Below are 111704 nucleotides of genomic sequence, written 5' to 3' on the forward strand. Positions count from 1 at the left end.
GGCGTTCAGGGTTCCACGCGTAGGTGTATATCCAGCAGCTCTCGTCGTCGATCGGCGCGAAGGTGTAGCCGAAATACGTCTCGCCCGGCAGCGTCGAGGGCGTCGTGGCGTGCGCCGGCAGCATGTACTGCGAGATGCGCCAGTAGAGGTCGCCGCCGTCGCCTTTGCGCGAGGCGCCGATGACGAAGCCGCAATCGTGGCCGACCAGCTCGAACTTCGGACGCGGGTCGTCCCGGATCCAGCGCAGGCGGCGCTCGTCGGCCGGCGCGTCGGGATTGGCGTTCGACGCCACCGACGGCGCGGGCATGTGCAGGAACGAGAAATGCGCGGTGTCGATGGCGCCCTCGATCGTCTGCGCCCAGTTGCACTGCTGCAGCTTTTTGGTGACGTAGCGGTGGGAAGGCGGCACGCGGCCGACCTCGAGCCCGGGCGGGCCGGCCGGCGGCGCGCCCGGCCCCATCCACGCCCACACCATCTCCGCGTACTCGACCGTCGGATAGGCGCGGATCGAGACGTTGCGGTAGTACGCCGAGTCCGGCTCGACGTTGGGCAGGTCCACCGCCCGGCCGTCGACGTCGAACTTCCAGCCGTGGTAGGGGCATCGCAACCCGCATTCCTCGTTGCGGCCCCAGTAGAGGTCGGCCCCGCGGTGCGGACAGCGCGGTTCGACGACGCCAACCCGGCCGTTGGAATCGCGGAACGCCAGCAGGCTCTCGCCCATCACCGTGATCCGCACCGGCGGCGCGTCGCGCTCGGCGACCTCGCGCGACAACGCGACGGGCTGCCAGAAGCGCCGGAAATAGTCGCCCATCGCCGTGCCCGGCCCGGTGCGTGTCAGAAGCTCGTTGTCGGCGGCGCTGAGCATGGGTTGTCCTCCGTCCCGGCGGTGGAGACTGCGCGTGGCGGCGGCGGGAGGCAAGACGCGCGGTTGCCACGCGGGCGCGGATCGGTCGAAATGCGCCGTGCCGCCGCATGGCGGACGGCGGCGGGACCGGAGGAGCGGAGGCGATGGAGTTCACGGGCGTCCCCGTCGACATCGCGCAGTGGCGCGCGGCGCCGTTCGCGCTCGACGGCGAAACGGTCTTCGCGGTCGGGGACGTGCACGGCTGCGCCGACGAGCTGGCGGCGGTGCTCGCGGCCGTCGCGCTCGCCGCCACCGCCGCGCCCGGCCCGACGCGGCTGGTCTATCTCGGCGACCTGATCGACCGCGGGCCGCGCAACCTCGAGGTCCTGCGGCTGTGGTCCGAGGACGAGTCCCGGCGCGGCGTCGGGCGGATCGACCGTGTCATGGGCAACCACGAGCAGATGATGCTGCTGGCCGTCGGCGACGGCCCGCACGCCGCCAAGGCCAGGGCGATGTGGCTGGGCGAGCGCATGGGCGGCACGAAGGTTCTCGACGAGATGCGCGCGCGGGTCGGCGATCCCGCCGCCGCCCTCGACGCGGCGTTGCTCGACGCGGCGCTGGGCGCCGGTGAGGTCGCGCGTCTGCGCGCCATGCGTTCGCACGTCAGGATCGGCAACGCCGTGTTCGTCCATGGCGGCCTGGATCCCGGCGCCGACCAGGCGGAGTTCCTGGCGCGGCCGTGGAGCGCCTTCATCGGCGCGACCTGGGCGTGGATCATGGAAGGCTTCCTCGACTGGCGTGGTGGCTTCGGCGGAACCCTCGTCGTGCACGGCCACACGCCGCCGCCCCGGCACCACGAGCTGACCGGACAGGACGATCCGCACCTGTTCCTGCACGACCGTCTCGGTCTCGACGGCGGCAGCGCCCGTACCGGGTTCGTCACGGCGGCGCAGGTCGAGGACGGCCGCTATCGAATATTCCGTGCCGGACGCGCGCGGACGTTGCCGGCGGCCTTCGGCGGCGATACGTCTGTGCCGGGCTGACGCGGGCAGCGTGTCCGCGGGCGCGTCAGGCGTGGTACCTGGAGGGGCCGGAATGAGAAGTTTGATGCTCGGCGTGGCGCTGGCCGCGGCAACCGTCGGCGGCGCCGCGGCGCAGGCGCCGGACCCGTCGTCCCTCGTCGGACTGTGGTGCGGCGGCGCGATCCACCACCGCGACGCGGGCTCGATAGAGCTCGCGATCGCCACGGTGAACGACGGCGTCGCCTTCGGGACCTACACATGGCGCGGATCGGCGCCGATGCAGATGTCGCTCAACGGCACGTTGACGGGAAGCGGCCTGAAGGTGACCCTTGAGGACGGTACGGTGCTGGAACTCGCGCTCAAGCACGACAAGCTCGACGGTCTGCTCGTCAACCGCGACGCTGGCCGGCGCTGGGACGTCAGCCTGGCGAAGAGGATGGCCTGCTAGCTGGGCGGCGTCCGCTCGGCCTCCAGCCGCCGCGTCACTCCTTCGGCGCGGCCGGCGGCGCCTCGGGCCTGGCGTCGGCCATCATCTTGCCGGTCATCGGGATGAAATAGACGCCGACGTCCTTGCGCGAGTGGATCTTGCCGGCCGCATCCTTGGTGAAGACGTAGAGGATCTGCTCGCGCTTGAAGGGCTGGCCGATCGGGATGATCAGCCGCCCGCCGGGCTTGAGCTGCTTCATGAGCGGCGGAGGCACGTACTGCGCCGCGCAGGTGACGATCACGATGTCGAAGCCGTCCTTCTCGCCGGGCCAGCCGAAATAGCCGTCGCCGACGCGCGTCTCGACGTTCTCGTAGCCCAGCGGTTTGAACAGCTTGGCGACAAGCGCGCCGAGCGGCTCGACGATCTCGATCGAGCGGGCGCGCTCGACGATGCGCGAGAGGATCGAGATCTGGAAGCCGGACCCGGTGCCGATCGCCAGCGCCGACTCGCCGGGCCGCGGCCGGCAGAGCTGGGTCATGTAGGCCTGGCCGAGATAGTCCGACAGCGCCGAGCCGTACCCGATCGGATAGGGCTTGGCCGTCTCCTCGTAGGCGATGGTCGCGAACGAGGCGCGGTTGCCGTAATGGTAGTGGTAGTACTCGCGCGGCACCTCGGTGAAGGCGCGCAGCACCGCCGGATCCGCCGAGCCCAGCCGCTGCTCGAGATACTTGCCGATCCATTTGAGGACGCGGCCCTTGCGCTCCTGCACCGCGTCGAACTCGGCGCGCGCCAGGCCGGGCTCGCGGCCGCTGGCCTTCATCGCGGCGGCGTAGGACTCGTGGGTCCATGGCGGCGCGGCCCGGCGCGGGATCGCCAGCGCGGCCGGCGCGGCCAGCGGCGCCACGGCGGCGGTGGCGAGCAGCGAACGTCGGGACGGACTCATCACGGTAGACCCTCCATCGCGGCGTCGTATGCCACGGCGGCGGCCGCGCGTGAAGTGCGGCGGATCGCGGCGGGCGCGAACGCTCCTCAGTAGCGTTTCGCGGCCCGGGCGTCGGGGGCGGCGAACTCCAGCATCTTCCCTGCCTTGAGCTCCAGCGCGTCGCGCGGGCGCAGGCCGCGGGCCTGCGCGGCGGTGATGATCGGATAGTGGCGCGAGGCGTCGAGCGCCTCCGCCGCCTCCCAGCAATCCTCGGCGTTCGTCACCCACAGCCTGGGATCGACGCGGCGCAGGTCGAACGGCCGCGAGTAGCGGCGGAACGTCTTGCGGGCGCCGCCGACATACTCGTGGAAATACGTCAACGCCAGCTCGCGCAGCGTGCGGTGGATCGGGTCGCGCCAGCGCAGCCAGATGTGGTTGCTCTTGGAGATCGCGCCCCAGTGGCCGCCGCGACGGAAAAGGGCGACGACATGGTCGTCGTCGCCGTCGGCCTGCATGTCCATCAGCAGCGGCGGGTGGCCGGCCAGCCATAGCGCGCAGGCCGCGACGAAGGCGCCCTCGATGCAGTGGGCGTGGCCGCGCCGCAGCGTCTCGCGCACCGACAGGCTGGTGTCGCCGTCCTCCTCGAAATTCGTCGGCAGCGCGGCGACGAAATCCTGGATGCGCTCCGGCGTGCGCAGGCGCGCCAACGTGGCGCGCTCGCCGCGCGTCAGGCCGATCGAGGTCGGTCGGTGGAGCCGCGGCATCGCGCCGGCCGCGCCGTCAGCGGCCTTTGGAGATGCGGCCGGTCATCGGGATGAAGTACACGCCGACGTCGCGGCGGGAGTTGATGCGGCCGTCGGCGTCCTTGGTGAACACGTACAGCACCTGCTCGCGGCGGAACGGCTGGCCGACCGGGATGATCAGCCGGCCGGTGCCGGGCTTGAGCTGGCGCAGCAGCTCGGGCGGCACGTGCTGGGCCACGCACGTCACCATGATGATGTCGAAGCCTTCCTTGACCTCGGGCCAGCCGTAGTAGCCGTCGCCGACCCGGCTCTCGACGTTGTCGAGGCCCGCCGGCTTGAAGATCTTGGAGACGGCGGTCCCCAGCGGCTCGATGATCTCGATCGAGTAGGCCTTGCTCACGACGCGCGACAGGATCGAGATCTGGTAGCCCGAACCCGTGCCGATCTCGAGCGCGTTCTCGCCCGGCCGCGGCTTCGCCAGCTGGGTCATGTAGGCCTGGCCGAGGAAATCCGACAGCGCCGAGCCGTAGCCGATCGCCCACGGGCGCGGGTACCAGTCGTAGGCGTCGCGCGCGAACGACCACGGGCCCGCGTAGTTGAAGTGGAAGTACTCGCGCGGCACCTCGGCGAACGCCTTCATCACGTAGGGATCGGCCTCGCCGAACTTGCCTTTGAGATAGGTCTCGAGGTTGCGCAGCGCGTTGCCGCGGCGCTGCTGCATCTGGTCGAAGCTCGCCTTGGTCAGGTCGCTGCGCCGGCCGCTGTCCTGCATCGCCTTGAGGTAGGAGTCGTAGGTCCAGCCGCCCTGGGCCGACGCGCCGCCCGCGGCCAGCGCCGGAATCAGCAGCGCGAGAACGCCGCACAGGAGTTTGCGAACCATGTCCCCCCTCACGCCGGCCGCCGTTGGATCGGCAGGCAGAACAGCACGACTACATACAGGAAAACCGCCCCCAGAAGCAGCGTTTTGAGGCCGATCGACACCGCCAGCAGGTTGGCGAGCGGCGTCGAGATGATCGAGCAGGCGCCGTTGACCGCCCACGCCCACGGCAGGAACGACAGGCGCCGGCCCTGGAACTGCGCCAGACCCAGCGACATCGGCATGCCCAGCGCGATCGACGCCGGCACGGCGAGCGCGGCGACGATGAGCGCCTTCACCGGTAGCGGCGCGGTGCCGGTCGCCGTCAGCAGCGGGTCGAGGCCCCAGAACATCGCCATGCACCACGCCAGGATCGCTGCGACCGCGAGCGCGAGGCCGCGGGCCGGCCGCGTCTGGAACCGGTCGGCCAGCAGGCTGCCGAGGCCGGAGAACACCAGCATCGCCGCCAGCACCAGCCCGAACGCGGTGACCTTGTCATGCAGGTAGTGCGCCGATTTCTCGATCAGGTAGATCTCGACGAACAGGAAGCCCAGCCCGAGTCCCGCGAAGTAGGCGGCCGACTTCAGGAACTGCCGCGCCGGCAGGGCGTCCTCGCCGCGACGCAGCAGCGGCAGCAGCAGCACGATGGCGGCCAGCACCAGCGCCTGCGCCAGCACCGCGAGGTTGATGAGGTAGACGAGCTCCTCGCGCGGCACCAGCTCGACGCGGTCGAGGATCGTGCCGATCCGCGTCAGCGGCAGCACCGCGTTCCAGAACGGCCGGTCGAGCGACGGCGGCGTCAGCTTGAAGAAGCCGTGGTAGGGCGACGGCGCGCCGTCGAGCATGGCGCGCGCCTCCTCGCCCATCGGATCGGCGGCGCCGGCCCCGCCGCCGCCGGGGCGGCCGCCGGCCGAGGCCGCGTCGAACGACACCACCGGCAGCTCGTTGAAGATCCGGATCGAGGCGGGGTCGACGCCGGGCAGATGCGTCAGGTCGAACGAGCGCTCCTCGCAGAAAGCGCGGATCGCGGCGATCCGCTGGGCCGTCCACGGCTTGCGCGAGAGCAGCACGCGCACGTTCCACGCCGAGCGGTACACCACCATGTGCTTCTCGGGCTCGGCGACGCCCGACAGCTCCAGCGCGCGGCGCGCCGTCGCCAGCATCTTCACGGCGTAGACGGTGAACTCGCGGATCGACACCGGCAGCGACAGCACGCCGTCGTCGGCCAGCAGCGCCATGTAGCCGGCCAGCACCTCGGTCGCCAGCACCGCCTTGTTGGTGTCGGATTGCGACAGGAACTCGCGGCCGATGTCGATGACGTCGAAGCCGCGCGGCCGCGCGAAGGCGCGCGGCGCCAGCGGGCTGGTGCCGACGATGGCGACGCCGGGCACCGGCGTGAAGGCCGGCGACGGCCCCAGCCCGTCGAGCAACGCCGAGCGCAGGATGGCGTCCGGTTCGACGACGAGGACGTTCCTCGCGCCGAGGTACAGCGCCTCGTGGATGCGGAAGCCGCCGGCCGCGCCGATCAGCAGGACGTCGCCGCCCTTGCCCGCGAGGTTGTACGGCAGCGCGTCGAGCGCGCCGGCGGCGTAGGCCGCGTCGATCGGGCCGGGCTTGGGCAGCGCCGCCAGCCGGTTGCCGTCTGCGTAGAGGCCGTAGGCGCGCGGTAGCGCCGCGCCGCCCGCGGCCGCGACGTTGTTCGAGATGTCGGTGTCGTGGCGCTCCGTGAAGTTGTCGAGCAGCTGGTACAGGCCCTTCGGCGAGATGCGCGTCGCCTCGATCCGGCTGTCCTGCGTGTTGAGCGGCGGGAAGATCTCTCCTTGTACTCGTTGACCCGCGCCTGGTTGAGGAACACCACGAGCCCGGCGGTCGCCGCCAGCGTCGCCAGCGTGGCAGCGCGCCACGGCGCCGGCGACGGCCGCCGCCAGCTCTCCAGCCAGCCCGCCAGCGCCAGCGCCGGCAGCAGACAGGCGGTGAGGTAGAACGGGTGCACGACGAACATCAGCCCGAGCGTGAGCATCGCGCCGCAGCCGGCGCCGGCCAGGTCGAAGGCGTAGACCCGCCCGATGCGCCGGCTGTGCAGCGTGAAGTAGACCGAGATGTAGAGACCGACGAGGAAGAAGAACGGGAAGATCGCGGCGTAGTACTGCGCGATGTTGACGAGCTGCGCCGTCCAGAGCTGCTTGTTCTGCAGCTCCAGCGGATTGAACGGCACGACCGTGATCCACGTCCAGCCCAGCGCCGCCGCCAGCATCATGGCCGCCGGCATGGCGGGCAGCAGGCGGCCGGCGTGGCGGACGATGGCGCGCTGGAACAGCGACACGACGATGCCGCTGGCCGCCAGCCCGACCATCGTCATCGAGATGATCCAGTAGCCGTACTCCGACCAGCTCGCGATCGAGAAGAAGCGCGTCAGCGCGATCTCGAACCCGATCGACGCGAAGCAGACGAGGAACAGCGGCAGCAGGCGCGTCGAGGGCACGTTCGCCGTGGCTGAATCCGACACCGTGTTTCGCCCTCTCCTGCGCGCCGGCCGAGTCTAGCCGTTTGCCGCCGAGGCGCAACCGGCGGCGCTGGGCCCGTTGCCGGCCCCGCCGGTCCGTGCTTTGCATGTCGACCGTGGCGCCGGACCGATCCGGGACCGGCCGGGGATGGAGGTTGGCATGCGACGGGCCTTGCGGACGTTCCTCATCGCGGCGGCGGCCGCGTTTCCGGCGGCGGCCGGACCGGCCGCCGCGCAGTCGACCCTCAAGGTCGTGATGCATTCCGACGTGAAGATCCTCGACCCGATCTGGAGCGGCGCCTACATCGTGCGCAACCACGGCTACATGGTCTGGGACACCTTGTTCGCGATGGACGAGAAGTTCCAGATCCGGCCGCAGATGGTCGAGAAGTACGAGACCAGCGCCGACGGACTGACCTGGACCTTCACGTTGCGCGACGGGCTGGAATGGCACGACGGCAAGCCGGTCACGGCCGAGGACTGCGTCGCCTCGCTCAAGCGCTGGTCGGTCCGCGACTCGATGGGCCAGAAGCTGGCGCAGTCGCTGTCGGAGTACCAGATCGTCGACGCGAAGACCTTCCGCATCGTGTTGAAGGACAAGTTCGGGCTGGTGCTGGAGGCGCTGGGCAAGCCCAGCGTCGTCGTGCCGTTCATGATGCCCAAGCGCCTGGCCGAGACCGATCCGTTCAAGGCGGTCGAGGAGGCCGTCGGCTCGGGCCCGTTCATCTTCCGCAAGGAGGAGTGGAAGCCCGGCGAGAAGCTCGTCTACGTCAAGAACCCCAGATACAAGCCGCGCGCCGAGCCCATGTCGGGCCTCGCCGGCGGCAAGACCGTGCTGGTCGACCGCGTCGAGTGGGTGTGGATCCCCGACGCCCAGACCCAGGTCAACGCCCTGCTCAACGGCGAGATCGACATGATCGAGTCGGTGCCCAACGACCTGCTGCCGCTGCTCGAGAAGGACAAGTCGATCACCCTGATCAAGGGCTCGGTCGGCAACCAGTACGTCTTCCGTCCCAACTGGCTGGTGCCGCCGTTCAACAATCCGAAGATCCGCCAGGCCGCCGCGATGGCGCTGAACCAGGAGGATTTCCTCAAGGGCATCATCGGCGATCCCCGCTTCTACCGGACCTGCAAGTCGCTGTTCCCGTGCGGCTCGCCGCTGGCCACCGACGCCGGCATGGCGGGCTGGGTCGAGGGCAACGCCGCCCGCGCGCGCGAAATGCTGAAGGAGGCCGGCTACGACGGCACGCTCGTGCTGATCCCGCATCCGACCGACCTGTCGGTGATCGGCAACATGGGCCCGATCGCCAAGTCGCTGCTGGAGAAGGCCGGCTTCAAGGTCGAGCTGGCGCCGAGCGATTGGACGACGATGGTCAACCGGCTGACGACGAAGAAGGGTCCGCCCTCGGAAGGCGGCTGGAGCGCGTTCTCCACCAGCTGGAGCCACGTCGACATCCTCGATCCGGTGATGACGCCGTACCTGGTGGCGACCTGCGACAAGGCGCGGCCGGGCTGGCCGTGCGACGAGAAGATGGAGAAGCTTCGCGACGCCTACGCCAAGGAGCCCGATCCGGCGCGCAAGAAGGCGCTGGCCGAGGAGGCGCAGAAGTACAATCTCGAGATCGTCACCCACGTCCCGCTCGGCGAGTGGTTCGGTGTCGCGGCCGTCGGCAAGAACGTCGTCGCGCCGAAGGAGGCGCCGCCGGTGACGGTGTTCTGGGGCATGGGGAAGAGGTAGGAGCCGGGCGCGGCCGATAGGGCCGCGCCTTGGCGGGCTGATGATTTACGTTTACGTCAACGTCAAGTTGGACTAGGGTTTGCGCAATTCGGGCCGCCACAAGGTGGCCGCGGTCGCGGCGCGTTGATGGCGCGCCGGCCGACGTGATGGAGGACGCCATGACCGACCGTTCCGCGCAGGACGAGCACATCACCCGCGATCCCGCCTACCGCGCGGTGGCGCCCGACGATTTCCCGGCGATGATCGAGCCCGACCGCTACGAGATGCGCTCCGACGCGTTCGACGGCATCATCGGCGCCACGCACGACCATTTCTGGGATCCGTTCAACCCGGCCTATCTCGACTACGGCACGCCCTTCGACATCACGAAGGAGCACATCATGCCGCCGGAGCGGGTGCCGGAGCTGAACTGCGCCGTCGCCGACCGCCTCGACGAGGGCCAGCGCATCCGGCTGGGCAACAACATCACGCGCTTCCGACTGTCCGGCATCCTGCACGGCGAGCAGGGCGCGCTGTCGCTGTCGGCGTCGCTGTGCGACATCCTGCTCGACCCCGGCGCACAGGAATACGCGGCCAACCAGGCGCGCGAGGAGGCCCGCCACGTCGCCGGCTTCAACCGCTACATCCGGGCGCGCTGGGGCAAGGCGTATCCGTGCAGCCCCGAGCTCGGGAAGTTCCTCAACGAGATCGTGCTCAGCCCGATCGTCTACAAGAAGCTCGTGGGCATGCAGATCATGCTCGAGGGCCTCGCGATGGGGGCCTTCGCCGACACCCACGCCTACACGCGCGATCCGCTGCTCAAGCGGCTGGTGCAGCTCGTCATGACCGACGAGGCGTTCCACCACAAGTTCGGCAAGATCTGGGCCGACCGCACGCTGCCCAACCTGACGCCGGAGGAGCACGACAAGGTCGAGGACTGGGCCTGCCACGTCTTCGAGTCGCTGCTGTTCAACCTCACCAGCATCAGCCAGCGCGGCTACATCTACGAGGAGTTCGGGCTCGACCCGGCGTGGGTGCGCGACGCGGTGCGCGAGCGCTTCGGCGGCAACAGCCGGCGCGAAGGCATGAAGGAGAGCACCAACATCTTCCGCGTGCTGGTGAAGACGCTGCTGAAGGCCGGCATCATCACCGAGCGCACCCGCCACGTGTACGGCGCCTGGGTCGACATGGCCGAGCTGGCGGGCGAGGGCGACTACATGGTCGGCGACGCGATCGCGGCCGACGGCATCGAGTACCTGCGGGAGATCAACCGCAAGCGCCGCGTGATCGGCCAGAAGCCGATCGCGGCGTGACGGCGCGGCCATGACGGCCGCGGCACCGGAGCGGTTGCGCGCGATCATCGCGCGCGAGGGATTGGCGCACGCCATGGCGGCGCACAACCCGCTGTCGGCGCGGCTCGCCGTCGAGGCGGGCTTCCACGCCGTCTGGGCCAGTGGCTTCGAGCTGTCGGCGGCCTACGGCGTGCCCGACGCCAGCCTGCTGTCGATGACGCAGCATCTCGACATGACGCGCGCGATCTGCGAGCGGGTCGACGCGCCGGTGGTCGCCGATCTCGACACCGGCTACGGCAACGCCGTCAACGTCGGCCACGTGGTCGCGGCCTACGACCGCGCCGGCGTCGGCGCCGTGGTGATCGAGGATAAGACGTTCCCCAAGGACACCAGCCTGCTGGCCGGCGGCCGTCAGGAGCTGGTGCGGATCGAGGAGTTCCAAGGAAAGATCGAGGCGGCGTGCGCCGCGCGTCGCGCCGGCGGACCGCTGGTGATCGCGCGGACGGAGGCGCTGATCGCCGGCGCCGGCATGGACGAGGCGCTGCGCCGCGCCCACGCCTACGTCGCGGCCGGCGCCGACCTGATCCTCGTGCACTCCAAGCAGAGGACGCCGCACGAGGTGCTGGCCTTCACCGCGCGCTGGGACTCGCAGGTGCCGATCGCGCTGGTGCCGACCGCCTATCCCGATCTCACCGAGGCCAAGATGAAGGCCACGGGAAAGATCGGTCTGGCGATCTACGGCAACCACGCCATCCGAGCCGCCGTCACCGGCATGCGCCAGGTGTTCGCGCGCATCCGCGCCGAGGGCGGGATCAAATCGGTCGATAGCGGATCGTCTCTGTCGAGGACATCTTCGACCTCCAGGACGTCGCCGGCATGAAGGCGCTGGAGAAGCGCTTCCTGCGGTAGCGCCGGCGCGGCGTCGGTCCGCTCGCCGGGCGCCACGCTGGGGTGCTATGGCTGCGGGCGGGCGCCGGCGAACGGCGCGCCGACCACCACGAGGACTCCATGACCGCGACGCGAGCCAGCCGCCTGACGCCCGACATCGATCTCGAGGCCGACGGCAAGGCGACGGGTTTCGTGCGCATCCCGCATTCGGTCCACCGCTCCGCCTATGGCTGGCTGCCGCTGCCGATCGCGCGCATCGCCAACGGCGCCGGCCCCAGGGTGCTACTGACGGCAGGCAACCACGGCGACGAATGGGAGGGCCAGGTCGCGCTCGGCAAGCTGATCCGCGCGCTCGAGCCGGCCAATGTGCGCGGCCGGCTGCTGATCCTGCCGTCGCTGAACTTTCCCGCCGCGATGGCCGGCACGCGAACCTCGCCGATCGACGACGGCAACCTCAACCGCTCTTTCCCCGGCGATCCCGACGGCACGACCACGCGGCAGATCGCGCATTTCGTCGAGCACGCGCTGATGCCGCGCGTCGACTTCCATTTCGACCTGCATTCCGGCGGCAGCTCGCTGGTCTACGTGCCCAGCACCTTGTGCCGGCTGGAGGCCGATCCGGCGCGGCGCGCCGCGCAGATCGAGCGCATGCGCGTGTTCGGCGCGCCGATCGCCTACGTGTCGGCCTCGCCCGGCGGCGACGACCGCACCGCCACGGCGGCGGCGCTGCGGCAGGGCGTGGCGCATATGAGCACCGAACTCGGTGGCGCCGGCGCGGTCACGCCGTCGGCGCTGCGCATCGCGGAGGAGGGGCTGCTGCGCCTGCTGGCGCATATCGGCGCCATCCACGGCCTCGACATTCCGCCACCGCCGGCGACGCCGACGCGGCTGATGGAGGTGGTCGGTCCCGACTACTACGTCTACGCGCCCGATGGCGGGGTGTTCGAGCCGCTTGTCGAGCTGGGCGACGAGGTCGTCGCGGGCCAGCCCGCCGCCCGGGTGCATTTCCACGACACGCCGTGGCGGGCGCCGACGGAGGCGGTGTTCGCGCGCGCCGGGACGGTCATCTGCAAGCGCCAGCCCGGCCGCACCGAGCGCGGCGACTGCCTGTTCCACCTCGCCACGCCGTTCGCGGGATAGCGCGCCGGCGTCGCGAATCGAGCTTCGCCGTCCTCCCGAGCGCAGAGAGGGATCCAAGGGCGGCGCTCGGGTCCCTCTCTGCGCTCGGGAGGACCGTGGGGGCGCAGGGAGCGACCGAACGCCTTCTCCTGGTCCGCTGGCTACTCCGCCGCCTGCTGGACCGGCGCCGGGACCGGCAGGGGCGCCTTGGCGGCGTCCTCGGTCAACCAGCGGGTGCCGATCACGGCGAGATTGTCGAGCACGGCGCCCAGTTCGCGGCCGCGCGGCGCCAGCGCGTAGGTCACCTTGGGCGGGATCGTCGCCTCGTAGTGGCGGCTGACCAGCCCGGCCTGCTCAAGCCCGCGCAGACGCTCGGTCAACATCTTGGCGGAGACGCCGACCACCCGCCGCTTCAGCTCGCCGAAGCGCTGCGGGCCGTGTTCGCCCAGCGTGTAGAGGATGTAGGTGGTCCACGGACCCATCAGCATCCGCAGGATGAAATCCATCGGACACGATGCGTCGTCCCGCCGCCGTTCCGGCATGCTCGCCCCCCAACTACGCCACGAAATCCCGCCGCCGCCGGGCGGAACCTCGCTGTCGACACAAGTCAAAACACGCGCGCGCCGGGATTATTCCCGGCGCGCGTCGATTTTTCCGGCGGCGGCGCCTGAAGGGCGTTCCCGCCTGCCGTCACTGCTTCTTGGAGATGTTCCAGAACACCGCCGCCGAACCGGGCAACCAGCCCTCGATGCGGTCCTTGCGGTAGGCGCCGGCCGATTTGTACTGGCCGAGGATCAGGTAGTTGCCGTTCTCCATCACCTTGTCCTGGATCTTGCCAGCCAGCGCCTTCTTGGCGTCGTCGTCCGGCGCCCGCGCGTACTCGGCGCGAAGCTTCTCCAGCTCGGCGTCGCACGGCCACCCGAACCACGCTTTGTCGCAGCCGCCCGAGGTGAAGATGTTGGCGACCGGGTTGGCGGCGTCGACCGCCACCGTGGTGGTGTAGAAGATGTGCCAGCCGCCGGATGCCGGTGGATCCTTCTTGGCGCGGCGCGACACCACGGACTGCCAGTCCATCGGGAGGATGTCGACCTTGAAGCCGGCCTTCTCAAGCTGCGCCTTGCCCACGGGCGGCAGACGGTTCGACGACTGCAGGTCGGTCTGGTGCAGCATCACGATCGGCGTGCCGTCGTAGCCGGACTCCTTGAGGAGCTGGCGCGCCTTCGCGAGGTCGGGCTTGATCAGCAGGTCGCCGTAGGTCTTGGCCTGCGGCGTGCCGCAGATCAACGGCGCGTTGCAGGTGCCGTACATCGTCTCGTCGCCGACCTGCGCCTCGAGGTACTCCGACTGCGCCGTGGCGTAGAGGACGGCCAGCCGCGCCTTGACGTTGTTGAACGGCGGGTGGAGGTGGTTGAGGCGCGCCAGGATCTGGCTGCCGAGCGGGTTCCACGCGAACATCGCGACGTTGCGGTCGCCCTTCAGCACGGGGAACAGGTCCGGCGGCGGCGACTCGATCATGTCGATCTCGCCCGCCAACAGCGCGTTCACGGCGGTCAGCGCGTCGGGGATCGCCACCCATTCGACGCGGTCGACCTTGGCGACCTTGCCGCCGGCCAGGCCCGAGGGCGGCTCGGCGCGCGGTTTGTACTTCGTGTTCTTGACGTAGACGACCTTGTCGCCGGGCTTCCACTCGTCCTGCTTGAAGATGAACGGACCGGAGCCGACGAACTCCTTGATCTGCGTGTTCGACGGCGTCTCGGCGATCCGCTTCGGCATGATGAACGGCACCAGCGAGCTGGGCTTGCCCAGCGACTCCAGCACCAGCCCGTAGGGCTCCTTGAGCGCGATGCGCACCGTCCTGGGATCGGGCGCGGTGATCTCGGCGACCGCCGCCCAGAGCTGCTGGCCCATGCCGTCGCGCTCGGCCCAGCGCTTGAGCGAGGGCACCACGTCGGCGCTGGTGACCGGCGTGCCGTCGTGCCACTCCAGCCCGTCGCGCAACGTGAACGTCCACACCAGCCGGTCGGCGCTGACGGTCCATTTCTCGGCCATCTGCGGCTGGATCTTCAGGTCGGCGTCCTGCGACAGCAGCGTGTCGTAGATCAGGTAGCCGTGGTTGCGCGTGATGTAGGCGGTCGTCCAGATCGGATCGAGCACCTTCAAATCGGAGTGCGCCACCACGCGCAGCGTCGTCTGGGCCTGCGACGGCGCCGCCGCGAGGGAGACCGCCAAGGCGACGGCCGCGAAAACGCCCTTGCTTCGCGATATGGACATCGTACACCCCTGTGCTCGAAGCCGCTTCGACCGGCGGCGCATGCGGAACGATACCACCCGTCCGAACGGCGGGTCACGCGTCGAAGCGGGGTGCGTCGACTTGCCGGCGCCACGACGGGAGAACGACGATGGACGCGGCCCTGCCGACGCTCTTCATCTCGCACGGGGGGCCGACGATCCTCGTCGACCGGACGTCGGCGCACGCGTTCCTCGCCGGCCTCGGCGGGTCGCTGCCGCGACCGCGCGCCATCCTGTCGATCTCGGCCCACTGGCTGGAGCCGGGCGCCACGGTGTCCGGCGCGGCGTGGCCGGAGACGATCCACGATTTCTACGGGTTCCCGAGGGAATTCTACGATATCCACTACGCCGCGCCGGGCGCGCCCGACGTGGCGCGACGGGTCGCGGAACTGCTGACAGCTGCGGGCGTCGGTGCGGCCATCGATCCGGCGCACGGCCTCGACCACGGAACCTGGGTGCCGGCGCTGTTGTCTTGGCCGGCCGCCGACATCCCGATCCTGCAGTTGTCGCTGCTCGAAAGCGGCGACGCCGCGGCGCATCTGGCGGTCGGCCGCGCCCTGCGGCCGTTGCGCGACGAGGGCGTGCTGATCATCGGCAGCGGCAGCGCCACCCACAATCTCGGCGCGTTGCTGTACGGCCGGCACGACGTCGTGCTCGACTGGGCCCGCGCCTTCGACGACTGGCTGGCGGCGCGGCTGTCGGACGGCGACGTCGCGGCGCTGCTGGACTGGAAGCGCGCGGCGCCGTCGGCGCTGAAATGCCATCCCACCGACGAGCATTTCCTGCCGCTGTTCGTGGCGCTCGGCGCCGCCAGCGACGGCGCGAAGGGCCGCGCGCTCCACCGCAGCGTCATGCACGCCTCGCTGTCGATGGCGTCCTACGCGTTCGATTGAACCAGCGGCGATGTGGAGATCGGTGGAATGAGGGCGATACGCGCGACCAGCCTCGACTCGCTGGACGACTACGCCGAGGTCGAGCTGCCGGTGCCGGAACCGTCGACGTCGCAGGTGCGCGTCCGGGTGGCGGCGTGCGGCGTCGGCTACGTCGACGCGCTGGTCTCGCTCGGCCGCTACCAGGTCAAACCGCCGCTGCCGCACATCCCCGGCGGCGAGCTGTCGGGGTGGATCGACGCCGTCGGTGCGGGCGTGTCGGGCTTCGCGGCCGGCGACCGCGTGCTGGCGCGCGCGTCGGGCGGGTTCGCGCAGTACGCCATCGCGGACGCGGCGGCGGCGCGGCGCATTCCCGACGCGATGCGTTTCGACCAGGCCGCCGGATTCCGCGTCAACTACATGACGGCGCTGCATGGCCTGCGCGACCGCGCCCGCCTCGCGCCCGGCGAGCGGCTGCTCGTCATCGGCGCGGCCGGCGGCGTCGGGCTGGCGGCGGTGCAGGTCGGCCGCCTGCTGGGCGCCGAGGTGATCGCCGTCGCGTCGACCGAGGAGAAGCGCGCCATGGCGGCGCGGCACGGCGCCGGCGTCACCCTCGACCGCGAGGTCGAGGGGTGGCGGGACCGGCTCAAAGCCGTCGCGGGCGACGGGATCGACGTGGTGTTCGACCCGGTGTGCGGACCGCTGTTCCAGCCGGCGTTCCGTTCGCTGCGCTGGGGCGGGCGCCATCTCGTCGTCGGCTTCGTCGGCGGCCCGATCCCGGCGCTGCCCGCGAACCTCACGTTGATGAAGGGCGCCGCCCTGATCGGAGTCGACTACCGCCAGTTCGCCGACGTGTTCGAACGCGACAAGGCCGGCCGCGATCTCGACGAGCTGCTGGGCTGGGTGGCCGACGGCCGGCTCGATCCGCCGACCGGCCGGATCTTCCCGTTCGAGGCGTTCCGCGAGGCGCTGACCTTCGCGCTTGGCGGCGAGGGCACCGGCAAGACCATCCTCGCGGTCGACGGCGAGGCGGCGCGCTGATCGCCCGCGCGCGTCCGGACTTGCGCCGCGCGGCCGCGGCGCGCCACTGTCGCCGCCTGACCGGGAGGACGGACCATGAAGACCAGCGGCGTGCACAAATTCGCGGCCATCGAGCAGGTGGTGTTCGGCAAGCCGGCGGCCGAGGCGGTCGCGGCCGAGGCGGCGCGGCTCGACGCGAAGCGCGTGTTCATCGTCGCCAGCGGCACGTTGAGCCGCCAGACCCGCGCCGTCGCGGCGATAGCCGACGCTCTGGGCGCGCGCCACGCCGGCACCTGGGACCGCATCGCCGCGCACACGCCGCGCGTCGACGTCGTGGCCGCGGCCAACGCCGCGCGCGAGGCCGGCGCCGACCTGCTGGCGACGATCGGCGGCGGCTCGGTCACCGACGGCGGCAAGATGGTGCAGCTCTGCCTCGCCAACGACATCTCGACACCGGAGGGACTCGACGACTACCGCGCCATCACCGGCAAGGGCCAGGCGCGCGAGTCGCGGCCGCCGGCGGTGCGCCAGATCTCGGTGCCGACCACGCTGTCGGCCGGCGAGTTCGGCATGACGGCGGGCTGCACCGATACCGCGCGCAAGGTGAAGGAGGCCTATCGGCACCGCGAGTTCGTGGCCCGGGTTGTCGTGCTTGACCCGGCGATCACCACCCACACGCCGCAATGGCTGTTCCTGTCCACCGGCATCCGCGCCGTCGACCACGCGGTGGAGGACATCTGCTCGCCGGAGTGCGACGCCTACTCCGAAGGCGCCTCGATCCAGGCGCTGAAGCTGCTGTCGCGCGGTCTGCGCGGCGTGAAGGCCGATCCGACGGATCTGGCGGCGCGGTCCGACTGCCAGATGGGCATGTGGCTGTCGATGGTCGGGTCGCAATCCGGCGTGCCCAAGGGCGCCAGCCACGCCATCGGCCACATCCTCGGCGGCACCGCGGGTGTGCCGCACGGCTACACCTCGTGCGTGATGTTGCCCTACGTCATGCGCTGGAACAAATCCGTCAACGCCGACCGCCAAGCCGTGGTCAGCGAGGCGTTGGGCGCGCCGGGCCGCGACGCGGCCGATCTGCTGCACGAACTGATCGCCGGACTGGGCCTGCCGCGCACCCTGCGCGACGTGAACGTCGCCGCCGACCAGTTCGACCTGCTGGCGCGCAACACCATGCACGACCGCTGGACCCACACCAATCCGCGCAGGATATCGGGGCCGGAGCAGGTGCTGGAGATACTGACGATGGCGGCGTGAGCCGCCGCCGCCGTGCGCAATACGCCTACAGATCGGTGGCGCGCAGATTGGCGTCGCCGAGGATGTCGGCGTTGCCGGTTGCCCGGATATCCATGGGCGACAGCGAGAGCGCGGCGCCGGCCTTGGTCGTGCCGCCCGAGGTCGACTGCATCAGTTCGTAGCGCCGCTGCATCAGCGCCTTGGCCTCGGTCGCGGCCTCGGACAGCGTGCGATACGCGCCGCCCGGGCCGGGGTTGACCCAAAGCGGCAGGAAGTAGCGGAAATAGCGGTCCTGCGAGATGCCGATCACGATCGTGTGGAAGCCGATATAGGCCTGCTTCGACGTCCCCTGGGTGAAGCCGAGCGCCTCGGGCACGTTGTCGGCGTCCATCTTGTCGCCGGTCGTCTTGCAGCCCGTCACGATCAGCAGGCGCGGTCCGCGGCCGGCGGCCTTACGGGCGGCGGCCAGCGCGGCCGCCGTGACGCGGTCGCCGTTGCCGACGACCAGCAGGCGCTCATTGGCGTGCAGGCTGAGATAGGCGAAGTCAGCGGCCATCAGGCGCTGCAGGAACTGGTCTCGGCCGCTGTCGGTGTCGACCGTCACCTGGCCGCCGGCGAACACGCCGGTCATCGCCGCCTGCTCGGCGGCATGTTCGGGATTGCCGATGATCGAGACCGCGCCCTTGCCCTTGTGGAAGTAGGCCTTGAGCGGCCGCGGCGCGGCGCTGGCGCGGCCGCCCAGCGCCAGCGCGGCCGGCGCGCCCGCGATGACGGCACGGCGGGTCGGGCGCGTGCGCGACGCGGATCGAGGCGTGTTTACCGTCATGGCGATTCTCCCCGCTGACCTCGTTCCACACGCGCATTACCGCGCGCGGCGCTGGCCATGGGCAAGGGGCGCGCGCAAAAAAAACGACCGCCCCGTCGCCAGGGCGGCCGTCCTCGTTGGAAATCGGCGCGACGGACTCAGGCGGCCTGGCTCAGCGCGACGCCCTTCTCGGTCAGGACCTGCTGCAGTTCGCCGGTCGAGAACATCTCGCGGACGATGTCGCAGCCGCCGATGAACTCGCCCTTGACGTAGAGCTGGGGGATCGTCGGCCAGTCGCTGAACGCCTTGATGCCGTCGCGGATCTCGGGGTCGACCAGGACGTTGACGCCCTTGAAGCGCACGCCGATGTGGTCGAGCACCTCGACCACGGCGGCCGAGAAGCCGCATTGCGGGAAGACGGGGGTGCCCTTCATGAACAGCACGACATCGTTGTTGTCGACTTCGGCCTGGATGCGGGCGGAGACGTCGCTCATGTCTGTCACTCCGGTGGGGGCGGCCCTCGCCGCCGCGTTTGGACGCAGTCTATGCCTTCAGCGGGGCGGCGCCAAGGTGGTGAGCTTCAGCGCGTGCAGTTCGCCGCCCATGCGTCCGCGCAGGGCGGCGTAGACCATCTGGTGCTGGGCGATTCGGGATTTACCGGTGAAAGCTGGTGAAACGACCGTCGCCGCGTAGTGGTCGCCGTCGCCGGCCAGATCCTCGATGCTCACCTCGGCATCCGGGACGCCCTCGCGGATCAGGCGGGCGATATCGTCGGCGGCCATGGGCATCGCGGTCCGCTCCTCGCGGTTCAGGCCTTCCCGGCCATGTACTCGGGCAGCCACGCCTCGTGCGTCCGGCGCAGCTCCGCGACCGATATGGAGAGCGTGCCCTCGACTGTCAACGCGGTGCCGCCGGAGACTCCCAGCCGCGCGGCCGGGACGCCGGCGGTGGCGGCGGCGGTCACCAGCGCGGCTGCCTCGGCGTCGGGGACCGCCAGCAGGTAGCGGCCTTGGTCCTCGCCGAACAAATAGGCGTGCGCCGGGCAGCCGGCGTCCTTCGGTATCGCGATGGTGGCGCCGATGCCGCCGGCCATCGCCATCTCGGCCAGCGCGATCAGCAGGCCGCCATCCGACAGGTCGTGGCAGGCCGCGACCTTGCCGGCGCGGATCCGGCCGCGGACGAAATCGCCGTTGCGCCGCTCGACGCCGAGGTCGACCGGCGGCGGCGCGCCCTCCTCGCAGCCGGCGGTCTCGCGCAGGTAGATCGACTGGCCGAGATGGCCGGCGGTGGCGCCGACCAGGACCAGCGCCAGATCCGGGGCGCGCAGCGCGATGTCGACGGCGCCGGCCACGTCCGGCATCACGCCGACGCCGCCGATCACCGGCGTCGGCAGGATCGCCTTGCCGTCGGTCTCGTTGTAGAGCGAGACGTTGCCCGACACGATCGGGTAGTCGAGCGCCGCGCAGGCCGCCGCCATGCCGGTCACGGCGCCGGCGAACTGGCCCATGATCGCCGGCTTCTGGGGGTTGCCGAAATTCATGTTGTCGGTGCAGGCCAGCGGTAGCGCGCCGACCGCCGTCAGATTGCGCCACGATTCGGCGACCGCCTGCCGGCCGCCGGTCTCGGGATGCGCCTGCACGTAGCGCGGCGTGCAGTCCGAGGCCATCGCCAGCGCCTTGCCGTTGCCGTCGGGCACGCGCACCACGGCGGCGTCGCCGCCGGGGCGGATGGCGGTGTTGCCCATCACGAGATGGTCGTACTGCCGCCAGATCCAGGACTTGCCGCAGAGGTCGGGCGAGCCCAGCATCTTGAGCAGCGTCGCGTTCCAGTCCGCCGGCGCCGGCACCGACGCGGCGTCGATCGCGGCCGGCAGCGCGGTCTCGGTCCAGGGGCGCTCGTACATCGGCGCCTCGGTCACCACCGGCGGGATCGGGATGCTGGCGACGACGTCGCCGTGCCAGCGCAGCACCATGCGCCGCGTGTCCGTCAGCCGGCCGATGACCGCGAAATCCAGCTCCCACTTCTCGAAGATCGCGCGCGCCATGTCCTCGCGGCCGGGCTTCAGCACCATGAGCATGCGCTCCTGGCTCTCCGACAGCATGACCTCGTAGGGGTTCATGCCGGTCTCGCGCATCGGCACCTTGTCGAGCTCGATCTCCAGCCCCAGCTCGCCCTTGTCGGCCATCTCGAACGACGACGACGTCAGGCCGGCGGCGCCCATGTCCTGGATCGCCACGATGGCGTCGGTCGCCATCAGCTCGAGGCACGCCTCCAGCAGCAGCTTCTCGACGAACGGATCGCCGACCTGCACGGTCGGCCGTTTGCTCTCGGTGTCGTCGTTGAACTCGGTCGACGACATGGTGGCGCCGTGGATGCCGTCGCGGCCGGTCTTGGAGCCGACGTAGACGACGGGGTTCCCCAGCCCGGCGGCGGCGGCGTAGAAGATGCGGTCGGCGCGCGCCACGCCGACGGTCATGGCGTTGACCAGGCAGTTGCCGTTGTAGGCGCGGTGGAAGTTGGTCTCGCCAGCGACGGTGGGGATGCCCATGCAGTTGCCGTAGCCGCCGATGCCGGCGACCACGCCCTCGACGATGTGGCGCGTCTTGGGATGGTCCGGCTCGCCGAAGCGCAGCGCGTTGACGTTGGCGATCGGCCGCGCGCCCATGGTGAAGACATCGCGCAGGATGCCGCCGACGCCCGTCGCGGCGCCCTGGTAGGGTTCGATGTAGGACGGGTGGTTGTGGCTCTCCATCTTGAAGATGGCGGCCTGGCCGTCGCCGATGTCGATGACGCCGGCGTTCTCGCCCGGCCCCTGGATCACCCACGGCGCCGTGGTCGGCAGCTTCTTCAGCCAGACCTTCGAGGATTTGTAGGAGCAGTGCTCGCTCCACATCGCCGAGAAGATGCCCAGCTCGACCATCGTCGGGTCGCGGCCCATGATCTTGAGCAGCCGCTGGTACTCGTCGGGCGACAGCCCGTGCTCGGCGACCACGGCCGGCGTGATCGCCGGCTCGTTCGGCAGCTTGACGGGCGGATTCTGTTCCCGGGCGGTCATGGGCTTGGCCGTTCGTCCTTCATCAGGTCCGTCATCCCGAGCGCGGCGAGGGATCTTTCATGCGCGACGCACGGTGTGTTCGACCGGAAAGATCCCTCGCCGCGCTCGGGATGACGGAATTCTTCGAGCGTCATGCCAGCGACGCCGCGAGCGCGTCGAACATCGGCTTGCCGTCGGTGCCGCCGAACAACGCCTCGGTCGCGTTCTCGGGATGCGGCATCATGCCGAGCACGGTCTTGGTGTCGTTGAACACGCCGGCGATGTTGCGGATCGAGCCGTTGGGATTGCCGGCCGCCGTGTCACCCGCCGCGTCGCAGTAGCGGAACGCGATCTGGCCGCGGTCCTCGAGCCGCTTCAGCGTGTCCTCGTCGGCGAAGTAGTTGCCCTCGGCGTGGGCCACCGGCACCCGGATCACCTGGCCGGTCTGGTAACGGTTGGTGAACAGGCTCTGGCTGGTCGCGACCTTCAGGTGGACGTCCGAGCACACGAACTGGAGATGGGCGTTGCGCATCAGCGTGCCCGGCACCAGGCCGACCTCGGCCGCGATCTGGAAGCCGTTGCACACCGCCAGCACCGGCACGCCCTTCTCGGCGCGCGCCTTGACCTCGCGCATGACCGGCGAGTGCGCCGCCATGGCGCCGCAGCGCAGGTAGTCGCCGTAGGCGAAGCCGCCCGGCACCACGATCAGGTCGACCTTGGGCAGGTCGCTGTCGCCGTGCCACACGAGGCGCGGCTTGACGCCCGAGCTGCGCTCGATGGCGCCGGCGATGTCGTGCTCGCGGTTGGTGCCGGGGAAGACGAGGACCGCGGCTTTCATCGCGCTGCCTCCGGATCGGTGGGGTGGCGGGTCGGAGCGGCGGTCGCGCGGCGCGGCGTCAACCCAGCAACTCGATGCTGTAGTTCTCGATCACCGTGTTCGCCAGCAGCTTGCGGCACATCTCGCCGACGCGGGCGCGGGCGGTCTCGGCGTCGGTCTCGGCCAGCTCCAACTCGATGTACTTGCCCTGGCGGACCTCGCCGACCTCGGGGAAGCCGAGCCGGTGCAGCGAGTTGCCGATCGCCTTGCCCTGCGGATCGAGGACGCCGTTCTTGAGCGTGACGTGGACGCGGGCTTTCATCGTGGGCTCCGGGCGGGGCTACTGGACGGTGGCCGGACCGCGCGGATCGCCGGCGCCGGGGTCGAGCAGGATGCCGAGCCGGCGCGCGACCTCCTGGTAGGCCTCCTCGACCTTACCGAGGTCGCGGCGGAAGCGGTCCTTATCCATCTTCTCGTTGGTCTTCAGGTCCCAGAGCCGGCACGAATCCGGGCTGATCTCGTCGGCCAGCACGATGCGGACCATCTCGTCCTCGTACAGCCTGCCGAACTCGATCTTGAAGTCGATCAGCTTGATGCCGATGCCGAGGAACAGGCCGGTGAGGAAGTCGTTGATGCGCAGCGCCAGCGCCACGATGTCGTCGATGTCCTGCGGCTGTGCCCAGCCGAACGCCGTGATGTGCTCCTCGGTGACCATCGGATCGCCGAGCGCGTCGTTCTTGTAGTAGAATTCGAGGATCGAGCGGGGCAGCTGCTGGCCCTCGGGGATGCCGAAGCGGGTCGACAGCGAGCCGGCGGCGACGTTGCGCAGCACCACCTCGAGCGGGATGATCTCGACCTGCCGCACCAGCTGCTCGCGCATGTTCAGGCGGCGGATGAAATGGGTCGGCACGCCGATCTCGGCCAGCCGCGTCATCAGGTACTCGCTGATGCGGTTGTTGATCACGCCCTTGCCGGTGATCGTGCCTTTTTTCTGGTTGTTGAAGGCCGTGGCGTCGTCCTTGAAGTACTGGACGATCGTTCCCGGTTCGGGGCCCTCGTACAGGACCTTTGCCTTGCCCTCGTAGATGCGGCGACGGCGGCTCATGGCGTTCTCCCGGCGCGCCGGCCGGGGGCGCGCGGTTGTTGGAAGGCGGGTTCTAGCCGGGGGGGGCGCGGCGCGCAACAATTGGACCCGGAGGAGGGGTGTGGACCCTTTGCCGTGGCGAAATAATGCCGATTTTCAACGTGTTCGTAAAAAATGACGCCATCGTCACCTTGTTGCCGTGTCGAGCTTCGTATAGCTTCCCGCGCCACACCGGAGCCGTCGCGACAACCCGTCGGAGCAACCATGACCATCCAGCAGATCACCTACGACGCCGCCTACGACACCGTCGCGCCCGAGGATTTCCCCGCCATGATGGCGGTGCCGCGCTACGGCAGGCGCTCGGCGGCGTTCGACGGGATCATCTCGCAGACCCACGACCATTTCTGGGATCCGCTGGACAACACCTACATCGATTTCGCCACCCCCTTCGACATGGTCAACCAGCCGATCCTGCCGCTGGATCAGATCGTCGAGCTGAAGAGCGCCGTGGCCGACCGGCTCGACGACCGCCAGAAGATCCAGCTCGCCAACGACGTCACGCACTGGTCGATCTCGAACCTGCTGCACGGCGAGCAGGGCGCGCTGTCGCTGTCGGCCAGCCTGTGCCACATCCTCGTCGATCCCGGCGCCCAGGAATACGCCGCCAACCAGGCGCGCGAGGAGGCCCGCCACGTCACCGGCTTCAGCCGGTACATCCAGACCCGATGGGGCGAGCCGCTGCCGGTCGGCCCGACGGTCGGCAACCTGCTGACCGAGCTGGTCACGGCGCACGAGGTCTACAAGAAGATCGTCGGCATGCAGATGCTGGTCGAGGGTCTGGCGATGGGCGCCTTCGCCACGATCAACGCCAAGACCAACGATCCGCTGCTGCGCCGGCTGGTGCAGCTCGTCATGAGCGACGAGGCGTTCCACCACCGCTTCGGCCGCATCTGGGCGCAGAGGACGATCGGCAGCCTCACCACCGCCGAGCACCAGAAGGTCGAGGACTGGACGGCGCAGGTCTTCCAGGTGCTGCTGTTCAACCTGATCAACGCCGAGCAGAAGCAGGTCATCTACGCCAAGTACGGGCTCGACTGGGAATGGGTGCGCGACGCCGTGCGCGAGGCCTTCACCGACGACGACCGCCGCAAGCAGATGTCGGAGAACACCAACATCTTCCGCGTGCTGATCAAGACGCTGCTCCACGCCGGCATCATCACCGACCGCACCCGGCCGCTCTACGCGGTGTGGGTCGACATGAAGGAGCTGCGCGCCGAGGGCGACGACATCCCCGGCGACGCGGTCGCCGAGGAGACGATGGTCCTGCTGCGCGAGATCAACGCCAGGCGCCGCCGCATCGTCAGCAAGGACATCGCCGCCCCGCGGGCGGCCGAATAGGCGACACGCGCGCCGCGCGCTTTCACGGCGCCGGCGATCCGACTAGGCTGCGCCCGGGAACTCCGACAGGACCGCGCGGCGTCCGAAGCGCGGCGGCGGGGAAACGGGAAGCCGGGAACATGAAGCTGCGCGGTCTGCGCGTCGTCGATCTGTGCCAGTTCCTGCCGGGACCGCACCTCAGCATGATGATGGCCGACCATGGCGCCGAGGTCATCAAGGTCGAGCCGCCCGGCGCCGGCGACCCCACACGCTCGCTGGGCCCGGGGCGCGACGGCCACGCGCAGTACTTCCGCAACGTCAACCGCGGCAAGAAGTCGATCGCGCTCGATCTCAAGAACCCCGACGGCCGCGAGGCGCTGTTGCGCGTGCTGGAGACGGCCGACGTGGCGCTGGAGGCGTTCCGCCCCGGCGTCGCGGCGCGGCTGGGCGTCGGCTACGACGCGGTCCGCGCGCGCAACCCGCGCATCGTCTACGCGTCGATCTCGGCCTTCGGGCAGACGGGATCGATGCGCGACAGCGGCGTCCACGACATGTCGATCCAGGCGATGGCGGGGCCGCTCAGCCAGAACGTCGATTCCGCGGGCCGGCCGGTCGTTCCCGGCATGGCCTCGGCCGACATGTCGGCCTCGTTGATGGCGCTGTCCGGCATCCTGATGGCGCTGCTGCGCGCCCGCGACACCGGCGAGGGCGACTACCTCGACATCGCCATGCACGACACCCTGCTGGCCTGGACGCCGCACATGAGCGGACCGGTGCTGGTCGAGGGCCGCGCGCCGCTGCCGGGCGAGGAGCGCACGCAGGGCGGCGCCGCGCTCTACCAGATCTACGAGACGGCCGACGCGAAGTGGATCACGTTGGGCGGCTCGGAGGTCAAGTTCGCGGTCAATCTGCTGACGGCGCTCGGGCGTCCGGATCTGATCGAGACCGCGAAACTGCCGGCCGGCCCGGCGCAGCGGCCTTTGCGCGATTTCCTCACCGCGACGTTCCTCGCGCGCACCCAGGCCGAATGGATCGCGTGGTTCGAGGGCCGCGACATCGCGTTCGCGCCGATGCTCGACCTCAAGCAGGCGTTCGAGAAGCCGCTGGTGGCGGAGCGCGACATGCTGCTGACGGACGAGGCCGGCAACAAGCACATCGGCGTGCCGATCAAGTTCCGCGAGGAGCCGGCGCGGCCGGGTTTCGCGCTGTCACAGCTCGGCGCCGACGGCCCCGCGATCCTCGCCGGAATCGGTTACGACGCCGAGGCGATCGACCGCATGATCGCGTCCGGCGCGTTGCACGTCGCCGCGACCGCGGATGGAGGCGCGCGATGATCACCGGCCTCGACCATCTGACGCTGGTCGTCGACGACATCGACGCCGCCGTCGCGGTCCACGAGACGCTGCTCGGGCGGCGCTGCGTCTGGCGCGCCGCCGCCGACGGCATGGCGACGGCGCGGCTTCAGCTCGGCGGCGCCGCGCTGGTGATCGTGGCGCCGTCGGGCACGGGCGGCGGCGGCGACCGTTTGCGCGCGCGGCTGGCGTCGTCGGGCGCCGGCCTCGCCGGTCTGGCCTTCGCGGTGCCAGACCTCGACGCGGCGACCACGTTGCTCGCGCGCCGCGCGCTGCCGGCCTCGCCCGCCGTCGACGTGCGTCCGACCGCGGACACCACGGCCGGACCCCCGGCGCTGTCCTTCGCCGGCGTCGAGCCCGCCGCGACCCACGGCGTGCCGATGATCCTTGTCCAGCGCGGCGACGAACCGATCCTGTCGCCGCTCGCCGCCGGCGTCGACGAGGCCGCGGCGATGTCGGGCCTCGACCACGTCGTGATCCGCACGCCCAATCCCGACCGCGCGGTGGCGTTGCTGGGTGGCCGGCTCGGGCTCGATCTGCGGTTGGACCGCGCCAACCCGCAATGGGGCGCGCGGCAGTTGTTCTTCCGCTGCGGGCAGTCCGTCGTCGAGGTCGTGCATCGTCTCGACCGCGGTGTCGGCGACAGCCCCGATTCGCTGTGGGGTCTGGCGTGGCGCGTGCCCGACGCCGACGCCGCCCACGCCCGCCTCGTCGCCGCGGGAATCGACGTCGACGAACCGCGCGCCGGCCGCCGCCCCGGCACCCGCGTCTTCACCATCCGCGACCGCCGCGCCGGCGCGCCGGCGCTGGTGCTGGCGCGGGTGTGACGCCGCAACCTCGCGGTGCTTCCGCGGGGTGACCGCGCGGCGGCCGCGGTCGTCCGCAAAGCGGAAACGGCGGGCGCGGCGCGCGCGATCCGGGCATCGCGCCGGACCTCGGTGTGCTTCGGTCGCGACACGCATAGACAACGAGGAGCCCGTGGACATATCCGACGAACTCACGACCCTGCTGGCGGCGCTGCGCCGCGAGGGACGCGCCCGGAGCGGCCTCGATCCGCGCCTCGTTCCAGCCGATCCGGCCGCCGCCTACCTTGTCGCCGCGCGCGTCGCGGACGCGCTGGGCTGGAAAGTCGGCGGCTGGAAGATCGCCGCCTTCAAGGACGAGATGCAGCGGGCGCTGCGGACGACGGCGCCGATCTACGGCCGCGTGTTCGCGCAGTTCGTGCGCCCGTCGCCGGCGGCGTTCGAGACCGCCAAGCTGCTGCGGCCGCTGCCGGAGGTGGAGTACGCCGTGCGGCTGGGCGCCGATCTGCCGCCGCGGGCGCGGTCGTATTCGCAGGACGAGGTCGCCGAGGCGGTGGCCTCGATCCATCCCGGCCTCGAGGTGGCGGAGTGCCGCTTCACGCAGGATGCGGCGTTCCCGCCGCTCGAGGCGATCCTCGCCGACGGCAGCGGCTCGGGCACGATCGTGCACGGCCCGGCGATCGACGACTGGCGCCGTCGCGACATCGCCGGCCAGGTCGTGACGTTGACGGTGAACGGCGTCGAGCGCCGCCGCGGCAGCGCCGGCGCCGCCATCGACCATCCCCTCGTGCCGCTCACCTGGCTCGCCAACGAGCTGTCGCGCACCGGCATCGGCATGAAGGCGGGCGAGATCGTCAGCACCGGCACGCTCACCGGCATGATCGTGGCGCGCGCCGGCGAGACGCATGTCGCCGATTTCGGCGCGTTCGGCCGGATCCAGGCGACGTTCGCGCCCTGACGCGCCGCGGCCCGATATCGACGTTGCCAACGCGACGCGCATGGGGAACCGTGTCGGCCGGCGCCGCCTCGAGGCGGCGTCTCCGGCAGGGAGCGCCGCCGTGAAGCCGCCCGAACCGATCATCCGCCCGCCCGCCGCCGGCACCATCAGCGCGCGTCTGCGCCTGCATGTCATGGGCCGGCAGGTCGAGGCGACGCTGGAGGTGCCGACGCGGCCGGTCAAACCGCAGGCCGTGCTGCCGGCGCTGCAGGCGCTGGTCGACGCCGTCGTCGCCTCGTCGGAGCGAGCGTTGGAGGGAAAGGGCCGCGCCGTGAGCTGCAAGGCCGGCTGCGGCGCCTGCTGCCGCCAGTTCGTGCCGCTGACGGCGGTCGAGGCCCATCATCTCCAGCGTGTCGTCGAGCGCATGCCGGGGCCGCGCCGCGCCCGGATCGAGGCGCGGTTCGCCGACGCGATGCGGCGGCTGCGCGCGGCCGGGCTGGAGGCGCTGGCGCTCGATTCCGGCGGGTTGTCCGGCGCCGCGCGGCACGCCGCGTCGCTGGCCTATTTCAAGCTCGGCATCGCCTGTCCGTTCCTCGAGGACGAGAGCTGCTCGATCCATCCCGTCCGGCCGCTGGCGTGCCGCGAGTATCTCGTGACCTCGCCGGCGGAACGCTGCGCGTCGCCGACCGGCGACGCGATCGAGCCGGTCGAGGTGCCGAAGCTGTCGCCGTTGATGGCGGGGTTCGGCGGCGCCGACGGAGCGGTCGGTGCGGTGTTCGCGCTGACGGCGGCGCTGGAATGGGCGGCGGCGCATCCCGACACCGCGCCGGAGCGCGCCGGCCCGCAATGGGTCGAGCGTTTCCTCGCCGCCATCGGCGCCAGCGGACCGGCAGGCCCGCGCGGCTGAGCGCGCCGTGGCCGGCCGTCGCCGTGGCCGTCCGCGCTCAGACGTCGTAGGCGGCGATGATGTCGATGACGACGTCCTGCGTCGCCGCGATGGCGTCGACCATCAGGTAGGCCAGCGATCCGAACACGACGCCGATGGCCTCGCCGAACAGGATCACGGGGCCGGTGATCTTGAACGCCGCCGCCGCGGCGCCGGAGCCCTTCACGCTCACGCTGCCGTTCATGACGTTGCACCGCAAGGCGAAGGCGCGGACCTGCGCGAGGTCGCCGAGCTGCAGGTCGATCTGCGCCGTCGCGCCCATCGCGACCGTGAAATTCGCCACGCTCGTGACGGCCGAGGTCGCGAACGCCGCGCTGTCGGAGATGCTGCCGCCGGTGTCCAGACTCATCGACACCGAGCTCGTGACCGTCGCCATCCCGTCTCCTGTGTTTTGTCGCGCGTGCCACCCCGCACCCTTGGACCTTGCCGACGCCTACGGCCGGCCGCAAGCGGCGAAGGAAGAGTTCGGAGCTCGGCGCGTGGTCGAGAAGCGCTCCACACTACGCGGCGTTCACGCATGTAGGCAGAACGCTCCTACATCCGAATTCTATTCGTAGCGACGCGAAACTCTATAGTCTCATGATCTGCGTTGCCGCTCGATTCAGACACTTTACGGCGAAGGAGCCGACATTGCCTACATCTCATCCGAGCGGCCTCTGGGCATTTTCGGCACGAGGAGCCCACGTTGGCGAGCTCCTCGTGCCGCACCTTCACTCCCGCGGCGCGCATGCCCGCTGCTACATCGTAAGCCTCTCACGCTTTCAAAAAGATTATATTGCCGTTGGAGACGCGCGCGATCTTCGCGCATATGTCGCCAAGGGCTATGGCGTCAGAATGTCGCCTGTCGTCCGTCGATGTGGTGCGAGTCTCATGTCTCCGGCCTCAATCCACGGGTGGAATTAGCGGGACGCAGCCGCCTCCACGCCCCCGAGCTTCGTTGCTCCCACTTTAGACTTCGCGCGCCGTCACTTCATCTTGAAAGCCTGCAGCTGCCGGCCGGTGCGCTCGCCCAGCATGTAGGTCACGCCCGGCAGGTGGCGGGCGGTGTCGACGACGCTGTCGGCCCAGGTGATCGTCACGCCCTCGAGATCGTCGGCGTACTCCATGTCGCCCGTGACACCGCCGGCCGGTGGCGGCAGCTTCACGCTTTTCGGCGCCTCCTTGTAGCGCAGCGCCGTGCCGCGCTCCGGCAGGAAAACGAACTCCTTCTTGCCGTCGACCTCGAACTGCCACCAGCCGATCATCCACGCCGGCGACTTGCGCGCGATCCGCATCAGGATCTCGATGTCGACCCAGCCGAACAGCGTCGAGGGATCCCACAGCGTCTTCAAGCGTTTGGCGATGTCGAAGCCGGCGGTGGGTCCGCCCTGGCCCGATTCGGCCGTGTTCCACATGTCGCCCTCGAAATCGAGCGACACGCCCATGTGGAACTTCAACGGCCGGAACACGTCGCCGTAGCCCGGCCGCTTGCCGCTCTTGGCCGGTATCCAAGCCTCGGCGAAACCGGCGGCCTTGAGCTTCTTGTCGATGTCGAACTGCCCCAGCGCCAGCGGCGCCTTGATGTGCTGGCCGAGCTGGACGGCGAGCCCGTTGCAGGTCGTGGTGGTCGGCAGACCCTCGGTGCTTTTGCCCGCCGCGCGCCGCTCCGCCTTGGGCACCTCCTCCTTCGCCCACGTCTTCGTCAGCGAATCATGGGTCGAGCCCGTGAGCTTGGTGAACAGCGCCGCCGTCTGTCCGTTGGACGTGACGTTCACGTTCGGAGGAAGCTGGTCCAGGAACTCCTTGGCTTTCGCGCGCACGTCGACCATCGCGTGGTCCTCCCGAAGCGTGTTCCCCGACCGCCGCCATCATAGACCCGATCGTGGCGCCCGGAACACCGCGCGCTCACGCCCCGCGCGTCAGCGTCCGCGCCAGCTCCCGGCGCTCGGCCGGTCCGACGCCGAGCGCGTCCGACAGGAACGTATCGAGCGAGCCCCAGCGCGAATCGATCGCGTCGAACGCGGCGGCGAGGTACTCCGGCCGCACCTTGAGCACGGTCTGCCGCACCTCCGGCGGCCACTCCGTCGTGGTCGCGGGCTTGGGCCGCCAGTGGTCGTTGCTCAGCAGGTAGTCGGCGACGATGGTCTCGCGCGGCACGTCCAGCGCCGCCAGCACCAGCGCCGCCGCCGTGCCGGTGCGGTCCTTGCCGGCGGTGCAGTGGATCAGGGTGGCGTGGTCCGGCGCCGCTAGGAGGCTGTGGAACACGGCCGCGAAGGCGTCCGGCCGCTGCGTCACGTACTCGCGGTAGGTCTCACGCATCACCTCGGCGGCGATCGCGGCGTCGATCCCGCCGGCCTCGCGGCGGCGGCGCAGATGGGTGCCGATGGTCGGCTCGATCGCCACGTGCAGGCGGCGCGCGGGCGTGAAATCGGGCGCGCCGGCGCCTTCCTCGCGGCCGCGGAAATCGACCACCGTCGCCACCGGCAGGGCGGCGAAGCGGGCGCGTCCGGCGCCGGTGAGCGCGTCGAGATGCGCCGACCGCAGCAGGCGCCCATGGCGCACGATCCGCCCGTCGCGCGTGGCGTAGCCGCCGACGTCGCGGGTGTTGGTCGTGCCGTCGAGCTCGATCAGGCGGCCGTCATCGGTGTGGTCGTCGGGCGGGGGCATGGATGCTCTTTCGGTTTCCGGTGTCGCCGGCGGTCTAGCGCGGTGTCGTTTCAGAATTGATACCGCCGCAACCCGCCGTCGACGGGAATCACCGTGCCGGTGATGTACGAGGCCAGCGGCGAGGCGAGGAAGCAGACCAGGGCCGCGATATCCTCGGGTTCGCCGTAGCGGCCGGCCGGAATCTCGTGCTCGGCCTGCCAGGCGCGGTACTCCGGCGTGTAGTTGCGCAGGATCTGTTCGCTGTGGATGCGGCCCGGCGGGATGCAGTTCACCGTCACGCCGCGCTTGCCGACCTCGCGCGACAGGCCCTTCGACCACGAATGCATCGCCGCCTTGGCGCAGAACGCGCCGTTGATGCCGTCGGGTTCCGACTTGCCGGTGATGTTGACGATCCGGCCGTAGCCGCGCGCCATCATGCCGTCGATCAGCCGGTCGGCGATCTGCCGCTGGCGCGTGAAGTTCAAGGTCAATGCCTCGGCCCACTGCGCCTCGGCGGTGTGCAGCTTGAAGGCGCGGCTGCCGCCGGCGTTGTTCACCAGGATGTCGACCTGGCCGAGGCCGGACGTGGCGGCGTCGGCCAGCCGGTCGGCGGCGTCCTCGGCCATCAGGTCCTGTTCGATCACGACCGGCGCGGCGTTGCCGGCGCCGGCCGCGACGATCTCGGCCGCGAGCGTGTCGAGCAGATCGCGCCGCCGCGCGGTGATCGCCAGCCGAACGCCCTCTGCCGCCAGCGCCCTGGCGATGCCGCGCCCGATCCCCGTGCTCGCGCCGGTGACCAGCGCCGTGCGGCCCTTGAGGTTCAGATCCATGTCGCGTGTCTCCGTGGGCACCGTCTCGTCATTGCGCAGATTTCATCGTCCGATGCGTCCCTGTCATCCCGAGCGCAGCGAGGGATCCAGACACCGACCCTGGATCCCTCGCTGCGTTCGGGATGACAGAGGAGCGCGGGCCGGCGGCACGGGAGGAGGCGACGGGACCGTCGCATCGCGCCTCACGCCGCGAACGCCACTTTGCCCTGCTGCGCCAGCCCGCCCGCGCCGTTCGCGATCCACGTCGTCACCGTGCCGTCGGCCTCGGCGCGCGCGGCGACGGAGAACGGGGCGGTGTGGAACACCGGGCTCAGAGCGCGGAAATCGTAACGCGCCACGCGCTTCGACGGATTCGACCGCCGCGCCAGCTCGAGCTGCAGCAGCCCCATCAGGGGGCCGTGCACCAGCAATCCGGGATAGCCCTCGACGCCGGTGACGTAGGGCAGGTCGTAGTGGATCCGGTGGCCGACGAACAGCAGCGCCGAGAGCCGGAACAGCATCACCGGATCGGGAGTCACCACGCGCCGCCACGTCGCGTCCACCGGCGCCGGCTTCGGCGCCGCCGGCTTGGCGCCGGCCGCCGGCGCCTCGCGATAGACCACGTCCTGCTCCTCGATCAGCGCCGGGCCGTCCTCGCCTGACACGACGTGACGGATGGTGACGAACACCATGTCGCCACTGGCGCCGGTCTTGCCTTCGACCGACTTGATCGTCGACTCGCGCCGGATGCGTTCGCCGATCCGAAGCGGCCGGCCGAACTCCAGACGCGTGCCGGCGTACATCCGCCGCGGTAGCGCCACAGGCGGCAGGAAACCGCCGCGCTGGGGATGGCCGTCGGCGCCGATCCTCGACGCCGGCGCGGCCTCGAGGAAGTACAGCATGTGCCAGTACGGCGGCACCTCGTCGCCGGCGGCCGGCGGCGACTCGTCGAGATCGAGCGTCGCCGCCAACGCGCGGGCGGGATAGGCCGTGGCGAGATCGTCCTGGCTCTGCGTCCGCCCGATCCAGGTCCGGTAGTGGGCCAGCGCGTCGTCGGTCATGCGGGTCACCGCGCTCAGAAATAGGTCGCGACGCCGGTCTGCGCCTGCCCGCCATCGGGATCGCGGATCCACGTGCTGAGGCTGCCGTCGGCCTCGTGGCGGCCCTGCACGTCGAACGGCCGGCCGGCGAAGACGGGGCTGCGGGCGCGCAGCGCGAAGCTCCTCATCCGCCGGTCCGGCCGCGCGCGGCGCGCCAGTTCGACCTGCAGCAGCCCCATCAGCGGGCCGTGCACGACCAGCGCGGGATAGCCCTCGGCGGTCGTCGCGTAGGGCTGGTCGTAGTGGATGCGGTGCGGATTGAACGTCAGCGCCGAGAAGCGGAACAACAGCACGGGATCGGGATCGACCGTGCGCGAGATGTCTGCCTTGGCCGGCGCCCGGTCCGGCACGCGCTGCGTCTCGTCGGGCCGCGCCGCCTCGCGCAGCACCATGTCGTACTCCTCCTCGATCGCCAGACCGGCCGGACCGTGGATGCGCGCGCGGGTGGTGATGAACACCATCGTGCCGCTCGATCCGCTCTTGGGCTCGACGGCGGCGATCTCGGTCTCGCGCCGCATGGGATCGCCGATGCGCAGCGGCGCCTCGTGGAAGGTCAGCCGGTTGCCGGCCCACATGCGCCGCGGCAGCGGCACCGGCGGCAGGAAGTCGCCGCGTCCCGGCAGCCCGTCGGTCGACAGCTTCGAGGCCCGCGTGGTGTCGAGGAAGAACAGCCAGTGCCATGCCGGCGGCAGCGGATCGCCCGCGCCCGGCGCGTCGTCCGGCGTGTCGAACGTGGCGGCCAGCGCCCGCGGCGGAAACGGCGTGACGACGTCCTCGTCGACGCGCTTGCGTCCGATCCACTCGCGGTAGCGCGCGAGATCCTCCGTCATCGCTTCCTCCGGTGCGCGGCGCCGCCGCGGCGCTCGTCGCCCGCACCATGCCACCCGCCGCGGTGGTGGCGCAATCGCGGGCCGGCAGGGGTGGCGAAGCGCCGGACCCGTCGCTATATAAGGCGCGCGCGGCCGCCCCCGGCCGCATCGGAACCATCGAGGAGACGGGTCGATATGAGCGGGTTCGACGAACGGGAGAAGGCCTTCGAGAACAAGTTCAAGAGGGACCAGGACCTGCAGTTCAAGGTCACCAACCGCCGCAACAAGCTGCTCGGCCAGTGGGCCGCGGGGCTGCTCGGCAAGACCGGCGCCGACGCCGACGCCTACGCCAAGGAGGTCGTGATGAGCGACTTCGAGAAGGCCGGCGACGACGACGTCGCCGCCAAGGTCGCGGGCGACCTCGCCGGCAAGGCCGACGCCGAGGCCGTGCGCAAGCAGATGAACCGCCTGCTCGACGAGGCCAAGAAGCAGATCATGAGCGACGGCTGACCGCCGGACGCCTTCGCGGACACATGACGGCCGCCCCTCGGGGCGGCCGTTTTCGTTGGGGCGGACGTTTGACCACGATGGCCACCGCTCCCTAGTCTGCCCCCAGGACACACCGGGGACCAAGGAGAGCGCGATGGCGGCGGAGCCGCGGGCGGAGGAGGCGGCGCCGTTGACGGCGCCGTGGCGGATCGGCGTCGATGTCGGGGGCACGTTCACCGACCTGGTGCTGCAGGATTCCGGCGGCGCGCTGGTGATCGCCAAGGTGCCGTCGGTGCCGGCCGATCCCAGCCGCGGCGTGATGGACGCGGTCGAGGCGGTGGCCGCCAGGGTCGGCCTGCCGTTGCGCGACACGCTGGCGGGCTGCGCGTTGTTCGTGCACGGCTCGACCATCGCCACCAACACCATCCTCGAGGGCAAGGGCGCGCGCGTCGGGCTTCTGACGACGGCGGGGTTCCGCGACAGCCTCGAGATCCGCCGCGGCCTGCGCGAGAACATGTGGGACCACCGCACGCCGTTCCCGCCGGTGCTGGTGCCGCGCTACCTGCGCCTGCCGGTGCGCGGCCGCACGCTGGCCGACGGCGCCGAGGAGGCGCCGCTAGTGGCCGACGACGTGCGCGCGGCCGTCAAGACGTTCCGCGAGGAGGGCGTCGACTCGGTGGCGATCTGCTTTTTGAACGCCTACGCCAGCGGCGCCCACGAGACCGAGGCCGCCCGCATCGTCGGCGAGGCCAACGAGAACTGGCCGGTGTCGGTGTCGAGCGACGTCATGCCGGTGGTCGGCGAGTACGAGCGCGGCTCGACCACGGTGGTCAACGCCTACGTGGCGCCGCGCGTCGCGCCCTATCTCCGGGCGCTCGACGCCGCGCTACGGGAGAACGGCCTGCGCAACCACGTGCTGCTGGTGCAGAGCAACGGCGGCGTCGCCTCGGTCGAGCAGGTGGTGTCGCGGCCGGTCAACCTCGCGCTGTCCGGACCGGCCGCCGGCGTCGGCGCGCTGCGCCTGATCGGCCGCGCGGCGGGCACGCGCGACCTGCTGTCGATGGAGATCGGCGGCACGTCCTGCGACGTCATGCTGATGGCCGAGGGCGAGGTCGCGGCCACCGACCAGCTCATGGTCGGCGGCTACCATCTCTCCACGCCGGCGGTCGAGATCCACACCATCGGCGCTGGCGGCGGCACTATCGCCGGCGTCGATTCCGCCGGCCTGCTGTTCGTCGGCCCCAAGGGCGCCGGCGCGCGGCCGGGTCCCGCGTGCTATGGCCTCGGCGGCACCGACCCGACCGTCACCGACGCGCTGCTGGCGCTGGGCCGGCTGCGGCCGGGCCCCTACGCCGGTGGCGCCGTGTCGCTCGACGCGGCCCTCGCCACCGCCGCGCTGAAACGCGCGGTCGGCGATCCGCTGGGCCTCTCGGTCGAGGCGGCGGCGTCGGGCATCATCCGCCTGATCGAGCAGAACCTGCTTCACGCCGTCGAGCGGTTGTCGATCGAGCGCGGAGTCGATCCGCGGCGCTTCACCCTGGTCGCGGCCGGCGGGGCGGGGCCGATGCACGGCGCCTCGGTCGGCCGCGGCATCGGCGCGCGCCGGGTGTACGTGCCGCGCGTCGCCGGCGCCTTCTGCGCGCTGGGCATGCTGCATTCCGACATCCGCCAGGACTGGGTGCGGGTGTTCGCCGGCGAGGTCGACACCGTCTCGGCCGGCGCGCTCGACGCCGCCTTCGCGCCGATGGAGGCGCAGGCGCGCGCGACGCTGGTGCGCGAGAACGTGGCGCCGTCCGACCAGCGCGTCACCCGCACGCTCGACCTGCGCTATCCCGGCCAGCAATCCTCGCTGCGCGTCGATCTCGGCGACGGCCGCTTCGACGCGGCAGCGGTTCGCGCGGCGTTCGAGGCGCAGCACACCACGTTGTTCGGCCACATCCAGCCCGGTGGCCGAATCGCCATCGTGGCGCTGCGCGTCGCCGGCATCGGCCATGTCGAGTCGCTCGATCCGCGTGGACCGGCGGCCGCGACGGGCGAGGCGCGGCCGATCGGATCGCGCTCCGTCTGGGTCGACGATGTCCACGGCTGGAAGGAGGCCCGCATCTACGCCGGCGCCGACCTGCGGCCGGGCCACGTCGTCGCCGGACCGTTGGTGGTCGAGGAGGCGACGACCACGGTGTTCGCCGGACCGGGCGACACGCTGCGCGTCGACGCCGCCGGCAATTTCGACATCACGCTCGGGAGCCCGACATGACCCTCGATCCGATCGCGCTGGCGCTGGTGCAGAACCGGCTCGACCACATCTCGCGGCAGATGGGCTGGGTGATGACGCGCACCGCGCGTAGCCCGATCTTCAATCAGAGTCACGACTTCTCGTGCTTCCTCGCCGATGCGCACGGCACCCTGATCAGCCAGGCCGACGGCATCCCGATCCACACCGGCGGCGGCGGCTTCGCGGTGCGCGGCGTGCTGAAAGCGTGGCGCGGCCGCATCGACGAGGGCGACGTGTTCCTGTCGAGCGATCCCTACGAGGCCGGCGGCAACCACCTGCCGGACTGGGTGATCGCGCGGCCGGTGTTCGTCGAGGGCAGGCTCGCGGCGTTCGCCTGCAACCGCGCGCACCAGTCCGACATCGGCGGCGGCGCGGCCGGCACCTATAATTCCGACGCCACCGAGATCTACCACGAGGGCATCCGCCTGCCGGCGATGAAGCTGGTCGAGAAGGGCGTGATGCGCGACGACCTCTGGGCGCTGCTCAAGCTCAACAGCCGCACGCCGGAGCTGCTCGACGGCGACGTGCGCGCGATGATGGGCTCGACCCAGATCGGCGCCGAGCGGCTGCGCGCGCTGCTGGAGGAGCACGGGCTCGACCGCGGCCTGGCGCTGATCGAGGGCATCCTCGACCACGCCGACCGCCGCTTCCGCGAGGCGCTGGCGACGCTGCCCAGCGGCGTATGGCGCGGGGCGGACCGCACCGACAACGACTGCTTCGAGACCCGCGACGTGTGGATCCGCGTCGCGCTGGACCTGCGCGACGACGGCCTGACGGTCGATTTCACCGGCACCGATCCGCAGATCAAGGGCTTCAAGAACAGCTCGGTCGCCAACACGTATTCGGCGGTCTACATGGCGCTGGCGTCGTTCTTCGATCCGGCGCTGCCGCGCAACGAGGGCACGTTCCGCTGCGTGCGGATCGTCGCGCCGGAGGGCACGATCGTGAACGCTCTGCCGCCGGCGCCGATGACGATGAACACCGTGTTCGTCGCGCACGAGATCGTGCACGCGGTGTGGAACGCGCTGGGCGCGGCGGCGCCGGAGCGGGCCTGCGCCGGTTGGGGCAAGTCGCAGCACAACGGCTCGGCCGGCCGCATCGGCACCCCCAACCCCTACGTCGCCTACCACTGGCACGCCATGGCGGCGTCGGGCGCTGTCGACGGCCGCGACGGCTTCAACCAGATCGGCCTTCTGATCGCGCTGGGCGGGCTGACCATCCCCAACGTCGAGGGCTACGAGCGCATCTATCCGCTGCGCATCCGCCGGCACGAGTTCCGCGTCGATGGCGGCGGACCGGGCAAGTACCGCGGCGGCACCGGCGTCGACTACGAGGTCGACGTGCTGGAGGAGGCGGAATACTCGTTCCGCAGCGAGGGCGTCGGCTACCGCACCGGCTTCGGCGTCGCCGGCGGCGGCGAGGGTGTCTCCGGCGCGCTGGCGCTGGTGGCGCGCGACGGCGCCGCGATCTCCCCGCCGCGCTACGGCGTGCGCCGCTATCCCGCGCTGAACGAGCGCGCCTCGTCGTCGGGCGGCGGCGGTTGGGGTCCGCCGATGGAGCGCGACCCGGATCGGGTGCTGCGCGACGTTCGCGACGGCGTGGTGAGCGCCGGCGCGGCGCGCGCCGTCTACGGCGTCGCCCTGACCGCCGACGGCCGCGCCATCGACGCCGCGGCGACCGCCGCGCTCCGCGCCGCCCCGCCGCGCGCGCGGCGGAGTAGCGGTGGAGCGGCCGGCCTTGTCGGTCGAACGCATCAGCGCGCTGATCGTCGTGGTGGTCCTCGCGGGCGTTCTCGGCGCGGGCTACTACGCCATCCACGGCGCCGATCCGGGCGACGTGCGGAAGGTGTTCGGCAGCGCCGTTGGATCGTTCCTCGGCGCGGCGGCGGCGCTGGTACTATTCTGGCTGAACCGCGCGGCCGAGCGGCAGCGGAAGCGCGACGAGACGGCGCGCCTGAAGCAGGCGCTGTGGCATGACGTGGCGTTGACTCTGCCGGCGCTGATGAATGAATTCGACTACTGGGTCGGGTTGCGGGGGCAGGAGGCGCCGAGGGTCGCGAAGATCCGCCCGGTCGAGCATCTGCGCCCCACGATCTTCGACGCCAATCTCTCCAAGATCGGCGATCTCGACGCGGCCGAACGGCACGATCTGCACCTCTTCCACGACAATCTCCGGCCCCTGCGCGAGTACATCTCGGCCTTCGACAAGGACGAGGCCGCCGCCACCGAGACGGTCGAGGCCATCGTCGATCTGCTGGCCGATTGCTGTCACCGGGGCGAGCGCGCGATGGTGGCGCTGGATCGCGACGGCGGTCTGCGCCGCGCGCTCGAAGCGTCGATGGGACGCGCGACCTACATCCTCACCGACGAGGCCCGGGATCGCCTGGCGCGCATCCAGTCGGCGGCGCGGGAATCTCCACCGGGCACGGCCCGGGAACCCCCTCCCGCTGCGACACGCTGAGCGGACAAGGATGACATGAGGGTGGTTGTCGCGTCGGCGCGCGTCGCGCAGCATCGCCGCCCGAATCAAAGGAGGCCCACCCCATGCCCCGCGTATCCGAGATCACCGAGGACGGTGGCGATCCGATCCTCGCCAAGGCGTTCGCGCGCGACCGCGAGTTCTTCGGCGACCTGTTGAATCCGACGAAGGTGATGGCGCACTGCCCGCCGATCCTCGAGGCGGCGCGCGCGATGACGGCGGCGCTGGAGCGCTCCAACCGCCTGCCGGCGGCGTTGCGGCCGCTGGTCTACCTGCGCGTCGCCACGATCAACGGCTGTCCATTCTGAGTGGACATCAACGCGTCACGTGTGGCGCACACCGAGCTGGGCGACGAGAAGATGGCGAACGTGGCGCGCTGGCGCGAGGCCGGCGCGCTGTTCAGCGACGCCGAGCGCGCCGCGCTGGAGTTCGCCGAGAAGGCGACGATCACCGGCGAACGGGTCGATGACGCGCTGATGGCCCGGTTGCGGACGCATTTCGACGACGCGCAGATCGTCGAGCTGTCGGCCGCCGTGGCGCTGGAGAATTTCCGCAGCAAGTTCAACGTGCCGCTGGGCGTCGAGGCCCAGGGGTTCTGCGTCGTGCCGGCGCGATAGACGAACTCCCCCTCGCCCGCTTGCGGGAGCTGGAGGGGCCGAGGGCGAGGCCCCGATTGGCGCGCGTGCGCGGTGTGCTTGGCCCCTCACCCCAGCCCTCTCCCGCGAGCGGGAGAGGGAGCTAGAAACGCTGCCGACGTCGGCATCCCTACGTCCCGAACACGCGGGCGAAGATCATGTCGACGTGCCTGGTGTGGTAGCCCATGTCGAACATCGCCACGATCTCGTCATCGGCGAGCAGCTTGCGGATCTCGGGGTCGGCGCGGCACAACGCCATGAAGGCGGCGTTCCCCTTCCACCCCTCCATCGCGTTGCGCTGGACGGCGGCGTAGGCCTCCTCGCGGCTCATGCCCTTCTGGGTCAGCGCCAGCATGACGCGCTGCGAGAACACCAGCCCGCCCAGCGAGTCGAGGTTCGCCTTCATGCGGTCGGCGTAGACCACCAGGTTCTCGACCACGCCGGCCAGCCGGTTGAGCGCGAAATCCAGCGTGATGGTGGCGTCCGGGCCGATCATGCGCTCGACCGAGGAGTGCGAGATGTCGCGCTCGTGCCATAGCGCCACGTTCTCCAGCGCCGGCGTCACGTAGCCGCGCACCAGGCGCGCGAGGCCGGTGAGGTTCTCCGTCAGCACGGGATTGCCGGCCAGCTTGACGCCGAAGGTCGTCGGCTCGGCGTGGATGGCGTGGCTGCGGCCGATGGTCGGCGTGTTGCGGTGCTCCATGGCGCGCTTGCGCAGGGCCGCCAGCACCTTGTCGAGATCCTCCAGCAGCAGATCGGCGGCCTGCGTCATCTGGACGGCCAGCGTGGTGTCGAGCACGTCCGACGACGTCAGGCCCTGGTGCACGAATCGCGAGTCCGGTCCGACGAACTCCGCCAGCCAGGTCGTGAACGCGATGACGTCGTGCTTGGTGACGCGTTCGATCTCGTCGATCCGCCCGACATGCGCCGCCGGATCGGCGGCCATCGCCGCCATCGCCTCGCGTCCTCCCTTCCAGATCGCCGCCGCCGCCGATTTCGGCATCACGCCCAGCTCGGCCATCGCGTCGCAGGCGTGCGCCTCGACCTCGAACCAGATGCGGAAGCGGTTCGGCGGCTCCCAGATCGCGACCATCGGGGGGCGGGAGTAGCGGGGGATCATCGGGGCCTCACGACCGGGCTTCGGGGGCATTTTTCGGGCGCCTTGTAGCGCCGATCCGCCGGCGCCGCCATGATGATAAGAATCGCGGCGCCCGCGCCCGGAGAACCCGCTTGGACCGACGCCTTCGCCCGCTCGACCAGTTCCCCGCCGCCGAGCGGCGCGCCGTCGTCGGTGTGTTCACGGATATCGACGAGACCGTATCCAGCGACGGCCGCCTCACGGCGGAGGCCTACGCCGCCCTGGAGGCGCTGAAGGCCGCCGGCCTTCTGGTCGTGCCGGTCACCGGCCGTCCGGCGGGGTGGTGCGACCACATCGCGCGCTTCTGGCCGGTCGACGCGGTGGTGGGCGAGAACGGCGCGTTCTGGATGTGGCCGGACAAGTCCGCCGGCCGCCTGCGGACGCGCTTCGTCCAGGACGAGGCGACCCGCGCCGAGGGGCGCCGCCGGCTGGAGGCGGTGCGCGCCGACGTGGCGCGCGAGGTGCCCGGCGCCGGTGTCGCGTCCGACCAGCCCTACCGGCTGGCCGATCTCGCCATCGACTTCCGCGAGGACGTGCCGCCGCTTTCGCGCGCCGACATCGATCGGATCGTCGCTATCTTCGAGCGGCACGGCGCCATCGCCAAGGTCAGCTCGATCCACGTCAACGGCTGGTTCGGGGACTACGACAAGCTGACGACGACTCGGTTGATGATGCGCGAGACCTTCGGCGTCGATCTCGACGCGGAGCGTGCCCGCTACGTCTTCGCCGGCGACTCGCCCAACGACGCCCCGATGTTCGGCTATTTCCCGAACGCCGTCGGCGTCGCCAATCTGCGCGATCTCGCCGACCGCACGCCGGCGCTGCCGCGCTGGATCACCGCCGCCCGGTCCGGTGCCGGCTTCGCCGAGCTGGTCGGCGCCCTGCTGGCGGCGCGCGGGACGGGCTGACGGCCGCCACGGAATCCGTGTACGCTACGCGCGAGCCACGACGGAGTCAGGGATGCCGCGCCGATACGCAGCGGCGATCGCGGTGGCCCTCGCGTTGGGAGCCGCGCCCGCCATGTCGACCCAGACCGATCCGGCCCTCGATGGGCTGTTCGCGCGCCTGCGCACCGCGACCGATCCGTCGCAGGTGGCCGCGCTCACGACCACGATCTGGGAGACTTGGACGCTGGCCGGCGACAAGGGGCTGGACGCCCTGATGGCCAGGGGGATGCGCGAGATGTCGGTGCGCGATCTCGACGCCGCGGTCGCGACCTTCGGCGAGTTGATCGAGCGGGCGCCGGAATTCGCCGAGGCGTGGAACAAGCGCGCCACCGTGCACTGGATGCGCGGCGACCATGACGCCTCGGTGGCCGACATCCGGCGCACCGTGGCGCTCGAGCCCCGGCATTTCGGCGCGTGGTCGGGGCTGGGCATGATCTTCGAGGAGCGCGACCAGTTCGACCAGGCGATCCGCGCCTACGAGGAGGCGCTGCGCCACAACCCCCACAGCGCCGGCCTGAAAGCCCATATCGAGGAGCTCAAGCTCGAGCTCGCCAAGCGCAAGACATAGTGCGGATGGGGTGACTCGGTGCGCCGGCCGCGCTACGCCGTCCGCTCCGGCCCCAGCCATCTGTCGAGGATCTTCCACACGCCCTTGAGGTCGACCAACGTACGGTCGCCGACGTGGACGCGGCCGGTGAGGAACACCAGATCGCGCGTCGCGCGGCTGACGGCGCCGGTGCACTCGATCCAGTCGCCCGGCCGCCCCGGCGAGACGAAGCTGGCCGCCAGGTCGATGGTCGCGCTCGGCCTCTTGCCGGCGGCGAAATAGGCGAGCCCGCCGAGGCACTGGTCGGCGAAGGTCACGAGCATGCCGCCATGCACGACGCCGCCGACGTTCACGTGGCGCGAATCGGCGCGGAAGCCCCAGGCGAAGGCGCGGCCGTCGCCCGGCTTGCGGACGTGGAACGGCCCGACCAGCGCGCCGAGCCCGACATCGCCGCGCAACGGCTCGAAATGCTCGGGGACGGCCTGCGCCGCCGTCGTCGCGGCGTCGCTCACGCTGGCGCTCCGTCGGCTCCGGTCGGCCGCTTCCAGTCGCGAAGCGCCACCACCGCGCTATAGCTCAGCAGCGCCTTGCCGTTCTGCGTCACCACGCCGGTCGGGAACGTCATGCGCTCGGTCGCGCGCGCGAGATCGACCGTCGTCTCCAGCGGACCGTCGATGGCGCTGCCGGCGAGGAACTCGGCGGTGAAGCCCACGGTCGACGGCGCCTTGCCCAGCCGCGAGGCGACGGCGGTGCAGAACGCGTTGTCGGCGAAGGTCATCAGCATGCCGCCGTGGATCGAGGCGCCGGAGTTGAGCATGTGCGGATAGGTCGGCTGCACGACGTGCGTGCCCGCGTCGGCTTCGCGGAAGAAGGTCGGCCCGATGGCGTTGAGGAATGCGCTGGGCCGCAGCACGGAGCGGAAGCCGTCCGGTGGCGCCACGCCATCCGGCGGACCGGGCGGCCGCGTGCCGCCGGGCGCGCGCGTCAGCCCCTCGTCGTCGCGCCGGCCCATCGCCTTGTCGCGCGAGATATGGCGCGTGACGCCGCTGTAGGTCGCCAGCCGGACGCCCTCCTGCCACACCGAGCCGCGCGCGAACGCCATGCGGCCGGTGACCTGCGTTGCGGTGCCGGTCGATTCGATCGCCGGACCGAGCCTGCCGGGCGCTAGGAACTGCACGTTGAGCGACACCGTCATCGCGAAGCTGCCCGGCACCTGGCCGCCCGAGGCGGCGTGGCCGCAGGTCACGCACAGAGCGTAGTCGGCGAAGGTGAGGATCGCGCCGCCATGCAGGATTCCCCCCGCGTTGGCGTGGCGGGCGTCGGTCGGCATGACGGAATGCACCGCCGGCCCGTCGTTGCGGTAGTGGATCGGCCCGACATAGTCCTCGAACGGATCGCTGGGATCGAAGATGCGGTAGGTCGACAGATCGATGGCGCTGGCGGCGTGCGAATCGGGCACGGCGGAATCCCCTTGTGAACGCGCGTTCAGGCGGCTGTATTACGGGAAACGGCGGCGGCGTGGAAGCGGCGCCGCGATTTCGCGGCGCGGATCGGAGGGCGGGGTGGCGGAGCACAGGGTCGACGTGGTGCGCGAGACGCGTGAGGGCGGCGTGGTGGCGCATGTAGTCTACGACAACTCCCGGCGCCTGAACGTCGTCAATCCGCCGGCGCTCGACGATCTGATCGCGGCGTTCAAGTCGATCTCGGCCGACGATTCGGCGCGCGTCGTCGTGTTCCGCGGCGTCGGCGGCAAGGCCTTCATCGGCGGCGCCGACATCCGGCACATGGCCGCGATGCGCACGGCCGAGGACGGCCGCAAATTCATCACCCATCTCCACCTGCTGTGCGAGGCGATCCGCGACTGCCCCGTGCCGGTGATCGCCAAGCTGGAGGGCTACACTCTGGGCGGCGGCCTCGAGGTGGCGGCGGCGTGCGATTTCCGCATCTCCTCGGAGAGCGCGACGTTCGGCATGCCGGAGGTCCGGGTCGGCATCCCCTCCGTGATCGAGGCGGCGCTGCTGCCGCGTCTGATCGGCTGGGGCCGCACGTCGTGGCTGCTGATGACCGCCGAGAACATCGGCGCGCGCAAGGCCTACGAGTGGGGCTTCCTCGAAGAGGTGGTGAAGACGTCGGAGCTCGACGCCGCCATCGACCGTTGCGCGGCGTCCGTGCTGGCCGGCGCGCCCGCGGCGGTGCGGGCGCAGAAGGCGCTGATGCGGCGTTGGGAGACGCTGCCGCTGGCCGGCGCGATCGAGGCCGGCATCGACTCCTTCGCCGCGTCCGTCGCCGCCGGCGACCATATCGAGGCGATGGCGCAATTCGTCAACCGCAAGCGCGGCTGAGAATCCGGAGAGAGGCGTGGAGAGAATGCTCACCCGTAGACGCGCGATCGCCGGCGTCGGCGCCGCTACCATGGCATCGGCCGGCGCCGCCTCCGCCCAGACCTGGCCGTCGCGCCAGATCTCGCTGGTCCTGCCGTTCGTCGCCGGCAGCGGCACCGACACGATGGCGCGGCTGATCGGCGAGCGTCTGTCGGCCAAGTTCGGCCAGCCCGTTCTGGTCGACAACAAGGCCGGCGCCAACGGCTCGATCGCGGCCACGACGGTGGCGCGGGCGGCGCCCGACGGCCACACGCTGATGGTCACGACCAACACCACGCACGCCGCCAACCCCAGCCTGCTGAAGAACCTGCCTTACGACCCCGTCAAGGATTTCGAGCCGGTGGCGCTGGTCGGGCTGGCGCCGTTCGTGCTGGTGACGCATCCCTCCGTGCCGGTCGCGACCTTCGCCGAGCTGGTGGCGCGCGCCAAGGCCAACCCCGGCAAGATGAGCTTCGCCGCCGGCACCAGCACCGCCCATATCTGCGGCGAGTCGATGAAGCGCCTGGCGGGGATCGACATCCTGCGCGTGCCCTACAAAAGCGCGCCGCCGGCGCTGAACGATGTGATCTCCGGGCAGGTCGAGATGACGTTCATCGACATCGGCACCGGCCTGCCGCACATCCGCGCCGGCAAGGTCAAGACCCTTGTCGCCACCGACGCCGCGCGCTCGCCGCACCTGCCGGACGTGCCGACGTTGCGCGCGCTGGGCATGGAGTTCGACATCGTCGCCTGGTACGCCGTCTACGCGCCGCTCAAGACGCCCGCCGAGATCGTCGGCCGGCTCAACGCCGCGATCAACGAGATGATGGCGTCGGCCGACATGAAGGAGCGCATGGACAGGTTCAGCGTCGTCATCAAGACCGGCACGCCGGACGATCTGGGCAAGTGGACGCGCTCGGAGATCGAGAAATGGGGCCGCCTCGCCAGGGCCGCCGGCATCGAGCCCGAGGGCTGAGCGGGCGGGCGCGGGACGCGACGGGAGGGATGGACATGGCGGCGAAGACGGTACGGATCGGCGGCAGCTCCGGCTTCTGGGGCGACACGGAGACGGCGCCGGCGCAGCTCGTGCGGCACGGCCGCATCGACTACCTCGTGAACGACTATCTCGCCGAGGTGACGATGTCGATCATGGCGGCGCAGAAGATGAAGGATCCCGCCGCCGGCTACGCGCGCGACTTCGTCACCGCCGTGATGGCGCCGCTGGCGCGGGAGATCGCCGACCGCAGGATCAAGGTCGTGACCAACGCCGGCGGCGTCAATCCGCAGGCCTGCGCCGCGGCCGTGCGCAAGGCGTGCGAGGCGGCCGGCGTGACGCTCAAGGTCGCCGTCGTGCTGGGCGACGACCTGATGCCGAAGCTCGACGCGTTGCGCGCGGCGGGCGTCAAGGAGATGGACGGCGGCGCCCCGCTGCCGGCGAAGGTCGTCAGCATGAACGCCTATCTTGGAGGCTTCCCGATCGCCCGCGCTTTGGCCGAGGGCGCCGATGTCGTCATCACGGGACGCTGCGTCGATTCCGCCGTCACGCTCGGGCCGTTGATCCACGAGTTCGGTTGGACGATGGAGGATTACGACCGGCTCTCCGCCGGCACGCTCTGCGGCCACATCCTCGAGTGCGGCGCGCAGTGCAACGGCGGCAATTTCACCGACTGGCGCCTCGTGCCGGACTACGACGACATGGGTTTCCCCGTGGCCGAGGTCTCGGCCGACGGCAGCTTCGTCCTCACGAAGCCCGAGGGCACCGGCGGGCTGATCACGACCGCGACGGTGGCCGAGCAGATGCTCTACGAGATCGGCGATCCGCGCGCCTATCTCGTGCCGGATGTCGCCTGCGATTTTACCACGGCGACGTTCGAGCAGCTCGGCAAGGACAAGGTGCGCGTGTCGGGCGCGACCGGCCGGCCGCCGACTGACCACTACAAGGTGTCCACCACCTGGCCCGACGGGTTCAAGTTCTCGTCGATCTTCATGCTCGGCGGCCGCGAGGCCGTGGCCAAGGGCCGCCACAGCGCCGAGATGATCCTCAAGCGCACGCGGCGCATGTTCCGCGAGAAGAACCTCGGCGACTACCGCGACGTCAGCGTCGAGATCATCGGCGGCGAGGAGACGTACGGCCCGCACGGCCGCGCCGCCGACGCGCGCGAGGTCGTCGTCAAGATCGCCGCGCGTCACGATCAGCGCGAGGCGCTGTCGCTGCTGGGCCGCGAGATCGCGCCGATGTCGACGGGCGGCGTGGTCGGCATGTCGGGCTCGTTCGGCGCCGGCCGCGTCGCGCCGCAGCCGGTGATCCGCATGTTCTCGTGTCTGGTGCCGAAGGAGATGGTGCCCGTTTCGGTCGAGATCGACGGCCGCGCGGTGGCGATGGAGCGCGGCGCAAAGAGCGGCGGTTTCACGCCGGCGATGCTGCCGGTCGAGGCGCCGCCCGCGCCGGCGCTGCCGTCGACGGGACCGGACGCCGCGGTGCGGACGGTGCCGCTGATCGCGCTGGCCTACGGTCGCTCCGGCGACAAGGGCGACACCGCCAACATCGGCATCTTCCCGCGGCGGCCGGAGTGGCAGCCGATCCTCGACGCCGAGGTGACCGAGGAGGCGGTGGCGAAGTGGTTCGCGCACCGGATCAAAGGCGGGGTGACGCGTTGGCGTCTGCCCGGCATCCACGGTTTCAACTTCCTGCTGCGCGAGGCGCTGGGCGGCGGCGGCATGGCGTCGATCAAGGCCGATCCGCTGGCCAAGGCCTTCGCCCAGATGCTGCTCGACATGCCGGTGCGCGTGCCGGAGTCCGTGGCGAAGGAGGTCGGCGCCGCGAAAGCCGCGTAGCGCCGCCTTCAGAACGGCAGGGCGCCGGCCGGCGTGACGCGTTCGAGGTCGGCCTCGGCGTCGCATCGGCAGGCGTAGGGGCCGCCGGTCTTGCGGCAGCGGTAGGCGCCGGCGCGTCGCGCGAAATCGTCGATGTCGACGGGCGGGCACGGGCCGTCGATCCCCGACGGACGGCCGTCGGCCATGCGGAACGCGCGTTCCCTCGGGTCGTAGGCCCAGAGGTTGCCGTCGATCAGGTCGAAGTACCAGGCGTGCAGAGCGAGCGCGCCGGCGGCCACGCGCTCGGCGATCCACGGGAATCCCAGCAGGTTGCGCAGCGAGGCCAGCGTCGTGGCCTGCTCCAGCGCGCGCAGGCGCTCCGGCTCGGGCTTGTCCGCGAGCGCGGCCGCGACCGCGCGCCGCGCGTCGCCGGCGATCTCCATCCAGTCGGCGATGAACTCGAAGCGGCCGTCGGTCTCCTCGCGCCCGGCCGCCAGCGCGCGCACGCCGCCGCACAGCGCGTGCCCGAGCACGACGACGTGGCGCACCTCCAGCGCGCGCACAGCGAACTCGACCGCCGAGCTGGTGCCCTTCAGCCTCGCCTCGTTGCCGTAGGGCGGCACGAGGGCCGCGATGTTCCGGACCACGAACAGGTCGCCGGCGCCGCTGCCGGTGAGAACCGCCGGATCGACCCGCGAATCGGAGCAGCCGATCAGCAGGATCTCCGGCCGCTGGCCCTCGACCGCGAGCAGACGGTATCCCAGCGCGCCGCTGTCGAACTGGGACTCGCGGAACGCGCTGAAGCCGCTCCGGAGACGCTGGAGCGGATCAGGCACGGCGGACGGCGGGCGTACGGCGCGCCGGCGGGCGGGCATTGGGCACGGTCATGGAGTCCCGTCCGTGATGGTGGCGCCCTGATGCTGCCGCCGTCGCGTCGCGCGGTCGTTGATCGTCGTCAATCCCGCGCCGTGCCGCGCCTCAGATCCTCAGCTCGCTGAAGAAGTCGTTGCCCTTGTCGTCGGTGACGATGAATGCGGGGAAGTCCTCGACCTGGATGCGCCAGATCGCCTCCATGCCGAGCTCGGGGTACTCCAGCACCTCGACCTTGCGGATGTTGTTCTTGGCCAGGATCGCGGCCGGTCCGCCGATCGAGCCGAGGTAGAAGCCGCGGTGCTTCCTGCAGGCGTCGACGACCTGCTTCGAGCGGTTGCCCTTGGCCAGCATCACCATCGACCCGCCGGCGGCCTGGAACAGGTCGACGTAGGAATCCATGCGGCCGGCCGTGGTCGGGCCGAACGAGCCGGACGGCATGCCGGCCGGTGTCTTGGCGGGGCCGGCGTAGTAGACGGGGAAGTCCTTGAAGTACTGCGGCAGGCCCTCGCCGCGGTCCAGCCGCTCCTTGAGCTTGGCGTGCGCCGAGTCGCGGGCCACGATCAACGTGCCGGTCAGGCTGACGCGCGTCTTGACGGGATGCCTGGTCAGCGTCGCCAGCGTGTGCGCCATGCCCTTGTCGAGATCGACCGGCACGACCTCGCCCGAGAGCTGCGCCGGCTCGGTGTCGGGCAGGTACTGCGCCGGGTTGGTCTCGAGCTGCTCGAGATACACGCCGTCCTTCGTGATCTTGCCCAGCGCCTGGCGGTCGGCCGAGCAGGACACCCCGATGCCGATCGGCACCGAGGCGCCGTGGCGCGCCAGCCGGATCACGCGCACGTCGTGACAGAAGTACTTGCCGCCGAACTGCGCGCCGATGCCCATCTTCCTGGTCAGCTCGAGGACTTTCGCCTCCATGCCACGGTCGCGGATGGCGACGCCGCCCTTGCCGCCGGTCTCCGGCAACCCGTCGAGGTAGCGCGTCGAGGCCAGCTTCACCGTCTTGAGATTCAGCTCGGCCGAGGTGCCGCCGACGACGATCGCGAGGTGGTAGGGCGGACACGCCGCCGTGCCCAGCGTGCGGATTTGCGCGTCGAGGAATTTCAGCAGGGCGGCCTCGTTGAGGACCGCCGGGGTCTGCTGGTGCAGGTAGGTCTTGTTGGCCGAGCCGCCGCCCTTGGCGATGAACAGGAATTTGTAGGCGTCGCCCTCGGTGGCGTAGATCTCGATCTGCGCCGGCAGATTGGTGCCGGTCTGCGCCTCCTGGAACATCGACAGCGGCGCGACCTGCGAATAGCGCAGGTTCGTCTCGGTGTAGGTCTTGAACACGCCCTTGGCGATCGCCTCCTCGTCGCCGCCGCCGGTCCACACGCGCTGGCCCTTCTTGCCCATCACGATGGCGGTGCCGGTGTCCTGGCACATCGGCAGCACGCCGCCGGCGCTGATGTTGGCGTTCTTCAGCAGTTCCAGCGCGACGTATTTGTCGTTGGTCGTGGCCTCGGGATCGTCGAGGATCGCCGCGAGCTGCTTGAGGTGCCCCGGGCGCAGCAGGTGGGAGATGTCGTGGAACGCCCGCGCCGTCAGCGTCGTCAGGGCCTCCGGATCGACCGTCAGCACGTTTTGGCCGTTGAAGCTGGCGGTGCCGACGAAATCTGACGTCAGCTTGCGGTAGGGCGTCGTGTCCTCGCCCGGCGGGAACATCTCCTGGAAAACGAATTCGGCCATGGCGGACATCTCCCGGCGCGGCGCGCGCCGGAAGCGGCGGCCCCGTCACCCGATCTGGAAACCCTATTTCTTGCGGAAGGCGTCGAGGGTGACGACCTTGGCGCCGCCGCCGTCCTTCGGAGCCTCGGCGGGCGCCGCCTCGGCCGGCGTCGCGGAGTCGTCCGCCACCGGGCCCGTGTCGGCGGCGGGCGCCGCGCCGGTCGATCCGGGTCCGGCCAGCGCCGGGCGGCGCTCCGGCGCCGGCAGCGCGGCCGACGCGGCGGCGCCCTTCTTCTCGAACTGCAGCCCGAAGCGCACCGACGGATCGACGAACGCCGACAGCGCCGCGAACGGCACGCGCAGCCGCTCGTTGCGCTTGTTGAAGCTGACCGTGACCACGAAGGCGTCGTCGAACACCTCCAGCCCCCAGTACTGGTGCTGGAGCACGATCGTCATGTCGTCGGGGTACTTCTCGCGCAGGTAGGCGGGCGCCTCGACGCCGGGCTCGTCGGTGCGGAAGCTGATGTAGAAATGGTGGGCGCCGGGCAGGCCTTTCTCGGCGGCATGCGCGAGCACGCGCCGCACCACGCCGCGCAGCGCGTCGTCGACCAGCGATTCGTAGTGGAAACGGTCCGTCATCTTTCCGGCGATCCGAGGGAGGCGCCAGATTTGGCGGCCCGGTGCCAACCTGTCAACGGCCGCGTCCGCCGGCCGTTCCCGGCTACTGGCGGAACATCCGCACGCCGTAGACGCAGCCCTCCGTCGTCTCCATCGAGAAACTGTCGAACTTGCCGCGGGCGGTGCGCACCTGCAGGGGGGCGCCGAACGACACGTCGTGGACGTTGTTGTTCGGCTTGCCGACACGCATCTGCGCCGGCGCCCCGACGCTGGTCGATCCGCGGAAGATCCACTGCGTGACGGTGCCGTTGAGCGTGAACTGCTTCGGGCAGGAACCGGCGCGGCCGTCGCGCGTCAGCGTCGCCGATCCGAACCAGCGTCCGTCGAACACCGCCAGCGGGTCGGTCGATGGCGGCGGCGGCGGTGGCGGCTTCGGCTGGACCACGGGTGGCGGTTTCGGCTGCGCGATCGGCGGCGGCGGCACGACCGGCGGCGGTGGCGTCACCGGCGGTGGTGGCGCCGGGATCGACGGCTGCGCCTCGGCCTGCGGCGTGACCGGCGACGGGTCGATAGCTGGCGTAACGGGCGCGGGGTCGGTCGTCGTGCGGCCCTCGCCACCGGGCTTGGCCGCCTCCGCGCGCCGGCGTTCGGCCTCGCGCTCGCGCTCCTCGGCCTCCAGCCGCTCTTTCTCCTTCGCCTCGGCCTCCTGCCGCTCCTTTGCCTTGGCTTCGGCCTCGAGCCGAGCCTTCTCCTTGGCCTCGGCGTCGAGTCGGGCGCGCTCCTTGTCCTTGGCCTCGGCCTCCGCCTTGGCCTTCTCCTTGGCTTCCGCCTCCTGCTTCGCCAGTTCGGCGGCGCGCCGACGCGCCTCCTCCTCGGCGGGGTCGACGGCGATCTCGATCTCGACCTTGCGCGGTTCGCGCGGCCAGAACCACCACGCGGCCGCGCCACCGGCCGTCAGCAGCACCACGCCGAGCGCCACCAGCAACCAGCCGGCGCCGCCCTTCTTCTTCGCCGCCGGGGCTCGACCGACGCCTGGCCGGGATAACCGGGAGCGCCCTTCGACGACGGCCCGGGATAGCCTGGCGCGGCGCCGTAGCCGGGCGGGGCGCCGGGGCCGCTGGCGCCGAACAGCGCGCCGGGATCGGCGCCGCCGGGACCGCCGCGCGTGGCGTCGCCCCAACCGGGACCGGCGCCCGGCGGAAACGCGCCGCCGGGCGGGGGCGCGCCGAAGGTCTGGCCGGGGCCGCTGAAACTCTGGCCTGGCGCGGCGTAGCCCTGCCCCGGCCCGCTGAATGTCTGGCCCGGCGCGGCGTAACTCTGGCCCGGTGCGCCGAAACTCTGGCCGGGGCCTCCGAACGTCTGGCCCGGCCCGCCGCGCGATCCGCCGGGCGCCGCCGCCGCCGCGCCGGCGGCGCCGAGCGCGCCCGCGCCCGCCGCCACGGCGAAGGCCGGCGCGCCGGTGGTGTTGGGGCCGTCGCCGAACAGCATCTGGCTCCACGCCGCGATCGATTGCGGCCGCCGTTCGATCGACAACGACAATCCCGCATCGACCGCCGCCAGGAAGCCGGGCGGATAGCGGCCGGCCGCCGCCTGCGTCGCCGGCGTCAGCGTGTCCGACAGCAGACGGCTCGCGGCCTCGACCGGCGCGGTGCCGGTGATCGCCTGGTACAGCGTCGCGGCCAGCCCGTAGATGTCGCTCCACGGGCCCTGCTTGCCCTCGAAGCCACCGCCGTACTGCTCCGGCGGCGCGTAGCCGGGCGAGTAGATGCTGGTCATCACCTGCGTGCGCTTGCCGACGTCGGTGCGCGCGGCGCCGAAATCGAGCAGCACGGGTTCGCCGTTGGTGCGGATGACGATGTTGGCGGGCTTGATGTCGCGGTGCAGGTAGCCGGCGCGGTGGACCGCCTCCATCCCGCGCAGCAGCAACGGCAGCACCGGCGACAGCCGGTCCCACGGAATCGGCCCGACGCGCTTGATGAGCGACGACAGCGGCTCGCCCTCGACCAGCTCCATCACCATGTAGCCGGTGCCGTTGGCCTCGAGGAAATCGTGCACGTGCACGATGTTGGGCGCGTCGGCCAGCACGGCGAGCGTGCGCGCCTCGTCGAGGAAGCGGCGCAGACCCCAGTCGAAGGTCTCCTGGTCGGCCGGCGAGCGCGGCCGCACCTCGACGCCGCCCGTGCGCACGGCCACGTCGTTGGGCAGGAACTCCTTGATCGCCACCGGCCGTCGCAGCCGGTCGTCGACGGCGCGGTATGTGGTCCCGAACCCGCCCGAGCCGATCACGCTCTGGATGATGTAGGGGCCGAGGCGATAGCCGGTCGGCAGGGCGCCGAAATGGAGCCCCCGACTGCCGCTGCCGCCACTAGGTCGATCGTTCATGACACCCCCACCAACGCCCACATTAGCGCGATGAGCGCCCAATCACAACGGGCGTGGCGCTTTTCGCGCCATCAAGGAGGCGTCGTCCGGGAGTTGAGTGAGGGGGCTTCTGTTGCCCGGTGCCCCCCCGAACCGCGCTTACGTCCGCTGTTTAGGCGGCAGCAGCGAGTGCTACGTTGTCGTTGGCACTTGTGTTTGGCCCGTCACGGCGGAACCATACCGAGCAAAAACCGCGCCTTTACTACGTCCGTCGATCCTGTGTCGCCCCCATGGAGCGGTCCCTGGAAGGGGACCGCTGGAATTGGTGGAGGCGCCGGGTACTGCCCCCGGGTCCGATCCGTCTATGCCACGCGGCGTTTATCGCCATAGCCGGTTGCCCGGCACCCCCAATATAGGCGCTCCAGCCCGGCGCGGGAAGGGGCGCGGCGGGAGGTGGCGGGGGATCTCGGCGATGTCCGGTGCCGCCGGCGCTTTCGTCGCCTGACGCGACGGGGTAGCGTGGCGCGCGCGGTCCGTGGGGCGACGAGGCCAGACGCGCGATCCCGTGGCCCGGAGGTTACGACGACATGGCGACCTTCCTGATCTGCCACGGCGCATGGTCGGCCGGCTGGGCCTGGCGCAAGATGCGCCCGCTGCTGCGCGCCGCCGGCCACGACGTGTTCACGCCGACCTACACGGGGCTGGGCGAGCGCGCTCACCTGGCGCATCCGCTGGTCGACCTTGAGACGCACATCCAGGACGTGCTGGCCGTCGTCGAATGCGAGGATCTCTCGGATTTCGCGCTGGTCGGCCACAGCTATGGCGGGATGGTCGCGACCGGCGTCGCCGACCGCGTGCCGGAGCGCGTGCGCCAGTTGATCTACCTCGACGCCTTCGTGCCCGGCGACGGGCAGTCGCTGAACGACCTGCGCGGCGGCGGCCATGCGCCGCCGCTCGCCGACTGGCTCGTCCCGCCCAATCCGACGCCACCCGACACGTCGGCCGACGACCTCGCCTGGATCGGGCCGCGCCGGCGGCCGCAGCCGGCCCGGACCTTCGACCAGCGGCTGCGTCTGCGCCACGCCGGCCCGCCGCCGTTTCCGCGCGCGTACGTCTTCTGTGCGCGCAAAGGGCCGGACGACCCCTTCCTCCAATTTTCGCGCCGCTTCCGCGACGATCCGGCGTGGCGCCACGTCGAGATGGACGCCAGCCACAGCCCCAACGTCACCGCGCCGGAGGCGCTGGCGAAGACCCTGTTGGGGCTGCTGGTGTGAGGGAAGGGCGGGCGGACTGACGCCGCGTCGTCGTGCCGGCCGCGCTTTCGCGAGGAGGTATCGTATGCGTCGTCCTCGTCTGAACCTCGCGTTCTGCGCCGCCTTCATCGTGCCCGCGCTGTCGGCCTCGCCGGCGCGCGCCGCGTGCGACGACCCGCCGCGACCGGGCGTCAACTGGGCGGGATGCGACAAGTCCAACGCCAACCTGCGTGGCGCCGATCTCCAGGGCGCCGACCTCGGCGGTGCCATTTTTCGGCACGCCATCCTGCAGGACGCCAGGCTGATCGGCGCCAACCTGCAGCGCGCCGATCTGCGCGGCGCCGACGTGACCAACATCATCCTGGTGAACGCCAATCTCGGTCGCGCCATCCTGCGCGACGTCAACCTGCGCGGCGTCGATCTGACCGGCGTGACGCTGGGCGGCGCGACCTGGACCGACGGCAGGATCTGCGGCGTCGGTTCGACCGGCCGCTGCCGGTAGGCTCGCGGGACACGGCGGCCGGGGGGGCGTGGGCGGATGATCGCGATCGTGCTCGGTGGCGCCGTCGGCGCGCTGGTCGGCTACGGCGCCGGCATGGCCGGCTCGATGCTGGTCATGGGCCGGCTGGGCGTCTCCGATTTCGAGGGCAAGCGCGCCACGGCCTCCGCGTTCCTCTTTGGACCGGTCGGGGCATTGGCCGGCATCGTGCTGGGCTGCTGGCTGGCGCAGACTTTCGCGGGCGATGGAGCCAGCCTAGGCGCCACGCTGCGCGGCGTCGGTCTCACGGTCGTCGCCCTTCTCGTCCTTGGCGGCGCGTGGGTCGCCATGACCTGGTTCCGGACGGACCAGCCGGTGGTGCGCAACGCCGCGCCGCCGCGACTGGCGTTCGAGTTCCGGGTCCCGGCGGCGCGCGGCTTCCCCGCGGCCGCGGGCGCCACGCTCGACACCGACAGCAACCGCATGCCGGCCACGATGAAGCCGGGATCGCCGTCGACCGACGGCGACTGGTCGGTTCTGGCCGGCGAGGTCGAGATCTACTATCGCGCCACGTGGCGCCGCCTCGTGCTCGATCTCGGCGGCGGCCGGCAACTCCTGTTCGATCCCGGTCTGCCGCGGGTGCCGGCGAAATCCACGGATTGGAGCGCGTGGCGGCGCGCCGAAGGCGTGTTCTCGGCGCCGGGGCAGACGACGGCCGGCGCGCCGGGACCGGACGACGTCGTCGAGATGCGCGGCCGTGTCGTCGCCACCTGACGCGCCCGCGCCGCCTGCGGCGATGACGGCCGAGGATGCGCGCGAGCTACAGCGCTTCCCGCCGGCGCTGCGCGCGCTGATCGACGACGAGCTGGCCGCCGGCAACGCGGTCGTCGAGGTCGGTGGCGGATTCCCGGCGCCGCCGGCCGGCGCCCTCGTCAAGCTGGCGCGGCAGGTGACAACGCGGCCGCGCGAGTCGGGAGGCGGGCTGGCGTTCCGCGCGCGCGACAGCTCGACATGCTCCGGCGAATGGACCGACTCCGACGGCTTCTTCTTCGCGCTGGAGCCGCCGTCGACTGCCGGCCCCGCGCCGGACATGGACGCGATCCGGGCCCGGGCGTCGCCGCCCGCGCCGCCGTCGGGCGCGCCAGCGCCGCCGCCCTTCACGGTCGAGGTCGATCCGCGCGGCGAGATGCTGATCTACCGCGAGGCCGACCGGCGGGCGACGGTGGTCTGCACCTTCACCGGCGATCCCCGCATCGCGCCGCGCACGCTCGACGGCTGGTGGCATCCGGCGGAACGGCGCACGTCGCCGATGACGCCGGAGGAGGCCCGCGTGTTGATCGACCGCATCGCGGACCATTGCCGACGCCACCTCGGTATGCCGCGCCTGACCGTCGAGAAGGACTGACGCGTCCGCGCGCCGCGTCTCGGGGAGGGGGTCGTTGGGCGGCCGCGACCCTGCGGCCACTGGAGGCTGGACGCGGCGTCCGATGTGGCTCAACGTTGCGCTCGGACGCGCCGTGGCGGGCGTCGATCGTCGTTCATTCCGGCGACACGAGGAGATTTGCATGCGGAAATTCATCGCCGCCGTCGCGCTGGCGGGTGCCTGCGTCGCTGGCGCCGCGCAGGCCCAACAGGGCCATTCCGATCTGACCCAGGCCTGCGCGGCCGAGGCGGCCCGGCAGCGTCTCGACGGCCAGCCGATGGCCGACTTCCTCTCGGCGTGCTGGGCCGGCCGCGTCTCGCTGCCGGGCCTCGACCAACGCTGCGACGCCGAGGGCCGCCGGCGGACCTTGGCGGGCGAGGCACTGACCGCGTTTAAGAAGCTGTGCACGGGCGGCCAGGTCGCGCTGCCGCCGCCGGCGGGCGCCGCGCCGCCGACCTGCGATAGCCAGGGCCGCCGCATGGGCCTGGCCGGCGAGGAGCTCGCGACTTTCATCAAGCGGTGCATGGCCGGCTAGGCGGCGCCTTCCCAAGCGCCACGCGCGACGGTGCTGAATAGAGGGCTGGTTCTGGAAGGCGCGCGCCGAGTCGGAGGCGCCGAGTCGGAGGCGCGGGCGACCACGCCGGTGACCCGCGCGAGCTCGCGCATCGAGGCCTCGCCGGCGCGCGCTCGAGCGCGCCGGGCCGGCGACGGAATCCGGATCGGCCGCCTGGCAGGCGAAGAGGTCGATCCGGCCGGCCTTGCCGCATCGCGGCGAAGACCCCGAGAGTGGCGAAGGCGGGATACCCCTTGCCGGGCATCGCGGACTTGCCGGCGACGTTGCCCATCTTCAGCGTCGCGTCGCGGTGCGTGTAGTTGCCGTGCTTGCGGATATCGAGTCCCGTCGGCGCGCCGGCGTGGAGCATCGCGACCATGGCGCCGCGGCCCGGGACGGAGTTTTCGGTTGGGCCGGCGCCGGGCAAGGGCGTTGTGTCGTCGCGACCGCGACCGCTTTAGCCTTGCTCCGCGTCCCGGACTTATAGACCATCCGGCCGACAGGGAGACGGCATGGCCGGCGGGGATTCTACTTGGACGGCGTCCGGTCCGCGGCGATCGGAGGACGGCGGTTCCTTCATCGCCCTGCGGCCGGGCACGCGCGTCGGCAAATACGAGACGCTCGAGGTTCTCGGCCAGGGCGCGTTCGGGCTCACCTACCGCGCGCGCGACACGCTGCTCGGCCGCGATGTCGCGATCAAGGAGTATCTGCCGACGGGGTTCGCGTTCCGCCACGGCGACGGCACGGTGCGGCCGCATTCGACCGCCACGGCCGAGGAGTTCCGCTGGGGCCGCGACCGCTTCCTCGACGAGGCCCGGACCTTGGCGCGGCTCGAGGACGCGCCGGGCATCGTCAACGTCCACGATTTCATGGAGGCCAACAGCACCGCGTACATGGTGATGTCGCTCGTGCGCGGCGAGACGCTGGAGACCCGGCTCAAGCGCGACGGCCCGCTGCCCCGGCCGATGATCGAACAGCTGGTCCGCCCGCTGCTGGACGGGCTGGAGCGGGTGCACGCCGCCGGGTTTCTCCACCGCGACATCAAGCCCGCGAATATCCTGATCGACGCCGAAGGTCACCCGACCCTGATCGACTTCGGCGCGTCGCGCGCGGCGCTACATGGCCGCACGCAGGCGCTGACGGCGATCTACACACCGGGCTACGCCGCGTTCGAGCAGTTCACATCGGCCCCGCAGGGACCGTGGACGGACCTCTACGCGCTGGGCGCGACGCTCTACCACTGCGTCACCGGGTCGATGCCGCCGAGCGCCATCGACCGCGTGCGGGACGACGCCATGGTGCCGGCGACCGAGGCTGGCAGAGGACGCTACGACGCCGGGCTCCTGGCGATGATCGACGCCGCGATGAGGGTGCGCGAGGCCGAGCGGCCGCAGAACATCGGCGAGGCGCGCCGTATCCTGTCGGGAGGTGGTCCGTCCGGGGTGCTGGCGATGCCCGGTTCCGCGACCGTCGCCATGGCGCCTGCCCCGGCTCCGACCGCGCCGCGCCGCCGCGCGCCGGTCGGGTGGATCGCGGCGGGCGTCGTCCTCGCCCTCGCGCTCGCGGGTGGCGGCGCGTGGCTGGCGCTGCGCCCGCCGGCGGAAAGTCCCGAGGCCGCCTTGCGCCGCGCGAAGGACGAGGTGCGCCGGCAGACCGCGGCGTTGACGCGTGAACGCGAGGAGGCTGCGGCCCGGCAGGCCGCCGAGGATGAGAAGCGCCGCGTCGCGGACGAGGCGGCGCGCAAGGCGGCCGAGGCGAGGGCGGCGGCCGACGACGGCGGGCGCCGCCAGGCGGAGGACGAGGCGCGGGCGCGGGCGGCCGCCGAGGCCACGCGTCGCCGCGAGGAGGAGGTGCGCGCCACCGCGGAGGAGGCGGAGCGGCGCGAGCGGCTGGCGCGGGAGAGGGCGCTGGCCGAGGCCGAGGCCACGCGTCGCCGCGACGAGGAGGCCCGCACCGCCGGCGAGGTGGCGGAGCGGCGCGAGCGGCTGGCGCGGGAGAAGGCGCTGGCCGAGGCCGAGGCCGCGCGCGCCGCCGAGGCGAAGGCCGGATCGGCGGCCGACGCGAAACGTCAGGCGGAGGCGGGCGAGGCCACGTTGCGGCTGTCGGAGGCTGATCGCAAACGGATCCAGGTGGCGCTGACGTCTGTCGGCCATGACACGCAGGGTAGCGACGGGGCGTTCGGCCCGCGGTCGCGGGCCATGATCGCGGCGTGGCAGCGCGGCCGCGGCGAGGCGGAGACGGGCTTTCTGACGGCGCCGCAGGTGGCGGCGCTGCGACAGCAGGCGGCATCGGCGTTGGCGCGCTACGACGAGGAACAGAGGCGGGCCGAGGACGAGGCGCGACGCGCCGCCGAGCGCGCGCCGTCCGGCGCCGCCGTCCCCAAGGCGGGTGCCGCGCCTCAGGGGAAGGCGGCGGCAGTGGCGCCACCGGCGGCGTCCGCCGGGCAGGCGACGTACGCCGGAGAGTTCACGAACAACTCCGGCGTCTTCCGGATCACTATCCGGCAGGATGGCGGCCGGCTGACATTCGAGCTCTACACCAAGATCGGCGCCGAGGAAACGAGGTCGACCTGCCAGCCGACCGAGTTGGGATCCGACGGCCGGTTCTTCACGGTGTGCCGGGGCATGGGCGTGTCGCCGCGCACGCTCGACGGGACGCTGCAATCGGCCCGGTTGAAATCGGAACGCCTCGCCAGCGGCGGGACCTTCACGCTCGTCCGCCAGTAGTGCTCGGGAATTCCGGTCGCCGCGATCCGCCGCCTTGGGGACGGCGCGGCCGCGGGGTGCCCGGCGCACCGGCGACGACGCGAATGGTGCGCGCCTCGCTTTGAATTTTGTATGCAAAAGGCAATGTAAACCCGAAAAGGGATGCGCGCAGCCGGTCGCAAGCGACGGCTTCCGCGACCTTCCGGAATCCATCCCGCGCGGCCGCGCCAAGGTGTCTTTTACAGATTGGCGCCGCCCGCGCGCGTCCCTAGATTGGCCGCCAACGAACCACCAAGGACGGCCCCTCGATGCCCCTCTCGACCGACCAGAAGACCGAGATCGACGCGCTGCGCGGCGTCACGGCGCCGACCCGCCGCGCCGTGGCGCCGGCGCTGGAGGAGATCCTCTACCAGGCGCTACCGGTGCTCGACCACGGCTTCGTGCGCGTCGTCGACTACATGGGCGACGACGCCGCGGTGGTGCAGGCGGCGCGCGTGTCGTACGGGCGCGGCACCAGGAAAGTCAGCGAGGACAAGGGCCTCATCAACTACCTGCTGCGGCACCGCCACACCACGCCGTTCGAGATGTGCGAGATCAAGTACCACGTGAAGCTGCCGATCTTCGTGGCGCGGCAGTGGATCCGGCACCGCACCGCCAACGTCAACGAGTACTCGGCGCGCTACTCCATCCTCGACAACGAGTTCTACATCCCCCGGCCCGAGCACCTCGCGGCGCAGAGCCGTGTCAACCGCCAGGGCCGCGCCGAGACGCTCGCCGGCAAGGAGGCCGAGCGCGTGTTCGACCTGCTGCGCAAGGATTCCGCGCTGGTCTACGAGCACTACATGGAGATGCTCAACGAGGGCGAAGGCGGCGCGCCGCTCGATCCCGGGCGCAGCGGTCTGGCGCGCGAGCTGGCGCGCATGAACCTGTCCCTGAACTTCTACACCCAGTGGTACTGGAAGACCGATCTGCACAACCTCATGCACTTCCTGTCGCTGCGCGCCGACGCCCACGCGCAGTACGAGATCCGCGCCTACGCCGATGTGATGGTCGACACGCTCAAGCGCTGGACGCCGCTGGTGCACGACGCTTTCGTCGAATACCGCATGGGCGGCACGTCGCTGTCGCGCACCGGGCTGGAGATCGTGAGGCGGATGCTCGCCGGCGAGACGGTCGAGCAGAAGGATAGCGGCCTGTCGGCCCGCGAATGGCGCGAGCTGATGGCGCAGCTCGGCCGCGGCTGAGCCGCTGCGGCGTCATCGCGGCGCGAAGGCCGGTTCCCACTCCAGCGCGACCCCGCCCGGCGCCTCGCGCGCGAAGGCGGCCAAGGTCGCGGCGATGGCCGCGCCGTCCGCCGCGCGCACGGCGTAGATCGCGACCGCCATCTCGGCCGCGGCCAGCGGCCGCGCGGTGGCGATCTTGGTGAAGGGCGGCGCGCCGCCGGTCCATTGGCGGAAATAGCCGTCGAACAGTATCGCGACGCGGGCGTCGCGCCGCGTCGCGAGACCGCGCACCGCGTCGGCCGTCAGTCGGCGCGACGCCAGCAGACGCGCCGTCTCCAGGTCGCCCAGCGCCAGCACGTCGGTCAGCCGCGGTTCGGACAGCCAGGTCAGCGCGCCGATGTTCATCGCCACGATTCCGGCGCCGGCATGGTGGCGAGCGACGTAGCGCGCCGGCCAGAAATCGCGCTGCCACACCACGGCGGTCGATATCCGGAGGTCGGCGTGCATGACGTATGCGCGGTGCGTCAGCGCCGCCGCCGTCGTCGACGCCAGGATCGCGATGGCGGCCGACGCGACCGAGACACGCGCCGCGGGCCACCGCGCGCGCGCCAGCGCCGGCGGCAGGAACGCGCCCGCAAGCGCGAAGAGGTAGACCTCGTAGCGGCCGCCCCAACCGAAGCTGCCGAAGGTCGCATGCGCCCAGATTCCGAGGGCGGCGATCGCTAGCGCCAGTGTCCCGGCGTCGACCGGCGTGCCGTCGCGCCAGCGCCGCCACGCCGCACCCGGCGATCCACCCGCGCGCCGCCAGGCCGCCGCGAGCGCGACGACGGCAGCGACCAGAAGGAGGAGAAGCGCCGGAGCGTTCACCGCGAGCCGCTTCAGTGGATACCACGCCAGCATCTTGACGACGTCGACCGCCGAGGGCGCGCCCGGATCGGCAAGGAATATCGTCTTGGCGAGGATCGGGAAGGGCACCGCCCACCAGCCGTGCGACATCGACCACGCAGCGAAGGCCGCGACCGGCGCCAGCGCCGCGACGGCGAGCGCCAGCGCCAGCGCGTGGCGGCGGCGCGCCAGCGCCAATGCGACTCCGAGCGCGACCAGCCACAGGCTCTCGAACCGCAGCAGCGGCAGCGCCGCGAAGGCGGCGGCGAGTCCGACCGGCGCGCGCTCGGCCGGTGGGCCGGCCAGCGCGCGCGACAGCGCGTCGACGGCCGCGAGCATGAGCGCGGCGTGCGCGAGATGCTCCATGGCCGAGAACGCCATCACCACCGGCGCGGCGGCGGCGAGGACGACGGCGATGCCGGCGGCGCCCCACGCGGGGCGCGAGCCGGGGTCCGAGCCGGCGTCACCCATGTCGCGCGTCAGTATCCGCGCCGCCACCCACAGCGTCGCCGCGCCACCCAGCGCCGCGAGCGCGAACGCGATCCAGTCGGCGGCGCCGAACACGCGGTAGAGCGCCGCCAGCGCCCACACCCACAGCGGCGACGATGTCGACGAGGAGTGCGCGTGCGGCGTCACGCCGAACACGCCGTGCTCGGCGACGTCGCGCGCCATCGCCATGTGGATGTAGGCGTCGTCGAGCCATGACACGAGCCGCCCGTCCGCTTCGCCGCGCGCCCACCACCACGCCGCCGCCAGCGACGCGGCGAACAGCGCCGTCGCGGTGGCGGCGAGCGCGTGGCGGGGTGGAGGATGGAGGCGGGCGGGCACGGACTCGGCGGGACGCCGTCTGCGGCGGCGGAGCGCGAGAGATATCGCGCGCCGCCCCTGGCCGCCACATCCACGTCACGATCCGGGGTCATTAGGCGCGCGCTTTCGCGGGGCCGCGCGCGGCTTGGAGGAGGGATGCAATGAACGAGATCGCGCCCAGACCGATCCGCATCGTGCGCGAGCGCCGGCGCGACGCCGCCGCCGTCGAGGCGATGGTGGCCGCGTCGTTCGGGCCCGATCGTCTGCAGAAGACCGTCTACAAGCTGCGCGACGGCGTGAAGCCGCTGCGCGACCTGCGCTTCGTCGCGCTCGACGAGGCCGGCGAACTGATCGGGTCGCTCCGGTTCTGGCCGATCCTGATCAACGGCCGCTGGCCGGCGGTGCTGCTGGGTCCGCTGGCGGTGGCGCCGGCGACGCGCGGACTGGGCTACGGCAAGGCGCTGATGTGGCACGCGCTGGCGCGCTGCCGCGAGCTCGGCATCGGCCGCGTCATCCTCGTCGGCGATCCGGAGTACTACGTGCCGTTCGGCTTCCGCCGCGACCTCGCGCTGAACCTCGCGCTGCCCGGCTGGGTCGAGGAGCGCCGCTTCCTCGCGCTCGAGACCGTCGCCGGCTCGATGATCGGCGTGCACGGCATGATCGGCAAGGCCGAGCCGACGCCGCGGCGCAGGCCCGAGCCCAGGAAGAAGCCGGCGCCGCTGCGGCGCAAGGCGCGCGACCAGGCGCGCAAGGCTCAGGTCAAAGCCAAGGCGAGGAAGCGCGCGCGGCCCAAGGCGAAGCGCGCACGCCGCAAGCGTTAGCGGCGGGCGGCCGGCGTCACTGCGGCGTCAGCGTGATCACGACGCTCGCCGACGTGACGCCGGCGCCGGCGTTGCCGCCGCCCGACAGCTCGCCGGGGCGCAGCCGCGCGCCCAGGAGGGAGCGCGAGAACATCGCCGGGCTGGCCGCATTCTGGCTGACGCCCACCAGTTCGATGTTGAACGTGCCCTGGCCAGCGCTGCCGGTGGCGTCGAGGTTGATCGACACCTGGATCGATAGCTTCACGCCCTTGAAATTCCAATCGCCGCTGCCGCGGCCGCCAGACATCGTCAACCTCGCCGGACCGCAGCCGGTCGACGTCGAGCTGCCGGTCACGCACACTTGGCCGGCCCAGTTCGCGGGCACCTGCCCCGGAGTCGCCGCCGCCGTCGTGGTGGTCGTCGCCGGTGTGCGACCGGCGGGCTCCGGCGGGCGCGTCGGCATCTCGGCGGCGCGCCGCTTCGCCTCCTCCTCCAGCCGTCTCTGCTCCGCATCGTAGCGCGCCAGCGGTCCGGCGGCGGCGCGCTGCAGCGCGTCGTACTGCGGCCGCGTCAGATAGCCGGTCGCCGGCCGGCCGTTGGCGCGCTGCCAGTCGCCGATCATCTGGCGGCTGCGCGGGCCGAAGCTGCCGTCGATGCCGCCGGTGTCGTGGCCGATCCCGGTGAGGGCCGCCTGCGCGCGCTTGCGCTCGGCCTCGCCGAAGCGCGCGGCGGCCTCCTCGGCGGCCGCGCGTTCGCGCGCCTCCTGCTCGGTCTGGCGCCGCGCCGCCTCCTCGGTGGTGGAGCGCGCGCGCTCGGCGGTGCGCAGATCGGCCTCGACGCGCGCCGCTTCAGCCCTGGCGGCCTCCGCCTTGGCTGCCTCGGCTTTCGCCAGTTCCGCCTTCGCCGCCTCGGCCTTGGCGGCTTCGGCCTTGGCGGTCTCGGCTTTCGCCGCTTCCGCCCGCGCCGCCTCCGCTTTGGCGGCTTCGGCCTTGGCGGCTTCCGCCTTCGCCGTCTCCGCCCTTGCTGCCTCGGCTCGTGCCGCCTCGGCCCGCGCCGCTTCCGCTCCGGCGCTCTCGGCCTTGCTCTGGTCCGCCTTGGCTGCCTCGGCGGCGCGGGCACGTCCGGCCGCCGCCCGCGCCGCGTCGGCGGCGATACGCTCGCGCTCGATGCGCGCGCGGGCCTGCTCGTCGGCGCGGCGTGCGTCGGCGAGGCGCTTCTCCTCGGCGGCCCGTGCCCGCGCGGCCGCCTCGGGATCCTCTTTGTTGACCGTCGTGGCCACCGTGGCCGGCGGGCGGGTGAGCCAGTAGGCGCCGCCGCCGCCCGCGAGCAGCAGCAGCGCCACCGCGGCGGCGATCGCAGCCGGTCGGCCGACGCCGCGTCCACCGGCGGCGGGCGGCGATGGCGCGACGGAGGGCGCCGGCGGGCCGGATGGCGGATACGATCCCGACGGCGCGTACGATCCCGATGGCGGCGCCGATCCGGCCGCCACGCGCGCGCCGGACCGGATCAGCGACTCCGAATTCGACACGCGCGTCGGCACCGTCACGAACACGTCGCGCATGTTCTGGACACGGCGCGCCGGATCGGGCTGCAGCAGCGGCATCAGATCCGCGCGCAGCTCGTCGGGCACCGAGGCCAGATCCGGCTCGTGTTCGCGCGCCTTGACCGCGTAGGCCAGCGAGGAGCCCATCGGCACGGCGCGTCCCGCCGCCGCCGCCGCCAGCGTCAATCCCAGGCTGTAGATGTCGGTGCGGGCGTCGACCTGGCCGCCGAACAGGCCGCATTGCTCGGGCGAGCAGTAGTCGAGCTTGCCGGCGAAGGCGCTGCCGATCACCGAACTGGCGCCCGAATCCGTGCGCTTGGCGAGGCCGAAATCGATCAGCACGGGCTGGTCGAGGCGGCCGCCGCGCAGCACGACGTTGTCGGGCGCGAGGTCGCGGTGCACCACGCCCTGGTCGTGGGCCGCCGCCAGCCCCTCGGCCAGCGCGCGGCCGAGCCGGCGGACCTCGGACGGCGACAGCGGCGCCTTGGAGGTCAGCGATCCGAGCGACGGGCCGTCGACGTACTCCATCACGAGATACAAGCGGCCGTCGGCGTCCCCCAGCACGCCTTCGTAGGCGACCACGGCGGGATGGCGGACCTTGCGCAACGCCATCGCCTCGCGCCGGAACAGCTCGCGGATCATGTCGTCGCCGGCCAGGTCGGCGCGCACGACCTTTACCGCCACCGTGTCTCCGGTGTGCACGTTGGTCGCCTTGTAGACGGCGCCCATGCCGCCGCGGGCGATCAGCTTGTCGAGCCGGTAGGTTTCGTGGATCAGCTCGCCGGGTTGCAGGTCGCCGGCGCGGGTCGGCGCCTGCGACGGCCGCGCGCCGGTCCGCGTCGCATCGCGCGCCTGGTCCCGCTCGTCGCCCACAGCCACCTCCACCGCGCCGCGCCGTCCGCAGCATACTTCGGGGACGCCCCGGCGGTACAGCGCCACCGGCCGCGGCGGGGCCTACCTGATGACGATGCGCGGGGCGGCGCGCTGGGCGCCGCCGTCGAGCGCGGCGGCGACGCGGGCGGCGATCTCGCGGTAGATCCTCGCGTGCTCACCGTCGGGCTTGGCGGCGACGATGGGATGGCCCTCGTCCGAATGCACGCGGATGTCGAGGTGCAGCGGCACCGCGCCGAGGAACGGCACGCCCAGCTTGTCGGCCTCCTCGCGGGCGCCGCCGTGGCCGAAGATCTCGGTGCGCTCGCCGCACTTGGGGCACAGGAAGTAGCTCATGTTCTCGACGATGCCGAGCACCGGCACGTCGACCTTGCGGAACATGTTGAGGCCCTTGCGGGCGTCGATCAGCGCGATGTCCTGCGGCGTCGAGACGATGACCGCGCCGGCCAGCTTGACCTTCTGCGCCATGGTCAGCTGCGCGTCGCCGGTGCCCGGCGGCATGTCGACGACGAGGATGTCGAGCTCGCCCCATTCGACGTCGCGCAACATCTGCTCCAGCGCGCTCTGAACCATCGGGCCGCGCCAGATCATCGGTGCCTCCTCGGCGACGAGGTAGCCGATCGACATGGTCTTCAGGCCGAAGCGCTCGATCGGCATCAGCTTGTTGCCATCCTTCGACTCCGGCTTCTCGCGCACCGCCAGCATGCGCGGCATCGACGGGCCGTAGATGTCGGCGTCGAGAAGGCCGACCCGCTTGCCGAGCGCCGCGAGGCCGAGCGCCAGGTTGACGGCGGTGGTCGACTTGCCGACGCCGCCCTTGCCCGAGGCCACGGCCACGATCTTGCCGATGCCCGGCGCGAGGATGTGCTGGCCAGCGCCGCCGCCACGCGGCGCGGCGCGTCCGCCGGGAGCCGGCGCCGGTCCGTGGGCGTGCGCGTGCCCGGCGCGCGCGCCATGGTCGTGTCCGGCGTGGTCGTGGCCGCCGCGCCCGGCCGGCCGTTCCGCCGTCATGACGGCCGTCACCGGACGCCCTTGATCGGCCGCTCACCGCCGCCTCGCAGGCCTGGCGGAGCGTCTCGAGCTTGGCACCCTGCGCCGGATCGACCTTCAGCGCGAACTGCACGTGGCCGCCGCGCGTGGCGATGCCGTCGATCAGCCCGGCGGCGACGACGTCGCGGCCGGAGGCGGGATCGGCGACGCCGGCGAGAGCCTTCTCGATCGTCGCCCGGTCGATTTCCGTCATCTCCAGCCTCCACGCGCTTGATTCGGCGACGGCCAGTCCAAATATCCCGCGCACCCGCCGGCGCGTCCGGCCGGGCCGCGCTTCCTTGCGTCGGTCCGGTGCGTGTCATATAGGCGTCGGGGGCGAAAGCAAGAACCAAGCGCGGCCGGCGGCCGCGCGACAGGGCGAGGGACTTCATGCCGTGGAATAACAACAGCGGCGGTGGCGGCGGCGGCCCGTGGGGCGGCGGCGGCAACAGCGGTGGTGGCGGTGGCGGCGGCGGTCCGTGGGGCGGTGGCGGCGGCAATCGCGGCGGCGGTAACCGGGGCGGCGGTGGCGGTCCACGTCCGCCCGACCTCGAGGACATGCTGCGCAAGAGCCAGGACCGGCTGCGCAACCTCATGCCCGGCGGCATGGGCTCCACCAAAGGGATCATCCTGGCGGGGCTGGCCGCCGTCGTGGTGTGGCTGCTGTTCGGGTTCTACCGCGTCGAGACCAACCAGCAGGCGATCGAGCTGGTGTTCGGCAAGCCCAGCCCGCAGCCGCGCGGCGAGGGCCTCCAGTACAATCTGCCGGCGCCGATCGGGCGCGTGATCAAGGTCGGGGTCACCGACCAGCGGTCCGTGACCATCGGCACGGGCGGCGGGGTGCCGATCCGTACGAGCAGCCGGAGCGCCGGACCCCAGGCGACAACCGAGAACATGATGCTGACCGGCGACGAGAACATCCTCGACGTCGGATTCGTGGTCTTCTGGCAGATCCAGGACATCTTCAAGTTCGTGTTCAACATGCCCAACCCGGACGAGACCGTGAAATCGGCCGCCGAGTCGGCCATGAGGCAGGTCGTCGGCCGCTCGCAGCTGCAGTTCGCGCAGACCGAGGGCCGCAGCCGGATCGAGAGCGAGGCGCGCGAGGAGTTGCAGAAGATGCTCGACAGCTACGGCTCGGGCATCCGGATCACGCAGCTCCAGCTGCGCCAGTCCGACCCGCCGCAGCAGGTCATCGCCGCGTTCCGCGAGGTCCAGGCGGCGCGCGCCGAGAAGGAGAGCAAGATCAACGAGGCCAACGGCTACCGCAACGAGATCGTGCCGCGCGCCAAGGGCGACTCCGAGGCCAAGCTGCAGCAGGCCGAGGGCTACCGCACCGAGGTGCTCAACCGGGCGCAGGGTCAGGCGCAGCGCTTCGTGGCGGTCTACACCCAGTACGCCCTGGCCAAGGACATCACCGTGCAGCGCATCTACCTTGAGACCATGGAGCAAGCGCTGCGCGACGTGAACAAGGTGTTCCTCGACAAGAACAGCGGCGTGGTCCCGTACATGCCGCTGCCCGAGCTCGCGCGGCCCAGGCCCATGGCGCCCAACCAGCCGGGAGTCGTCCGATGACCGGCAGCCGCTCCATCATCCTGCTCGTGCTCGCGGGCGTCGTCGCGCTGCTGGTGCAGCAGTCGTTCTTCATCGTCGATCCGACCAAGCAGGCGCTGGTCACCCAGTTCGGCGCCATCAAGGGCACGCCGCGCACCGAGCCGGGCCTCTACTTCAAGGTGCCGTTCGTGCAGGACGTCGTGCGCATCGACAAGCGCCTGCTGCACATCGAGGCCGAGGAGTTCGAGCTGATCGCCGGCGACCAGAAGCGCCTCGTGGTCGACGCCTTCGCGCGCTACCGCATCAAGGACCCGCTGAAGTACTACCAGTCGACCGGCAACGTCGACCTGACCTTCCGCGGCCAGCTCAGCAACCTGATCAATGGCAACATCCGGCGCGAGCTCGGCACGGTGCCGCTGCAGGCCGTGCTGTCGGAGCGCCGCGGCCAGCTCATGAAGGAGATCACCGAGCTGGTGCAGGGGACCGCGCTGCGCGACTACGGGGTCGAGATCGTCGACGTCCGGATCAAGCGGGCCGACCTGCCGCGCGAGAACTCCGAGGCGGTGTTCAACCGCATGCGCACCCAGCGCCAGCAGGAGGCCCGCCAGCTGCGTGCCGAGGGCGACGAGGAGGCGCAGCGCATCCGCGCCGGCGCCGACCGCGAGAGGATCGTGCTGGTCTCCGAGGCCGAGAAGAAGGCCGAGGTGATGCGCGGCGAGGGCGACGACCTGGCGATCAAGGTTTACGCCGACGCGTTCGGCCGCGACCCGGCCTTCTTCGCCTTCTACCGCTCGATGCTGGCCTGCGTGCAGGTCTTCAACGCCGCCAACACCACCCTGGTGATGTCGCCGGACACCGATTTCTCGCAGTACTGCGACGCCAAGGTCGGCGGCGCCCCGAAATAGGGGCGTCGCCGCCGGATTCCGCGCGCCGGCCGGCTCCCGCGCCGCCGGCGGCGGCCGCGGACCGTTGCCGAAATGTCACCTTCACGAACGATTTATCGTTATCCACGATTTGTCGCGCCCGCCGTATTTGCGCCACACGGGCGCACCATGTAAATCTCACGAGAGCGGGATTTTGTCGCGTTTCCGGACGTTCGTACCCGTCTCCGGGGACCAGCGGAGGCAAGTCGTGCACAGCGTGATGGAAATTGGCGTGGCGGCGCGGTCGACCGGCGGCGGACCACGGCCCGGGCTGCTCAGGCGGACCGCGGTCGTCGCGGTGGCCTTGGTGGCGGGCCTGTGGCTGGCGGGAGCGCCGGGACCGGTCCCGCGCGCCGAGGCGCGCGAGGCGCCGGCCAGCTTCTCCGACCTGGCCGCGAGGCTTCTGCCGGCGGTCGTCAACATCTCGACCACCCAGCAGATCCCGCAGCAGGACCGCCGTCGCGGCGAGCTGCCGCAGGCGCCGCCGGGATCGCCGCTCGAGGATCTGTTCCGCGACTTCTTCGGCGACCGGCCGGGCGAGGGCGGCCGCGGCGAGCGGCAGCGCCGCGGCACGTCGCTGGGTTCTGGCTTCATCATCGACGGGTCGGGCTACATCGTCACCAACAACCACGTGATCGAGGGCGCCGACGAGATCACCGTCCATCTCCACGACGACACACAGCTCAAGGCCAAGCTGGTCGGGCGCGACAAGGAGATCGACATCGCGGTGCTCAAAGTCGAGCCGCCGGGCCGCAAGCCGCTGCCGTCGGTGAAGTTCGGCGATTCCGACAAGATGCGCATCGGCGACTGGGTCGTCGCGATCGGCAACCCGTTCGGGCTGGGCGGCACCGTGACCGCCGGCATCGTCTCGGCGCGCTCGCGCGAGATCGGCGGCAAGTACGACGACTACCTCCAGACCGACGCCGCCATCAACAAGGGCAACAGCGGCGGCCCGCTGTTCAACATGGACGGCGAGGTCATCGGCATCAACACCGCGATCTTCTCGCCCACCGGCACCAGCCTCGGCATCGGCTTCTCGATCCCCTCGAACATCGCGACCGGCCTCGTCGAGCAGCTGCGCGAGTTCGGCCGCGTGCGGCGCGGCTGGATCGGCGTGCAGATCCAGAGCATCTCCGAGGACATGGCCGAGGCGCTCGGCCTCGACAAGGCGCGCGGCGCGCTGGTCGCCGGCGTGACGCCGACGGGTCCGTCCGACAAGGCCGGACTGCGCCAGCGCGACGTGATCCTCTCGTTCAACGGCCGCGACGTGCTCGACTCCAAGAAGCTGCCGCGGATCGTGGCCGACTCCAAGGTCGGCGAGACGGTCGACATGGTGGTGATGCGCGGCGGCAAGCGCACGACCTTGAAGATCAAGGTCGGCGAGCTCGACGACGGCGAGAAGCAGACCGCGTCGGCCGGCCCCGGCGGCAGCGGCAAGCCCGCGCCCAAGCCCGAGGCGGAGCCGCCCGGCACGGTCGAGCCGTTCGGCGTGACCGTGGCCAGGATCACCGAGCAGCTGCGCGAGAAGCACCAGCTCGGCGACGCCCAGAAGGGCGTCGTGGTGATCCGCGTCGCCCCCGGGAGCCCGGCGGCGGAGAAGGGCATCAAGGTCGGCGACCTGATCCTCGAGGTGGCGCAGTCGGCGGTGAACACGCCCAGCGAGGTGCTGGCCAAGGTCAAGGAACTGCGCGAGCAGAAGAAGAAGGCGGCCGTCCTGCTGGTCGAGACCAGGGGCGATCCGCGCTTCGTCGCGCTGCGGTTCCAGAATTGACGTCGAGTCGTCGCCCGTGAGTTCCACCGGCCGGCGCCTCGACGCCGGCCGGTTTCGTTCGGGGGCCGCGCTCAGGCGACCTTGACGACCAGCTTGCCGAAATTGTCGCCCTTCAGCAGGCCGATGAACGCCGCCGGCGCGGCCTCCAGCCCGTCGACGACGGTCTCGCGGCTCTTCAGCTTGCCGGCGCGTAGCAGAGCGCCGACCTCGGCCGCGAATTCGCCCATCGTGGCGATGTGGTCGGAGACGATGAAGCCCTCGATGCGCAGGCGCTTCTGGACGATGGCGAACATCTTCTCGGGGCCGGGGCGGGGCTTGGAATCCTGGTATTCCGAGATCGCGCCGCACATGACCATGCGGCCGAAATCGCGCATGCGCGCGAACACGGCGTGGAATATGTCGCCGCCGGCGTTCTCGAAATCGACGTCGATGCCGTCGGGGCACAGCCGGTCCAGCGCCGCGCCGTAGTCCTTCTCCGTGCGGTGGTTGAAGCACGCGTCGTATCCGAGCTCCGCGACCGCGTAGGCGCATTTGGCGTCGTCGCCGGCGCAGCCCACGACGCGCGCGCCCGCGATCTTCGCGAGCTGGCCGGCGACCTGGCCGACCGCGCCGGTCGCCGCCGACACGAACACCGTCTCTCCGGGCTTGGGCCGGCCCATGCGCGTCATGCCGTGCCAGGCGGTGAACCCGGGCATGCCGAGGATGCCGAGATTCGCCTGCAGCGGCGCCGCGGCGGGGTCGATCTTGCGCAGGCCGCGGCCGTCGTGGAGCGTGTGCGTCGCCCAGTCGAGCATGCCGATGACGGTGTCGCCGGCGGCGAAGCGCGCGTTCTTCGATTCCACGATCTCGGCCACCGCGCCGGCGGTCAGCGGCCGGTCGAGCTCGAACGGCGGCGTGTAGGACCGCAGCTCGGTCATCCGTGGGCGCATGTAGGGGTCGAGCGACAGGTAGCGCGTGCGCGCCAGGATCTGGCCGTCGGCGAGGGCGGGGATATCGGCGCGCTCGACGCGGAAGCAGTCGCCGGTGACGTCGCCGGCCGGGCGTTTCGCGAGCACGATTCGAGTGGATTTGACCATGGGTTCCTCCTGATGCCGGCCTGCTTAGACGCGGGTGCCCCGCGCGTCCATCGCGGCGGTTGCCGAACCTGCCCAGCCGTGCGATATTTTGAGTGTTCACTCAATAAGGTGGCTCCATGCGCTCGATCCTCGTCCGGTCCGTGGTCTCGTTGGCGCTGCTGGCGCCATTCCTCGCGGCCGCGCCCGGCGCGGTCGCCCAGCCCGTCGTGCCGATCAACCGCGACATCGCCGGCGCGCGCGACCATGCGCTGGTGCCGCGCTACGAGGGCTCGTTCCTCATCGGCCACAAGGTCGACCGCTTCGCCGAGGTCGACCTGCCGACCGGGCCGTCGATCCTGGTCGACGGCCAGCGCCGCTTCCAGACGCAGATGACGGTGGAGGGGCCGCGCACGCGCCTCCTCTACGTCGTGCCGCCGGAGCGCAGCTCGCTCGAGGTCATGCGCAACTACCAGGGCGCGCTCGCGGCGGCCGGGTTCAAGCCGGTGTGGTCGTGCGACCGCGACGCCTGCGGCGATGGGCCGGAGGTGCTGCTCTACTTCAACAACCCCGGCCGCCAGCTCACCGCCGACCAGCAGATGCAGTACGCCTTCGCCTACGGCGTGGTCGATCCGCGCATCGTCATCGCGCGCCTCGACCGCCCGCAGGGGCCGGTCCATGTCATGGTGTTCGCCGCCTTCCAGGAGAACTCCGCCAACGCCGCCGCCGGCAGGCGCGTCGCGGTGTTCGTCGACGTGGTCGAGACCAGGCCGATGGAGACGCGGATGGTCACCGTCCAGGCGCCGGAGATGGCGCGCAACCTCGGCAAGGACGGAAGGCAGGCGATCTACGGGATCTTCTTCGATTTCGACAAGGCCGACATCAAGCCGGAGTCGAAGCCGCAGCTCGACGAGATGGCGAAGCTGCTGCGCGAGAACCCCGGCCTGCGCGTGTACATCGTCGGCCACACCGACAACCAGGGCGCCCTCGAATACAACACCGGCCTGTCGCAGCGGCGCGCCGAGGCCGTGGTGCGCGCGCTGGCGGGCTACGGCATCGCGGCCAACCGCATGACGCCGCGCGGCGTGGGGCCGCTGGCGCCGGTCACCAGCAACGCCACCGAGGAAGGCCGCGGCAAGAACCGCCGCGTCGAGCTGGTGCAGCAGTGAGACCGCCGGCCGTCAGGCGCCCTTGAATTCGGAGCGGCGGTAGCCCTGGAGGTAGAGCAGGGCGGTGAGGTCGCCATGCGCGACGTTGGCCGCGACGGCGGCGGCGACGGTGGGCTTGGCGCGGTAGGCGACGCCCAGCCCGGCCGCCAGCAGCATCGGCAGGTCGTTGGCGCCGTCGCCCACGGCGATCGACCGCGCGATGTCGACGCCCTTGGCGGCGGCCAGCTCGCGCAGCGCCGCCAGCTTGGCCTCCTTGCCGAGGATCGGTTCCTCGACGGCGCCCAGCAGCGTGTCGCCGTCGGTCCGCAACCGGTTGGCGCGGTGCTCGTCGAAGCCCAGCTTCGCGGCCACGATCGACGTGAAGTGCGTGAAGCCTCCGGACACCAGCGCGCACCACGCGCCGTCGGCGCGCATCGTCGCCACCAGCGCCTGGGCGCCGGGCATGTAGGCGATGCGCTCGGCGGCGCGGTCGAGCAGCGCCACCTTCAGTCCCTTGAGCAGGCCGATGCGGTCGCGCAGCGCGGCGGCGAAATCGATCTCGCCGTTCATGGCGCGCGCGGTGATGCCGGCGATCTCCGCCCGCAGGCCGAAGAAATCCGCCAGTTCGTCCAGCATCTCGTTCTCGATGATGGTCGATTCCATGTCGGCCACCAGCAGGCGCTTGCGCCGCGTGGCGGCGTCCTGGGCCACGGCGTCGACGCGGCGGCCGCCCAGCGCCGCGCGCGCGGCGCGCGTCGCCGCCGCGGCGTCGATTCCGTCGAACGGCAGATCGACGGCGACCGCGTCGGCCAGCCACGCCGGCGTGGCCACGGTGGCGCCGGCGCCGCGCAACGCGTCGCGCGCCAGCTCGATGGCGTCGGGATCGACGGCGGGTCGCGCCGGGTCGGAGATCAAGGTAAGTACGCGGGACATCGAGGACACCGGAACGGGGCGGGCGAGGGGCGCGCATGATGGTGAGCGGGTCGCGATCTGACAAGGCGGCGCGGCGGCGCGGAAACGTCGCTTGGCGCGCGGCATGACGGCGCCCGCCGGCCCCGTCGTCGCGATCATCGGACCGACCGCCAGCGGCAAGTCGGCGCTGGCGCTGGTGCTCGCGGCGCGGCCGGAGATCCGCGTCGGGCGCCGGGGGTTCGCCGGCGGCGTCGTGATCAACATGGATTCGATGCAGGTCTACCGCGAGTTGCCGCTGATCACGGCGCAGCCCGACGAGTCCGACAAGGCGCGCGTGCCGCACACGCTCTACGGGCACATGCCGGCGTGGGAGGTCGGCAGCGCCGCGCGCTGGACGTCGGAGGCGCGGATCGAGATCGCGCGCGCCCATGAAGCCGGCCGGCTGCCGATCCTCTGCGGTGGCACCGGCCTCTATCTGCGGGCGCTGATGGACGGCCTGTCGCCGATGCCGGCGGTGCCGCCGGAGATCCGCGCGGCGGCGCGGGCGCTGTGGGCCGAGCTCGGCCCGGAGGAGTTCGGCCGCCGCCTGGCGGCGCGCGACCCCGAGGCGGCGGCGCGGTTGGCGCCGAACGATCGGCAGCGCCGGGTGCGGGCCTGGGAGGTGGTCGAGGCCACGGGTCGCACGCTCGCGGATTGGCACGCGGCCGCGCCCGGCGGCACGGCGGCGGGCGGCGTGGTGGTCGTGGTCGCCCTGACATCCGACCGCGACTGGCTGCGCCGGCGCCACCGCGAGCGGTTCGAGGGCATGCTGGCGGCGGGCGCCTTGGACGAGGTGGCGGCTCTGGAGAGCGCCCTGGCTGCGCGCGGCCGGGTGGAGGGCCTGACGTTGGACGGGGTCGCCCTGCCGGCCCTGAAGGCGCACGGCGTCCCCGAGCTTCGCGCCCATCTCGCCGGGGAGATGGGGCTGGCGGCCGCGATGGACCGCGCCGTACTCAACACCGGCCGGTACGCAAAACGTCAAATGACATGGATTCGTCATCAGATAATTCCACAAATCTCCATAGAATCGCAAGAAACTGGCGCCATGAGCGCGATCACGCAATATTTGGACAAAATGAAGACCTAAAACTTCGCGTTTGTTTGCCGAATCGGGTTGACCCGCAATCGCTCCGCGATTATCTTCCGCCCCGCCGCGAAACCGACGTTTCGCGGCGCATTGTTTCAGAGGAGCGAGCGATGTCCGCGGAGAGCAAGACGAACGGCGCCGACCTGTTGATCAAGACCTTGATCGACCAGGACGTCGACGTCGTTTTCGGCTACCCCGGCGGCGCCGTCCTGCCGATCTACGATTCGCTGTTCAAGCAGAACCGCATCCGCCACATCCTCGTGCGCCACGAGCAGGCCGCCGTGCACGCCGCCGAGGGCTACGCCCGCTCCACGGGCCGGGTCGGCGTCGTGCTGGTGACCTCCGGTCCGGGCGCCACCAACGCGGTGACCGGCCTGACCGACGCGCTGATGGATTCGATCCCGATCGTCTGCCTCACCGGGCAGGTGCCGACCCATCTGATCGGCAACGACGCCTTCCAGGAGTGCGACACGGTCGGCATCACCCGGCCCTGCACCAAGCACAACTACCTCGTGAAGAACGTCGCCGACCTGCAGCGGGTCACCAGCGAGGCGTTCTACGTGGCGAAGTCCGGCCGTCCGGGCCCGGTCGTGATCGACCTGCCCAAGGACGTGCTGATGACGGCGCACGAGTACGAGCCGCCGCGCAAGACCGTGCAGCACAAGAGCTACCGGCCGCAGATCAAGGGCGACATCAAGCGCATCGAGCAGGCCGTCGACCTGATGGTCAAGGCCAAGCGGCCGCTGTTCTACACCGGTGGCGGCGTGATCAACTCCGGCCCCAACGCGTCCAAGCTGCTGCAGCAGCTCGTGCGGCTGACCGGCTTCCCGATCACCAACACGCTGATGGGGCTGGGCGCCTTCCCGGCGTCGGATCCGCAGTTCCTCGGCATGCTGGGCATGCACGGCACCTACGAGGCCAACCTCGCGATGCACGGCTGCGACGTGATGATCAACATCGGCGCGCGCTTCGACGATCGCATGACCGGCCGCATCAACGCGTTCTCGCCGGGCTCGAAGAAGATCCACGTCGACATCGACCCGTCGGAGATCAACAAGAACGTGCGCATCGACGTCCCCGTGGTCGGCGACTGCGCCCATGTCATCGAGGACATGATCAAGGTGTGGAAGGCGCGCCAGCCCAAGCTCGACGCCAAGGCGCACAAGGCGTGGTGGGCGCAGATCGACGAGTGGCGCGGCCGCCAGTGCCTGCGCTACGAGAATTCCAGCGAGATCATCAAGCCCCAGTACGCGCTGGAGCGGCTGTACGCGCTGACCAAGGACCGCTCGCCGATCATCACGACCGAGGTCGGCCAGCACCAGATGTGGGCCGCCCAGTACATGAAGTTCGAGAAGCCCAACATGTGGCTGACCTCGGGCGGGCTGGGGACGATGGGCTACGGCCTGCCGGCGGCGATCGGCGCGCAGATCGCGCACCCCGACAAGCTGGTGATCGACGTCGCCGGCGATGCCTCGATCCTGATGAACATCCAGGAGATGTCGACGGCCGTGCAGTACCGCGCGCCCGTCAAGATCTTCATCCTCAACAACGAGTACATGGGCATGGTGCGGCAGTGGCAGGAGCTGCTGCATGGCGGCCGCTACTCGGAGAGCTACTCGGCGGCGCTGCCGGACTTCGTGAAGCTGGCCGAGGCGTTCGGCGCCGTCGGCCTGCGCTGCACGAAACCGCAGGAGGTGGACGCCACCATCCAGGAGATGCTGGCGGTCGACCGGCCGGTGATCGTCGACGTCTGCGTCGACAAGGCCGAGAACTGCTTCCCGATGATCCCCTCGGGCGCCGCCCATAACGAGATGCTGCTGGGCCCGGCCGACAAGGCCGCCCGGCCGATCTCCGAGGAAGGCATGGTCCTCGTCTAGCACCGCGAGGCCTCTCATCCGGCGCTCCGCGCCACCTTCTCCCCCGAAGACGGGGGGAGAACGGAATGACGCCTTTCCCCTTCTCCCCCGTCTCCGGGGGAGAAGGTGCCCGCAGGGCGGATGGGGGGCTTTTCCGCCGCCGCGCGCCCGACCAGAAACCGCCGCCACGACCGACAGCGCAGGGACTTTGGATATGACCGCCCCCACCACCTCGCAGCGCCACACCATCGCCGTGCTCGTCGACAACGAGCCGGGCGTGCTGGCGCGCGTCATCGGCCTGTTCTCCGGCCGCGGCTACAACATCGAGAGCCTCACCGTCTCCGAGACCGACGCCAAGAAGCACCTCTCGCGCATCACGATCGCCACGTCCGGCACGCCGATGGTGATCGAGCAGATCAAGGCCCAGCTCGACCGCCTCGTGCCCATCCACAAGGTCGCCGACCTGACCATGGAGGGCCCATCGGTCGAGCGCGAGCTGGCGCTGGTCAAGGTCAAGTCGAGCGGCGACAAGCGGGTCGAGGCGCTGCGCATCGCCGACGTGTTCCGCGCCCGCGTCGTCGACATGACCAACGACTCCGCCGTGTTCGAGCTGACCGGCGCGCCGTCCAAGCTCGACTCCTTCACCGGGCTGATGGAGCCGCTGGGCCTGGTCGAGGTCTGCCGCACCGGCGTCGCCGCGCTCCACCGCGGCGCCGACGGCCTCTAGGCGCGGATCGCGGCGGCGGTGGAGTCCTCCCTCGTCTGGGCGCTGGCGGGTTTCGCCGTCGTCCATCTGCTGGCGGTCGCCAGCCCCGGGCCGACCTTCCTGTTCATGGCCCGCGCCGCCGCCGCGCGCGGCCGCGGGCCGGCGCTGCTGGCCGCCACCGCGACCGGCTTCGGCGCCGTGTTCTGGGCGGCCGCGGCGCTGTTCGGTCTCCAGTTGCTGATCGCCGGGGCCGGCTGGCTGTACGGCGCGCTGCGGCTGGCGGGCGCCGCCTATCTGCTGTGGATCGCCTTCCACATGATCCGCCACGCGACGGACCCGCTGGCGGCGGCCGGCGACATCGGCGGCGGCGGCCTGCCGGCGCTGTGGCTGCGCGCGTTCCTCGTGCAGCTCTCGAACCCCAAGGTGATGGTGTTCTTCGGCAGCGTGTTCGCCACGCTGCTGCCGGCGCAGCCGCCGCTCGTGGCGTCGCTGCTCGCGCTGGCGATCGTCTACCTCAACGAGTTCGGCTGGTACGCCCTCGTCGCGCTGCTGTTCTCGACGCCGCGAATCGGCCGCGCCTACCGCGCCGGCAAGGCCTGGATCGAGCGCGCGGCCGGCGGCGTGATCGGCGCGATGGGCCTGAAACTGGCGTTTGACCGCTGAACGACGGGCGGGCATACGGGGCCGCCGAATTTCGCAAGGGAGAAGAAAGATGCGTGTCTATTACGATCGCGACGCGGACGTGAACCTGATCAAGGGCAAGAAGGTCCTGATCGTCGGCTACGGCAGCCAGGGCCACGCCCACGCCATGAACCTGCGGGACAGCGGCGTGAAGGACGTCCGCATCGCGCTCAAGAAGGGCTCGGCGACGGTCAAGAAGGCCGAGGGCGCCGGCTTCACCGTGATGACCCCGGCCGACGGCGCCAAGTGGGCCGACGTCGTCATGATGCTGACGCCGGACGAGCTGCAGAGCGACATCTACTCGGCCGATCTGGCGCCGAACATGAAGGACGGCGCCGCGCTGGTGTTCGCGCACGGGCTGAACGTGCACTTCAACCTGATCGCGCCGCGCGCCGATCTCGACGTGTTCATGATCGCGCCCAAGGGTCCCGGCCACACCGTGCGCTCCGAGTACGCGCGCGGCGGCGGCGTCCCCTGCCTGGTGGCGGTGGCGCAGAACGCCTCGGGCAACGCGCTCGAGATCGGTCTCAGCTATTCCGCGGCGATCGGCGGCGGCCGCGCCGGCACCATCGAGACCAGCTTCAAGGAGGAGTGCGAGACCGACCTGTTCGGCGAGCAGGTCGTGCTGTGCGGCGGCCTCGTCGAGCTGATCAAGGCCGGCTACGAGACGCTGGTCGACGCCGGCTACGCGCCGGAGATGGCCTATTTCGAGTGCCTGCACGAGGTGAAGCTGATCGTCGACCTCATCTACGAGGGCGGCATCGCCAACATGAACTACTCGATCTCGAACACGGCGGAGTACGGCGAATACCGCACCGGACCGCGCATCGTGACCGACGAGACCAAGGCGGAGATGAAGCGCGTGCTGGAGGACATCCAGTCCGGCCGGTTCGCGCGCGACTGGATGCTGGAGAACAAGGTCGGGCAGGCCTCGTTCAAGGCGATGCGCCGGCGCATGTCGGAGCACCCGATCGAGGAGATCGGCGTCAAGCTGCGCGGCATGATGCCGTGGATCAAGGAGAAGGCGCTGGTGGACAAGGCCCGCAACTAGGCTGGACGGCCATGCGGGAACGCGCTATCAGGCATTCGGAAATAGCGCGGACGCGATAAAACCAATAACGGGAGGCTGACGCGCCGGACGCCCGGATCGAAAGATCCGGGCGTTTCGATTCAGGGCTGGAACCACGCGGTTATTTCGGCGTTCATCTTGACTCATGAGGGCTCAATCACCAAAAATGATCGTGTCGTCATTTTTGATGGAGGCCCGCCATGTTCCGACGGATTTCGCGTCCGATGGCCGCCGCGCTCGCGGTCGCGGTCAGCGTCGCGCCGCAGACCGTCATGGCCCGGAGCGAGGCCGCCGGATCGATCGGCGCCTTTTCGATGGTGCCCGCCGTGGCTATCGCGGTCACCGCCACCGACCCCGCCAGCGCCGGTCTGCGCGCCTCGCCGGGCGCCGCCGTGCGGGCGCTGTCCGGCGCCGCTGAATGGTCGGTGGTGAACACCGCCACCGCGGTGTCGGTCGCCGCCAACGCCAGCGGCGAGACGTTGCTGGTCATCCACATGGTCGCGGCGACCGGCGTGCATCTCAGCGTGTCGCTGCCGTTCGAGATCGCGCGCACGCTGGCGCTCAAGCCCGGCGACCGCGTGCGCGCGACGACGACGGAGGCCGGCGTGGCGCTGCATCGCGACGGGCGCGTGTTCGCCATCGTCGCGCGCGAGGGCGCCGAGCATCTCGTACGCCACGAGATCCTGGGCGCGCGCTAGGTCCGGCGCCGCGCGCATGGCCGTGCTGACGACCCTGCTGGCGTCGTTCGGACTCGCCGCGTGGGCGGGCGAGCCGGCCTGTCAGGTCGGCCTGCCGACGGTCGACGCCGTGGCCAAGGCGGCGGCGGCGGCGCGTCGGCTGGAGCGTGCGCTCGACGAGACGGGCGCCGATGTCGCCGTCGTCGGCCGGGTCGGCGCCGACCTCAGCCGGCACGGCATCTCCTACACCCACGCGGGCATCGTCTGGCGCGACGATCCCGCCGGGCGCTGGCAGGTCACGCACGTGCTCAACGATTGCGGCGGCCCGCGCTCGCGGCTCTACCGCCAAGGGCTGGTGAATTTCTTCCTCGACGACCCGTTGAACTACGACACGCTGCTGCTGGTGCCGTCGGAGCCGGTGCGGCGGGCGCTCGCGGCGCGGCTGCGCGGCGGCGCGTCCGGGGCGCTGCACGAACCGTCGTACAGCGCGCTGGCCTATCCGTTCCGCGCCACCTACCAGAACTCCAACCAGTTCGTGCTCGAGAACCTCGCGCTGGCGCGCGCCGGCGCGCTGGAGGGCGGTCGTGACGCCGCCATCGGGACGCTGCGTGAGAGCGGATTCCAGCCGGATACCGTCAGATTGTCGGCGACCGAGCGGCTGGGCGGCGGCTTCCGCGCCAATTTGCGGTTCGACGACCATCCGCGCGCGGAGGAGGCGGCGCGGGCCTACTCCGTCGTCACCGTCGCCGCCGTCGAGCGGTGGATGGCCGCGACCGGAACTTTGGCGGCGCGACGCGAGCTGCACTGAGTGCCGGCCGGCCTCCGGTATCCTTGACCTGGTTCCAGCGAGCGTGCGAACGTTCGTTCAGGTGATCGGGAGGCTGGGATGGCGCGCTACGACCGGGTGATCCGCAACGGCATGATCGTCGACGGCACGCGCTGCCCGCGCTACCGCGGCGACATCGCCATCCGCGACGGCGTCATCGTCGAGATCGGCCGCGTCGATCCCGCAGACGCGCGCGAAGTGATCGACGCCGAGGGCCTGATCGTGGCGCCGGGCTTCATCGACCTGCACACGCACTACGACGCGCAGCTCTTCTGGGATCCGTACTGCAGCCTGTCGAGCTGGCACGGCATCACCTCGGTGGTGATCGGCAATTGCGGCTTCGGCTTCGCGCCGGTGCGGCCGGCCGAGCGCGAGCGCGCCATGATGACGATGACCCGCGTCGAGGCGATCCCGATGCCGTCGATGCAGGCCGGCATGCCGTGGGACTGGACGACGTTCCCCGAGTTCCTCGACAGCGTCGAGCGCGCGCCCAAGGCGGTGAACATCCTTCCGTACGTGCCGATCGCGCCGCTGCTGATCTGGGTGATGGGCTTCGAGGCCGCCAAGTCGGGCCGCCGGCCGACCGACGCGGAGCACGCCGAGATCGTCCGGCTGCTCGACGAGTCGATGGACGCCGGCGGCTGCGGCTGGTCGGCCCAGCGCATGCTGCCGACGGGACCGGCCTGCGTGCAGCGCGATTTCGACGGCTCGCCGATGCCGACCGACGTGATGCACGACGACACCTGCCGCGAGCTGGCGAAGGTGCTGCGCCGGCGCAACGACGGCTTCATGCAGATGCTGCTGGTCTCGGGCGACAACGTCGCGGACCGCGCCTTCTACGAGGAGATGGCCGAGCTCAGCGGCCGGCCGATGATCATGAACGTGGTGCAGGCGTTCGACCACCGGCCGGAGATCCACCGCGAGACGCTGGCGTGGCTGCGCAGCTGCCGCGAGCGCGGCATCCGCGTGGTCGGCCAGGGGCTGACGACCGACGCCGGCTTCACCTTCACCTTCGAGAACTGGAACCTGTTCGACGATTCGCAGGCTTGGTGCGACGCCACCACGGGCACGCTCGAGGAGCGCAAGGCCAAGCTGGCCGATCCGGCGCGCCGCCAGGCGCTGAAGGACAAGATGCCGCGCACCGCGACCGGGCCTCTGCCGGACATCGTCATCGTCGGCCCGCGGCTCGAGCGCAACAAGCCGTGGCTCGACCACACGCTGGGCCACGCCGCGTCGAAGATGGGCAAGCATCCCGTCGACGTGATGCTCGACATGGCGGTGGACGAGGATCTGAAGACCGAGTTCTTCGCCGCGCCGCCCAACGGCAAGATCGAGCATCTGCGCGAGATCGTCGCCGATCCCTACGTGCTGTTCGGCGTCTCCGACGGCGGCGCCCACACCAAGTTCCTCACCGCCGGCCGCTATCCCACGGAGACGCTGTGCAAGGTCGTGCGCGAGCACGGCATGATCTCGCTGGAGGAGGCGCATTGGCGGCTCGCGGCGCTGCCGGCCGAGGTCGCGGGCTTCAAGGACCGCGGCGTGCTGCGCAAGGGCGCGCCGGCCGACATCGTGGTCTACGATTACGAGAAGCTGGAGGTCCTGCCGGAGGAGATCGTGCACGACCTGCCCGGTGGCGAATGGCGCCGCGTGCAGCGCGCGCGCGGGTACCGCCACGTGCTGGTCAACGGCGAGGTCACGATCCGCGACGACCGCCAGACCGGGACGCATTCCGGCGCGCTGCTGCGGCACGGTTCGGCGCGGCGCGTGCCGACGGCGCTCGCGGCCGAATGACCGCCGCCCTCGCGCCACGGGCGCCGCGCCCGGCCGCCGAGGCGGCGGTGCCGGGCGAAGGCCGCGACGCGCTGCTGCGGGTGGCGCTGCGGGCGTTCGTCGAGCAGGGCTTCCACCGCGCCTCGATGCGCGACATCGCGCTGCGCGCCGGCACCAGCGTGTCGGCGACCTACCACTATTTCCCGTCCAGGACGACATCCTGCGGCGGATCATGACCGGCGTGACCGGGGACCTGATCACCGCGCTGGAGGCGACGCGCGACGCCGCCGGCCCCGATCCCGTCGCGCGCATGGAGGCGCTGGTGCGCACGCACGTGCTGCTGCACACCGACCGGCGCGACGAGGCCTTCGTCGCCAACAGCGAGCTGCGCAGCCTCCGCCCGGCCGACCGCGCCGCCGTCGTCGCCCAGCGCGACAAGGTGCTGGCGATCTTCCGCGCCGTCGCCGCCGAGGGACTGGCCGCCGGCCGTTTCGCCTGCGCCCATCCGGCCGACACGACGATCGCCATCCTGACGATGTGCACCTCCGTGGCCGGCTGGTTCCGCGGCGACGGCCGCGAGACTCCCGCCACCATCGCGGACCGCTACGCCGCGCTGGCGCTGCGGATGCTGGACCGCCGGGACCCGGCGGACTGATCGTCGCGCCGGACGCGCGGCCGCTCCGCTCCGGGCGGCCAAAACCGTTGCCGATCAAGGCGTTGGCGGCCGCTCGCCGCCGCGTCGGCGGGAGCGGTCGAATTTCTCGCGGGTGGCCGGTCGCTGCTTGCCGCTGTCCGTCGACCGGTTTAAGAGGGGCGCGTTCGTCGCCGGCCCCGCGCCCGGCCGGCATTCTCTTTTTCGTCCTCTTCCACAGGAACGCGCCGCACATGCTATCGCGTCTGATGGGCCTGTTCTCGGCCGATATGGGCATCGACCTCGGCACCGCGAACACGCTGGTGTACGTGAAGGGCCGCGGCATCGTGCTCAACGAGCCCTCGGTCGTCGCGTTGACGACGATCAGCGGCAAGAAGCAGGTCCTCGCCGTCGGCGAGGAGGCGAAGATGATGCTCGGCCGCACGCCGGGCAACATCCAGGCGATCCGCCCGCTGCGCGACGGCGTCATCGCCGACTTCGAGGTCGCCGAGGAGATGATCAAGCACTTCATCGGCAAGGTGCATAACCGGCGTTCGTTCGCGCATCCGCAGATCGTCGTCTGCGTGCCGTCGGGCTCGACCGCGGTCGAGCGCCGCGCCATCCAGGAATCGGCCGAAAACGCCGGCGCGCGCAAGGTGTGGCTGATCGAGGAGCCGATGGCGGCGGCGATCGGCGCCGGCCTGCCGGTCACCGAGCCGACCGGCTCGATGGTGGTCGATATCGGCGGCGGCACCACCGAGGTCGCCGTGCTGTCGCTGGGCGGCATCGTCTATGCGCGCTCCGTGCGCGTCGGCGGCGACAAGATGGACGAGGCGATCATCGCCTACATCCGCCGCAACCATAACCTCCTGGTCGGCGAGTCCTCGTCGGAGCGGATCAAGAAGGAGATCGGCTCGGCCATGGCGCCCGACGACGGCGAGGGCCGGACGATGGAGATCAAGGGCCGCGACCTGATGAACGGCGTGCCGAAGGAGCTGGTCATCAGCGAGCGGCAGATCGCGGAGAGCCTCGCCGAGCCCGTCAGCGCCATCGTCGAGGCCGTCAAGGTCGCGCTGGAGCACACCGCGCCCGAGCTGGCGGCCGACATCGTCGACAAGGGCATCGTGCTGACCGGCGGCGGCGCCCTGCTCAGCAACCTCGACAAGGTCCTGCGCCAGGCCACCGGCCTGCCGGTGTCCGTGGCCGAGGATCCGCTGCTCTGCGTCGCGCTCGGCACGGGCCACGCGGTCGAGAACATCGACCGGCTGCGCGGCGTGCTGTCGACCATGTACTGACCGCGCGGCGCGGCCTGACGTCCGGTGTCCCCGCCATGGCCGAGGTCGCGTTCCGCGCGCCGGAGGCGTAGAGTGGCGCGGGCGTCCGAGGGACCCGATCCATGGCGTTGAGGAAGGCCGTCGTCCAGACGGCGGCATCGGTCCGGCACATCGTCCAGCGGTTCTCGCTGGCGCTGCTGGTCGTCGCCGCGGCGGGGGCCATGCTCATCGGCAAGGCCGACACCGTGATCCTGGAGCGCGCCCGCGCCGCGACGCTCGACGTGGTCGCGCCGATCCTCGAGGTCATGTCGCGGCCGGTCGCGGTGGTCAACGACTTCATCGCCAGCGTCGAGGACCTCGCCAATCTGCGCAGCGAGAACGCGCGGCTGCGCGAGGAGAACGCCCGCCTGCTGGCGTGGCAGAGCGTCGCCCGCCGGCTGGAGACCGAGAACGCCGAATTGCGGGCGCTGGGCAATTTCCGCGACGGCCCGCAGGCGACGTTCATCACCGGCCGCGTGGTGGGCGATTCCGGCAGCGCTTTCGTGCGCAGCATGCTGCTCAACGTCGGCCGGCGCGCCGGCGTCACCGGCGGGCAGGCGGTGATAACCGGCGAGGGGCTGATCGGCCGCGTCACCGACGTCGGCGACGGCTGGGCCCGCGTGCTGCTGTTGTCGGACCTCAGCTTCCGTCTGCCCGTGCTGATCGAGCGCACCCGCGAGCGCGCGATCCTGACGGGCGACAATTCGCCGATGCCCAAGCTGGCGCTGATCCAGTCCGTGGCCGGCATCCAGACCGGCGACCGCATCGTGACCTCGGGCCATGGCGGCAGCTTCCCCGTCGGCATCCCGGTCGGCGTCGTCGTGTCGGTCGGCGACAGCGGCATCCGGGTGCGCCCGCTCAGCGACCTCTCGCGCATCGAGTTCGTGCGCGTCGTCGACTACGGCATCGCCGGGCTGGTGACGTCGCCGCAGGCGCCAGCGCCACCACCGGCCGCCGCCCCCACGCCGGCGGCGCCCGCCGCGCCGAAAGCGGCGACGACCACTTCTCCCCCTGCCGCCGCGAAGCCGGCGCCCGCCCAGGCCGCGCCGCCTGCGGCGACATCGGCCCCGCCCGCCGCCGCGTCGCCGCCGCCCGGCGGCATGCTGAAGGGGCGCTGAGGTGCCCGACCTGCTCCAGCGGCTCGACCGCCTCCTCTACGCGCTGGCGCCGGCGGCGCTGATCGCCGTGCTGATCCTGCTGACCCTGGCGCCGGTGCGCTTCGCCTACGTGCCGGCGGCGGCGCCGCTGCTGCCGCTGATGGCCGTGTACCACTACTGCCTGTTCCGCGCCGAGGCATTGCCGGCGCCGCTGCTATTCGCGTTCGGAATCGTGTTCGACCTGCTGCAGGGCGGCGCCACCGCGCCGGTCGGAATCTCTTCGCTCCAGTTCCTGCTGGTGCGCCAGGCGATCCTGCGCAACCGCCGCTACCTGCTGGAGGTGTCGTTCTCGTTCATCTGGATCGGCTACGCCCTGCTGTCGGCCGCCGCCGTCGCCATGGCGTGGGCGCTGTCGTCGCTGCTGTCGTGGACGGCGATCGATCCCAAGCCGGCGCTGTTCCAGTACGTCGTGTCGCTGTTCCTCTACCCGATCCTCGGCTGGATCCTCGGGCGCGGCCGGCGCCGCGACGCGCTGAACACCGCCGGCAACCGGCGATGAGGCGCGATTCCGACCGGTACACGATGTTCAGCCGCCGCGCGCTGGTGCTCGGCGGCCTCAAGATCGGCCTGCTCGGCACGCTCGGCGCGCAGCTCTACCGCCTCCAGACGGTGGAGATCGGCAAGTACCAGGTCCTCGACAAGGAGAACCGGATCAAGCCGCGCTTCCTGCCGCCGTCGCGCGGGCTGATCTTCGACCGCACCGGCGAGCCACTGGCCGCCAACCGCAACAATTTCCGCGTCCTCATCAGCGCCGACCGCGGCCGGCTGTCGGAGGCGCTGAAGCAGGCCGAGCAGGTGCTCGAGCGCCTCGAGCACGTCGTGCCGATCGGCGAGCGGGAGCGGCAGCGCATCGTCGAGCAGCTCAGGCGCAACCGCAGCTTCGCGCCGGTGCTGGTGCGCGAGAACCTGAGCTGGGAGCAGGTGGCGCAGATCGAGTTCAACGCGCCCGAGCTGCCCGGCGTCTCGACCGAGCTCGGCCAGACCCGCGACTACTTCCATCCCGACCTGGCGAGCCACATCGTCGGCTACATCGGCCGCGTGTCGCCGGAGGACCTGCGCGACAACCCGGACCAGACGCTCGAGCGCCTGCCGAGCCTGCGCATCGGCAAGAAGGGCGTCGAGAAGGGCGCCGACCGCGATCTGCGCGGTACCGAGGGCGCCATCCAGGTCGAGGTCAACGCGGTCGGCCGCGTCGTGCGCGAGCTCGACCGGACCGAGCCCGAGGCCGGCGCCAACCTGCTGCTGACGCTCGACCTCGAGCTCCAGAAGTACGTCGTCGAGCGCCTCAAGGACCAGAGCGCCGCCGCCGTGGTGATGGACGTGGTGACCGGCGACATCCTCTCGATGGTGTCGGTGCCGAGCTACGACAACAACACCTTCGCGCGCGGCGTGACGCAGGCGGAGTGGCAGGAGCTGCTCGCGGATCCGAAGAAGCCGCTGCTCAACAAGGCCGCCCAGGGCGTCTATCCGCCGGGCTCGACCTACAAGATGGTCACCGCGCTCGCCGCCCTCGAGGGCAAGGTGCTCGGCGTCTGGGACCGGCTTCCGTGCAACGGCTTCATCGAGATGCCGGGCATCAAGCAGAAGAAGTACTGCTGGATCCATCCCGCCGGCCACGGCTCGCCGAACCTGCTGGAGGCGCTGGCGCAGTCCTGCGACTGCTATTTCTACGAGGCGGCCAAGCGCGCCGGCGTCGACCGCATCGCCGACATGGCGCACCGGCTGGGATTCGGGAAGCCGACCGAAGCGGGCCTGCCGGAGGAATCCGGCGGCCTGCAGCCGACCCGCGGCTGGAAGCAGGAGCGCGCCGGCGCGCCGTGGGGAATCGGCGACACCTACAACCTCGGCATCGGCCAGGGCGACATGCTGGCGACGCCGCTGCAGCTCGCGGTCATGACGGCGCGCATCGCCAACGGCGGCTTCGAGGTCAAGCCGCGGCTGGTGGCGGCCCGCGCCGGGAAGGGCGAGCCGCTGCGTCCGCCGGAGGTCCGGAACAAGCCCGACGCGCCGAGCATGCGCCTGAACCCGGTCAACCTGAAGGCCGTGCAGGAGGGCATGAACATGGTCGTGAACCACGGCCTGGGCACCGCCGGCGGATCGCGCATCCTCGAGCGCGGCATGGCGATGGCCGGCAAGACCGGCACGTCGCAGGTCAAGCGCATCACCGAGAGCGAGCGCGACCGCAAGATGTCCCAGGAGGAGCTGCCCTGGCACCTGCGGCACCACGCGCTGTTCGTCGGCTACGCCCCGGTCGAGAATCCGCGCTACGCCTGCGCGCTGATCGTCGAGCACGGCATGGGCGGCTCCAAGACCGCCGCGCCGATCACGCGCGATATCCTGATCCAGACCCAGAAGATCGATCCGTCGCGCCGGCCCGACCGCTTCAAGAACGCCGCCGTGGTCGGCGGCGGCAGCCTCGCCGAGGCGCCGCCGACGGCCGATCCGGCCAAGCCGAAGGACGGCGCGCGATGAGCCTCGCCAACGCCCAGCCGGAACTGACGCTGCTCGACAAGATCAGGCGCATCGATCTGCGGCTGGTCCTGATCCTCGCCGGCCTCGCCGGCGTCGGCTACGCCGCGCTCTATTCGGCCGGCGGCATGAAGCCCGATCCGTGGGCCGCCAAGCACGCGATGCGTTTCGCGGCCGCCGCCGGCCTCATGCTCGTCGTGGCGCTGGTCGACATCCGCGTCTGGATGCGCCTGGCCTATCCGGCCTACGCGCTGGCGGTGCTGCTGCTGATCGCCGTCGACCTCAAGGGCAAGGGCGCCATGGGCGCGCAGCGATGGCTCGACCTCGGATTCTTCCAGCTCCAGCCGTCGGAGCTGATGAAGGTGGCGCTGATCCTGGCGCTGGCGCGCTACTTCCACAGCCTCAGCAAGGAGCAGGTGGGGCGCGTCGTGTACGTCGTGCCGGCGGTGCTGGCGATCATCGTGCCGGTCGGACTGGTGATGGTGCAGCCCGATCTCGGCACCGCGCTGATGCTGATGGGCACCGGCGGCGCCGTGATGTTCGTGGCCGGCGTCAAGCTGTGGAAGTTCCTGCTGGCGATCGCGCTGGCCGCCGCCAGCCTGCCGGTGGCGTGGAAACTGATGCACGAGTACCAGCGCAACCGCGTGCGCATCTTCCTCGATCCCGACCTCGATCCGCTGGGCGCCGGCTACCACATCCTCCAGTCGAAGATCGCGATCGGCTCGGGCGGCGTCCTCGGCAAGGGGTTCGGGCTGGGCACCCAGTCGGCGCTCAACTTCCTGCCGGAGAAGCAGACCGACTTCATCTTCACGATGTGGGCCGAGGAGACCGGGCTGCGCGGCGCGCTGCTGCTGATCGCGCTCTACGCCGCGCTGATCCTATACGGCTACGTCGTCTCGCTGCGCGCCCGCAGCCATTTCGGCCGCCTTCTGGCGATCGGCGTCGCCATCACCGTGTTCCTCTACGTGTTCATCAACTGCGGCATGGTGATCGGGCTGCTGCCGGTGGTCGGCATCCCGCTGCCGATCGTCAGCTACGGCGGCACGGCGATGCTGACGGTGATGTTCGCGTGCGGATTGCTGCTGGGGATAAGCGTCCACCGCGACCAGGTGGTGCCGCGGCCATGACCGGGTTTATCCCCTATGGACAGCGATGGACCGCGCCGCTATATACCGCGCCGCTCACCGGCCGCGGCCGGAAGCCGGCGGGAATGGGCGCATAGCTCAGTTGGTAGAGCAGCTGACTCTTAATCAGCGGGTCCCAGGTTCGAGCCCTGGTGCGCCCACCATTCCCGCCCCCGATCCTTCCATCGAGTTTCGACATGCGCGCGGACGCCGCCGGTCCGCGTACCAGGCTGTCGTCGGCGCGTTGGCGGCGGCTCTGTTCTTCTGTCCGCCCGCGTCGGCGGGGCCGATCGACGACGCGCTCGCGGCCCGGGCGCGTGGCGACCACGCCACCGCGCTCCAGTTGTTGTCGCCGCTCGCGGAGGCGGGGGACCGCGCCGCCCAGTACGAGCTTGGCACCATGCGTTTCACTGGAAAGGGCGTCCCGCGGGACGAGGGAGACGCCGCTCGCTGGTTCGGCCGGGCGGCGGAACGTGGCGACGAGCGTGCCCAGCGCGTCCTCGGCGTCCTGTTCGACAACGGCTGGGGCGTCGCGCGCGACCATGCGATCGCGGCGCGGTGGTATCGGAGGGCGGCGGAGCAGGGCGATCCCGAAGCGCAGTACGCGCTGGGCGAGATGTGCGCGAATGGACGTGGCGTCGCCATCGACGGCATCCAGGCGTACGCGTGGCTCTCGTTGGCCGCGTCACGCTTTCCGCCTGAGGAGAGGCGGAGGGTGGAGATCGCCCGCGGCATCGTCGGCTTGTCGTTGACGGTCGCGCAGATCGCGGCGGCCGAGCGCGTGGTGGACGAGTGGAAGCCGAAGGCCGAGACGCAGCCCTGAGTCGCGCGCTCTAAGGCGCCGGCCCGAACAGCCGCAGCTCGTAGAGGTATCCCTGCCCGCCGCCGTGCGAGCCGACGAACCGCACTTTCACGTATTTCGCGGTCGTCTCCGGGATCTTGAACTCCTGCCAACCATCGCCGATCCGGGCGTTGACGGTGGTGACCACGCCGACCGGGCGGAACGCGCCGGTCGGCCCCTCGTCGCCGGCGAGCAACTCGAGGTCCTTGACGTTGCCCTTGTCGGTGCCGGGCACAAACACGGCGAAGGCGTCGAACTTCGCCGGCGCGCCATCGCGGAAACCGAACACCGCCTCCGACCCGGGCTGGAACCAGTAGATCTGGTCGAGCTTGCGGTCGACGGTCCGCCGCCACAGCTCCTGTGTCGAGAACACGAGTTCGCCGCCGGCCGCCGCGCTCAGCGCATCGATCCGGGGCCGCGCTAACGGATTGGCCGCCGCCGGCGCCGCGGTGCCGGGGACCGCCGCGCCGAACAGGCGCAGCTCGTAGAGATACCCCTGGCCGCCGCCATGCGAGGTCACGAACCGCACCTTGAGGAACTTCGCGGTGGTCTCCGGAATCCTGAACTCCTGCCAGCCGTCGCGTAGCCGGGCGTTCACCGTCGTGATGGTTCCCAGCGGACGGAACGCGCCGGTCGGCCCGTCGTCGCCGGCCGACAGCTCGAGCTCCTTGACGTTGCCCTTGTCGGCGCCGGGGAGATACACCGCGAACGCGTCGAACTTCACGGCCTGTCCGGCGCGGAACGAGAACACCGCCTCGGCGCCGGGCTGCACCCAGTAGATCTGGTCGAGCTTGCCGTCGACCGTGCGGTCCCACATCTCGTGGCTGGACATCGCCACCACGCCTCCCTGCGCCGTCGCCAGCATGTCGGTGCGCGCGGCGGCCGGCGCCGCGGGCGACGCCGACGCGGCACCGGCCGCCGCCTGCCCGTGGAGGCGCAGCTCGTAGAGATAGCCCTGGCCGCCGCCGTGCGAGCCGACGAACCGCACCTTGAGGAACTTCGCGGTCGTCTCCGGGATCTTGAATTCCTGCCAGCCGTCGCGCATGCGGGCGTTGATCGTGGTGACGACGCCGATCGGACGGAACGCGCCGGTCGGCCCGTCGTCGCCCGCCGACAGCTCGAGGTCCTTGACGTTGCCCTTGTCGGTGCCCGGCAGATAGACCGCGAAGCCGTCGAACGTCGCCGGCTGGCCGCCGCGGAAGGCGAACACCGCCTCGGCGCCGGGCTGCACCCAGTAGATCTGGTCGAGCTTGCCGTCGATCGTGCGCTCCCACATGACGTGGCTGGACATCGCGACCTCGCCGCCCTGCGCCGGCGCCAGCAGGTTGGCGCGCGGCGCCGGCGCGGCGGTGCCGGCGGCCGGTCCATCGAGCGGCGGCAGCTCGCCGAGAAGGCGCAGCTCGTAGAGATATCCTTGGCCGCCCTTGTGAGAGCCCACGAAGCGCACCTTGAGGTATTTCGCGGTGGTCTCCGGGATCTTGAACTCCTGCCAGCCGTCGCGCAGGCGGCCGTTGGCGGTCGTGACCGAGCCGAGCGGCCGGAACGCGCCGGTCGGCCCGTCGTCGCCGGCCGACAGCTCGATGTCCTTGACGTTGCCGCCGTCGGCGCCCGGCAGGAACACCGCGAAGGTGTCGAACTTCGCGGCCTGGCCGCCGCGGAAGCCGAACACCGCCTCGGCGCCGGGCGGTACCCAGTAGATCTGGTCGAGCTTCTGGTCGATCGTCCGCTCCCACATCGCATGGTGCGACATCGCCACCTCGCCGCCATTGGCGGGCGCCAGCAGGTTCGTGCGCGCCGCGGGTGGAGGCGGCGGCGGGGGTGGGGGTGGGGGTGGGGGCGCTGCCGCCTGCGGCGGTGGTGGCGGCGGCGGCTGAGCCGCCTGCGCCGTCTGCTGGCGCACCTCGCCCAGCGCGCGAGTCAGGCCGCCGGCGTCGCGCGCGTCGAAATAGCGTCCGCCCGTCGTGTCGGGCACGCACTGGATCGCCTTGCGCTGGGCGTCGCTCAGCGCGAAGCCGACGACGTGCACCTTGAGGTCGAGGCCCGCCGCCTTGATCTCGCGCGCCGCGGCGCAGGGATCGCCGCGGCACTCCTCGATGCCGTCGGTCACCAGCACGATGCTGTTACTCTGGCCGCGCAGCGGCGCGAAGTTCCGCGCCGCTTGGCGCAGCACCTCGGCGATCGGCGTCTCGCCCTTGGGCTGCACCGCCTGGATGATGCGCGCGATCGTCGTGGCGTCGTCGGCGCCGACCGGCGAGACCAGTTCGATGTCGGTGCAGTCCCCGGCCCGGCGGTGGCCGTACATCATCAGGCCGAGCCGCGTGCCCGCGGGCGTCTCCTTGAGCGCGCCGTCCATCGCCCGCTTGGCGATGGCGATGCGCGTGTCGGCCCCCACCGCCGTCCGCATCGAGCCCGACGCGTCGAACACGAACATCACGTTGGTCTGGGCCCGCGCCGCGCCGGCGGCGGTCCAGACGGCGGCGCAGACGGCGGCGAGGCGCAGCGCGTTGACGATCGCTATCCGCATGGTGTCCCCCCTGGGTCGACCCGGACGCACGAAACCCGCGCCGTGATGGTCGCACCGCCGGCGCGCCGGTGGCAAGGGTGGCGGGGCGCAGGGGCGCCTTCCGCGCTGTGCGCCATGCGAGTCCGCCACACCCCGATTGTCGGGATTTGTCCGATATGCGTGTTTCTGTTATTCTTCAGACAATTGTTGGGTATCTTGAATATTCGATATGAGATTTCGACCTTTCCGCCGCTGCGGCGATGATTGGCGCTACTCCGTCGCCAAACCTTCGGGCGGACGAGGGCCGGTACGCTGGGCACAGCGTGCCGGGCGCATTGTGCTGGGCCCGAGGTTCAAGTTTCGCTCGGGCCATCGTGCGGCCGTGCTCGCAATCGGTATCCTTGGCTTCGCTGCGGTCAAGCTCATTGAAAGCCCATGGCCTGCCGACGTGACCGTCCGCCATTGGATGTCCGCCCGCAATTGCGACGCGGCGCGCGCCGTCGGTCTAGCGCCGGCAAGATGGGGTGATCCAGGATACTGGCCATCGCATGACCGGGATAACGACGGATCGGCGTGCGAGCCGTGGCCGGGACGCTGACATCGCGGGTGATTGATAGTTGCGGGTAGTCGACGACCCGGCAGCGGACTTCGGCGCCATGGACCTCCGTTCGTCTTGAGACAGAGCTAACGTCCGACCTTCCAGCCGACCTCGGCGGCGAAGCTCTGGAAGAATTCGGGCTCGTAGGCCCGCTCCGGCGCCTCGCGCACGCGCTGGTCGATGCGGTGCGCGTCGTCGCCGACGAGGATGCGCCAGCGTCCAGCCTTCACCCCGTCGAGGATGATCGTGGCGGCCTGCGCCGCCGTGGTCGGCGCCTCCTCGAGAAAGCGGCGCGCGCGGTCCGCGACGATGCCGCGCACCTGCTCGTCGGACATCGCCGTGGCGTCCATGCCCATCGAGGCGATGCGGGCGCGCGCCTGGGCGAGCTCCTTGGCGTTCATCTCCTCCGATTCGTTGCCGCTCTGCACTTTGCGCGAGTTCGAGACGATCGAGGTGCCGATGTGGCCGGGCATCACCACCGAGCATTTCACATGGGGCGCGTTGAGCCGCAGGTCCGTCATCAGCGCCTCGGTGAAGCCCTTCACCGCGAACTTCGCGGCGCAGTAGGCGGTGTGCGGCGTGGTCGGCCCGACCGAGGCCCAGAAGCCGTTGACGCTGCTGGTGTTGACGATGTGGCCCTTGTCGGCGGCCATCAGCATCGGCAGGAAGGCGCGCACGCCGAAGTAGACGCCGCCCCAGCAGACGTTGAACGTGCGCTCCCACTCGTCGCGGCCGTTGACGATCATGCTGCCGCCGCCGCCGATGCCGGCGTTGTTGAACAGAAGGTGGATCTTGTCGGTGTCGTGCCCGGCCGCCACCTCGTCTCGGAAGCGCGCGACCTGCGCCTCGTCGGAGACGTCGGCGACGTGCGCGGTCACGCGCAGTCCCTGCGGCAGGCCGTCGGCCTCGCACAGGCGGCGCGTCTCGGCCATCGCCTTGGCGGAGACGTCGCACATCGCGACGTGACAGCCCTCGGCCACGAGCTGGCGCGCGAGCTCGCGGCCCATGCCCGTGCCGCCGCCCGTGATGACGGCGATCCGTCCGGCGAGATCCTTCATCGTCGTTTCCTCCGCGGCGCCGGCGGAGGCCGGCCGGCCTTCCGCCAATCGTGTCGCGAAGCGCCGCCCGCTTCAAGACCGGGGGAGCGCGCCGTCACACCGGCGGTTCGAAGGCCTCGCAGGCGGCGCAGACGCTCGCCTTCATCGCGTGGAAGAACGCCGTCGGCGCGTGCTCGGGGCGCTGATGGTACCAGCCGATCTGCACCATGCCGCGGATCAGCCGGAACATCGGCAGCAGCGCCAGCGCCGCGTCGGAGATCGCGCGCCGCGCCCGGTAGCCGGCGAGGAAGGCGCGCTCCATGACCGCGAAGTTCGGCGCCGTCTCGTAGTGGACCAGCGCGACGGCGATCTCGTACTGGTGCCAGCCGAAGGCGCAGTCGTCGAAATCGATCACGGTCAGGCGGTCGCCGTCGACCAGGACGTTGCCGGGGTGCATGTCGGCGTGGATCAGGCCGAACACGGCCGGGTCGCGGCCGTGGCGCCGCAGCGCGTCGCGCATGAGGTCGCGCGCCCGCAGCAACGCCCGCCGCTCGCGCGCCGACAGCGCGGCGTGCTCCCAGAACGGCCCCCAGAACGGCGCGTCCCCGATCAGCCCGTCGACGTCGAGCGTGTGGCGCCGGAAGGACGCGGGCGGCCGCCACGCCGCCGACTGGTCGTGGATCGCCGCCGCGATCGCGCCGAGCTGGGCGAAACACCGCGCGACCGCGGCGTCGTCGGCCCGTTCGAGAACGGCCGACAGCAGTTCGCCCTCGGTCCAGCGCGCCATGCCGGCGTGGCGTCGTTCTCCGGTGGCGGGCACGTCGACGGACACGTAGTCGCCGCCGTCGCGCGCCAGGACCGGAATCGGCACCCCGACGCCGGCGTCGCCCAGCGCGCGGATCCACACCCGCTCGGCGACGAGCTCCTCCAGCGTGTGGTAGCCGGGGCGGTGCAGGCGCAGCACGTAGGCCGCGCCGTCGCGCCGGTCGACGACGCGGAAGGTGATGTTCTCCGATGTCGAGACGAGCGCGAGGTCGGCCGGCTCGACCGGAAACGCCGCCAGCGCCGCGCGCGCGGGCGCCGTGAAGATCCGCTCGGCGTCCGCCTTATCCATGGAGCTCGGCGATGGTCGCGTCGAACGCCACGAGGAACTCCGCGGCGTTCTCCTGGGTGAACACCAAGGGAGGCCGGATCTTCACGACGTTGCCGAAGGCGCCGGCGTTGCTCGTCAGGAAGCCCTTGTCCTTGAGGCGGTTGACGACGGCCACGGCGCGGTCGCGGTCCGGTGTCTTGCCGTCGCCGTCGGAGATCATCTCGACGCCGATGAAGAGCCCCTGGCCGCGGACGTCGCCGATCGCGGCGCACCGGGCCTTGCGTTCCACCAGCGCCGCCTTCAAGGCCGCGCCGACCGCGGCGACGCTCCCGCGTAGTCCTTCCCGCTCGATGACGTCCAGCACCGCCATGCCGACTGCGGCCTGCAGCGGGCTCGACGCGAAGGTGTTGAAGTAGCGCGTCTTGGCACGGAAGCCGTCGACCAGCGCCTTGCCCGCCGCCGCCGCCGCCAGCGGCAGGCCGTTGCCCATCGGCTTGCCGGTGACGACGATATCCGGTGCGAAACCGGCGCCCTCGTAGCCCCACCAGCGGCCGGTCCGGCAATAGCCGGCCTGCACCTCGTCGACGATCACGAGTCCGCCGGCGGCGCGGACCATCTCGGCGGCGCGCGCCATGAATCCGGCGGGTACGTCGGGCAGGCCCTCGTTGGCGAAGATCGAGCACACGATCAGACCGGCGAACCCCGTACCGTCGTCCTCGAACGCCTGGATCGCGCGTCGCAGGCGCTCGAGATGGGCGTCGGCCAGCGCGGCCCCGTCGGCGCCGGGCACGAGCGGGCGGTAGAGCTCCGGAAACGGGATCGCGCGCACGTCGCCGCCGGCGTTGCGCTCGGCGTCGAGCCGGGTCAGCGCGCCGACCGCCTCGCTGTTGCCGTGGTACGTGGCGTTGGTGCAGACGATGCCGGCCTTGCCGGTGGCCATGCGCGCCATGCGCAGCGCCACCTCGTTGGCCTCGGTGCCGGAGCAGGTGAAGACCACGCTTTCGATCCGGGGGCCGTGCAGCGCCGCGAGCCGCTCGGCGAAGGCGACGATACCCTCGTGCAGGTAGCGGCTGTGCACATTGAGCGTGGCCTGCTGGTGGGCCATCGCCTCGACGACGTGCGGGTTGGCGTGGCCGACGCAGGGCACGTTGTTGTACATGTCGACGTAGCGGCGGCCGTCGGCGTCGTAGAGATGCACGCCCTCGCCGCGCACGATGTGCAGCGGCTGGTCATAGAACAGCGGCGCGCCGGCGCCCAGCGCCCGGTCCCGTCTCGCCGAGAGGTCTCCCATTCCCATCGCCAACCTTCCGTCCGCCGCGGTCAACGGAATGAGCCTAGCATCGGCCGGCCGCGGCCGCACCGCCGTCGCCGTTGCCCGTGGCGCGCCTCCCGCGGGATGATCGGACATGGAGCCGCCGGCGGTCCGCAAGATCATCCACGTCGACATGGACGCGTTCTTCGCCTCCGTGGAGCAGCGCGACGACCCGTCGTTGCGCGGCCGGCCGGTCGCGGTCGGCGGTTCCCGCGAACGCGGCGTGGTCGCCGCCGCCAGCTACGAGGCGCGCAAGTTCGGCGTGCGCTCGGCGATGCCGTCGGTCAAGGCGCGGCGCCTGTGCGCGGAGCTGGTGTTCGTGAAGCCGCGCTTCGCCGTCTACAAGGAGATATCCCAGCAGATCCGCGCGATCTTCGCGGAGTACACGCCGCTGGTCGAGCCGCTCTCGCTCGACGAGGCCTATCTCGACGTCACGGCGAACCTGAAGGGCATCTCCACCGCGACGGCGGTCGCCTCCGAGATCCGCGCCCGCATCGCCGAACGCACCGGGCTCACGGCGTCGGCGGGGATCTCCTACAACAAGTTCCTCGCCAAGCTGGCGTCCGACCATCGCAAGCCGAACGGCCAGTACGTGATAACGCCGGCGATGGGGCTGGATTTCGTGGCCGCGCTGCCGGTCGGGAAGTTCCATGGCGTGGGGCCCGTGACCGCCGCCAAGATGAACGCGCTGGGGATCTTCACCGGCGCCGACCTGCGGGAGAAGCCGCTGGAATTCCTGCGCGGGAAGTTCGGCAAGTCCGGCGCCCACTACCACGCCATCGCGCGCGCCGAGGATCAGCGCGCCGTGGTCCCGGACCGGCCGCGCAAATCCGTCGGGGCGGAGACCACGTTCTTCCAGGATCTGGCGCGCCCGGAGGCGGTCGAGGCGGCGCTGACGCCGCTGTTCGAGAACGTGTGGTCCTATTGCGAGCGGACCGGGATCCACGGTCGGACGCTCACGGTGAAGGTGCGCTACGCCGACTTCCAGCAGCTCACACGCAGCCGCACCGCGCCGGCGCCGTTCGCCGACAAGGAGGCGGCTTCGCGCTGCGTCGTCGAGCTGGTGCGCGACGTCTTTCCGCTCGGCCAGCCGGTCCGGCTGCTGGGCGTGGCGCTGTCGAATCTCGGGCCGGCGGCCGCCGAAGACCCGCCGCAGCTCGCGCTGGCGCTGGCCTAGCGGGGGCGTCGCGCGGCGCGCCGGCCGTGCTACGGTCCGCGATCCAAGACCGCGCGCCGGAGACCGGGCATGCTGAAACTGCCGTACCACGACCGCTACGCCTACTCGGCCATCGTCGACCGGCCGGTCTACGACTGGCCCGGGGGCAAGCGGCTGGCCGTCTATATCGGCTTGAACATCGAGCACTTCGCCTACGCCAGCGGGATCGGCCACGCCCTGTCGGCGGAGCTGCCGCAACCCGATCCGCGCACCTTCGCGTGGCGCGACTACGGCAACAGGGTCGGCGTCTGGCGCGTGCTGGAGCTGCTCGACCAGCTCGGCCTGCCGGCGGCGCATCTCTGCAACACCTCGGTGTTCGACCACGCGCCGGGGATCGTCGAGGCGATCGTCAGGCGGGGCGACGAGATCATCGGCCACGGCCGCACCAACGCCGAGCGCCAGGGCCAGATGTGGGAGGACGACGAGCGCCGGCTGCTCGAGTACGTGCGCGACCGCATCGCCGAGAAAGCCGGTCAGAAGGTGCGCGGCTGGATGGGGCCGTGGATGTCGAACAGCCACCACACGCCCGATCTGTTGAAGGAGAGCGGCTACGCCTTCCAGATGGACTGGCCGGCCGACGACCAGCCGGTGTGGATGCGCACGCGGGCCGGCCGGCTGCTGTCGCTGCCGTATCCGCTGGAGATCAACGATTCGCCGCAGATCCTGGTGCGGCACCACAGCGCCGAGCAGTTCCGCGACATGATCGTCGGCCAGTTCGAGGAGATGCTGGCGCAATCGGAGAAGCAGCCGCTGGTCTGCGGCATCGCGCTGCACACGATGATCGTCGGTCAGCCCTACCGGCTGCGCGCGCTGCGCGAGGCGCTGCGCCACATCGTCGAGCATCCCCGGCGGGACCGCGTGTGGTTCACGCGCCCCGGCGCGATCCACGACCATTGCGCGGCGCTGCCGGCCGGCACCATCCCCGGAGACGCCGCTTGAGCGCGTCCGCGAATGGGGGCGTTACCCGGACCGGAACGCTCGTGGCGCTGGCCGGCGTCCTCGGCGCCGTCGCTGTGGCGATGGGCGCTTGGTCGGCGCACGGGCTGGAGGCGGTCGCCGGCGCGCGCGGCGTGGCGCTGGTCGACACCGCCGTGCGCTTCCAGCTCTGGCATGTCCTGGCGATGCTGGCGGCGCTGGCGTTGTACCGGCAGACGCGGGCGGCGCCGTTCGTGCGCGCGGCGCAACTCTTCACCGCGGGAATCCTCCTGTTTTGCGGCGCGCTCTACGTCCTGGCGTTCGGCGGGCCGCGCTGGCCGGGCATGGTGCCGCCGTTGGGCGGACTTGCGATGATCGCGGGTTGGCTGGCTCTGGCGTGGGGCGGCGTCCGCGCCTTCCCGCGCGACGGCGCCGCCGGCTGAGACGGAATTCGACATCGGGAAGGAATCGACATGAACGACGCCGCGTTGTGCCCGACAGCCCTTGAGGCGCTGGAGCGCGCCCGCGCGCCGGGTGGCGCACGCGCCGTGGTCGAGGCGTGCCTCGCCCGGATCGACGCGCGTGAGGCGGAGGTCGGCGCGTGGGAGATCGTCGACCGCGACGGCGCCCTGCGCGCGGCCGACTCCGGTCCGGCGGGGCCGCTCGCCGGATTGCCGGTCGGGGTCAAGGACGTGATCGACACTGGCGATCTGCCGACCACCTACGGTTCGCGCATGTTCCCCGGCCACCGGCCGGCGCGCGACGCGACCTGCGTCGCCACGATGCGGGCGGCCGGCGCGATCGTGCTCGGCAAGACCGTGTCCACCGAGTTCGCCTCGTTCCACCCCGGCAAGACGCGCAATCCGCGCGGCCTGCGGCACACGCCCGGCGGCTCGTCGAGCGGGTCGGCCGCCGCCGTCGCCGACGGCATGGTGCCGGTCGCGCTCGGCACGCAGACGGCCGGCTCGGTGATCCGGCCGGCGTCGTACTGCGGCGTCGTCGGCTACAAGGGCACGCTGGGCTGGACCGACACGGCGGAATCCATGCGCTGGCCCCGTCGTTCGACACGCTCGGCGTCTTCGCCCGTCGCGTCGCCGATCTCGGGCCGGTGCGCGCCGCGCTCGAGCCGCGCGCGCGCGGCCGTGTGCTGCCGCTGATGCCGCGCATCGGTCTGTGCCGGACGGCGGAGTGGCCGTCGGCCTCGGCGGTGGCGCGCAAGACCGTCGAGGGCGCGTTCGCGAAGCTGACGGCCGCGGGCGCGCCGGGGTTCACCGTCGTGTCCCCACCCGCGTGGGACCGTCTCGTCGAGACGCATAAGACCGTCATGTTTCCCGAGATGGTGCCGATATTCGACGGCTACATCGCCCGCGGCCCCGATCTGATCAGCGAGGGCTTCAAGGCCCAGGTCGCCGACGGCCGCGCGATTCCGCCGGCGCGTCTCGCGGCGGCGCGCGCGGAGATGGCGGCGCGGCGCGCGGACGTCGCGCGGATGATCGGTGCCGGCGAGGTGTGGCTGGCGCCGGCCGCCCCGGACGAGGCGCCGGAGGGCATCGAGCGCACCGGCGATCCGGTGTTCAACCGTGTCTGGACGCTGCTGGGCGTGCCTTGCCTCACGCTGCCGGCGGGCAAGGGCAAGCGCGGCCTGCCGATCGGCATCCAGCTGATCGCCGCGCCGGGCGAGGACGACGCGCTGCTCGACGCCGCCGCCTGGATCGAGGCGGCGCTGGGCGCCGCCGGCTGACGGCGCGCGTCCGCCGGGGATTGCCGCAGATCAAGGCTGGCCGGTTCGGATAGGTGGAGACTTCCCCATGGAGTGACCGTGAGGGAGCCGTCCATGAAAGCCAGCGACGTGATGACGCGCGGCGTCGTCTGCATCGGGCCTGAGGCCACGGTGCTGGAGGCGGCGCGCATGCTGCTCGGCGAGCGCGTCAGCGCGCTGCCCGTGGTCGACGCCGACGGCCGGATCCTGGGCATCGTCAGCGAGGCCGACCTGATCCGCCGCGAGGAGATCGGCTCGGCGAAGCGGCGGTCCTGGTGGTCGGCGGCGTTCACCGACGGCGACCATCTGGCGTCCGACTACATCAAGGCCCACGGGCGGCTGGTCCGCGACGTGATGACGAAGGACGTCGCCACGGCGTCCGAGGACACCCCGCTGGGCGAGATCGCCGAGGCGATGGACAAGCGGCGCGTCAAGCGCCTGCCGATCACGCGCGACGGGCGGATCGTCGGTATCGTCAGCCGCGCCAATCTCCTGCAGGCGCTGATCGCCGGCGTCAGCAAGGTGCCGATCGCGGCGGTCGACGATGCGGCCCTGCGCCGCGAGGTCAACGCGCTCCTCGCCCGCCAATCGTGGTCGCACGCCAGCGTCAAGAACGTCATCGTGCGCGACGGCGTGGCGGAGTTGTGGGGGTACGCCGACAGCCCGGAGCAGGCCGAGGCTTGCCGCATCGCGATCGAGAGCGTCCCGGGGATCAAACGGGTCGAAAGCCATCTCGCCGTGCAGGCGCACGGCATCTACCTGTTGTGACGATGCCGCGCGCTCCGCGACCGTCGCTCGCGCTCGCCGCGCTCGCCGTGACCGTCGGCCTCTCCGCGCCCGCGGCGGCGGCCGACATCGAGGCCGGGGCCGCTTTGGCGCGGCGCTGGTGCGCCGACTGCCATGTCGTGGGGCCCGGCCAGGCCGCCGGCCGCGCCGATGGCGTACCGGCCTTCCAAGCGATCGCCGACGCGCGGACCACGAGCGCCGACGGCCTGCGCGGTCTGCTGTCGGGCCCGCATGGCCGGATGCCCGATCTTTCGCTGACGCGGCGCGAGCAGGACGACCTGATCGCCTACATCCTCGGTCTGCGCGCGCGCTGACGCGCGCGTCAGACGACCTTGCGGGCGCGCAGCCCGGCGATCTCGGCCGCCGACATCCCGACCTCCGCCAGGATCTCGTCGGAGTGCTCGCCCGCGTCGGGCGCCGGACGGCGCGCCTCGTTCGGCGTGCGGCTCATCCCGATCGGCTGGTTGATCAGCGAGATCTCGCCGAGCTTGGGATGCGTCACGGGTATCGCCATCCGGTTGTGCGCGACCTGGACGTCCGCGAACACCTGGTCCATCGAGTAGATGTGCCCGCACGGCACGCCGCCGGCGTTGAGCGCGTCGACCCAGTGCGCGCTGGTGTCCGTCCGCGTGATCGCGGCGATCTGGGTGTTAATCTCGACGCGGTTCTTCGAGCGCGCCGGCGGCGTCGCGAAGCGCTCGTCGGTCTTCCAGTCATCGCGCTTCATGATGGCGCAGAAGCGCTCCCAGATCGGTCCCGGCGAGGTCGCGATGTTGATGTGGCCGTCGCTGGTCGGGAACACGCCGGTCGGGATGCCGGTGGGATGGTCGTTGCCGGCCTGCGGCGGCACCTTGCCGTCCATCGTCCACCGCGCCGCCTGGAAATCGCACAGCGCGATCAGCGACTGCAGTAGCGAGGTGTGCACCCATTGGCCCTCGCCCGACACCTCGCGCTCGAGCAGCGCCGTGACGATGCCGAAGGCGAGGTAGAGTCCCGAGCTGGAATCGGCCACCGCGATGCCGGCGCGCACCGGTCCCTGTCCCGGCAGCCCGGTCACCGACATCAGGCCGCTCATGCCCTGCGCGATCTGGTCGTAGCCCGGCCGGTCGGCGTAGGGGCCGGTCTGGCCGAATCCGGAGATGCTGCCCAGAACGATGCGCGGGTTGACGGCCCGCAGCGTCGCGTAGTCCAGCCCGAGCCGCTTCTTGACGCCGGGCCGGTAGTTCTCGACCACGACGTCGGCGCTCCTCACCAGCTTGTGGAAGACCTCGCGGCCCTCGGCTTGTTTCAGGTCGAGCGTGATCGAGCGCCGGTTCCGCTGCAGGTTCTGGAAGTCGCTGCCGAGACGGCCGCCGCCGAGGATGTCGGCGGCCGCGGCGTCCTCGACCTTGATGACGTCGGCGCCCCAGTCGGCGAGCTGCCGGGCCGCCGTGGGTCCCGCGCGGGCGCGCGTCAGGTCGAGCACGCGGAAGCGGCACAGGGGGCCGGTGCGTCGGGTGCGGGTATCGGTCATCGTCCTGCCGGTTCTCGTGGCGTGAAGTCCGGGCTAGCATGCCCCGGCCACGTTCGGATTGTCGAGGAGGCCGGCGATGTCCCATCCGGTGGACCATGATTGCGTGTTCTGCCGGATCGTCGCGGGGACGATCCCGTGCTTCCGTCTGTTCGAGGACGGCGCCACGCTGGCGTTCATGGACATCAATCCGGCCGGCGAAGGCCATGCGCTGGCGATCGCCAAGGGGCATTGGCCCACGATCCTCGATATCCCCGCGGAGACGATCGGCGCTGTCGCGGCGACCGCCAAGCGCGTCGCCACGGCGGTCGACGCGGCGCTGAAACCCGACGGCGTCAACCTGATCCAGGCCAACGGGCCGGGCGCGGCGCAGAGCGTGCCGCACTTCCACATCCACGTCCTGCCGCGGCGGCTGGGCGACGGCCTCGCGATCAACTGGAATCCAAAGCCCGGCGACATGGCGGCGATCCGCGCCACGCACGAGCTGCTGCTGCGCCACATCTGAGGGCCGCCGTCTCGACTGCCGCCGACGCGCGTGGTCATATTGCGGCGGGGTCGAGAACGGGGAGAACACGATGTCCGCCAACCGCACGATACGCGCCGTCGTCGCCGCGTCTCTGACGTTCGGCCTCGCGCAGGCCGCGCTCGCCCAGGGCAAGCTCAACCTCTACTGCACCGCCAACGAGGAGTGGTGCAAGGCGATGTCCGACGAGTTCGCCCGCCGGACCGGCGTCGACGTCGCCTACACGCGCAAGGGCACCGGCGAGACCTACGCCCAGATCAAGGCCGAGAAGGAGAACCCCAAGGGCGACATCTGGTGGGGCGGCACCGGCGACCCGCACCTCCAGGCGGCCGAGGAGCGGCTGACGACGCGCTACGAGGCGACCGGCCTGAAGGAGCTGCTGCCGTGGGCCAAGGCGCAGTGGGACCGCTCGCAGGGCCGCGTGGTCGGCATCTACATGGGCGCCATCGGCTTCGTCTACAACAGGGAGCTGCTGGCGCGGAAGGGGATCGCGCCGCCGGCCTGCTGGTCGGACCTCCTGAAGCCGGAGTTCAAGGGCGAGATCCAGATGTCGAACCCGTACTCGTCGGGTACGGCCTACACCGTGATCGCGACGCTGGTGCAGCTGATGGGCGAGGACAAGGCGTTCGCGTACCTGAAGCAGCTCCACGGCAGCGTGAACCAGTACACCAAGCAGGGCCCGGCGCCGGGCCAGGCCGCCGCACGCGGCGAGACCATGATCGCGATCACGTTCCTGCACGACGGCGCCATGAACAAGAAGCGCGGCTTCCCCGTCGAGGGCGTGGCGCCGTGCGAGGGCACGGGCTACGAGATCGGCTCGATGTCGATCATCGACGGCGCCCGCAACATGGTGAACGCCAAGAAGTTCTACGAGTTCGCGCTGTCGGTCGAGGGCCAGAAGATGGCGGAGAAGGGCGAGAGCTTCCAGGCGCCGTCCAACGCCGGCACGCCGCCGTCGCCGTATTCCCCCGATCTGTCGAAAATCAAGCTGATCGACTACGACTTCGCCAAATACGGTTCGGGCGCGGAGCGCCGGCGTCTGCTGGCGAAGTGGGACGCCGAGACCAAGGTGGGCGCGCCCAAGTAACGGCCGCCCGCGCCGGTCCGCCGCGCGTGTCGCGCACCGCGCGTCTGTGGACGCTGGTCGGCTGGGCCGGCCTCGTCCTCCTGCCTTGGTACGCGCTCGAGGATGGATTCCCCTCGGCGTCGTGGTGGCGCGATCCGTGGAGCGAGGACGCCGCCCCGGCGTTCGTCCAGATCTTCGCGCATGGCCGGCACTGGCTCCTGCCGGTGGCGCTGGCGTTCCTCGCGCCGCTCGCCATCGCGCGCCGTCCACCGGGCGACGCGGCGGCCTCCGCGACGCTGGTGCTGTCCGGCGGTCTCGGCCTCGTCTGGCTGTTCGGTCAGGGCTTCGCGATCGGCGCGCGCGGCTATTCGTGGCTGTGGCTGCGCGGTCTCCACGAGGGTTTCGAAGGACGGCAGTTCGGACTCGGCTGGGGCGGGATGCTGGCGGCGCTGGCGCTGCTGTTCCTGTTCTGCGAGGGCTGGGCGCGCCGGGGCGCGCTGCGCGGCGACGTCTTCGTGCTCGGGTCGATCGGCCTGGTGGTCGGCACGACGCTGCTGTTCGTGTTCTTCCCCGTCGGGTTGGTGCTCGTCGGCGCGGCGCGCGTCGAGGAGGGGTGGTCGCTGCCGGCGATGGCGGAGCGCCTGGCCGCCACCGACATCTGGTCGCTCGGATGCCTCGCCGGCGCGACCTGCGGCACGTTTTGGAAGACGCTGCTGCTGGCGCTGGTCGTGGCGGCGCTGACGACGGCGCTGGGCACCGCCTTCGCGCTGCTGGCCGAACGGATGGAGTTCCGCTGGAAGGGCGCGCTGCGGCTGTTCGCGCTGCTGCCGATCATCACGCCGCCCTTCGTCGTCGGTCTCGCCGTCGTGCTGCTGGTCGGCCGCACCGGCGCCATCACCACGTGGCTCGACTCGGCCCTCGGCGTGCCGCCGACGCGCTGGATCTACGGCTTCCCCGGCATGGTGTTCGCGCAGACGCTGAGCTTTACGCCGATCGCGTTCCTGATCATGACGGGTGTGGTGCAGGGCATCAGCCCGACGATGGAGGAGGCGGCGCAGACCCTGCGGGCGCCGCCGTCGCGGCTGTTCGCGACCGTCACGCTGCCGTTGATGCGGCCGGGGCTGGCCAACGCCTTCCTCGTCGGCATGCTCGAGAGCATCGCCGATTTCGGCAACCCCATCGTCCTGGCCGGCAACTACGACGTGTTGTCGATCCAGATCTACTTCGCGCTGGTCGGCGCCCAGAACGATCCCGGCCGCGCCGCCGCGCTGGCGATCGTGCTGCTGGCGATGGCGCTCGTCGTGTTCGTGGCGCAGGCGCGCTGGCTGGGCGACCGCTCCTACACCACGGTCGCCGGCAAGGGCGATTCCGGCCGCCACGCGCCGCTGCCGGCGGGCGTGCGCCGCGCGGTCCATTGGTCGGCGCTGCCGTGGATCGCGATCACGATCATCGTCTACGGCACCATCGCGTTCGGCGGCTTCGTCGCCAATGTCGGGCGCGACAACTCCTTCACGTTGCGGCACTTCGCGGAGATGTTCTCGATCGAGCGCGGCGCCGACGGGCTGCTCTGGACGGGCGGGGCGTGGAAGTCCTTCGCCACGACGATGGAGACGGCGCTGATCGCGGCGCCGCTGACGGCGGCGCTGGGCCTGCTCACGGCCTACATCCTGGTGCGCCAGCGCTTCGCCGGCAAAGCCGCGTTCGAGTTCGTGACCATGCTGAGCTTCGCGATCCCCGGCACCGTGATCGGACTGAGCTACGTGATGGCGTTCAACACGCCGCCGGTCGAGCTCACCGGCACGGCCGCGATCCTCATCATCTGCTTCATCTTCCGCGACATGCCCGTCGGCATCCGCGCCGGCGTCGCGGCGCTCAGCCAGATCGACCGCAGCCTCGACGAGAGCTCCCTGACGCTGCGCCACGGCGGCTTCGCCACCATGCGCCGCGTCATCCTGCCGCTGATCCGGCCGGCCATCGTGGCGGCGCTGGTGTTCGCGCTGGTGCGCGCGATCACGTCGCTGTCGGCGGTCGTGTTCCTCGCCACCACGCGCCACAATCTCGCGACCAACTACATCGTCGGCCGAGTCGAGATCGCCGACTACGGCGGCGCCATCGCCTACTCGGCGGCGTTGATCGCGGTCATGGCGCTGTGCATCGCCGGCATCCAGCTCCTCGTCGGCGAGCGGCGGCTCGGCCGCGGCGGCGCCACGGTCGCGACCACGGGGGCGGCGGCATGAGCGGAAGCGCCGTCGAATTCATCGGCGTCACGCGCCGCTTCGGCCGCGTCGTGGCGGTCGACGACGTGTCGTTCCGCGTCGGCTCGGGGACGCTGCTGACGCTCCTGGGGCCTTCGGGCTGCGGCAAGACGACGGTCCTGCGCATGGTCGCCGGGCTGGAGATGCCGAGCGCGGGCGTGGTGCGCATCGGCGATGCGGACGTCACGCGGCTGTCCGCGGCGGAACGCGACGTCGGCATGGTGTTCCAGTCCTACGCGCTGTTCCCGCATATGGACGTGCGGGAGAACGTCGCCTACGGCCTCGCGGTCTCGAAGCTGTCGAGGGCGGAGCAGGCCGACCGCGCCCGCGCCGTCCTCGCCAAGGTCGGGCTCGCGGGCTACGAGCGGCGGCAGGTCGGCGCGCTGTCCGGCGGCCAGCAGCAGCGCGTGGCGCTGGCCCGCGCGCTGGCGGTCGAGCCACGGGTGATGCTGTTCGACGAGCCGCTCAGCAACCTCGACGCCAAGCTGCGCCGGCGCATGCGCGACGAGATCCGCGACCTGCAGAGGGAGCTCGGCATCACCGCCGTCTACGTCACGCACGACCAGGAGGAGGCGATGGCCGTCGCCGACACCATCGTGGTGATGAGGGACGGCCGTGTCGCCCAGCGCGGCGCGCCGGTCGATCTCTACGAGCGGCCGGTCGACCGCTTCGTCGCCGATTTCATCGGCGGCGCCAATCTGATCGATGTCGAGATCGGATCGGCGGTTGACGGTCGCGCCGCCGTGCCGGTCGGCGGTCTGACGGTGTCGCTGCCGACGCGAGATCTGCGGCCCGGGCCCGCTGCCCTGGCGGTGCGCTATGCAGCCATCCGCCTGTCGCCGGCCACGCCGGATGCGGGGCTGACCGGGGTGGTCCGCAAAGCGACCTATCTCGGCGCCCATCTCGAGTTCACGGTGAGACGCCGGTCGGCGAGCTGTTCGTGGTCGAGCCGGACCTCGCCAACGCGTTCGCCGCCGGCGCCTCCGTCGCCGTCCGGATTCCGCGACCGGGGCCTCGCGCTGGTGCCGCGCTGAGCGTCCTGCGACCGCAATTCGGCCGAACCGGACCGTCCTGTCATCCCGGGCACGGCGAGGAAGCCAGAGTCGCAACCTAGATCCCTCGCCGCGCCCGGGATGACAGGGGGGGGATGTGGCCGCGGTGTCGGTCCGCTCGATCCGATCGCGCTCTATGGTTTGTCCGCCGCCTTCAGCGCCTCGACGCGGCGCGTGATCTCGTCGAAATCGACGAGGCCGACCGGATCATCGTGGCGGGGACTGAACAGGCGGGCGTAGGCGAATCGTTCGCGGCTGACCCTCTCGAGACGGTCCAGTTCCGCCAGCGGCTCTGCGTGGTCGTCGACGCGTAGATCGAAGTCCGGATACTCCTCGGTCGAGAAGACCTTCAGCGCCGCGGACTGCTTCCCCCGCTTGTCGCCGCCGACCGCCTCGCCGGCGCGCAGCGCGGCGATCAGGCGGCGCGGAAAGGGCAGCCCGGCGCCGGCCTCGAAGGCGCGCGCGGTCTCCTCGACGACCTGCGGCCCGGCCAGCATGTTGCCGGCGACCGAGAACGTCGCGCGGACCACGTGCCCGCACCACGGCACGCAGGCGGCGCCGGTGTGGGCGGCGATGCCGCCGCGCGAATCCTGGATATGAAGCTGGCGGTGGTCGCGTCCGGAATCGGCGCCCGTCAGCAGCCGTACGGCGTCGGCGGCGGGCACACCGTCGCGCAGCAGACGCAGCCCGCGTGTGCCGTAGAGCGCGTTGGTGTTGGCCTGGGTGGCGATGGCGCCGACGCCGCTGGCGATGTGCGGCACGCGCGCGCCGACCGCGAAGGCGCGGGTGGCGACGCAGATACCGAACGCGCCCGTCGCTGGATCGCGCGCCACGAGGGACCATGTCATGTCGGGATTCCTTGTGGCGGTCAGCGGCCCGGCGGCCATTCCGCGTGTCGCGGCACATCGTTGTCGTCGACCAGCCAGGGCTTGTCGTGCGACGTCCATATGTGGATCGCCGGCCGCGCGCCGGGATCGTCGTCGAGCGTGGCCACGCGCAGGATCACGTGCGGCTGGTCGGCACGTTCGGCCACGACGTGCGCACCGCAGACGCGGCAGAAGCGCCGGACCTTTCCCGGCGACGATTCGTATTCCGTCAGCGACGCCTCTCCGGCGACGATCCGGAAGGCCTCGCGCCGCACGCGCGCCGTGGTCGCGTAGGGCGCGGCGTGCGCCTTGCGGCAGGTGTCGCAGTGGCAGTGGCCGAACCCCGTCTCGAAGCGGTCGACCTCGTAGCGCACCGCGCCGCACAGACAGCTGCCTCTGACCATCGCCCGCCGCCTCCCGTCCGCCCCGTCGAGCCTAGCAAAGCGTCGGTCGAACGGCGAGTTCAGCCTTCCGCCGCGGGCAGGCGCACCCAGTCCGGCGGGACCGGCCGCAGCTTCGCGCCGCCGGCGGTCAGTCCTTCGACGGCGCCGCGCGCGCGCTCGACGGCGTCGAGACGCAACAGCGCCAGCGCGTGGCCGCCGATGCCGGAGCGGATCTCGCCCGCCTCCTGGCCGTCCAAGGTCACCGGCGTGCCGGGCGCCGGAAGCGGCCCTTCGACGGACACGGGCAGCAGGCGCTTCTTGATCAGCGCGCGGTATTTGGTGCGCGCCGTCAGCTCCTGTCCCATGTAGCAGCCCTTCTTCCAGTCGACGCCGTTGAGCTCGTCGAATCCGTTCTCCAGCAGCAGCGCCTTCTCGACCGGCAGGTCGCGGCTGCCATCGGGGACGCCCAGCCCGATGCGCAAATTCTCGTAGTCGTCGAACGGCAGCGCGGCGAAACCCTTGGCCGACAGCAGGGCCGCCGCGTGGCCCTGCGGCGCGAGCACGCGCACGCCCAGCGCCGGCAACCGCGGATCGACCAGCGCGACCCCGTCGTCGAGCGTCCGCGCCGCGCCGGCCTCCTCAGGCAGGCCCAGCGCCCCGGCGGCGCCCGGACCGAACGCCACCGCGACCTCCATCGACTCGCCGAGATCGGCCACGGTCACCTTCGAACGCAATTTGTAGATGGTCAGCTTCTTGGCCAGCGCGGCCGCGCGGTCGCGCTCGACCTCGAGCAGGAACGAATCGTCGCGGGCCACGACCGTCATGTCCCACAGGAAGCGGCCCTGCGGCGTCAACAGCGCCGCGTGCACGGCGCGGTCCGATGACACCCGCTCGACATCGTTGGAGATCAGACCTTGCAGAAACGCCACGCGGTCGTCGCCGCCGACGCGCACGACGCCACGGTGTCCGACGATGCAAAACCCCATCTGTGTCATGGTCATCCGCGCCGCTTTTCTCGGTCCAGTATAGGGTCAAGTGGGGGCGGCGCGTAGCGCGGGCAAGGGCGCCGGCCCGCCGGTGGCCGCGGACGGCCGCCGAAGCGCTTTGGCGCGGCGTGTCGATAGATGCTAGGAGCCGCGGGCGGACGTGGAGGCGGGTGTCGGGATGGAAAGCTACGATCTGGTCGTGCGCGGCGGCGCCGCCCACACGACGGCCGGGCTCGTGCCGGCCGACATCGGCGTGCGCGCGGGCCGCATCGCCGCGATCGGGGATCTGGGCTCGGCGAAGGCCGCGGCGGTGTTCGACGCGGCTGGCCTGACGGTGCTGCCGGGCGTGATCGACACCCAGGTGCATTTCCGCGAGCCCGGGCTGGAGCACAAGGAGGATCTCGAGAGCGGGACCCGGGGCGCCGTTCTGGGCGGCGTCACCGCCGTGTTCGAGATGCCCAACACGAAGCCGAGCACGCTGACCGCCGCCGACATGGACGAGAAGCTGCGCCGCGCGCGCGGCCGGACATGGTGCGACTACTCCTTCTACATGGGCGGCTCGGCCGACAACGTCGAGCATCTGCCGGTATTGGAGCGGCTGCCCGGCGTCTGCGGCGTGAAGGTGTTCATGGGCGCATCGACCGGCACGCTGCTGGTGCCCGACGACGACACGCTCGACCGCATCCTCGCCAACGGCGTGCGCCGCATGGCCGTCCATTGCGAGGACGAGGAGCGCATGAACGCGCGCAAGGACCTCGGCCGCGTCCCCGGCGCCACGGCGCATCTGCATCCCGTCGTGCGCGATGTCGAATCGGCGCTGCTGGCGACCCGCCGCCTGATCCGGCTGGCGCGCAAGAACGCCCGCCGCGTCCATGTGCTGCACGTCACCACGGCGGAGGAGATGCTGTTCCTGCGCGACCACAAGGACATCGCCACGGTCGAGGCGACGCCGCAGCACCTCACGCTGTTCGCACCGGATTGCTACGACCGGCTCGGCACCTTCGCGCAGATGAACCCGCCGATCCGCGAGGCGCGCCATCGCGAGGCGCTGTGGGAGGCGGTCCGCGACGGCACGGTCGACGTGATCGGCTCCGACCACGCCCCGCACACGCGCGAGGAGAAGTCCAAGCCCTATCCCGACTCGCCGTCGGGCATGCCGGGGGTGCA

Annotated in this window: 105 protein-coding genes, 1 tRNA gene, 1 other RNA gene and 2 pseudogenes (2 of these 109 running past the window's edge); 66 read left to right on the plus strand and 43 right to left on the minus strand. The window is 71.3% G+C overall.

All coding sequences use genetic code 11. The features are described from left to right. Positions 1 to 865, minus strand: the 5' portion of a protein-coding gene (locus IPK81_18635) for a Rieske 2Fe-2S domain-containing protein (protein ID QQS11566.1). Its footprint begins 428 nt before the window's first position; the window shows 865 of its 1293 coding nt (coding positions 1-865); it begins with the start codon at positions 863 to 865; the stop codon falls past the left edge of the window. Positions 866 to 1008: 143 nt separating this feature from the next. Between IPK81_18635 and IPK81_18640 the strand changes: the two genes are divergently transcribed. Beyond that, the gene (locus IPK81_18640) at positions 1009 to 1887 is read left to right on the plus strand and encodes a metallophosphoesterase (protein ID QQS11567.1); all 879 of its coding nucleotides are present in this window, start codon (positions 1009 to 1011) and stop codon (positions 1885 to 1887) included. Between the two features lie 52 nt (positions 1888 to 1939). Next, a complete protein-coding gene (locus IPK81_18645; GenBank protein QQS11568.1) occupies positions 1940 to 2314 on the plus strand; it encodes a hypothetical protein in 375 nt (124 codons plus the stop codon). A 34-nt stretch (positions 2315 to 2348) separates the two neighbouring features. Here IPK81_18645 and IPK81_18650 read toward each other — a convergent pair whose 3' ends face one another. From IPK81_18650 to IPK81_18665, 4 genes are all read right to left on the minus strand, one after another. Then, a complete protein-coding gene (locus tag IPK81_18650) occupies positions 2349 to 3236 on the minus strand; it encodes a protein-L-isoaspartate O-methyltransferase (protein ID QQS11569.1) in 888 nt (295 codons plus the stop codon). A gap of 86 nt (positions 3237 to 3322) precedes the next feature. Further along, positions 3323 to 3979, minus strand: coding sequence for a hypothetical protein (locus IPK81_18655; protein ID QQS11570.1), 657 nt, complete (start codon positions 3977 to 3979; stop codon positions 3323 to 3325). Positions 3980 to 3995: 16 nt separating this feature from the next. After that, complete coding sequence (locus IPK81_18660; GenBank protein ID QQS11571.1) at positions 3996 to 4838, minus strand: protein-L-isoaspartate O-methyltransferase; 843 nt, start codon at positions 4836 to 4838, stop codon at positions 3996 to 3998. Positions 4839 to 4846: 8 nt separating this feature from the next. Beyond that, positions 4847 to 6718, minus strand: a complete 1872-nt coding sequence (locus IPK81_18665) for a hypothetical protein (protein ID QQS11572.1) — start codon at positions 6716 to 6718, stop codon at positions 4847 to 4849. A 759-nt stretch (positions 6719 to 7477) separates the two neighbouring features. On the opposite strand from IPK81_18665, the gene IPK81_18670 reads away from it, so the two are divergent. From IPK81_18670 to IPK81_18685, 4 genes and pseudogenes are all read left to right on the plus strand, one after another. Beyond that, complete coding sequence (locus tag IPK81_18670; GenBank protein ID QQS11573.1) at positions 7478 to 9055, plus strand: ABC transporter substrate-binding protein; 1578 nt, start codon at positions 7478 to 7480, stop codon at positions 9053 to 9055. A gap of 158 nt (positions 9056 to 9213) precedes the next feature. Further along, a complete protein-coding gene (locus tag IPK81_18675) occupies positions 9214 to 10347 on the plus strand; it encodes a ferritin-like domain-containing protein (protein ID QQS11574.1) in 1134 nt (377 codons plus the stop codon). Positions 10348 to 10357: 10 nt separating this feature from the next. After that, a pseudogene (locus tag IPK81_18680) lies at positions 10358 to 11235 on the plus strand (phosphonopyruvate hydrolase). 99 nt (positions 11236 to 11334) lie between these two features. Beyond that, positions 11335 to 12354 carry a succinylglutamate desuccinylase/aspartoacylase family protein gene (locus tag IPK81_18685; protein QQS11575.1) on the plus strand — a complete coding sequence of 340 codons (1020 nt, stop codon included), beginning with the start codon at positions 11335 to 11337 and terminating at the stop codon, positions 12352 to 12354. Between the two features lie 140 nt (positions 12355 to 12494). Here the strand turns inward: IPK81_18685 and IPK81_18690 are convergent, their stop codons facing one another. Together IPK81_18690 and IPK81_18695 are read right to left on the minus strand one after the other, a co-directional pair. Further along, the gene (locus IPK81_18690; GenBank protein QQS11576.1) at positions 12495 to 12839 is read right to left on the minus strand and encodes a helix-turn-helix transcriptional regulator; all 345 of its coding nucleotides are present in this window, start codon (positions 12837 to 12839) and stop codon (positions 12495 to 12497) included. A gap of 184 nt (positions 12840 to 13023) precedes the next feature. Continuing rightward, positions 13024 to 14604: an ABC transporter substrate-binding protein gene (locus IPK81_18695; protein ID QQS11577.1), complete on the minus strand. Its 1581-nt coding sequence runs from the start codon at positions 14602 to 14604 to the stop codon at positions 13024 to 13026. 128 nt (positions 14605 to 14732) lie between these two features. On the opposite strand from IPK81_18695, the gene IPK81_18700 reads away from it, so the two are divergent. The 3 genes from IPK81_18700 to IPK81_18710 all read left to right on the plus strand — a co-directional run bounded on the left by IPK81_18700 (position 14733) and on the right by IPK81_18710 (position 17771). Beyond that, a complete protein-coding gene (locus tag IPK81_18700; protein ID QQS11578.1) occupies positions 14733 to 15515 on the plus strand; it encodes a dioxygenase in 783 nt (260 codons plus the stop codon). Between the two features lie 27 nt (positions 15516 to 15542). Next, the gene (locus IPK81_18705) at positions 15543 to 16532 is read left to right on the plus strand and encodes an NADPH:quinone oxidoreductase family protein (protein ID QQS11579.1); all 990 of its coding nucleotides are present in this window, start codon (positions 15543 to 15545) and stop codon (positions 16530 to 16532) included. A 75-nt stretch (positions 16533 to 16607) separates the two neighbouring features. After that, positions 16608 to 17771, plus strand: coding sequence for an iron-containing alcohol dehydrogenase (locus tag IPK81_18710; protein ID QQS11580.1), 1164 nt, complete (start codon positions 16608 to 16610; stop codon positions 17769 to 17771). A 25-nt stretch (positions 17772 to 17796) separates the two neighbouring features. Here the strand turns inward: IPK81_18710 and IPK81_18715 are convergent, their stop codons facing one another. The 7 genes from IPK81_18715 to IPK81_18745 all read right to left on the minus strand — a co-directional run bounded on the left by IPK81_18715 (position 17797) and on the right by IPK81_18745 (position 23511). Beyond that, positions 17797 to 18576: a hypothetical protein gene (locus tag IPK81_18715; protein QQS11581.1), complete on the minus strand. Its 780-nt coding sequence runs from the start codon at positions 18574 to 18576 to the stop codon at positions 17797 to 17799. A 137-nt stretch (positions 18577 to 18713) separates the two neighbouring features. Next, positions 18714 to 19049: a Grx4 family monothiol glutaredoxin gene (gene grxD / locus IPK81_18720; GenBank protein ID QQS11582.1), complete on the minus strand. Its 336-nt coding sequence runs from the start codon at positions 19047 to 19049 to the stop codon at positions 18714 to 18716. A 57-nt stretch (positions 19050 to 19106) separates the two neighbouring features. Continuing rightward, entirely contained in the window at positions 19107 to 19343 is a 237-nt protein-coding gene (locus IPK81_18725) for a BolA family transcriptional regulator (GenBank protein ID QQS11583.1), read from the minus strand. A gap of 20 nt (positions 19344 to 19363) precedes the next feature. After that, positions 19364 to 21610 carry a phosphoribosylformylglycinamidine synthase subunit PurL gene (gene purL / locus IPK81_18730; protein QQS11584.1) on the minus strand — a complete coding sequence of 749 codons (2247 nt, stop codon included), beginning with the start codon at positions 21608 to 21610 and terminating at the stop codon, positions 19364 to 19366. A 130-nt stretch (positions 21611 to 21740) separates the two neighbouring features. Further along, complete coding sequence (gene purQ / locus IPK81_18735) at positions 21741 to 22427, minus strand: phosphoribosylformylglycinamidine synthase subunit PurQ (GenBank protein QQS11585.1); 687 nt, start codon at positions 22425 to 22427, stop codon at positions 21741 to 21743. A 58-nt stretch (positions 22428 to 22485) separates the two neighbouring features. After that, a complete protein-coding gene (gene purS, locus IPK81_18740) occupies positions 22486 to 22728 on the minus strand; it encodes a phosphoribosylformylglycinamidine synthase subunit PurS (GenBank protein ID QQS11586.1) in 243 nt (80 codons plus the stop codon). Between the two features lie 18 nt (positions 22729 to 22746). Beyond that, complete coding sequence (locus tag IPK81_18745) at positions 22747 to 23511, minus strand: phosphoribosylaminoimidazolesuccinocarboxamide synthase (protein ID QQS11587.1); 765 nt, start codon at positions 23509 to 23511, stop codon at positions 22747 to 22749. A gap of 243 nt (positions 23512 to 23754) precedes the next feature. Between IPK81_18745 and IPK81_18750 the strand changes: the two genes are divergently transcribed. From IPK81_18750 to IPK81_18770, 5 genes are all read left to right on the plus strand, one after another. Next, entirely contained in the window at positions 23755 to 24888 is a 1134-nt protein-coding gene (locus IPK81_18750; protein QQS11588.1) for a ferritin-like domain-containing protein, read from the plus strand. A 119-nt stretch (positions 24889 to 25007) separates the two neighbouring features. Next, entirely contained in the window at positions 25008 to 26201 is a 1194-nt protein-coding gene (locus IPK81_18755) for a CoA transferase (GenBank protein QQS11589.1), read from the plus strand. Next, on the plus strand, positions 26198 to 27046 hold the full coding sequence (locus IPK81_18760) for a VOC family protein (GenBank protein ID QQS11590.1): 849 nt from the start codon (positions 26198 to 26200) through the stop codon (positions 27044 to 27046). The genes IPK81_18755 and IPK81_18760 overlap by 4 nt, the downstream gene beginning before the upstream one ends. 151 nt (positions 27047 to 27197) lie before the next feature. Continuing rightward, on the plus strand, positions 27198 to 27980 hold the full coding sequence (locus IPK81_18765) for a fumarylacetoacetate hydrolase family protein (GenBank protein QQS11591.1): 783 nt from the start codon (positions 27198 to 27200) through the stop codon (positions 27978 to 27980). A gap of 100 nt (positions 27981 to 28080) precedes the next feature. Further along, positions 28081 to 28866: a YkgJ family cysteine cluster protein gene (locus IPK81_18770; protein ID QQS11592.1), complete on the plus strand. Its 786-nt coding sequence runs from the start codon at positions 28081 to 28083 to the stop codon at positions 28864 to 28866. 37 nt (positions 28867 to 28903) lie between these two features. On the opposite strand, the gene IPK81_18775 is transcribed toward IPK81_18770, so the two are convergent. The 6 genes from IPK81_18775 to IPK81_18800 form a co-directional block, all read right to left on the minus strand. Next, entirely contained in the window at positions 28904 to 29281 is a 378-nt protein-coding gene (locus IPK81_18775) for a hypothetical protein (GenBank protein ID QQS11593.1), read from the minus strand. Positions 29282 to 29870: 589 nt separating this feature from the next. Beyond that, positions 29871 to 30713 carry a hypothetical protein gene (locus tag IPK81_18780; protein QQS11594.1) on the minus strand — a complete coding sequence of 281 codons (843 nt, stop codon included), beginning with the start codon at positions 30711 to 30713 and terminating at the stop codon, positions 29871 to 29873. Positions 30714 to 30789: 76 nt separating this feature from the next. Further along, on the minus strand, positions 30790 to 31551 hold the full coding sequence (locus tag IPK81_18785) for a tyrosine-protein phosphatase (protein ID QQS11595.1): 762 nt from the start codon (positions 31549 to 31551) through the stop codon (positions 30790 to 30792). A gap of 50 nt (positions 31552 to 31601) precedes the next feature. After that, positions 31602 to 32360 (minus strand): SDR family oxidoreductase, encoded by a 759-nt coding sequence (locus IPK81_18790; protein QQS11596.1) that lies wholly within the window; start codon positions 32358 to 32360, stop codon positions 31602 to 31604. A 182-nt stretch (positions 32361 to 32542) separates the two neighbouring features. Continuing rightward, positions 32543 to 33400, minus strand: a complete 858-nt coding sequence (locus tag IPK81_18795; protein ID QQS11597.1) for a MaoC family dehydratase N-terminal domain-containing protein — start codon at positions 33398 to 33400, stop codon at positions 32543 to 32545. Positions 33401 to 33414: 14 nt separating this feature from the next. Beyond that, a complete protein-coding gene (locus IPK81_18800) occupies positions 33415 to 34269 on the minus strand; it encodes a MaoC family dehydratase N-terminal domain-containing protein (GenBank protein QQS11598.1) in 855 nt (284 codons plus the stop codon). Between the two features lie 174 nt (positions 34270 to 34443). On the opposite strand from IPK81_18800, the gene IPK81_18805 reads away from it, so the two are divergent. From IPK81_18805 to IPK81_18825, 5 genes are all read left to right on the plus strand, one after another. Beyond that, positions 34444 to 34758: a DUF1476 domain-containing protein gene (locus tag IPK81_18805; GenBank protein ID QQS11599.1), complete on the plus strand. Its 315-nt coding sequence runs from the start codon at positions 34444 to 34446 to the stop codon at positions 34756 to 34758. A 133-nt stretch (positions 34759 to 34891) separates the two neighbouring features. Beyond that, complete coding sequence (locus IPK81_18810) at positions 34892 to 36991, plus strand: hydantoinase/oxoprolinase family protein (GenBank protein QQS11600.1); 2100 nt, start codon at positions 34892 to 34894, stop codon at positions 36989 to 36991. Beyond that, positions 36988 to 38985: a hydantoinase B/oxoprolinase family protein gene (locus tag IPK81_18815; GenBank protein QQS11601.1), complete on the plus strand. Its 1998-nt coding sequence runs from the start codon at positions 36988 to 36990 to the stop codon at positions 38983 to 38985. The genes IPK81_18810 and IPK81_18815 overlap by 4 nt, the downstream gene beginning before the upstream one ends. 567 nt (positions 38986 to 39552) lie before the next feature. Next, positions 39553 to 39795, plus strand: coding sequence for a carboxymuconolactone decarboxylase family protein (locus IPK81_18820; GenBank protein ID QQS11602.1), 243 nt, complete (start codon positions 39553 to 39555; stop codon positions 39793 to 39795). 21 nt (positions 39796 to 39816) lie between these two features. Next, positions 39817 to 40104 (plus strand): carboxymuconolactone decarboxylase family protein, encoded by a 288-nt coding sequence (locus IPK81_18825; GenBank protein ID QQS11603.1) that lies wholly within the window; start codon positions 39817 to 39819, stop codon positions 40102 to 40104. Positions 40105 to 40252: 148 nt separating this feature from the next. On the opposite strand, the gene IPK81_18830 is transcribed toward IPK81_18825, so the two are convergent. Beyond that, positions 40253 to 41242, minus strand: coding sequence for a hypothetical protein (locus IPK81_18830; GenBank protein ID QQS11604.1), 990 nt, complete (start codon positions 41240 to 41242; stop codon positions 40253 to 40255). 110 nt (positions 41243 to 41352) lie between these two features. Between IPK81_18830 and IPK81_18835 the strand changes: the two genes are divergently transcribed. Together IPK81_18835 and IPK81_18840 are read left to right on the plus strand one after the other, a co-directional pair. After that, on the plus strand, positions 41353 to 42168 hold the full coding sequence (locus IPK81_18835; GenBank protein QQS11605.1) for an HAD-IIB family hydrolase: 816 nt from the start codon (positions 41353 to 41355) through the stop codon (positions 42166 to 42168). 112 nt (positions 42169 to 42280) lie between these two features. Next, a complete protein-coding gene (locus tag IPK81_18840) occupies positions 42281 to 42775 on the plus strand; it encodes a tetratricopeptide repeat protein (GenBank protein QQS11606.1) in 495 nt (164 codons plus the stop codon). A 32-nt stretch (positions 42776 to 42807) separates the two neighbouring features. Here the strand turns inward: IPK81_18840 and IPK81_18845 are convergent, their stop codons facing one another. Together IPK81_18845 and IPK81_18850 are read right to left on the minus strand one after the other, a co-directional pair. Then, on the minus strand, positions 42808 to 43266 hold the full coding sequence (locus IPK81_18845; GenBank protein ID QQS11607.1) for a PaaI family thioesterase: 459 nt from the start codon (positions 43264 to 43266) through the stop codon (positions 42808 to 42810). Continuing rightward, positions 43263 to 44213, minus strand: a complete 951-nt coding sequence (locus IPK81_18850) for a PaaI family thioesterase (GenBank protein QQS11608.1) — start codon at positions 44211 to 44213, stop codon at positions 43263 to 43265. Before IPK81_18850 ends, IPK81_18845 begins: the two co-directional genes overlap by 4 nt. 103 nt (positions 44214 to 44316) lie before the next feature. On the opposite strand from IPK81_18850, the gene IPK81_18855 reads away from it, so the two are divergent. Genes IPK81_18855 through IPK81_18865 form a run of 3 tightly spaced genes read left to right on the plus strand, consistent with a single transcriptional unit; the run spans position 44317 to position 47949 of the window. Then, positions 44317 to 45096: an enoyl-CoA hydratase/isomerase family protein gene (locus IPK81_18855; GenBank protein ID QQS11609.1), complete on the plus strand. Its 780-nt coding sequence runs from the start codon at positions 44317 to 44319 to the stop codon at positions 45094 to 45096. 25 nt (positions 45097 to 45121) lie between these two features. Beyond that, a complete protein-coding gene (locus IPK81_18860; protein QQS11610.1) occupies positions 45122 to 46090 on the plus strand; it encodes a tripartite tricarboxylate transporter substrate binding protein in 969 nt (322 codons plus the stop codon). A 29-nt stretch (positions 46091 to 46119) separates the two neighbouring features. Then, complete coding sequence (locus IPK81_18865) at positions 46120 to 47949, plus strand: DUF1446 domain-containing protein (protein ID QQS11611.1); 1830 nt, start codon at positions 46120 to 46122, stop codon at positions 47947 to 47949. Positions 47950 to 47957: 8 nt separating this feature from the next. Here IPK81_18865 and IPK81_18870 read toward each other — a convergent pair whose 3' ends face one another. From IPK81_18870 to ssrA, 6 genes are all read right to left on the minus strand, one after another. Next, the gene (locus tag IPK81_18870) at positions 47958 to 48803 is read right to left on the minus strand and encodes a carbonic anhydrase (protein QQS11612.1); all 846 of its coding nucleotides are present in this window, start codon (positions 48801 to 48803) and stop codon (positions 47958 to 47960) included. Between the two features lie 103 nt (positions 48804 to 48906). Next, positions 48907 to 50523, minus strand: a complete 1617-nt coding sequence (locus IPK81_18875; protein ID QQS11613.1) for a fumarate hydratase — start codon at positions 50521 to 50523, stop codon at positions 48907 to 48909. A 63-nt stretch (positions 50524 to 50586) separates the two neighbouring features. Continuing rightward, positions 50587 to 51141 carry a hypothetical protein gene (locus tag IPK81_18880; GenBank protein ID QQS11614.1) on the minus strand — a complete coding sequence of 185 codons (555 nt, stop codon included), beginning with the start codon at positions 51139 to 51141 and terminating at the stop codon, positions 50587 to 50589. Between the two features lie 82 nt (positions 51142 to 51223). After that, positions 51224 to 52105 carry a hypothetical protein gene (locus IPK81_18885; protein QQS11615.1) on the minus strand — a complete coding sequence of 294 codons (882 nt, stop codon included), beginning with the start codon at positions 52103 to 52105 and terminating at the stop codon, positions 51224 to 51226. Then, positions 52075 to 53502: a serine/threonine protein kinase gene (locus IPK81_18890; protein QQS11616.1), complete on the minus strand. Its 1428-nt coding sequence runs from the start codon at positions 53500 to 53502 to the stop codon at positions 52075 to 52077. Before IPK81_18890 ends, IPK81_18885 begins: the two co-directional genes overlap by 31 nt. A 96-nt stretch (positions 53503 to 53598) precedes the next feature. Next, positions 53599 to 53923: a transfer-messenger RNA gene (ssrA, locus tag IPK81_18895) on the minus strand. Positions 53924 to 54068: 145 nt separating this feature from the next. Between ssrA and IPK81_18900 the strand changes: the two genes are divergently transcribed. From IPK81_18900 to IPK81_18930, 7 genes are all read left to right on the plus strand, one after another. Further along, positions 54069 to 54755 carry an alpha/beta fold hydrolase gene (locus tag IPK81_18900; GenBank protein ID QQS11617.1) on the plus strand — a complete coding sequence of 229 codons (687 nt, stop codon included), beginning with the start codon at positions 54069 to 54071 and terminating at the stop codon, positions 54753 to 54755. 64 nt (positions 54756 to 54819) lie between these two features. Continuing rightward, positions 54820 to 55236 carry a pentapeptide repeat-containing protein gene (locus IPK81_18905; protein QQS11618.1) on the plus strand — a complete coding sequence of 139 codons (417 nt, stop codon included), beginning with the start codon at positions 54820 to 54822 and terminating at the stop codon, positions 55234 to 55236. Positions 55237 to 55272: 36 nt separating this feature from the next. Continuing rightward, positions 55273 to 55986, plus strand: coding sequence for a hypothetical protein (locus IPK81_18910; GenBank protein ID QQS11619.1), 714 nt, complete (start codon positions 55273 to 55275; stop codon positions 55984 to 55986). Then, positions 55970 to 56617: a hypothetical protein gene (locus tag IPK81_18915; protein ID QQS11620.1), complete on the plus strand. Its 648-nt coding sequence runs from the start codon at positions 55970 to 55972 to the stop codon at positions 56615 to 56617. The genes IPK81_18910 and IPK81_18915 overlap by 17 nt, the downstream gene beginning before the upstream one ends. Before the next feature lie 160 nt (positions 56618 to 56777). After that, entirely contained in the window at positions 56778 to 57170 is a 393-nt protein-coding gene (locus IPK81_18920; GenBank protein ID QQS11621.1) for a hypothetical protein, read from the plus strand. A 530-nt stretch (positions 57171 to 57700) separates the two neighbouring features. Beyond that, positions 57701 to 59914, plus strand: coding sequence for a protein kinase (locus tag IPK81_18925; GenBank protein QQS11622.1), 2214 nt, complete (start codon positions 57701 to 57703; stop codon positions 59912 to 59914). A 287-nt stretch (positions 59915 to 60201) separates the two neighbouring features. After that, a complete protein-coding gene (locus IPK81_18930) occupies positions 60202 to 61137 on the plus strand; it encodes an FAD-dependent thymidylate synthase (GenBank protein ID QQS11623.1) in 936 nt (311 codons plus the stop codon). A 12-nt stretch (positions 61138 to 61149) separates the two neighbouring features. On the opposite strand, the gene IPK81_18935 is transcribed toward IPK81_18930, so the two are convergent. After that, positions 61150 to 62829: a hypothetical protein gene (locus IPK81_18935; protein ID QQS11624.1), complete on the minus strand. Its 1680-nt coding sequence runs from the start codon at positions 62827 to 62829 to the stop codon at positions 61150 to 61152. Positions 62830 to 62993: 164 nt separating this feature from the next. Here IPK81_18935 and IPK81_18940 point away from each other — a divergent pair, with 164 nt between their 5' ends. Continuing rightward, complete coding sequence (locus IPK81_18940) at positions 62994 to 63629, plus strand: N-acetyltransferase (protein ID QQS15174.1); 636 nt, start codon at positions 62994 to 62996, stop codon at positions 63627 to 63629. Positions 63630 to 63645: 16 nt separating this feature from the next. Here IPK81_18940 and IPK81_18945 read toward each other — a convergent pair whose 3' ends face one another. The 3 genes and pseudogenes from IPK81_18945 to IPK81_18955 all read right to left on the minus strand — a co-directional run bounded on the left by IPK81_18945 (position 63646) and on the right by IPK81_18955 (position 67285). Continuing rightward, positions 63646 to 66024: a protein kinase gene (locus IPK81_18945; GenBank protein QQS11625.1), complete on the minus strand. Its 2379-nt coding sequence runs from the start codon at positions 66022 to 66024 to the stop codon at positions 63646 to 63648. An 81-nt stretch (positions 66025 to 66105) separates the two neighbouring features. Beyond that, complete coding sequence (apbC, locus tag IPK81_18950; GenBank protein ID QQS11626.1) at positions 66106 to 67053, minus strand: iron-sulfur cluster carrier protein ApbC; 948 nt, start codon at positions 67051 to 67053, stop codon at positions 66106 to 66108. A 31-nt stretch (positions 67054 to 67084) separates the two neighbouring features. Continuing rightward, positions 67085 to 67285: pseudogene (locus IPK81_18955) on the minus strand (DUF59 domain-containing protein). 176 nt (positions 67286 to 67461) lie between these two features. Here IPK81_18955 and hflK point away from each other — a divergent pair. The 3 genes from hflK to IPK81_18970 all read left to right on the plus strand — a co-directional run bounded on the left by hflK (position 67462) and on the right by IPK81_18970 (position 71319). Continuing rightward, complete coding sequence (gene hflK / locus IPK81_18960; protein ID QQS11627.1) at positions 67462 to 68646, plus strand: FtsH protease activity modulator HflK; 1185 nt, start codon at positions 67462 to 67464, stop codon at positions 68644 to 68646. Next, positions 68643 to 69530, plus strand: coding sequence for a protease modulator HflC (locus IPK81_18965; protein QQS11628.1), 888 nt, complete (start codon positions 68643 to 68645; stop codon positions 69528 to 69530). Before hflK ends, IPK81_18965 begins: the two co-directional genes overlap by 4 nt. Before the next feature lie 238 nt (positions 69531 to 69768). Further along, complete coding sequence (locus tag IPK81_18970; protein ID QQS15175.1) at positions 69769 to 71319, plus strand: DegQ family serine endoprotease; 1551 nt, start codon at positions 69769 to 69771, stop codon at positions 71317 to 71319. A 71-nt stretch (positions 71320 to 71390) separates the two neighbouring features. On the opposite strand, the gene IPK81_18975 is transcribed toward IPK81_18970, so the two are convergent. Next, positions 71391 to 72395 carry an NADP-dependent oxidoreductase gene (locus IPK81_18975; GenBank protein ID QQS11629.1) on the minus strand — a complete coding sequence of 335 codons (1005 nt, stop codon included), beginning with the start codon at positions 72393 to 72395 and terminating at the stop codon, positions 71391 to 71393. Positions 72396 to 72511: 116 nt separating this feature from the next. Between IPK81_18975 and IPK81_18980 the strand changes: the two genes are divergently transcribed. Next, positions 72512 to 73540: a DUF4892 domain-containing protein gene (locus tag IPK81_18980; GenBank protein ID QQS11630.1), complete on the plus strand. Its 1029-nt coding sequence runs from the start codon at positions 72512 to 72514 to the stop codon at positions 73538 to 73540. A gap of 12 nt (positions 73541 to 73552) precedes the next feature. On the opposite strand, the gene serB is transcribed toward IPK81_18980, so the two are convergent. Then, positions 73553 to 74452 (minus strand): phosphoserine phosphatase SerB, encoded by a 900-nt coding sequence (serB, locus tag IPK81_18985; GenBank protein ID QQS11631.1) that lies wholly within the window; start codon positions 74450 to 74452, stop codon positions 73553 to 73555. 103 nt (positions 74453 to 74555) lie between these two features. Between serB and miaA the strand changes: the two genes are divergently transcribed. From miaA to IPK81_19070, 17 genes are all read left to right on the plus strand, one after another. After that, positions 74556 to 75557, plus strand: a complete 1002-nt coding sequence (gene miaA / locus IPK81_18990) for a tRNA (adenosine(37)-N6)-dimethylallyltransferase MiaA (GenBank protein ID QQS11632.1) — start codon at positions 74556 to 74558, stop codon at positions 75555 to 75557. A 110-nt stretch (positions 75558 to 75667) separates the two neighbouring features. Then, on the plus strand, positions 75668 to 77434 hold the full coding sequence (locus IPK81_18995; protein QQS11633.1) for an acetolactate synthase 3 large subunit: 1767 nt from the start codon (positions 75668 to 75670) through the stop codon (positions 77432 to 77434). A gap of 193 nt (positions 77435 to 77627) precedes the next feature. Then, positions 77628 to 78140, plus strand: a complete 513-nt coding sequence (gene ilvN, locus IPK81_19000; protein QQS11634.1) for an acetolactate synthase small subunit — start codon at positions 77628 to 77630, stop codon at positions 78138 to 78140. Between the two features lie 18 nt (positions 78141 to 78158). Next, entirely contained in the window at positions 78159 to 78782 is a 624-nt protein-coding gene (locus tag IPK81_19005; protein ID QQS11635.1) for a LysE family transporter, read from the plus strand. A gap of 49 nt (positions 78783 to 78831) precedes the next feature. After that, entirely contained in the window at positions 78832 to 79851 is a 1020-nt protein-coding gene (gene ilvC / locus IPK81_19010; protein ID QQS11636.1) for a ketol-acid reductoisomerase, read from the plus strand. Positions 79852 to 80069: 218 nt separating this feature from the next. After that, positions 80070 to 80567 (plus strand): hypothetical protein, encoded by a 498-nt coding sequence (locus IPK81_19015; protein ID QQS11637.1) that lies wholly within the window; start codon positions 80070 to 80072, stop codon positions 80565 to 80567. 16 nt (positions 80568 to 80583) lie between these two features. Then, the gene (locus tag IPK81_19020) at positions 80584 to 81354 is read left to right on the plus strand and encodes a DUF2145 domain-containing protein (GenBank protein QQS11638.1); all 771 of its coding nucleotides are present in this window, start codon (positions 80584 to 80586) and stop codon (positions 81352 to 81354) included. A 78-nt stretch (positions 81355 to 81432) separates the two neighbouring features. Next, entirely contained in the window at positions 81433 to 83163 is a 1731-nt protein-coding gene (locus IPK81_19025) for an amidohydrolase family protein (protein ID QQS11639.1), read from the plus strand. Further along, positions 83160 to 83378: a helix-turn-helix transcriptional regulator gene (locus IPK81_19030; protein QQS11640.1), complete on the plus strand. Its 219-nt coding sequence runs from the start codon at positions 83160 to 83162 to the stop codon at positions 83376 to 83378. Before IPK81_19025 ends, IPK81_19030 begins: the two co-directional genes overlap by 4 nt. Positions 83379 to 83383: 5 nt before the next feature. Next, positions 83384 to 83797, plus strand: a complete 414-nt coding sequence (locus tag IPK81_19035) for a hypothetical protein (GenBank protein ID QQS11641.1) — start codon at positions 83384 to 83386, stop codon at positions 83795 to 83797. A gap of 230 nt (positions 83798 to 84027) precedes the next feature. Continuing rightward, on the plus strand, positions 84028 to 85068 hold the full coding sequence (locus IPK81_19040) for a rod shape-determining protein (GenBank protein QQS11642.1): 1041 nt from the start codon (positions 84028 to 84030) through the stop codon (positions 85066 to 85068). A gap of 101 nt (positions 85069 to 85169) precedes the next feature. Further along, positions 85170 to 86204, plus strand: coding sequence for a rod shape-determining protein MreC (gene mreC / locus IPK81_19045; protein ID QQS11643.1), 1035 nt, complete (start codon positions 85170 to 85172; stop codon positions 86202 to 86204). A 1-nt stretch (position 86205) separates the two neighbouring features. Then, positions 86206 to 86742: a hypothetical protein gene (locus tag IPK81_19050; protein QQS11644.1), complete on the plus strand. Its 537-nt coding sequence runs from the start codon at positions 86206 to 86208 to the stop codon at positions 86740 to 86742. Next, positions 86739 to 88715: a penicillin-binding protein 2 gene (gene mrdA / locus IPK81_19055; protein ID QQS11645.1), complete on the plus strand. Its 1977-nt coding sequence runs from the start codon at positions 86739 to 86741 to the stop codon at positions 88713 to 88715. The genes IPK81_19050 and mrdA overlap by 4 nt, the downstream gene beginning before the upstream one ends. After that, a complete protein-coding gene (rodA, locus tag IPK81_19060) occupies positions 88712 to 89839 on the plus strand; it encodes a rod shape-determining protein RodA (GenBank protein ID QQS11646.1) in 1128 nt (375 codons plus the stop codon). The genes mrdA and rodA overlap by 4 nt, the downstream gene beginning before the upstream one ends. A gap of 85 nt (positions 89840 to 89924) precedes the next feature. Then, positions 89925 to 90000, plus strand: a tRNA-Lys gene (locus IPK81_19065). An 80-nt stretch (positions 90001 to 90080) separates the two neighbouring features. After that, complete coding sequence (locus IPK81_19070; protein ID QQS11647.1) at positions 90081 to 90659, plus strand: sel1 repeat family protein; 579 nt, start codon at positions 90081 to 90083, stop codon at positions 90657 to 90659. Positions 90660 to 90669: 10 nt separating this feature from the next. On the opposite strand, the gene IPK81_19075 is transcribed toward IPK81_19070, so the two are convergent. Further along, positions 90670 to 93201, minus strand: coding sequence for a VWA domain-containing protein (locus IPK81_19075; protein ID QQS11648.1), 2532 nt, complete (start codon positions 93199 to 93201; stop codon positions 90670 to 90672). Positions 93202 to 93409: 208 nt separating this feature from the next. Here IPK81_19075 and IPK81_19080 point away from each other — a divergent pair, with 208 nt between their 5' ends. Then, entirely contained in the window at positions 93410 to 93778 is a 369-nt protein-coding gene (locus tag IPK81_19080) for an excalibur calcium-binding domain-containing protein (GenBank protein QQS11649.1), read from the plus strand. 86 nt (positions 93779 to 93864) lie between these two features. Here the strand turns inward: IPK81_19080 and IPK81_19085 are convergent, their stop codons facing one another. From IPK81_19085 to IPK81_19095, 3 genes are all read right to left on the minus strand, one after another. Further along, positions 93865 to 94836: an SDR family NAD(P)-dependent oxidoreductase gene (locus tag IPK81_19085; protein QQS11650.1), complete on the minus strand. Its 972-nt coding sequence runs from the start codon at positions 94834 to 94836 to the stop codon at positions 93865 to 93867. Positions 94837 to 94930: 94 nt separating this feature from the next. Continuing rightward, positions 94931 to 95929: a phosphotransferase gene (locus tag IPK81_19090; protein QQS11651.1), complete on the minus strand. Its 999-nt coding sequence runs from the start codon at positions 95927 to 95929 to the stop codon at positions 94931 to 94933. Then, positions 95922 to 97205 carry an aminotransferase class III-fold pyridoxal phosphate-dependent enzyme gene (locus IPK81_19095; GenBank protein ID QQS11652.1) on the minus strand — a complete coding sequence of 428 codons (1284 nt, stop codon included), beginning with the start codon at positions 97203 to 97205 and terminating at the stop codon, positions 95922 to 95924. Before IPK81_19095 ends, IPK81_19090 begins: the two co-directional genes overlap by 8 nt. Positions 97206 to 97314: 109 nt before the next feature. Between IPK81_19095 and dinB the strand changes: the two genes are divergently transcribed. The 7 genes from dinB to IPK81_19130 all read left to right on the plus strand — a co-directional run bounded on the left by dinB (position 97315) and on the right by IPK81_19130 (position 102210). Then, a complete protein-coding gene (gene dinB / locus IPK81_19100) occupies positions 97315 to 98397 on the plus strand; it encodes a DNA polymerase IV (GenBank protein ID QQS11653.1) in 1083 nt (360 codons plus the stop codon). 69 nt (positions 98398 to 98466) lie between these two features. Beyond that, positions 98467 to 99375 carry a polysaccharide deacetylase family protein gene (locus IPK81_19105; GenBank protein QQS11654.1) on the plus strand — a complete coding sequence of 303 codons (909 nt, stop codon included), beginning with the start codon at positions 98467 to 98469 and terminating at the stop codon, positions 99373 to 99375. Positions 99376 to 99455: 80 nt separating this feature from the next. After that, positions 99456 to 99794: a DUF423 domain-containing protein gene (locus tag IPK81_19110; protein QQS15176.1), complete on the plus strand. Its 339-nt coding sequence runs from the start codon at positions 99456 to 99458 to the stop codon at positions 99792 to 99794. 30 nt (positions 99795 to 99824) lie between these two features. Then, positions 99825 to 100508, plus strand: a complete 684-nt coding sequence (locus tag IPK81_19115) for an amidase (GenBank protein ID QQS11655.1) — start codon at positions 99825 to 99827, stop codon at positions 100506 to 100508. Further along, positions 100460 to 101092 carry a hypothetical protein gene (locus tag IPK81_19120; protein ID QQS15262.1) on the plus strand — a complete coding sequence of 211 codons (633 nt, stop codon included), beginning with the start codon at positions 100460 to 100462 and terminating at the stop codon, positions 101090 to 101092. Before IPK81_19115 ends, IPK81_19120 begins: the two co-directional genes overlap by 49 nt. 93 nt (positions 101093 to 101185) lie before the next feature. Next, the gene (locus tag IPK81_19125; protein QQS11656.1) at positions 101186 to 101878 is read left to right on the plus strand and encodes a CBS domain-containing protein; all 693 of its coding nucleotides are present in this window, start codon (positions 101186 to 101188) and stop codon (positions 101876 to 101878) included. Positions 101879 to 101925: 47 nt separating this feature from the next. Next, a complete protein-coding gene (locus IPK81_19130) occupies positions 101926 to 102210 on the plus strand; it encodes a cytochrome c (protein ID QQS11657.1) in 285 nt (94 codons plus the stop codon). Between the two features lie 8 nt (positions 102211 to 102218). Here the strand turns inward: IPK81_19130 and IPK81_19135 are convergent, their stop codons facing one another. Beyond that, on the minus strand, positions 102219 to 103409 hold the full coding sequence (locus IPK81_19135) for a CoA transferase (protein QQS11658.1): 1191 nt from the start codon (positions 103407 to 103409) through the stop codon (positions 102219 to 102221). Positions 103410 to 103485: 76 nt separating this feature from the next. On the opposite strand from IPK81_19135, the gene IPK81_19140 reads away from it, so the two are divergent. From IPK81_19140 to IPK81_19155, 4 genes are all read left to right on the plus strand, one after another. Further along, complete coding sequence (locus tag IPK81_19140) at positions 103486 to 103911, plus strand: HIT family protein (GenBank protein QQS11659.1); 426 nt, start codon at positions 103486 to 103488, stop codon at positions 103909 to 103911. Positions 103912 to 103981: 70 nt separating this feature from the next. Next, positions 103982 to 105016, plus strand: a complete 1035-nt coding sequence (locus IPK81_19145; protein ID QQS11660.1) for an ABC transporter substrate-binding protein — start codon at positions 103982 to 103984, stop codon at positions 105014 to 105016. Positions 105017 to 105042: 26 nt separating this feature from the next. Beyond that, positions 105043 to 107232 carry an iron ABC transporter permease gene (locus IPK81_19150; GenBank protein QQS11661.1) on the plus strand — a complete coding sequence of 730 codons (2190 nt, stop codon included), beginning with the start codon at positions 105043 to 105045 and terminating at the stop codon, positions 107230 to 107232. Next, complete coding sequence (locus tag IPK81_19155) at positions 107229 to 108284, plus strand: ABC transporter ATP-binding protein (GenBank protein QQS11662.1); 1056 nt, start codon at positions 107229 to 107231, stop codon at positions 108282 to 108284. Before IPK81_19150 ends, IPK81_19155 begins: the two co-directional genes overlap by 4 nt. Positions 108285 to 108436: 152 nt before the next feature. Here IPK81_19155 and IPK81_19160 read toward each other — a convergent pair whose 3' ends face one another. Genes IPK81_19160 through IPK81_19170 form a run of 3 tightly spaced genes read right to left on the minus strand, consistent with a single transcriptional unit; the run spans position 108437 to position 110552 of the window. After that, positions 108437 to 109150 carry a DUF1028 domain-containing protein gene (locus IPK81_19160; GenBank protein ID QQS11663.1) on the minus strand — a complete coding sequence of 238 codons (714 nt, stop codon included), beginning with the start codon at positions 109148 to 109150 and terminating at the stop codon, positions 108437 to 108439. A gap of 20 nt (positions 109151 to 109170) precedes the next feature. Continuing rightward, positions 109171 to 109572 (minus strand): GFA family protein, encoded by a 402-nt coding sequence (locus IPK81_19165; GenBank protein QQS11664.1) that lies wholly within the window; start codon positions 109570 to 109572, stop codon positions 109171 to 109173. 59 nt (positions 109573 to 109631) lie between these two features. Continuing rightward, positions 109632 to 110552, minus strand: a complete 921-nt coding sequence (locus IPK81_19170) for a folate-binding protein YgfZ (GenBank protein ID QQS11665.1) — start codon at positions 110550 to 110552, stop codon at positions 109632 to 109634. Positions 110553 to 110715: 163 nt separating this feature from the next. Between IPK81_19170 and IPK81_19175 the strand changes: the two genes are divergently transcribed. Continuing rightward, positions 110716 to 111704, plus strand: partial view of a dihydroorotase gene (locus IPK81_19175; GenBank protein ID QQS11666.1) — the 5' portion only. It continues 355 nt past the right edge of the window; the window shows 989 of its 1344 coding nt (coding positions 1-989); its start codon is at positions 110716 to 110718; its stop codon lies beyond the right edge, outside the window.

It is taken from the genome of Rhodospirillales bacterium (genome assembly GCA_016699855.1).
Lineage (GTDB): Bacteria > Pseudomonadota > Alphaproteobacteria > Reyranellales > Reyranellaceae.

What these genes read in the sequence shown, in the direction of transcription:
- IPK81_18640 (QQS11567.1), top strand. Translation starts at nt 1,009, where the DNA reads ATGGAGTTCACGGGCGTCCCCGTCGACATCGCGCAGTGGCGCGCGGCG.
- IPK81_18645 (QQS11568.1), top strand. Translation starts at nt 1,940, where the DNA reads ATGAGAAGTTTGATGCTCGGCGTGGCGCTGGCCGCGGCAACCGTCGGC.
- IPK81_18650 (QQS11569.1), bottom strand. Translation starts at nt 3,236, where the DNA reads ATGAGTCCGTCCCGACGTTCGCTGCTCGCCACCGCCGCCGTGGCGCCG.
- IPK81_18655 (QQS11570.1), bottom strand. Translation starts at nt 3,979, where the DNA reads ATGCCGCGGCTCCACCGACCGACCTCGATCGGCCTGACGCGCGGCGAG.
- IPK81_18660 (QQS11571.1), bottom strand. Translation starts at nt 4,838, where the DNA reads ATGGTTCGCAAACTCCTGTGCGGCGTTCTCGCGCTGCTGATTCCGGCG.
- IPK81_18670 (QQS11573.1), top strand. Translation starts at nt 7,478, where the DNA reads ATGCGACGGGCCTTGCGGACGTTCCTCATCGCGGCGGCGGCCGCGTTT.
- IPK81_18675 (QQS11574.1), top strand. Translation starts at nt 9,214, where the DNA reads ATGACCGACCGTTCCGCGCAGGACGAGCACATCACCCGCGATCCCGCC.
- IPK81_18685 (QQS11575.1), top strand. Translation starts at nt 11,335, where the DNA reads ATGACCGCGACGCGAGCCAGCCGCCTGACGCCCGACATCGATCTCGAG.
- IPK81_18690 (QQS11576.1), bottom strand. Translation starts at nt 12,839, where the DNA reads ATGGATTTCATCCTGCGGATGCTGATGGGTCCGTGGACCACCTACATC.
- IPK81_18695 (QQS11577.1), bottom strand. Translation starts at nt 14,604, where the DNA reads ATGTCCATATCGCGAAGCAAGGGCGTTTTCGCGGCCGTCGCCTTGGCG.
- IPK81_18700 (QQS11578.1), top strand. Translation starts at nt 14,733, where the DNA reads ATGGACGCGGCCCTGCCGACGCTCTTCATCTCGCACGGGGGGCCGACG.
- IPK81_18705 (QQS11579.1), top strand. Translation starts at nt 15,543, where the DNA reads ATGAGGGCGATACGCGCGACCAGCCTCGACTCGCTGGACGACTACGCC.
- IPK81_18710 (QQS11580.1), top strand. Translation starts at nt 16,608, where the DNA reads ATGAAGACCAGCGGCGTGCACAAATTCGCGGCCATCGAGCAGGTGGTG.
- IPK81_18715 (QQS11581.1), bottom strand. Translation starts at nt 18,576, where the DNA reads ATGACGGTAAACACGCCTCGATCCGCGTCGCGCACGCGCCCGACCCGC.
- grxD (QQS11582.1), bottom strand. Translation starts at nt 19,049, where the DNA reads ATGAGCGACGTCTCCGCCCGCATCCAGGCCGAAGTCGACAACAACGAT.
- IPK81_18725 (QQS11583.1), bottom strand. Translation starts at nt 19,343, where the DNA reads ATGCCCATGGCCGCCGACGATATCGCCCGCCTGATCCGCGAGGGCGTC.
- purL (QQS11584.1), bottom strand. Translation starts at nt 21,610, where the DNA reads ATGACCGCCCGGGAACAGAATCCGCCCGTCAAGCTGCCGAACGAGCCG.
- purQ (QQS11585.1), bottom strand. Translation starts at nt 22,427, where the DNA reads ATGAAAGCCGCGGTCCTCGTCTTCCCCGGCACCAACCGCGAGCACGAC.
- purS (QQS11586.1), bottom strand. Translation starts at nt 22,728, where the DNA reads ATGAAAGCCCGCGTCCACGTCACGCTCAAGAACGGCGTCCTCGATCCG.
- IPK81_18745 (QQS11587.1), bottom strand. Translation starts at nt 23,511, where the DNA reads ATGAGCCGCCGTCGCCGCATCTACGAGGGCAAGGCAAAGGTCCTGTAC.
- IPK81_18750 (QQS11588.1), top strand. Translation starts at nt 23,755, where the DNA reads ATGACCATCCAGCAGATCACCTACGACGCCGCCTACGACACCGTCGCG.
- IPK81_18755 (QQS11589.1), top strand. Translation starts at nt 25,008, where the DNA reads ATGAAGCTGCGCGGTCTGCGCGTCGTCGATCTGTGCCAGTTCCTGCCG.
- IPK81_18760 (QQS11590.1), top strand. Translation starts at nt 26,198, where the DNA reads ATGATCACCGGCCTCGACCATCTGACGCTGGTCGTCGACGACATCGAC.
- IPK81_18775 (QQS11593.1), bottom strand. Translation starts at nt 29,281, where the DNA reads ATGGCGACGGTCACGAGCTCGGTGTCGATGAGTCTGGACACCGGCGGC.
- IPK81_18780 (QQS11594.1), bottom strand. Translation starts at nt 30,713, where the DNA reads ATGGTCGACGTGCGCGCGAAAGCCAAGGAGTTCCTGGACCAGCTTCCT.
- IPK81_18785 (QQS11595.1), bottom strand. Translation starts at nt 31,551, where the DNA reads ATGCCCCCGCCCGACGACCACACCGATGACGGCCGCCTGATCGAGCTC.
- IPK81_18790 (QQS11596.1), bottom strand. Translation starts at nt 32,360, where the DNA reads ATGGATCTGAACCTCAAGGGCCGCACGGCGCTGGTCACCGGCGCGAGC.
- IPK81_18795 (QQS11597.1), bottom strand. Translation starts at nt 33,400, where the DNA reads ATGACCGACGACGCGCTGGCCCACTACCGGACCTGGATCGGGCGGACG.
- IPK81_18800 (QQS11598.1), bottom strand. Translation starts at nt 34,269, where the DNA reads ATGACGGAGGATCTCGCGCGCTACCGCGAGTGGATCGGACGCAAGCGC.
- IPK81_18805 (QQS11599.1), top strand. Translation starts at nt 34,444, where the DNA reads ATGAGCGGGTTCGACGAACGGGAGAAGGCCTTCGAGAACAAGTTCAAG.
- IPK81_18810 (QQS11600.1), top strand. Translation starts at nt 34,892, where the DNA reads ATGGCGGCGGAGCCGCGGGCGGAGGAGGCGGCGCCGTTGACGGCGCCG.
- IPK81_18815 (QQS11601.1), top strand. Translation starts at nt 36,988, where the DNA reads ATGACCCTCGATCCGATCGCGCTGGCGCTGGTGCAGAACCGGCTCGAC.
- IPK81_18820 (QQS11602.1), top strand. Translation starts at nt 39,553, where the DNA reads ATGCCCCGCGTATCCGAGATCACCGAGGACGGTGGCGATCCGATCCTC.
- IPK81_18830 (QQS11604.1), bottom strand. Translation starts at nt 41,242, where the DNA reads ATGATCCCCCGCTACTCCCGCCCCCCGATGGTCGCGATCTGGGAGCCG.
- IPK81_18840 (QQS11606.1), top strand. Translation starts at nt 42,281, where the DNA reads ATGTCGACCCAGACCGATCCGGCCCTCGATGGGCTGTTCGCGCGCCTG.
- IPK81_18860 (QQS11610.1), top strand. Translation starts at nt 45,122, where the DNA reads ATGCTCACCCGTAGACGCGCGATCGCCGGCGTCGGCGCCGCTACCATG.
- IPK81_18865 (QQS11611.1), top strand. Translation starts at nt 46,120, where the DNA reads ATGGACATGGCGGCGAAGACGGTACGGATCGGCGGCAGCTCCGGCTTC.
- IPK81_18870 (QQS11612.1), bottom strand. Translation starts at nt 48,803, where the DNA reads ATGCCCGCCCGCCGGCGCGCCGTACGCCCGCCGTCCGCCGTGCCTGAT.
- IPK81_18875 (QQS11613.1), bottom strand. Translation starts at nt 50,523, where the DNA reads ATGGCCGAATTCGTTTTCCAGGAGATGTTCCCGCCGGGCGAGGACACG.
- IPK81_18880 (QQS11614.1), bottom strand. Translation starts at nt 51,141, where the DNA reads ATGACGGACCGTTTCCACTACGAATCGCTGGTCGACGACGCGCTGCGC.
- IPK81_18890 (QQS11616.1), bottom strand. Translation starts at nt 53,502, where the DNA reads ATGAACGATCGACCTAGTGGCGGCAGCGGCAGTCGGGGGCTCCATTTC.
- IPK81_18900 (QQS11617.1), top strand. Translation starts at nt 54,069, where the DNA reads ATGGCGACCTTCCTGATCTGCCACGGCGCATGGTCGGCCGGCTGGGCC.
- IPK81_18905 (QQS11618.1), top strand. Translation starts at nt 54,820, where the DNA reads ATGCGTCGTCCTCGTCTGAACCTCGCGTTCTGCGCCGCCTTCATCGTG.
- IPK81_18910 (QQS11619.1), top strand. Translation starts at nt 55,273, where the DNA reads ATGATCGCGATCGTGCTCGGTGGCGCCGTCGGCGCGCTGGTCGGCTAC.
- IPK81_18920 (QQS11621.1), top strand. Translation starts at nt 56,778, where the DNA reads ATGCGGAAATTCATCGCCGCCGTCGCGCTGGCGGGTGCCTGCGTCGCT.
- IPK81_18925 (QQS11622.1), top strand. Translation starts at nt 57,701, where the DNA reads ATGGCCGGCGGGGATTCTACTTGGACGGCGTCCGGTCCGCGGCGATCG.
- IPK81_18930 (QQS11623.1), top strand. Translation starts at nt 60,202, where the DNA reads ATGCCCCTCTCGACCGACCAGAAGACCGAGATCGACGCGCTGCGCGGC.
- apbC (QQS11626.1), bottom strand. Translation starts at nt 67,053, where the DNA reads ATGACGGCGGAACGGCCGGCCGGGCGCGGCGGCCACGACCACGCCGGA.
- hflK (QQS11627.1), top strand. Translation starts at nt 67,462, where the DNA reads ATGCCGTGGAATAACAACAGCGGCGGTGGCGGCGGCGGCCCGTGGGGC.
- IPK81_18965 (QQS11628.1), top strand. Translation starts at nt 68,643, where the DNA reads ATGACCGGCAGCCGCTCCATCATCCTGCTCGTGCTCGCGGGCGTCGTC.
- IPK81_18970 (QQS15175.1), top strand. Translation starts at nt 69,769, where the DNA reads ATGGAAATTGGCGTGGCGGCGCGGTCGACCGGCGGCGGACCACGGCCC.
- IPK81_18975 (QQS11629.1), bottom strand. Translation starts at nt 72,395, where the DNA reads ATGGTCAAATCCACTCGAATCGTGCTCGCGAAACGCCCGGCCGGCGAC.
- IPK81_18980 (QQS11630.1), top strand. Translation starts at nt 72,512, where the DNA reads ATGCGCTCGATCCTCGTCCGGTCCGTGGTCTCGTTGGCGCTGCTGGCG.
- serB (QQS11631.1), bottom strand. Translation starts at nt 74,452, where the DNA reads ATGTCCCGCGTACTTACCTTGATCTCCGACCCGGCGCGACCCGCCGTC.
- miaA (QQS11632.1), top strand. Translation starts at nt 74,556, where the DNA reads ATGACGGCGCCCGCCGGCCCCGTCGTCGCGATCATCGGACCGACCGCC.
- IPK81_18995 (QQS11633.1), top strand. Translation starts at nt 75,668, where the DNA reads ATGTCCGCGGAGAGCAAGACGAACGGCGCCGACCTGTTGATCAAGACC.
- ilvN (QQS11634.1), top strand. Translation starts at nt 77,628, where the DNA reads ATGACCGCCCCCACCACCTCGCAGCGCCACACCATCGCCGTGCTCGTC.
- ilvC (QQS11636.1), top strand. Translation starts at nt 78,832, where the DNA reads ATGCGTGTCTATTACGATCGCGACGCGGACGTGAACCTGATCAAGGGC.
- IPK81_19015 (QQS11637.1), top strand. Translation starts at nt 80,070, where the DNA reads ATGTTCCGACGGATTTCGCGTCCGATGGCCGCCGCGCTCGCGGTCGCG.
- IPK81_19020 (QQS11638.1), top strand. Translation starts at nt 80,584, where the DNA reads ATGGCCGTGCTGACGACCCTGCTGGCGTCGTTCGGACTCGCCGCGTGG.
- IPK81_19025 (QQS11639.1), top strand. Translation starts at nt 81,433, where the DNA reads ATGGCGCGCTACGACCGGGTGATCCGCAACGGCATGATCGTCGACGGC.
- IPK81_19030 (QQS11640.1), top strand. Translation starts at nt 83,160, where the DNA reads ATGACCGCCGCCCTCGCGCCACGGGCGCCGCGCCCGGCCGCCGAGGCG.
- IPK81_19040 (QQS11642.1), top strand. Translation starts at nt 84,028, where the DNA reads ATGCTATCGCGTCTGATGGGCCTGTTCTCGGCCGATATGGGCATCGAC.
- mreC (QQS11643.1), top strand. Translation starts at nt 85,170, where the DNA reads ATGGCGTTGAGGAAGGCCGTCGTCCAGACGGCGGCATCGGTCCGGCAC.
- mrdA (QQS11645.1), top strand. Translation starts at nt 86,739, where the DNA reads ATGAGGCGCGATTCCGACCGGTACACGATGTTCAGCCGCCGCGCGCTG.
- rodA (QQS11646.1), top strand. Translation starts at nt 88,712, where the DNA reads ATGAGCCTCGCCAACGCCCAGCCGGAACTGACGCTGCTCGACAAGATC.
- IPK81_19075 (QQS11648.1), bottom strand. Translation starts at nt 93,201, where the DNA reads ATGCGGATAGCGATCGTCAACGCGCTGCGCCTCGCCGCCGTCTGCGCC.
- IPK81_19080 (QQS11649.1), top strand. Translation starts at nt 93,410, where the DNA reads ATGAGATTTCGACCTTTCCGCCGCTGCGGCGATGATTGGCGCTACTCC.
- IPK81_19085 (QQS11650.1), bottom strand. Translation starts at nt 94,836, where the DNA reads ATGAAGGATCTCGCCGGACGGATCGCCGTCATCACGGGCGGCGGCACG.
- IPK81_19090 (QQS11651.1), bottom strand. Translation starts at nt 95,929, where the DNA reads ATGGATAAGGCGGACGCCGAGCGGATCTTCACGGCGCCCGCGCGCGCG.
- IPK81_19095 (QQS11652.1), bottom strand. Translation starts at nt 97,205, where the DNA reads ATGGGAATGGGAGACCTCTCGGCGAGACGGGACCGGGCGCTGGGCGCC.
- dinB (QQS11653.1), top strand. Translation starts at nt 97,315, where the DNA reads ATGGAGCCGCCGGCGGTCCGCAAGATCATCCACGTCGACATGGACGCG.
- IPK81_19105 (QQS11654.1), top strand. Translation starts at nt 98,467, where the DNA reads ATGCTGAAACTGCCGTACCACGACCGCTACGCCTACTCGGCCATCGTC.
- IPK81_19110 (QQS15176.1), top strand. Translation starts at nt 99,456, where the DNA reads ATGGGCGCTTGGTCGGCGCACGGGCTGGAGGCGGTCGCCGGCGCGCGC.
- IPK81_19115 (QQS11655.1), top strand. Translation starts at nt 99,825, where the DNA reads ATGAACGACGCCGCGTTGTGCCCGACAGCCCTTGAGGCGCTGGAGCGC.
- IPK81_19125 (QQS11656.1), top strand. Translation starts at nt 101,186, where the DNA reads ATGAAAGCCAGCGACGTGATGACGCGCGGCGTCGTCTGCATCGGGCCT.
- IPK81_19135 (QQS11658.1), bottom strand. Translation starts at nt 103,409, where the DNA reads ATGACCGATACCCGCACCCGACGCACCGGCCCCCTGTGCCGCTTCCGC.
- IPK81_19140 (QQS11659.1), top strand. Translation starts at nt 103,486, where the DNA reads ATGTCCCATCCGGTGGACCATGATTGCGTGTTCTGCCGGATCGTCGCG.
- IPK81_19145 (QQS11660.1), top strand. Translation starts at nt 103,982, where the DNA reads ATGTCCGCCAACCGCACGATACGCGCCGTCGTCGCCGCGTCTCTGACG.
- IPK81_19155 (QQS11662.1), top strand. Translation starts at nt 107,229, where the DNA reads ATGAGCGGAAGCGCCGTCGAATTCATCGGCGTCACGCGCCGCTTCGGC.
- IPK81_19160 (QQS11663.1), bottom strand. Translation starts at nt 109,150, where the DNA reads ATGACATGGTCCCTCGTGGCGCGCGATCCAGCGACGGGCGCGTTCGGT.
- IPK81_19165 (QQS11664.1), bottom strand. Translation starts at nt 109,572, where the DNA reads ATGGTCAGAGGCAGCTGTCTGTGCGGCGCGGTGCGCTACGAGGTCGAC.
- IPK81_19170 (QQS11665.1), bottom strand. Translation starts at nt 110,552, where the DNA reads ATGACCATGACACAGATGGGGTTTTGCATCGTCGGACACCGTGGCGTC.